This window comes from Streptomyces avidinii (genome assembly GCF_045161815.1).
Lineage (GTDB): Bacteria > Actinomycetota > Actinomycetes > Streptomycetales > Streptomycetaceae > Streptomyces > Streptomyces avidinii.
This window is the reverse complement of the sequence record NZ_CP108863.1, coordinates 5354443-5469785: the sequence shown is the minus strand read 5'-3', so window position 1 is coordinate 5469785 and position 115343 is coordinate 5354443. Positions and strand designations below refer to the sequence as shown.

Annotated in this window: 89 protein-coding genes, 1 tRNA gene, 3 rRNA genes and 1 other RNA gene (2 of these 94 only partly in view); 33 read left to right on the top strand and 61 right to left on the bottom strand. The window is 71.7% G+C overall.

Annotation, left to right across the window (positions count from 1 at the left end):
• Positions 1 to 1003, bottom strand: partial view of an RDD family protein gene (locus tag OG373_RS24480; RefSeq protein WP_405440326.1) — the 5' portion only. It extends 536 nt beyond the left edge of the window; only the first 1003 of its 1539 coding nucleotides appear in the window; it begins with the start codon at positions 1001 to 1003; the stop codon falls past the left edge of the window.
• 257 nt (positions 1004 to 1260) lie between these two features.
• Between OG373_RS24480 and OG373_RS24475 the strand changes: the two genes are divergently transcribed.
• The gene (locus tag OG373_RS24475) at positions 1261 to 1740 is read left to right on the top strand and encodes an SsgA family sporulation/cell division regulator (RefSeq protein WP_405440324.1); all 480 of its coding nucleotides are present in this window, start codon (positions 1261 to 1263) and stop codon (positions 1738 to 1740) included.
• 41 nt (positions 1741 to 1781) lie between these two features.
• Here the strand turns inward: OG373_RS24475 and OG373_RS24470 are convergent, their stop codons facing one another.
• Positions 1782 to 3164 (bottom strand): FAD-binding oxidoreductase, encoded by a 1383-nt coding sequence (locus OG373_RS24470; protein WP_405440322.1) that lies wholly within the window; start codon positions 3162 to 3164, stop codon positions 1782 to 1784.
• Between the two features lie 96 nt (positions 3165 to 3260).
• Here OG373_RS24470 and OG373_RS24465 point away from each other — a divergent pair, with 96 nt between their 5' ends.
• Positions 3261 to 4748, top strand: a complete 1488-nt coding sequence (locus OG373_RS24465) for a tetratricopeptide repeat protein (protein WP_405440320.1) — start codon at positions 3261 to 3263, stop codon at positions 4746 to 4748.
• A 129-nt stretch (positions 4749 to 4877) separates the two neighbouring features.
• Here the strand turns inward: OG373_RS24465 and hppD are convergent, their stop codons facing one another.
• Entirely contained in the window at positions 4878 to 6023 is a 1146-nt protein-coding gene (gene hppD / locus OG373_RS24460) for a 4-hydroxyphenylpyruvate dioxygenase (protein WP_405440319.1), read from the bottom strand.
• Between the two features lie 141 nt (positions 6024 to 6164).
• Here hppD and OG373_RS24455 point away from each other — a divergent pair, with 141 nt between their 5' ends.
• The 3 genes from OG373_RS24455 to OG373_RS24445 all read left to right on the top strand — a co-directional run bounded on the left by OG373_RS24455 (position 6165) and on the right by OG373_RS24445 (position 8731).
• A complete protein-coding gene (locus tag OG373_RS24455) occupies positions 6165 to 6644 on the top strand; it encodes an Lrp/AsnC family transcriptional regulator (protein WP_033226610.1) in 480 nt (159 codons plus the stop codon).
• A 64-nt stretch (positions 6645 to 6708) separates the two neighbouring features.
• Positions 6709 to 7305, top strand: coding sequence for an ArsR/SmtB family transcription factor (locus tag OG373_RS24450; RefSeq protein WP_405440316.1), 597 nt, complete (start codon positions 6709 to 6711; stop codon positions 7303 to 7305).
• 73 nt (positions 7306 to 7378) lie between these two features.
• Positions 7379 to 8731: an MFS transporter gene (locus tag OG373_RS24445; protein ID WP_405440315.1), complete on the top strand. Its 1353-nt coding sequence runs from the start codon at positions 7379 to 7381 to the stop codon at positions 8729 to 8731.
• Here the strand turns inward: OG373_RS24445 and OG373_RS24440 are convergent.
• The 6 genes from OG373_RS24440 to OG373_RS24415 all read right to left on the bottom strand — a co-directional run bounded on the left by OG373_RS24440 (position 8661) and on the right by OG373_RS24415 (position 14881).
• The gene (locus tag OG373_RS24440; protein ID WP_405440313.1) at positions 8661 to 9458 is read right to left on the bottom strand and encodes a PDZ domain-containing protein; all 798 of its coding nucleotides are present in this window, start codon (positions 9456 to 9458) and stop codon (positions 8661 to 8663) included. The two genes, OG373_RS24445 and OG373_RS24440, sit on opposite strands and share 71 nt — an antisense overlap.
• Positions 9459 to 9722: 264 nt before the next feature.
• A complete protein-coding gene (locus OG373_RS24435; RefSeq protein WP_030388679.1) occupies positions 9723 to 10364 on the bottom strand; it encodes an IclR family transcriptional regulator in 642 nt (213 codons plus the stop codon).
• A gap of 418 nt (positions 10365 to 10782) precedes the next feature.
• Positions 10783 to 12567, bottom strand: coding sequence for a DEAD/DEAH box helicase (locus OG373_RS24430; RefSeq protein ID WP_030388678.1), 1785 nt, complete (start codon positions 12565 to 12567; stop codon positions 10783 to 10785).
• A gap of 136 nt (positions 12568 to 12703) precedes the next feature.
• Entirely contained in the window at positions 12704 to 13114 is a 411-nt protein-coding gene (locus OG373_RS24425; RefSeq protein ID WP_405440312.1) for a type II toxin-antitoxin system death-on-curing family toxin, read from the bottom strand.
• On the bottom strand, positions 13111 to 13311 hold the full coding sequence (locus OG373_RS24420; protein ID WP_405440311.1) for a hypothetical protein: 201 nt from the start codon (positions 13309 to 13311) through the stop codon (positions 13111 to 13113). The genes OG373_RS24425 and OG373_RS24420 overlap by 4 nt, the downstream gene beginning before the upstream one ends.
• 118 nt (positions 13312 to 13429) lie before the next feature.
• Complete coding sequence (locus OG373_RS24415) at positions 13430 to 14881, bottom strand: MFS transporter (RefSeq protein ID WP_405440310.1); 1452 nt, start codon at positions 14879 to 14881, stop codon at positions 13430 to 13432.
• A 179-nt stretch (positions 14882 to 15060) separates the two neighbouring features.
• Here OG373_RS24415 and OG373_RS24410 point away from each other — a divergent pair.
• Positions 15061 to 15132: transfer RNA gene (locus OG373_RS24410), tRNA-Cys, on the top strand.
• A gap of 83 nt (positions 15133 to 15215) precedes the next feature.
• Here OG373_RS24410 and mycP read toward each other — a convergent pair.
• From mycP to OG373_RS24365, 9 genes are all read right to left on the bottom strand, one after another.
• Positions 15216 to 16397 carry a type VII secretion-associated serine protease mycosin gene (mycP, locus tag OG373_RS24405; protein WP_405440309.1) on the bottom strand — a complete coding sequence of 394 codons (1182 nt, stop codon included), beginning with the start codon at positions 16395 to 16397 and terminating at the stop codon, positions 15216 to 15218.
• A 21-nt stretch (positions 16398 to 16418) separates the two neighbouring features.
• Positions 16419 to 17879 carry a WXG100 family type VII secretion target gene (locus OG373_RS24400; protein WP_405440308.1) on the bottom strand — a complete coding sequence of 487 codons (1461 nt, stop codon included), beginning with the start codon at positions 17877 to 17879 and terminating at the stop codon, positions 16419 to 16421.
• A complete protein-coding gene (locus OG373_RS24395; protein WP_405440307.1) occupies positions 17876 to 18382 on the bottom strand; it encodes a hypothetical protein in 507 nt (168 codons plus the stop codon). Before OG373_RS24395 ends, OG373_RS24400 begins: the two co-directional genes overlap by 4 nt.
• A 167-nt stretch (positions 18383 to 18549) precedes the next feature.
• A complete protein-coding gene (locus OG373_RS24390) occupies positions 18550 to 20847 on the bottom strand; it encodes a xanthine dehydrogenase family protein molybdopterin-binding subunit (RefSeq protein ID WP_405444186.1) in 2298 nt (765 codons plus the stop codon).
• 44 nt (positions 20848 to 20891) lie between these two features.
• On the bottom strand, positions 20892 to 23081 hold the full coding sequence (locus OG373_RS24385; protein ID WP_405440305.1) for a 2Fe-2S iron-sulfur cluster-binding protein: 2190 nt from the start codon (positions 23079 to 23081) through the stop codon (positions 20892 to 20894).
• Positions 23078 to 23986, bottom strand: a complete 909-nt coding sequence (locus OG373_RS24380) for a xanthine dehydrogenase family protein subunit M (protein ID WP_051779605.1) — start codon at positions 23984 to 23986, stop codon at positions 23078 to 23080. The genes OG373_RS24385 and OG373_RS24380 overlap by 4 nt, the downstream gene beginning before the upstream one ends.
• Positions 23987 to 24280: 294 nt before the next feature.
• Positions 24281 to 25918 carry a beta-N-acetylhexosaminidase gene (locus OG373_RS24375; RefSeq protein ID WP_405440303.1) on the bottom strand — a complete coding sequence of 546 codons (1638 nt, stop codon included), beginning with the start codon at positions 25916 to 25918 and terminating at the stop codon, positions 24281 to 24283.
• A 166-nt stretch (positions 25919 to 26084) separates the two neighbouring features.
• A complete protein-coding gene (locus tag OG373_RS24370) occupies positions 26085 to 26369 on the bottom strand; it encodes a DUF3039 domain-containing protein (protein WP_030010729.1) in 285 nt (94 codons plus the stop codon).
• A gap of 29 nt (positions 26370 to 26398) precedes the next feature.
• Positions 26399 to 26959 carry a YqgE/AlgH family protein gene (locus OG373_RS24365; RefSeq protein WP_402493906.1) on the bottom strand — a complete coding sequence of 187 codons (561 nt, stop codon included), beginning with the start codon at positions 26957 to 26959 and terminating at the stop codon, positions 26399 to 26401.
• A 263-nt stretch (positions 26960 to 27222) separates the two neighbouring features.
• On the opposite strand from OG373_RS24365, the gene murA reads away from it, so the two are divergent.
• Complete coding sequence (gene murA, locus OG373_RS24360) at positions 27223 to 28566, top strand: UDP-N-acetylglucosamine 1-carboxyvinyltransferase (RefSeq protein WP_397730953.1); 1344 nt, start codon at positions 27223 to 27225, stop codon at positions 28564 to 28566.
• A gap of 391 nt (positions 28567 to 28957) precedes the next feature.
• On the opposite strand, the gene OG373_RS24355 is transcribed toward murA, so the two are convergent.
• From OG373_RS24355 to OG373_RS24320, 8 genes are all read right to left on the bottom strand, one after another.
• Positions 28958 to 29239 (bottom strand): HU family DNA-binding protein, encoded by a 282-nt coding sequence (locus OG373_RS24355; RefSeq protein WP_007264399.1) that lies wholly within the window; start codon positions 29237 to 29239, stop codon positions 28958 to 28960.
• Positions 29240 to 29579: 340 nt separating this feature from the next.
• Positions 29580 to 30983, bottom strand: coding sequence for an NAD-dependent malic enzyme (locus OG373_RS24350; protein WP_405440302.1), 1404 nt, complete (start codon positions 30981 to 30983; stop codon positions 29580 to 29582).
• A gap of 444 nt (positions 30984 to 31427) precedes the next feature.
• Positions 31428 to 33734 carry a HelD family protein gene (locus tag OG373_RS24345; RefSeq protein WP_405440300.1) on the bottom strand — a complete coding sequence of 769 codons (2307 nt, stop codon included), beginning with the start codon at positions 33732 to 33734 and terminating at the stop codon, positions 31428 to 31430.
• Between the two features lie 116 nt (positions 33735 to 33850).
• Positions 33851 to 34411: a CGNR zinc finger domain-containing protein gene (locus tag OG373_RS24340; protein ID WP_397730947.1), complete on the bottom strand. Its 561-nt coding sequence runs from the start codon at positions 34409 to 34411 to the stop codon at positions 33851 to 33853.
• A gap of 186 nt (positions 34412 to 34597) precedes the next feature.
• Positions 34598 to 35146, bottom strand: coding sequence for a GNAT family N-acetyltransferase (locus tag OG373_RS24335; RefSeq protein WP_405440298.1), 549 nt, complete (start codon positions 35144 to 35146; stop codon positions 34598 to 34600).
• A gap of 9 nt (positions 35147 to 35155) precedes the next feature.
• On the bottom strand, positions 35156 to 36331 hold the full coding sequence (locus OG373_RS24330) for a uroporphyrinogen-III synthase (protein ID WP_405440296.1): 1176 nt from the start codon (positions 36329 to 36331) through the stop codon (positions 35156 to 35158).
• 113 nt (positions 36332 to 36444) lie between these two features.
• Positions 36445 to 37815, bottom strand: a complete 1371-nt coding sequence (locus OG373_RS24325; RefSeq protein ID WP_397730941.1) for a nitrate/nitrite transporter — start codon at positions 37813 to 37815, stop codon at positions 36445 to 36447.
• Between the two features lie 111 nt (positions 37816 to 37926).
• Positions 37927 to 38892 carry a LysR family transcriptional regulator gene (locus tag OG373_RS24320; protein WP_405440294.1) on the bottom strand — a complete coding sequence of 322 codons (966 nt, stop codon included), beginning with the start codon at positions 38890 to 38892 and terminating at the stop codon, positions 37927 to 37929.
• Positions 38893 to 38986: 94 nt separating this feature from the next.
• On the opposite strand from OG373_RS24320, the gene OG373_RS24315 reads away from it, so the two are divergent.
• From OG373_RS24315 to OG373_RS24305, 3 genes are read left to right on the top strand one after another with little or no spacing between them, the layout of a single operon-like run.
• Positions 38987 to 40231: an MFS transporter gene (locus OG373_RS24315; protein WP_405444184.1), complete on the top strand. Its 1245-nt coding sequence runs from the start codon at positions 38987 to 38989 to the stop codon at positions 40229 to 40231.
• A gap of 30 nt (positions 40232 to 40261) precedes the next feature.
• On the top strand, positions 40262 to 40537 hold the full coding sequence (locus OG373_RS24310; protein WP_189973383.1) for a type II toxin-antitoxin system Phd/YefM family antitoxin: 276 nt from the start codon (positions 40262 to 40264) through the stop codon (positions 40535 to 40537).
• Entirely contained in the window at positions 40534 to 40791 is a 258-nt protein-coding gene (locus tag OG373_RS24305; protein WP_405440293.1) for a Txe/YoeB family addiction module toxin, read from the top strand. The genes OG373_RS24310 and OG373_RS24305 overlap by 4 nt, the downstream gene beginning before the upstream one ends.
• 55 nt (positions 40792 to 40846) lie before the next feature.
• Here OG373_RS24305 and ssrA read toward each other — a convergent pair.
• From ssrA to ftsE, 5 genes are all read right to left on the bottom strand, one after another.
• Positions 40847 to 41235: a transfer-messenger RNA gene (gene ssrA / locus OG373_RS24300) on the bottom strand.
• A gap of 82 nt (positions 41236 to 41317) precedes the next feature.
• Positions 41318 to 41803 (bottom strand): SsrA-binding protein SmpB, encoded by a 486-nt coding sequence (gene smpB, locus OG373_RS24295; RefSeq protein ID WP_189973381.1) that lies wholly within the window; start codon positions 41801 to 41803, stop codon positions 41318 to 41320.
• Between the two features lie 18 nt (positions 41804 to 41821).
• On the bottom strand, positions 41822 to 43012 hold the full coding sequence (locus tag OG373_RS24290) for a S41 family peptidase (RefSeq protein WP_405440292.1): 1191 nt from the start codon (positions 43010 to 43012) through the stop codon (positions 41822 to 41824).
• A 67-nt stretch (positions 43013 to 43079) separates the two neighbouring features.
• Entirely contained in the window at positions 43080 to 44048 is a 969-nt protein-coding gene (ftsX, locus tag OG373_RS24285; RefSeq protein WP_397730934.1) for a permease-like cell division protein FtsX, read from the bottom strand.
• 17 nt (positions 44049 to 44065) lie between these two features.
• Positions 44066 to 44755 carry a cell division ATP-binding protein FtsE gene (gene ftsE, locus OG373_RS24280; protein WP_030771648.1) on the bottom strand — a complete coding sequence of 230 codons (690 nt, stop codon included), beginning with the start codon at positions 44753 to 44755 and terminating at the stop codon, positions 44066 to 44068.
• A 237-nt stretch (positions 44756 to 44992) separates the two neighbouring features.
• On the opposite strand from ftsE, the gene OG373_RS24275 reads away from it, so the two are divergent.
• Positions 44993 to 45187 (top strand): hypothetical protein, encoded by a 195-nt coding sequence (locus OG373_RS24275; RefSeq protein WP_189973378.1) that lies wholly within the window; start codon positions 44993 to 44995, stop codon positions 45185 to 45187.
• Between the two features lie 126 nt (positions 45188 to 45313).
• Here OG373_RS24275 and prfB read toward each other — a convergent pair whose 3' ends face one another.
• The gene (gene prfB, locus OG373_RS24270; RefSeq protein WP_397730931.1) at positions 45314 to 46423 is read right to left on the bottom strand and encodes a peptide chain release factor 2; all 1110 of its coding nucleotides are present in this window, start codon (positions 46421 to 46423) and stop codon (positions 45314 to 45316) included.
• A gap of 319 nt (positions 46424 to 46742) precedes the next feature.
• Between prfB and OG373_RS24265 the strand changes: the two genes are divergently transcribed.
• Positions 46743 to 47744 (top strand): isopenicillin N synthase family dioxygenase, encoded by a 1002-nt coding sequence (locus tag OG373_RS24265; RefSeq protein ID WP_397730929.1) that lies wholly within the window; start codon positions 46743 to 46745, stop codon positions 47742 to 47744.
• Between the two features lie 176 nt (positions 47745 to 47920).
• Here OG373_RS24265 and OG373_RS24260 read toward each other — a convergent pair whose 3' ends face one another.
• Both OG373_RS24260 and OG373_RS24255 read right to left on the bottom strand, forming a co-directional pair.
• Positions 47921 to 49168, bottom strand: a complete 1248-nt coding sequence (locus tag OG373_RS24260) for a serine/threonine-protein kinase (RefSeq protein ID WP_405440288.1) — start codon at positions 49166 to 49168, stop codon at positions 47921 to 47923.
• A 160-nt stretch (positions 49169 to 49328) separates the two neighbouring features.
• Positions 49329 to 51104 carry a protein kinase domain-containing protein gene (locus OG373_RS24255; RefSeq protein ID WP_405440286.1) on the bottom strand — a complete coding sequence of 592 codons (1776 nt, stop codon included), beginning with the start codon at positions 51102 to 51104 and terminating at the stop codon, positions 49329 to 49331.
• 438 nt (positions 51105 to 51542) lie between these two features.
• Between OG373_RS24255 and OG373_RS24250 the strand changes: the two genes are divergently transcribed.
• From OG373_RS24250 to OG373_RS24230, 5 genes are all read left to right on the top strand, one after another.
• The gene (locus tag OG373_RS24250) at positions 51543 to 54434 is read left to right on the top strand and encodes an FHA domain-containing protein (protein ID WP_405440284.1); all 2892 of its coding nucleotides are present in this window, start codon (positions 51543 to 51545) and stop codon (positions 54432 to 54434) included.
• 97 nt (positions 54435 to 54531) lie between these two features.
• On the top strand, positions 54532 to 55893 hold the full coding sequence (locus OG373_RS24245) for an ABC transporter substrate-binding protein (protein ID WP_405440282.1): 1362 nt from the start codon (positions 54532 to 54534) through the stop codon (positions 55891 to 55893).
• A 58-nt stretch (positions 55894 to 55951) separates the two neighbouring features.
• Positions 55952 to 57274 carry a carbohydrate ABC transporter permease gene (locus tag OG373_RS24240; RefSeq protein ID WP_405440280.1) on the top strand — a complete coding sequence of 441 codons (1323 nt, stop codon included), beginning with the start codon at positions 55952 to 55954 and terminating at the stop codon, positions 57272 to 57274.
• Complete coding sequence (locus OG373_RS24235; protein ID WP_405440278.1) at positions 57271 to 58233, top strand: carbohydrate ABC transporter permease; 963 nt, start codon at positions 57271 to 57273, stop codon at positions 58231 to 58233. The genes OG373_RS24240 and OG373_RS24235 overlap by 4 nt, the downstream gene beginning before the upstream one ends.
• A 128-nt stretch (positions 58234 to 58361) precedes the next feature.
• Positions 58362 to 60653, top strand: a complete 2292-nt coding sequence (locus tag OG373_RS24230) for a CDP-glycerol glycerophosphotransferase family protein (RefSeq protein ID WP_405440277.1) — start codon at positions 58362 to 58364, stop codon at positions 60651 to 60653.
• Between the two features lie 20 nt (positions 60654 to 60673).
• On the opposite strand, the gene OG373_RS24225 is transcribed toward OG373_RS24230, so the two are convergent.
• Positions 60674 to 61294: a TetR/AcrR family transcriptional regulator gene (locus tag OG373_RS24225; RefSeq protein WP_405440275.1), complete on the bottom strand. Its 621-nt coding sequence runs from the start codon at positions 61292 to 61294 to the stop codon at positions 60674 to 60676.
• Positions 61295 to 61430: 136 nt separating this feature from the next.
• Between OG373_RS24225 and OG373_RS24220 the strand changes: the two genes are divergently transcribed.
• Together OG373_RS24220 and OG373_RS24215 are read left to right on the top strand one after the other, a co-directional pair.
• Positions 61431 to 62339 (top strand): ABC transporter permease, encoded by a 909-nt coding sequence (locus tag OG373_RS24220; RefSeq protein ID WP_405440273.1) that lies wholly within the window; start codon positions 61431 to 61433, stop codon positions 62337 to 62339.
• A complete protein-coding gene (locus tag OG373_RS24215; protein WP_405440271.1) occupies positions 62332 to 63120 on the top strand; it encodes an ABC transporter ATP-binding protein in 789 nt (262 codons plus the stop codon). The genes OG373_RS24220 and OG373_RS24215 overlap by 8 nt, the downstream gene beginning before the upstream one ends.
• A gap of 260 nt (positions 63121 to 63380) precedes the next feature.
• Here the strand turns inward: OG373_RS24215 and OG373_RS24210 are convergent, their stop codons facing one another.
• The 3 genes from OG373_RS24210 to OG373_RS24200 all read right to left on the bottom strand — a co-directional run bounded on the left by OG373_RS24210 (position 63381) and on the right by OG373_RS24200 (position 69924).
• A complete protein-coding gene (locus OG373_RS24210; protein WP_405440270.1) occupies positions 63381 to 68348 on the bottom strand; it encodes an NAD-glutamate dehydrogenase in 4968 nt (1655 codons plus the stop codon).
• A 389-nt stretch (positions 68349 to 68737) separates the two neighbouring features.
• Positions 68738 to 69409 (bottom strand): HAD family hydrolase, encoded by a 672-nt coding sequence (locus tag OG373_RS24205; RefSeq protein WP_405444182.1) that lies wholly within the window; start codon positions 69407 to 69409, stop codon positions 68738 to 68740.
• A gap of 14 nt (positions 69410 to 69423) precedes the next feature.
• Positions 69424 to 69924, bottom strand: a complete 501-nt coding sequence (locus OG373_RS24200; protein WP_405440267.1) for a DUF6912 family protein — start codon at positions 69922 to 69924, stop codon at positions 69424 to 69426.
• A gap of 326 nt (positions 69925 to 70250) precedes the next feature.
• Here OG373_RS24200 and OG373_RS24195 point away from each other — a divergent pair, with 326 nt between their 5' ends.
• The gene (locus OG373_RS24195) at positions 70251 to 70676 is read left to right on the top strand and encodes an Rv3235 family protein (RefSeq protein WP_405444180.1); all 426 of its coding nucleotides are present in this window, start codon (positions 70251 to 70253) and stop codon (positions 70674 to 70676) included.
• A gap of 221 nt (positions 70677 to 70897) precedes the next feature.
• Here OG373_RS24195 and secA read toward each other — a convergent pair whose 3' ends face one another.
• Positions 70898 to 73696: a preprotein translocase subunit SecA gene (secA, locus tag OG373_RS24190; RefSeq protein WP_405440265.1), complete on the bottom strand. Its 2799-nt coding sequence runs from the start codon at positions 73694 to 73696 to the stop codon at positions 70898 to 70900.
• A 240-nt stretch (positions 73697 to 73936) separates the two neighbouring features.
• On the opposite strand from secA, the gene OG373_RS24185 reads away from it, so the two are divergent.
• On the top strand, positions 73937 to 74527 hold the full coding sequence (locus tag OG373_RS24185; RefSeq protein ID WP_405440263.1) for a GNAT family N-acetyltransferase: 591 nt from the start codon (positions 73937 to 73939) through the stop codon (positions 74525 to 74527).
• A gap of 9 nt (positions 74528 to 74536) precedes the next feature.
• Positions 74537 to 75721, top strand: a complete 1185-nt coding sequence (locus OG373_RS24180) for a winged helix-turn-helix domain-containing protein (RefSeq protein ID WP_405440261.1) — start codon at positions 74537 to 74539, stop codon at positions 75719 to 75721.
• 31 nt (positions 75722 to 75752) lie between these two features.
• Here OG373_RS24180 and OG373_RS24175 read toward each other — a convergent pair whose 3' ends face one another.
• From OG373_RS24175 to mtrA, 6 genes are all read right to left on the bottom strand, one after another.
• The gene (locus OG373_RS24175) at positions 75753 to 76496 is read right to left on the bottom strand and encodes a response regulator (RefSeq protein ID WP_397730902.1); all 744 of its coding nucleotides are present in this window, start codon (positions 76494 to 76496) and stop codon (positions 75753 to 75755) included.
• Between the two features lie 210 nt (positions 76497 to 76706).
• Complete coding sequence (gene hpf, locus OG373_RS24170) at positions 76707 to 77402, bottom strand: ribosome hibernation-promoting factor, HPF/YfiA family (protein WP_229920793.1); 696 nt, start codon at positions 77400 to 77402, stop codon at positions 76707 to 76709.
• A gap of 327 nt (positions 77403 to 77729) precedes the next feature.
• Entirely contained in the window at positions 77730 to 78452 is a 723-nt protein-coding gene (locus tag OG373_RS24165; RefSeq protein ID WP_405440258.1) for a ComF family protein, read from the bottom strand.
• Between the two features lie 152 nt (positions 78453 to 78604).
• Complete coding sequence (locus OG373_RS24160; protein ID WP_405440255.1) at positions 78605 to 80479, bottom strand: LpqB family beta-propeller domain-containing protein; 1875 nt, start codon at positions 80477 to 80479, stop codon at positions 78605 to 78607.
• A complete protein-coding gene (gene mtrB / locus OG373_RS24155; RefSeq protein WP_405440252.1) occupies positions 80469 to 82451 on the bottom strand; it encodes an MtrAB system histidine kinase MtrB in 1983 nt (660 codons plus the stop codon). The genes OG373_RS24160 and mtrB overlap by 11 nt, the downstream gene beginning before the upstream one ends.
• Position 82452: 1 nt before the next feature.
• Positions 82453 to 83142 (bottom strand): two-component system response regulator MtrA, encoded by a 690-nt coding sequence (mtrA, locus tag OG373_RS24150; RefSeq protein WP_189973359.1) that lies wholly within the window; start codon positions 83140 to 83142, stop codon positions 82453 to 82455.
• Positions 83143 to 83446: 304 nt separating this feature from the next.
• On the opposite strand from mtrA, the gene OG373_RS24145 reads away from it, so the two are divergent.
• Genes OG373_RS24145 through OG373_RS24125 form a run of 5 tightly spaced genes read left to right on the top strand, consistent with a single transcriptional unit; the run spans position 83447 to position 88949 of the window.
• A complete protein-coding gene (locus OG373_RS24145) occupies positions 83447 to 84697 on the top strand; it encodes a hypothetical protein (protein ID WP_405440248.1) in 1251 nt (416 codons plus the stop codon).
• 7 nt (positions 84698 to 84704) lie between these two features.
• Complete coding sequence (locus OG373_RS24140; protein WP_405440246.1) at positions 84705 to 85385, top strand: DUF4129 domain-containing protein; 681 nt, start codon at positions 84705 to 84707, stop codon at positions 85383 to 85385.
• Positions 85382 to 86656, top strand: a complete 1275-nt coding sequence (locus OG373_RS24135) for a DUF4350 domain-containing protein (protein ID WP_405440243.1) — start codon at positions 85382 to 85384, stop codon at positions 86654 to 86656. The genes OG373_RS24140 and OG373_RS24135 overlap by 4 nt, the downstream gene beginning before the upstream one ends.
• On the top strand, positions 86653 to 87639 hold the full coding sequence (locus tag OG373_RS24130) for a MoxR family ATPase (RefSeq protein ID WP_189973355.1): 987 nt from the start codon (positions 86653 to 86655) through the stop codon (positions 87637 to 87639). The genes OG373_RS24135 and OG373_RS24130 overlap by 4 nt, the downstream gene beginning before the upstream one ends.
• Positions 87639 to 88949: a DUF58 domain-containing protein gene (locus OG373_RS24125; protein WP_405440240.1), complete on the top strand. Its 1311-nt coding sequence runs from the start codon at positions 87639 to 87641 to the stop codon at positions 88947 to 88949. Before OG373_RS24130 ends, OG373_RS24125 begins: the two co-directional genes overlap by 1 nt.
• A gap of 76 nt (positions 88950 to 89025) precedes the next feature.
• Here the strand turns inward: OG373_RS24125 and OG373_RS24120 are convergent, their stop codons facing one another.
• The 5 genes from OG373_RS24120 to OG373_RS24100 form a co-directional block, all read right to left on the bottom strand.
• A complete protein-coding gene (locus tag OG373_RS24120; protein WP_405440238.1) occupies positions 89026 to 89394 on the bottom strand; it encodes a DUF6247 family protein in 369 nt (122 codons plus the stop codon).
• A 98-nt stretch (positions 89395 to 89492) separates the two neighbouring features.
• Positions 89493 to 89609, bottom strand: a 5S ribosomal RNA gene (gene rrf / locus OG373_RS24115).
• Between the two features lie 76 nt (positions 89610 to 89685).
• Positions 89686 to 92808, bottom strand: a 23S ribosomal RNA gene (locus tag OG373_RS24110).
• Positions 92809 to 93090: 282 nt separating this feature from the next.
• Positions 93091 to 94615 (bottom strand): 16S ribosomal RNA (locus OG373_RS24105).
• The 16S, 23S and 5S rRNA genes sit together here, the layout of an rRNA operon.
• Before the next feature lie 590 nt (positions 94616 to 95205).
• Positions 95206 to 96213 (bottom strand): stage II sporulation protein M, encoded by a 1008-nt coding sequence (locus OG373_RS24100; protein ID WP_405440235.1) that lies wholly within the window; start codon positions 96211 to 96213, stop codon positions 95206 to 95208.
• Positions 96214 to 96329: 116 nt separating this feature from the next.
• Here OG373_RS24100 and OG373_RS24095 point away from each other — a divergent pair, with 116 nt between their 5' ends.
• A complete protein-coding gene (locus OG373_RS24095; RefSeq protein WP_405440233.1) occupies positions 96330 to 97265 on the top strand; it encodes an RDD family protein in 936 nt (311 codons plus the stop codon).
• A gap of 4 nt (positions 97266 to 97269) precedes the next feature.
• Here OG373_RS24095 and OG373_RS24090 read toward each other — a convergent pair whose 3' ends face one another.
• Both OG373_RS24090 and ahcY read right to left on the bottom strand, forming a co-directional pair.
• Positions 97270 to 97890, bottom strand: a complete 621-nt coding sequence (locus tag OG373_RS24090) for a hypothetical protein (RefSeq protein ID WP_189974620.1) — start codon at positions 97888 to 97890, stop codon at positions 97270 to 97272.
• A 149-nt stretch (positions 97891 to 98039) separates the two neighbouring features.
• The gene (gene ahcY, locus OG373_RS24085) at positions 98040 to 99476 is read right to left on the bottom strand and encodes an adenosylhomocysteinase (RefSeq protein WP_405440231.1); all 1437 of its coding nucleotides are present in this window, start codon (positions 99474 to 99476) and stop codon (positions 98040 to 98042) included.
• 458 nt (positions 99477 to 99934) lie between these two features.
• On the opposite strand from ahcY, the gene lepB reads away from it, so the two are divergent.
• A complete protein-coding gene (gene lepB, locus OG373_RS24080) occupies positions 99935 to 100621 on the top strand; it encodes a signal peptidase I (RefSeq protein ID WP_405440229.1) in 687 nt (228 codons plus the stop codon).
• Between the two features lie 69 nt (positions 100622 to 100690).
• Here the strand turns inward: lepB and OG373_RS24075 are convergent, their stop codons facing one another.
• The 6 genes from OG373_RS24075 to OG373_RS24050 form a co-directional block, all read right to left on the bottom strand.
• Positions 100691 to 101614 (bottom strand): cation diffusion facilitator family transporter, encoded by a 924-nt coding sequence (locus OG373_RS24075; RefSeq protein WP_397739822.1) that lies wholly within the window; start codon positions 101612 to 101614, stop codon positions 100691 to 100693.
• A 72-nt stretch (positions 101615 to 101686) separates the two neighbouring features.
• Entirely contained in the window at positions 101687 to 102844 is a 1158-nt protein-coding gene (manA, locus tag OG373_RS24070) for a mannose-6-phosphate isomerase, class I (protein WP_405440227.1), read from the bottom strand.
• 37 nt (positions 102845 to 102881) lie between these two features.
• Complete coding sequence (locus tag OG373_RS24065; protein ID WP_405440225.1) at positions 102882 to 104015, bottom strand: SIS domain-containing protein; 1134 nt, start codon at positions 104013 to 104015, stop codon at positions 102882 to 102884.
• A gap of 110 nt (positions 104016 to 104125) precedes the next feature.
• The gene (locus OG373_RS24060; RefSeq protein WP_030015246.1) at positions 104126 to 104311 is read right to left on the bottom strand and encodes a Trm112 family protein; all 186 of its coding nucleotides are present in this window, start codon (positions 104309 to 104311) and stop codon (positions 104126 to 104128) included.
• 247 nt (positions 104312 to 104558) lie between these two features.
• Positions 104559 to 105929, bottom strand: a complete 1371-nt coding sequence (locus OG373_RS24055; protein WP_405440223.1) for a phosphomannomutase/phosphoglucomutase — start codon at positions 105927 to 105929, stop codon at positions 104559 to 104561.
• 79 nt (positions 105930 to 106008) lie between these two features.
• On the bottom strand, positions 106009 to 106458 hold the full coding sequence (locus tag OG373_RS24050; RefSeq protein ID WP_397730858.1) for a DUF3499 domain-containing protein: 450 nt from the start codon (positions 106456 to 106458) through the stop codon (positions 106009 to 106011).
• A 15-nt stretch (positions 106459 to 106473) separates the two neighbouring features.
• Between OG373_RS24050 and OG373_RS24045 the strand changes: the two genes are divergently transcribed.
• Positions 106474 to 106953: a metallopeptidase family protein gene (locus OG373_RS24045; RefSeq protein WP_405440221.1), complete on the top strand. Its 480-nt coding sequence runs from the start codon at positions 106474 to 106476 to the stop codon at positions 106951 to 106953.
• 193 nt (positions 106954 to 107146) lie between these two features.
• On the opposite strand, the gene OG373_RS24040 is transcribed toward OG373_RS24045, so the two are convergent.
• The 3 genes from OG373_RS24040 to OG373_RS24030 form a co-directional block, all read right to left on the bottom strand.
• On the bottom strand, positions 107147 to 108631 hold the full coding sequence (locus OG373_RS24040; RefSeq protein WP_405440220.1) for a DUF5719 family protein: 1485 nt from the start codon (positions 108629 to 108631) through the stop codon (positions 107147 to 107149).
• The gene (locus tag OG373_RS24035; RefSeq protein ID WP_405440218.1) at positions 108628 to 112272 is read right to left on the bottom strand and encodes a glycosyltransferase family 2 protein; all 3645 of its coding nucleotides are present in this window, start codon (positions 112270 to 112272) and stop codon (positions 108628 to 108630) included. The genes OG373_RS24040 and OG373_RS24035 overlap by 4 nt, the downstream gene beginning before the upstream one ends.
• 229 nt (positions 112273 to 112501) lie before the next feature.
• Complete coding sequence (locus OG373_RS24030; RefSeq protein ID WP_003983763.1) at positions 112502 to 112765, bottom strand: WhiB family transcriptional regulator; 264 nt, start codon at positions 112763 to 112765, stop codon at positions 112502 to 112504.
• 628 nt (positions 112766 to 113393) lie between these two features.
• Between OG373_RS24030 and OG373_RS24025 the strand changes: the two genes are divergently transcribed.
• The 3 genes in view from OG373_RS24025 to OG373_RS24015 are tightly spaced (at most 58 nt apart) and all read left to right on the top strand, a layout consistent with a single transcriptional unit that may run on beyond the window.
• Entirely contained in the window at positions 113394 to 113951 is a 558-nt protein-coding gene (locus OG373_RS24025; protein WP_405440216.1) for a cysteine dioxygenase, read from the top strand.
• A 58-nt stretch (positions 113952 to 114009) separates the two neighbouring features.
• Positions 114010 to 114969: a 2-phospho-L-lactate transferase gene (gene cofD, locus OG373_RS24020; RefSeq protein WP_405440214.1), complete on the top strand. Its 960-nt coding sequence runs from the start codon at positions 114010 to 114012 to the stop codon at positions 114967 to 114969.
• On the top strand, positions 114966 to 115343 hold the beginning of the coding sequence (locus tag OG373_RS24015; protein ID WP_405440213.1) for a coenzyme F420-0:L-glutamate ligase. It continues 921 nt past the right edge of the window; only the first 378 of its 1299 coding nucleotides appear in the window; the start codon lies at positions 114966 to 114968; its stop codon lies beyond the right edge, outside the window. Before cofD ends, OG373_RS24015 begins: the two co-directional genes overlap by 4 nt.

Genomic DNA, 115343 nt, shown 5'->3' with positions numbered 1-115343 from the left:
CCGGGCGGGCCTCCTCGGGCGCGCGCGGCTCGGGCGTCCGCGGGCGGGGCTCGGCGGCGATCCTCGGGCGCACTCCGGCGGGACGCGGGGCCCACACCTCGGGCCGGTCGGCGGCCGGGGCTTCGGGGGCGGGGGCGGACGCGGGGGCGGGCGCTGCCGCGCGGGTCCGGGACGGCGCGGGCGCCGGTGCGGGGGCCGGTGCGGGCGCCGGTGCGGGCGCAGGTGCGGGGGCGGCGGCGACCGCCTCGGGCCACGAGGAGGTGAGCCCGGACCCGCCGGCTCCGGGGGCGTCGGGCCACGCCGGGGCCTGGGCCGGGGCCTGGGCCGGAGCCTGGGCCGGAGCCGGGTTCTGGGCGGCCGGGGAGCGCACGGACAGGATCCCCGCGGAGGCCTGCTCGGGACGTCTCGCAGTGGCCGCGGCGGGGGCGGCCGCGGCGGCCGCCGTACGGGCCAGGGAGATCCCCGCCGACCGCGGAGCGCCTTCCGCAACCGGTTCGGCAGCCGGTTCCGGTTCGGCTTCCGCTTCGGGTTCCGGATCCGGTGTGCTGCCCCACGACACCCGGTGGTCCCGGGGCCCGCCGAAGCCGGCCTGGTGCACGGGGTCGGCCTGCCACACCACGGGCTCTGCGGCCGCCTCGGCAACGGGCGCGGGGGCGGGAGCCGGAGCGGGGGCAGGGACATGGGCGGGTGCAGGTGCAGGTGCAGGTGCAGGTGCCGGTGCAGGCGCGGGCTCCGGGAGCGCCTCGGTCATGGAGGTCTCGTCCAGGAACACCGGCCCGGTCTCGTCCGCGCGCGGCGCGTGCCCCACACGGGCCGCGGGGGCCGCGGGGGCGGCCGGCGTGGCGACGGGAGCGGGCGCGGCGGGTGCCGGTTGCGGGGCAGGGCGGCTCGTACCCGGAACCCAGGCCGCGCCGTTCCAGTAGCGGATGTACCCCGGGATGGACGGATCCGGGTAGTAGCCCTCGCGGGCCGCGTGCTCGCCGTCACCAGGGGAGGCCGTCATGTCCCCAACTCCGATCGTGGCTTGAGGCTTGTGCAAGGGAGGACCATAGCCAAGAACCACCCCCCGGCAGGTCCGGTAACGGGAGAATCCAAGCAAACGAGCGAACGACACCCTGCACGACGGTTTTCGGTCAGCCGAAAGAAATCGGCCAATCTCCGGTTCGCTTCCGGAAGTCGCGTCATACCCCGGCACACCGGTGCTCTCTCCGGGTGTGGGGCGCCGTCCGGCCCCGCACACCGAACCGAAGTGAGGCCGTCATGCACCACCCCGTCATCGAGCGCGAGCTGGAACTGAAGCTGGTCCTGTCCCCCGAGCGCAGCATCCCCGTCCCCGCGCGGCTCCTCTACCTCACGGACGACCCGTACGCCGTGCACATCACCTTCCACACCGGCTCCCACACGCCCGTCAACTGGACCTTCGCCCGCGAACTGCTCGTCGAGGGCGTGTTCCGCCCCTGCGGTCACGGCGACGTCCGGATCTGGCCCACCAAGGTCGACAACAAGGCCGTGCTCTGCATGGCGCTCACCTCCCCCGACGGCGACGCCCTCCTGGAGGCGCCCGCGGCCTCCGTGTCGGCCTGGCTGGAACGCACCCTGCGCGTCGTCCCGCCCGGCACCGAGGCCGAACGGCTCGGCCTGGACGCCGCGCTGGCCGAGCTGCTCACCCCGACCCCGGCCGACGACCTGTGGCTGCGCGGCCCGTGGCCGTCGGACGAATCGGCGGACGGGGAGCTGTGATGCCGGGCGACCGCACGCCCGGCCGCCCCGCGCGGGACGCGTCAGAAGAGCTTGCCCGGGTTGAGCAGCCCCAGGGGGTCGAAGGCCTGCTTGACGGCCCGCTGCATCTCCATGCCCACCGGGCCGAGTTCGCGGGCCAGCCACTCCTTCTTCAGCACGCCGACCCCGTGCTCGCCGGTGATGGTCCCGCCCAGGGAGAGGCCGAGCGCCATGATCTCGCCGAAGGACTCGCGGGCCCGCCGCGTCTCGTCCTCGTCCGCGGGGTCGAAGCAGACGATCGGGTGGGTGTTGCCGTCCCCGGCGTGCGCGCAGACGCCGATGAGCAGGTTCTGGGCGCGGGCGATGGCGGCCGTCCCGTCCAGCATCTCGCCGAGCCGCGAGCGCGGTACGCACACGTCGTCGATCATCGTCGCGGGCCGCAGCGCCTCCAGCGCCGGGAAGGACATCCGCCGCGCCTGCAGCAGCAGTTCGGACTCCGCCTCGTCCTCGGCGGGCACGACGGCGGTGGCCCCGGCGGCCGTGCACAGCTCCCCGACGGCCGCGAGGTCCTCGGGGGCGTGCGGGGTGTCGAAGGCGGCCAGCAGCAGGGCCTCCGTGGACTCCGGGAGCCCCATCTTCCCGAGCCGGTTGACGGCGTGGACGGTCGTACGGTCCATCAGCTCCAGCAGCGAGGGGGTCAGGCCCGCCTCCATGACGGCGCACACGGCCTCGCAGGCGGCCGCGACGGAGGGGAACTCGGCGGCCAGCGCCAGCTGCCGGGGCGGCGCCGGACGCAGGGCGAGGACGGCCTGGACCACGACGCCCAGGCTGCCCTCGGAGCCCACGAACAGCCGGGTGAGGTCGTAGCCGGCCACGCCCTTGGCCGTACGCCGGCCCGTGCGCAGCAGCCGTCCGTCGGCCAGGACCACGTCGAGGCCGAGCACGTACTCGGCGGTGACCCCGTACTTGACGCAGCACAGCCCGCCCGAGGCGGTGCCGATGTTGCCGCCGATGGTGCACTGCTCCCAGCTGGAGGGGTCGGGCGGGTAGTACAGGCCCTGGCGGGCGACCTCGCGCGAGAGCACGGCGTTCACCACGCCCGGCTCGACCACCGCGATCCGGTCGACGGCGCTGATCTCCAGGATCCGGTCCATCTTGACGAGCGAGAGCACGATGCAGCCGTCGGAGGCGTTGGCGCCGCCCGACAGGCCCGTCCGGGCACCCTGCGGGACCACGGGGACCCGTAGGGCGGTGGCGGTGCGCAGGACGTGCTGGACCTGTTCCACGGTCCGGGGCAGGACGACGGCGGCCGGGGTTCCGGCGGCGCAGAAGCTGGCCATGTCGGTGGCGTAGGAGGTGGTCACCTGGGGATCGGTGAGCAGGGCCTCGGCGGGGAGCCCTTCCAGCAGGCCGGCCCGTAGACGTGCGAAGAGATCGTCATCCATGGGACCAGCGTGGCACCCGGGGCCATCGGTGTGAACACGCCCGCGCCCCACTTCGGGCACCTCGGCGAACTCTTCATATTGACGCACAGTGACCCCATGGACCGTATCGACGAGGAATCGCAGACGCCGGCGCCGCCCGTGACCTTCACCGGCCGCAAGACGCTCGTGGCGGCCGCGGTCGCCGTGGTCCTGATCGCCGGGGCCCTGCTGATCCGGCCCGCCAGGACCGATGACGACGCCCGCCCGCCCCGGCCGAGCGAGCGCGCCGCCTCCGCCGTGGGGATGGGCGCACCCGCGGCGGTGGTGGACCTGAAGGCGCTGGTCACGGACCGGGAGAAGTGGCTGGCGGCGCATCCGGACGACGAGGCCTCGTGGGCCGTCCTCGGCTCCGCCTACCTCGAACAGGCGCGGCGCACGGCCGATTCGGGCTGGTTCCCCAGGGCGGAGAAGGCCCTGAAACGGTCGCTGGAGGCACGACCGGCCGAGAAGGGCAACCTCGACGCGATGACGGCCATGGGCGCGCTGGCCAACGCCCGGCGGGACTTCGGTACGGCCCGCAAGTGGGGCGAGCTCGTACGGGCGCAGGCGCCCAAGCGGTGGACGGCGTACCCGGTGCTGGTGGACGCGTACACCGGGCTCGGCGACTACAAGGGCGCGCAGAAGGCGATGGAGCTGCTGATGGAGATGCGGCCGGGCCTGGTCGCGTACGTCAGGGCCTCGCAGGTCTACCGGGACCGCGGTTGGCGCGAGGACGCGGTGATGGCGATGGAGCACGCGGCGGGTGCGGCGAAGGCCCCGGCGGAGAAGGCGTACGCGCTGTTCCGGCTCGGGGAGCTGTCCTGGGAGCGGGGCGACCCGGCGGAGGCCCTGCGGCAGTACGAGGGCGCGCTGCGCACGGATCCGGCGCAGGCGGAGGCCCTCGGCGGGCGGGCCCGCGCGCTGGCGGCGCTGGGGCGCGGCGGTGAGGCGGTACGGGACTACCGGATGGCGCTGGGACGTACCCCGGTGCCGCAGCTGGCGCGGGAGCTGGGCGAACTGCTGGACTCGCTCGGCCGGGGCCAGGAGGCGCGCGCCCAGTACGGGACGCTGGCCATGATGGCGGCCCGGGACGGCCGCAACGGGGTGGACGACGACGTGGTCCTCGGCCTGTACGAGGCGGACCACGGCGATGCGACGGCGGCGGTCCGGCGGCTGTCGCAGGAGTGGTCGCGGCACAAGAGCGTGCAGGTCGCGGACGCGCTGGGGTGGGCGCTGCACCAGGCCGGCGAGGACGAGGCGGCGTTGGAGTACGCGAAGAAGGCCACGGAACCGGGCCTGCGGAGCGCGGAGTTCGCCTTCCACCGGGCGATGATCGAGCGCGGCCTCGGCGACGAGGCGGCGGCCCGCCGCCACCTGGAGGAGGCCATGCGGACGAACCCGTACTTCTCGCCGCTGCGCGGGCCGCTGGCGAAGGAGGCCCTGGCGGCGATCGCCGCGCCGCCGCCGGGGGGCCCGGAGAACATCCGGCCGACGGCCCCGTGGGTGGAACCGGAGCTCCCGAAGGCGGCCAAACCGACGCCCACGCCGAAGCCGTCGGGGCGCTGAATCCCGGCCCCGCCGGCGTGTGGGCGCGGGGGTTCGGGGGTCCGGGGGCGGCGCCCCCGGGAAACACGGCGGCGCCGCACCCGTGGGAACGGGTGCGGCGCCGAGGCCCCCCTCGGGCCGAGCCGGAGGCTAGAGGTTGCCGCGCTTGTCCTGCTCGCGCTCGATCGCCTCGAACAGGGCCTTGAAGTTGCCCTTGCCGAAGCCCATCGAGCCGTGCCGCTCGATGATCTCGAAGAAGACCGTCGGGCGGTCCTGCACCGGCTTGGTGAAGATCTGCAGCAGGTAGCCGTCCTCGTCGCGGTCCGCGAGGATCTTCAGCTGGCGCAGCTCGTCGATCGGCACGCGGGTGTCGCCGACCCACTCGCCGAGGGTGTCGTAGTACGTGTCCGGGACGGACAGGAACTGGACGCCCGCCGCGCGCATCGTGCGGACCGTCGCGACGATGTCGTTCGAGGCCAGCGCGATGTGCTGGACACCGGGGCCGTTGTAGAACTCCAGGTACTCGTCGATCTGCGACTTCTTCTTCGCGATCGCCGGCTCGTTGATCGGGAACTTGACCTTCTTGGTGCCGTCCGCGACCACCTTGGACATCAGCGCCGAGTACTCGGTCGCGATGTCGTCGCCCACGAACTCCTTCATGTTCGTGAAGCCCATGACCTTGTTGTAGAACGCGACCCACTCGTTCATCCGGCCGAGCTCGACGTTGCCGACGCAGTGGTCGATGGCCTGGAAGGTCCGCTTCGCCGGGGGCTCGACGATCGGGTCGGCGGCCACGTAGCCCGGCAGGTACGGGCCGGTGTAGTCGCCGCGCTCGACCAGCGTGTGGCGGGTCTGGCCGTAGGTCGCGATGGCGGCCAGTACGACCGTGCCGTGCTCGTCCTTGACCTCGTACGGCTCGTCCAGACCGCGGGCGCCCTGCTCGACGGCGTACGCGTACGCCGCGCGGACGTCCGGGACCTCGATGGCGAGGTCGATCACGCCGTCGCCGTGCTCGGCCACGTGCTCGTCGAGGAAGCGGCCGTGGTCGGTCGTCGCCTTGATGACCGAGGTCAGCACGAAGCGCGCGGAGCCGTTGGTCAGGACGTAGCTGGCCGTCTCGCGCGAGCCGGTCTCCGGTCCGGAGTAGGCCACGAGCTTCATGCCGAAGGCGGTCGAGTAGTAGTGCGCGGACTGCTTGGCGTTGCCGACGGCGAAGACGACCGCGTCCATGCCCTTCACCGGGAAGGGGTCTGCCTCACGCGCGGTGTGCGGGGTGGTGTCGAGGGTCTCAGTCATGACCGCAGAGTCCCGCCGATCCACAAGCTGCGCAATAGTTTCCTGTTTGGCTGTACAAACTGCCCAGGATGACCGCAGGCTGGTTGAAACATCTGTGCACTATGACCACCAGCGAGCACGCGTGGGCACTCGGAGGCATCCATGGGCATCGACGAACTCGACGGCCGGCTCATCGTCCTGCTCGCCCGCGAGCCGCGGATCGGGGTCCTGGAGGCCTCGCGCAGGCTCGGCGTGGCCCGCGGGACGGTGCAGGCACGTCTGGACCGGCTCCAGTCGAACGGGGTGATCCGCGGGTTCGGCCCGCAGGTCGACCCGACGGCCCTCGGCTATCCGGTGACCGCCTTCGCGACCCTGGAGATCAAGCAGGGGCAGGGTGCGGATGTACGGGCGCACCTGAACGGGGTGCCGGAGGTACTGGAGCTGCACACCACGACCGGGCACGGGGACATGCTGTGCCGGCTGGTGGCCCGGTCCAACGCCGACCTCCAGCGGGTGATCGACCGCGTCGTCGGCTTCGAGGGGATCGTGCGGGCGTCGACGGCGATCGTCATGGAGAACCCGGTACCGCTGCGGATCATCCCGCTGGTGGAGCAGGCGGCGGAGGACGACACCCGGGCCTGACATCCAAAGAAGGCGTTGCAAAGAAACCCTTGCACAGAAGTCTTTGCAACTCTATCGTCGAGCCATGCCCGAGAAGCCCGAGCCCGCAGGGCCCCCAGAGCCCAACGTCCGCACGCTCGACGCCCGTTCACTGCGCGGCCTCGCCCACCCCCTGCGCATCCGGCTGCTGGCCGCCCTGCGCCACGACGGCCCCGCGACCGCCTCCCGACTGGCCGACCGGCTCGGGGAGTCGAGCGGCGCCACCAGCTACCACCTGCGCCAGCTCGCGGCCCACGGGTTCGTCGAGGACGCGCCCGAGCACGGCAAGGGCCGCGAGCGCTGGTGGCGGGCCGTGTACGACGGCACGGCGTTCGACGAGACGCTGACGCTCGACGAGGACCCGGCCGTGCGCGGTGCGGCGGACCTCTTCCTCCACGAGATCGCGACGATCCACACGCAGGAGCTGAGCACCTGGCTCGGCAACGCCCACAGCTGGCCCCGGGAGTGGCGGCGCGGCTCGGACATGAGCGACTTCACCCTGCACCTGACCGCCGGGCAGAGCCTCGAACTGATCCACAGGATGCACGACCTGATCAACAGCTATCGCGACCTGCCGGCCTCGGAGGGCACGAAGGCGGTCCGCCTCCACACGCACGCCTTCCCGCGCGAGTCGGCCGGGTAGCGGCCCCGCCGCACCCGCCTTCCCCTCCCTCCCTCCCTCCCTCCCCCCATCCATCCATCCGAGGAGTCCTGCTGTGCACGCCTTAACACCGGACGGGCCGCCGCGCGCGGAGCGCCGTACGGACAAGCGCCCACTGGTCGGCGTACTGGCCGCCAACACCGTCTCCATAGCCGGGAGTTCACTCACCCTCATCGGCGTCCCGTGGTTCGTGCTGCAGACCACGGGCAGCGCCGGCCGGGCCGGGGTCGTCGCCTTCTGCGCCACCCTGCCGGTCATCGTGGCCGCCCTGGTCGGCGGACCGGTCATCGACCGGATCGGCCGCCGCCGGGTCTCGGTCGCCTCCGACCTGATCAGCGGAGTGTCGGTCGGCGCGATCCCGCTGCTGCACTACGCCGGCGTGCTGGACTTCTGGATGCTGTGCGCGCTGATGGCCGTCGGCGGCCTCGTGCACACCCCGGGCCTGACCGCCCGCGCCGTGCTCCTGCCGAATCTCGCCGAGCACGCCGGCACCACCATCACCCGGGCCGCCGGCCTCTACGACGCGGTCTCGCGCGGCGCCCGGATGACCGGGGCCGCGGTGGCCGGCCTGCTCATCGCCGTGTTCGGCGCCGAGACCGTCCTGCTGCTGGACGCCGCGACCTTCGGGGCGTCGGCGCTGCTGGTCACCGCCTTCCTGCGCGGGGTCCCGGCCGCCGAACCGCAGCGCACCGCCGGGAAGGTGTCCCTCAAGGCGTACCGCGCCGAACTCGCCGAGGGCTGGGCCTTCATGGTCCGCACCCGGCTGCTGCTGGGCGTCACGGTGATGGTGATGATGACCAACGGCCTGGACCAGGGATGGTCCTCGGTCCTGCTGCCGGTGCACGGCCGGGAGTCCCTCGGCGGCGCCACCGCGATCGGCCTGATGATCTCCCTCTTCGGCGGCTTCGCACTGCTCGGCGCCCTGCTCTACGGCATGTGGGGCGAACGCTTCCCGCGCCGGGCGGTCTTCACGGCGGCCTTCCTGCTCTCCGGGGCCACCCGGTACGTGGTGGCCGCCGTCACCGACACGACCCTGCCGCTCGCCGTCACCATGGCGCTGGCCGGCCTGGGCGCGGGCATGCTCAACCCGATCCTGACCACGGTCATGTACGAGCAGGTGCCGGAGGCGCTGCGCAGCCGCGTCTCGGGGGTGGCCACGGCGGGCTGCGAGCTGACCATGCCGCTGGGCGGGCTCGCGGCGGGTCTGCTGGTCGACGGGTTCGGGGTCGCCACGGCGCTGCTGCTGTTCGGCGGCACGTACCTGCTGACGACGCTCTCCCCGATGGTCTTCCCGGCCTGGCGCGGACTGGACGCGGCCCCGGAGCCGGAGCCGGCCGTCAGCAGCTCGGGACGGCCTCTCCCCGGTTCAGTGCGCGAAGGGAGTTCACCGCATCCGTCAGCGAAGTGACGGGGACGAGCCGCAGCCCCTCGGGCAGCTCCGACTGCGCGTCCGCGCACTCGGCCTTCGGTACGAGGAACACGCTCGCCCCGTCGCGCCGCGCGGCCTGGGTCTTCAGGGCCACCCCGCCGACCGCGCCGACCTGGCCGTCGGCGGTGATGGTGCCCGTACCGGCGATGGTGCGACCGCCGGTGAGATCGCCGCCGCTGCCGTCGCCGTCGAGCTTGTCGACGATGCCGAGGGAGAAGAGCAGCCCGGCGCTCGGGCCGCCGACGTCGGCGAGGTTGAGATCGACCTTCACGTCCTTGGGGTCCTTGTGGAGATAGCCGAGGGCCGCGTCGGCGGCGGCCGACTGCGACTTGGCCATTTCCTCCAGGTTGTGCTTCTCGATCTCCTCGTCGCTTCCGCCCGAGGAGTAGACGGCCTCCCTGGGCATGACCGCCTGATCCGTCTTGAACCAGTGCCCGACGAGCTCGTGCAGCTTCATGGACGAGGACGGACCGGTGGCCCGGATGGTGGTCATCCGCAGTTCGCCCTTGGTGTCCCGGACCGGGGCCCCGGTGACACTGATGACCGGCTTGCCCTGGTCCGAGCCCAGAACGTCGGCCGTGAGCCCGGGAATGGCGACCACGAAGGGCAGCGGCGCGAAGGCCGCCGCGACGAACAGCCCGAGCACGGGCACGGCGCAGACGGCCAGGGCGGCGGGACGCGGCAGACGTGTGAGGCGTGAGAGCACCGGCCCAATCTATCCGCCCGCCTCGACCAACCCCGCCGGGCCACCCTCCAGCCCCGCCGGCGTTCGAGGCGCACCCACCCAGCCCCGCCGGCGTTCGAGGCGCTCTCGCAGCCCCGCCGGCGTTCGAGGCGCACCCACCCAGCCTCGCCGGCGTTCGAGGCGCGGGGGTCCGGGGGCAGCGCCCCCGGCAACGGCGCCGCACCCGGCATCGGACCGACCGTCGGGCCCGCGGCTCGGCGCACGGCCCGCGGCTCGGCGCACGGCTCAGCGAAGGGCGTCGGCGACCTCGCGCGCCGCGTCGACCACCCGCGGCCCCACCCGCTCCGGCACCGCATCCGCCAGCATGACGACGCCGACGCTGCCCTCCAGCCCGGTGACGCCCACGAGAGGCGCGGCAGCGCCACTGGCGCCCGCTTCCAGCTCCCCGTGGGTCAGCGTGTACCCCGGCTCGATGAGGGAGCCCTGACGGGCTGCCAGGATGGCCCGCCCGGCGGCCCCGCGGTCCAGCGGGTGACGGAAGCCGGCCCGGTAGGCCACGTGGTAGTCCGTCCAGGTCGGCTCCACGACGGCGACGGCGAGCGCCTCGGTGCCGTCGACGAGGGTCAGGTGCGCGGTGGCACCTATGTCCTCGGCGAGGGACCGCAGCGCGGGCAGGGCGGCCTCGCGTACGAGCGGATGGACCTGTCGGCCCAGCCGCAGCACTCCGAGGCCGACCCGGGCCCGGCCGCCGAGGTCGCGGCGGACCAGGGCGTGCTGTTCGAGGGTCGCGAGGAGCCGGTAGACCACGGTGCGGTTCACACCGAGGCGGTTGGAGAGCTCGGTGACGGTCAGACCGTGGTCGGTGTCGGCGAGCAGTTTGAGGACTCTGAGCCCTCTGTCGAGAGTCTGGGAGGTTTCCGCGGTCACGACGCCTCTCCCTCTTTCGGTGAGCGGCGGTGACTCTCGGGGCGGCACGTCGCCGGTCCCGCGGCGACGCACGGAGAGGCCGCCGGTAGCGGCCATTGCACCGGCTGCGCTCCCGCGGCGGCGCTGCCACGGTGCGTTTGATGCGGGGACAGTAGCGAGCAGGTTCGCTCAGCGGAAGGGCTCGTCCAGAATCCGGGCGCGTGCTACCTGTTTGTGCCGTTTCCTGATCGACCTCGGTGTCGTTTCGTGACCTCGGTTGCCACCCGCCCGACGTCGGCGTCGATGGCGAAACGAACGAGGTCTTCGATCCCGAGCTTCGGATGAAGCTCGGCAAGGACACCGGCAGAGAGGGGACGGGGTACGTGCGGACCTCCGCACGTACCCCGTCCCCTCTTCTCTTCCGTTCCTCCGGATGGACTCACCGCATACGGGTGGCCCACTCCTGCACCTTCTTGATCCGCTCGCGCAGCTGCCCCGCCGTCGCCTCGGCGCTCGGCGGACCGCCGCACACCCGGCGCAGCTCCGTGTGGATCACCCCGTGCGGCTTGCCGCTCTGGTGGACGTACGCGCCCACCATCGTGTTCAGCGACTTCCGCAGTTCCAGCAGCTCCTTGTGCGAGACCACGGGCCGCCGGTCGGCCGGCAGCTCCAGCAGGTCCGCCTCCGCGTCCGGCTTGCGCCTGCTGTGCGCGATCTGGCGCGACTGCCGCTTCTGCAGCAGCATCTGCACCTGGTCCGGCTCCAGCAGCCCGGGGATACCGAGGTAGTCCTGCTCCTCCTCGCTGCCGGGGTGCGCCTGCATGCCGAACTCGGCGCCGTCGTAGAGGACCCGGTCGAAGACCGCGTCGGACTCCAGCGCCTCGAAGGACATCTGCTCGTCCTCGCCGGTGTCCTCGTCCTCCTGCTTGTTCGCCTCGTCCATTTCCTTCTCGGACTCGGCGTACGGATCCTCCTCGCCCTGCTTCTTCGGCTTGTCGAGGACGTGGTCGCGCTCGACCTCCATCTCGTTCGCGAAGCCGAGGAGGTAGGGAATGGTCGGAAGGAACACGGAAGCGGTCTCGCCGCGCCTGCGCGAACGCACGAAACGCCCGACGGCCTGCGCGAAGAACAGGGGCGTCGAGATGGTGGTGGCGTAGACGCCCACCGCGAGGCGCGGTACGTCGACGCCCTCGGACACCATGCGGACCGCGACCATCCAGCGGCTGCCGTCCTCGCTGAACTCGTCGATCCGCTTCGACGCGCCGGTGTCGTCGGACAGCACCACGGTCGCCTTGCTGCCCGTGATCTCCCGGAGCAGCTTGGCGTAGGCGCGCGCCGAGTCCTGGTCGGAGGCGATGACGAGGCCACCGGCGTCCGGAATGCCCTTGCGGACCTCCGTCAGCCGCTGGTCGGCGGCGCGCAGCACGTTCGGCATCCAGTCGCCGCGCGGGTCCAGCGCGGTGCGCCAGGCCTGGGAGATGGCGTCCTTGGTCATCGGCTCGCCGAGCCGGGCGGCGATCTCGTCGCCCGCCTTGGTCCGCCAGCGCATGTTGCCGCTGTAGGAGAGGAAGATGACCGGCCGGACGACGCCGTCGCCGAGCGCGTTCCCGTAGCCGTAGGTGTAGTCGGCGGAAGACCGCCGGATCCCGTCGTTCCCCTCTTCGTAGGTCACGAAGGGAATGGGATTGGTGTCGGACCGGAAGGGCGTACCGGTCAGGGCCAGGCGCCGGGTGGCCGGGTCGAAGGCCTCCAGGCAGGCCTCGCCCCAGGACTTCGAGTCACCGGCGTGGTGGATCTCGTCGAGGATGACGAGGGTCTTGCGCTGCTCGCAGCGGTTGCGGTGCAGCATCGGCCGCACGCCGACACCGGCGTAGGTGACGGCGACCCCGTGGTAGTCCTTGCTGAGCGGTCCGGCGGAGTACTCGGGGTCGAGCCGGATACCTATCCGCGCCGCCGCTTCGGCCCACTGCTTCTTCAGGTGCTCGGTCGGCGCGACGACGGTCACCTGCTGCACGATGTGGTGGTGCAGCAGCCAGGAGGCGAGGGTGAGCGCGAAGGTGGTCTTGCCGGCGCCGGGCGTGGCGACCGCGAGGAAGTCCCGCGGCTGGTTCTGGATGTAGCGGTCGAGCGCCCCCTGCTGCCAGGCACGCAGCTTGTTGGCGGTACCCCAGGGGGCACGGCCGGGGAAGGCGGGTGAGAGATGGTGGGAGGCGGTAGTAGTCACGGTCTCCGGTTCGTGCTCTCGGCGTATCTGGTACGGGTGGCAGGCAGTCGTACGTAGGACAACCGGGCCACCCTACCGGCCCGGGCCCGCCCCTCGCGGAGGGACAGGCCCGTGACCTCGGCGGGTGCGGCGAGCGTCACACCGCTTCGCACAACGCCCGCAGTCGGCGGGCGATCCGCGCGACGTCCGGCTCGTGTCCGGCGGCCACATCGATGACCAGCGCGTACGCGGCCTCCTGGTCCGCGTCGCCCGGGTCGGTCCCGTTCACGGCGAGGAAGGTCGCCGCGGCGAGCCAGGCGGTGCGCTTGTTCCCGTCGACCAGCGGGTGGTTCGTCGCGATGCCGTGCAGCAACGCGGCGGCCTGCTCGTACGGATCCTCGTACGCCGGAGTCCCGAACATGCGCGCGCGGGGCCGGTGCACCGCCGACTCCAGCAGCCCGGGGGCGCGCAGTTCGACGGGCTGGTCCTGGGCCAGGCAGGCGTGCCGGGCCAGGTCGAGGACCTCGGCGAGCGTGAGGTGCCGCACCGGGGCGGCGGCGGCGCTCATTCGCCGAGCCGCTTCAGCAGGGGCGCGTGCCGCAGCGCGAGCCGCAGCGCCTCCGCCCCGACCCGGTCCCGCTCGGCCCGCAGCCGCGCACGTACGGCGTCCAGCGCCAGCTCCTCGGGCGTTCGGCCGGTGGCGTCGGCCAGGTCGGCGCATTCCGTGCGCTCGGCGGCGGACAGCCGGATGATCAGCTCGTTCATGACGGGAACGGTAGCGACGCGGTCGGCGGTGACGCAGCCCTTTTCCCGCGGCACCCGAACGCCCCGGCGCTCAGGCGTCCGCCCCGCCGCTCACGCGCCGGCACTCACGCGTCGGCACTCACGCGTCGGCGGGCTCCAGCCGGGTCGCGGCCCAGGCGCCCACCAGCGCCACGCAGGCCATCGGCAGGAACACCACGGCGAACGCGGCCGGGTGCGAGGCCGACGCCCCGTCCGTCAGGGCGTGGGAGGCACCGACGGCGCCACCGCCCAGCGCGGCGAAGGCGGCGCCACCGCCGGCCAGCAGCACCACGTTCGCCAGCGCGTCGGAGATCTGCAGCGCGGCCGAGTTGGACCCCACCTCATCCGGCGCCGACAGCTGGAGCAGCAGCACGCTCGTGGAGCCGATCACCAGGCCCATGCCCAGGCAGCCCACCGCCCAGGCCAGCGCCAGCGTCCACACCGGCACCGACTCGATCAGCACGGCGGGCGCCGCGGCGATGGCCAGCGCCACCATCACCATCCCGCCCACCATCAGCCGTTCCCGGTACGGCGCCATCCGCCCCTTGGACTGCACCCAGGAGCCGCCCGCCCAGGTGAGCCCGCCCAGCGCGAGCGAGAACCCGGCCAGCGTCGGGCTCAGCCCCCGCTGGGTGACCAGCATCAGCGGTACGAAGCTCTCCGCCGCGATGAACGACCCGGCGGCCACCCCGCGCAGCAGCACCACGGACGGCAGCCCGCGCCGCGCCCGGTAGGTCCCGCGCGGCAGCAGCCCCAGCACGGCGGGCACCAGCAGGGCGGCGCCGGCGATGCCCGGCACGATCGAGAGCCACCGCGGGTCCTGGGCGGCGTACTGGAGCAGCCCGGCCCCCACCGAGATGCCGAGGGCCAGCCGGATCCGCCGCCGGTCGAAGGCCACGGGCGGGGCGTCGGGGTCGACGGGCCCGGACGCGGTCCGCCGTATCGCGGGCAGCGCCACCACGAGCGGGACCACGACCAGCGCCGGTATCCCGAGGAACACCCACCGCCACCCGAGGTGCTCGGTGACCGTCCCGGAAGCCAGCGGCCCGACGATGGAGGGGACCACCCAGCTCGCGGCGAAGGCGGCCATGATCGCGGGCCGCAGCCGCTCCTCGTAGGCCCGGCTGACGACGACGTACAGGGCGACGATGACCAGCCCGCCCCCGAAGCCCTGCACGGCCCGGCCGAGCACGAACACCCACATGACGCCGGCGGTCCCGGAGACCACGAGCCCGGAGGCGAAGGCTGCGATCCCGACGGTCAGGGGCCGCAGCGGCCCCTGCCGGTCGGCCCACTGGCCGGCCAGGACCATGCCGAAGAGGCTGGTGGTGAAGTAGGCGGAGAAGGCGAAGGCGTAGAGCCCGACCCCGTCGAGCTCGCGGGCGGCGACGGGCATGGCCGTACCGACGGCGGTGGCCTCGAAGGCGATGAGGAAGACGACGGAGATGACCCCGATGCTGAGCGTCCGGTAGGCGGGCCCGAGAACCCCGCCCCCGGGCAGGGGCGGGGGCGGTGCGGTTCGCTGGGGCACACGGGGTTCAAGGGCGCTCATCGCCCCAGAGTAAGGTGCGTAGCCCTGGAGTGACCCTGTCAATTCGACGGATCCCGCCCTCGGCCGCGAGACCTAGGTCGTCCGACTGTGAACGCGGCATGGCAGTCGCGTTGCACGGCCCGGCAAAACCTTCCCCGCCCCCACGGGCCCCCGTACGGTCGTGCACATCACCACCACACAGCCGTGTGCCCGAGTGGTTGAGGGACTCGCCTGCAAAGCGAGTTACGCCGGTTCGATTCCGGTCACGGCTTCGCGGCGGGCCGCTCAGGGGCAGGCGCACCCCTGAGCGGCCTTCGCCTTTTCCGGCCCGGCTTCGCCCGAGCGACGTACTTCTTCAGCGATTGCGGCGTACGACGACCACGGTCACGGCCCCACCGATCAGCACGCAGGCCCCGAGCCCGAGCGCGATCCAGGGAAGCGAGCTGCCGCTCTTCTTCTCCTCGGCCCGCGCGGCCGGCTTGGACGCCGCGGAGTCGGGCGCCTTGCCGTCCGGGGAGCCGGAGGGGGCCGTGCCGCCGGCTGCGGCCGCGAGGTCGGGCAGCGGGTAGACATCGGCCGGTCCGGGGTCACCGGGATTCTGCAGCGCGACACGGGGCCGGACAATTCCATGGCCGACGTAGTCGTTGCGCCCGGAGCCGTCGGCGGGCTTGCCGGCGGTGTTCAGGAGGACGCGGAGTACCTGGTTGTTGGTCCAGTCGGGGTGGGCGGACCAGAGGAGAGCGGCGGAGGCGGAGGCGAGTCCGGCGGCGTCACTGGTGCCGTGGGTCTTGCACAGCCCCGACTTGCCCTTGCAGGCCGAAACGATGTCGATGCCCGGTGCTGCCAGATCGATCTGCGGTCCGTGCTGCGACTCCTTGGTCGGCTCCCCGTTGGCGTCGACCGCGCCAACACCCACCACTCCAGGAGTCGCCGCAGGGTAGGCGATGAGATTGGTGGAGTCGCCTGTGTTTCCTGCCGCGGCGAAGATCAGCTTTCCTCTCGAGATCGCATACTTCACAGCGGCAGCCCGATCCTGATCTTCCTCAGGCTTACTTGGAATACCCATCGAAATATTGATCACCTTGGCGTCCGAGTCTGCCGCATATCGGATGCCTTCGACCATCGATGGGGTCGATGCCGACTCCATGGAGTCGGGTACTCGGATCGGCAGGATCTTGACTCCAGGTGCAAGGCCGTATGCCCCATCACCACTGGGGTGCTTTCCGGTAGCGGCGATCATCGCAGCCATGCCAGTGCCGTGACCGAAGTAGTCGTTGTCCCTACCAACCTCTGCGTCGCCAATAGGGAAAGCCTTGCCCGGAAGGACTTGACCCTCCAGCTCCGGGATCTGGTTGACACCTGTATCGATCACCGCAACGGTGATCCCTTTTCCGTTGGTGATCTTCCAAATCTCGTCGGCCTTCATGGCGTCGAGATGCCATTGCTGCGCACGGATGGTCTCCGCGTGGGCCGGGGTCGCGGCGACCCCGGCCAGCAGGAGGCCCACCAGGGCCGAGGTCGCCTTACGCATGCGCATCCCGTGCAATGTCCGTTCTGCTCAGTCGATCACGGGCGGGGCAACGCGACGGTTGCCCTGCCAGGTCTCTTCGTCCTCGGTCAGGTAGTCGGGGCGTTCGCCACCCTGGTCGTTCCGTCGTTTGCCCGGAGCCTGCGCACCTGCGCCGGCGTGGCCCATGGGACCCGCGCCGTTACGCACGAGGCCAGAGCCTCCCTGGGTGAACGGCTGACCGCCGGCAATCGGGCGGCCGACCGCACCGGTCTGACGCCCTCCGAGGACACCACCCGGCTCCGTTGCCAGCCGACGACCAGCCTGGAAGCCTCCCTGGCTGCTGCCGTGGCCGCCTCCGGCACCGTGTCCCATCCCGCCGCCGCCCATGGGACGGCCGGTCTGAGTTCCCTCGCCGATGACCGTGCCGCGCGGGATGCCCGAGCTGGGTCCGGTGGAGGTGACAGGACGACCGCCGGTGATACCGCTGTCACGCGGAAGCAGGCCGGGCGTACCGCCGACCTTGCCACCAGGGGCGCCGGGACCGGTCAGACCCGGGTACGGGCCGATACCGGGACCGGCGGCAATGGGGCCGGGCCCCTTCAATCCGCCGACCGGCGGGAAAGCCACTGGCGGAGCAAGGGGGCCAGGAGTGGGCCCAACGGGACCCGTGGGCGGCTGACCACCAGGCACGGTCGTCACTGGCAGCGCGGTACGGTCTGGAAGGGTCGCGACGCTGTCCAGGTCCACGTTCACCTCGCGGTCCGGGATCACCGGCGGGGGCGTCGACGGAAGCGTGTTGTCCGGCTTCGGCTGATGCCCAGTTACCGAGCCCGAGTCGTTCGACGTCGCACCATTGCCCGAACTCGACGGCGTGTAGGAGGAACTGGACGAACCGTATTCCCCGCCAGACCCCCCTCCCGGCCTCGCCATGTCCTGCCCGTCGAAATAGCCGTCCGGCACAAGCACTGGCGGCGGCAGCGGGAACGTCGGGATCTTTGCCTTGTCCATTTCCGCGGACGACTGCTCGTACGACCCGGACAGCTTGTTCATCGCGTCCACGGCCCGTGCGTGGTCTCCGCTCAGCTTCGACCACGCCTCCTGCCCGAGCTGCACCGCATCCGGGTCGTTGTGGTACTCGCGGGACGTCGCGAGGTTCTCCTTGAGGGTCGCCTCCGCCGACGCGCTGTACTTGGGCATGTCGCCCGTACCGCTCTTCGGCTTGACCTCGCGCATGACCTGGGCCGTCTGCGTCATGTACTTGCCGCCCGCAGCGCTGTACTCGGCCAGGACCAGCGTGGCGCTTCCCGCCTGGTTCACCCAGTTCTGGAAGGCCGTCGCCGCCTCGCCCTCCCAGCCCTTGACCTTGTGGTCCTTGAGGTTGTTGCCGATCTCCTCGATCACCTTGGCGGCGTCGGTGAGCTGCGTTCCCCGAGCGCTGACCACCTCGTCGTCGAGCGCGGCGATCATCGCGTAGAGCTGTGCATGCGTGTAGCTCTCGAAATCGCTCATCCGTAGGAAGCTCCCTTCTTCCCCTGCGGCTCGGCAGCCGCCTTCACCGCGTACGGGTCACGCTTCTCCACGTATTGATCGTGAGCCTGCTTGGCCAGTGCGGCCATGCGGCGCTTCGTCTCCTCGTCCACCCCGCTGTAGCCCTTGCCCGCGGACTGGACGGCAATACCCAGGGCCTCGATCTGCACCGCCAGCCCCTTCGACAGCTTCTGCAGCTCCGAGTGGACGGTGTTGTACGCCTTGTTGAGCTTCTCGGCCGCGGGGAAGCCCGTGCCCAGGGCTCCCGCCGGCATCGTGCCGTCCGCCAGCTTCCCGTGGTGTGCCGGCGACTCCTGAAGCTTCGTCAGGAGGCCGTCCACCAGGTTCTTGTAGTCCTTCAGGTCGTCGTACTGGATCCGCAGCGCCGCCGCCGCGGCCTGCGCGGCCGCCTGCGCGGCGATCCCGGCCGAAACTCCGGCCGCGATGTTGATCCCGAGCAGACCTACCCCGTTGTCCTCTGCCACCTGGGCCTCCCGACTCCCCGTCATCCCCGTGGGCGCAGCGCTCGCGCCGCTCCCCAACCCCGTTCGCACCCGCGTGCACACGTACACGCACACCCGTGCCGATCACTCTAGCGACCGGCACGGACAGCCCCAAGTCCGGGGTTGCACGTGCAATGTGGGTCACACGGTCACGAGTTGGGCGCACCCACCGCGGCGGAGGGCCTGATCGGCAGGCGGTTCACCGGGCGGCCCGTGGCCGCGCGGACCGCGGAGGCCACCGCCGCCGGGGTTGTCACCACGGGAACCGCACTCGCCGCCTTCGCGCCGAAGGGGGCCACCACGTCGCGTTCCTCGACCAGTTTGACGATGCGGACCGTCGGGGCGTCCAGCGCCGTCGGCAGGGCGTAGCCCGTCAGGTCCGGGTGGCGGACCAGGCCGGCGACCGTGCGGAGGTTCTCCGTCAGGGCCGCTCCCACGCCCTGGGTGACGCCCGCCTCGATACGGGCCTCCAGCTGACGGGGGTTCAGGATGCGGCCCACGTCCTGGGCGACGGCGAGTTCCACGACCCGTACCGAGCCCAGCTCGATGTCCACGTCCACCACCGCGCGGATCGCGCAGAAGGCGAGGCCCACGAAGGCGTCGCCCTGGCCGTCGGCGTCCAGGGGTTCCGTCGGGTGGGGGCGGCACTGGGCCGTCGCCCAGAGTTCCTTGCCCGCCATGGCCTCGGCGACCGTGGTCGAGAAGGCTCCGTCGTACGAGGTGATCCGGCCGTCCTGGATCTGCAGGAGCTCCGTGGACATGCCCAGCTTGTGGGCCATCGGCTGGAGGAGTTGGGTGCGGACCATCTTGGCCGCGCGCTCCACCGCGCCCCCGGACACCCACGTGTGGCGGCCGTGCGCCGACGGGCCGGCCGGCGGCTGGTCGGTGTCGACCGGGGCCGTGATGACCTCGTCGACGCCCAGGACCTCCTGGACGATCTGGCGGGCCAGCGTGGCGAAGCCCTGGCCGGTGTCGACGGCCGCGCAGATGACCGTGGCAGCGCCGTTGACCACCTTCACCGTGGCCGTGGAGACCTCGTCCGTGCCCTCCGCGCCGAGCATGTGCACCATGCCGACGCCGTAGCCGACGCCGCGGCGCACCGCGCCCGGCTCGCCCGCGCCCTCCGGGCCGCCCGGCAGCAGCCACTCGTCCTCGGGGGCGTCCTTGGGCAGGGAGGGCAGTTCGAAGTCCCGGACCGCGCGGAGCAGTTCGGCCACCGGCGCCGGGCAGGTCACCGTCTGGCCGGTCGGCAGGAGGTCGCCCGTGGCCAGGACGTTGCGCAGGCGCAGTTCCGCGCCGTCGAGGCCGAGGGCGGCCGCGAGCTTGTCCATCTGGCCCTCGTACGCGGCGCACACCTGCATGGCGCCCTCGCCGCGGACGTGGCCCGACGGCGGGTTGTTGGTGCGGACCGCCCAGCCCTCGACGAAGGCGTGCGGGACGACGTACGGGCCGCAGGCGAAGGCCACCGCCGCGGCCAGGGATTCCGCGGAGGCGTCGGCGTACGCGCCCGCGTCCATCAGGATCTGCGCCTCGACCTTGACCAGCCGGCCCTCCGCGTCCGCGTGGTGGCGGTAGCGCAGCAGGGTCGGGTGCCGGTGGGTGTGGCCGAGGAAGGACTCCTCGCGGGTGGCGGCCAGTTTGACCGGGCAGCCGGTGCGCAGGGCGAGCAGGCCGAGCGGGAGCTGGAAGGCGGCGTCCTCGCGGTCCGCCGTCGCGCCCGGCACGCCGGTGACGACGACGCGCACGCGGTCCGGTTCCAGTCCGAAGCAGGCGGCGGCCAGGTCGCGGTCGCTGTGCGGGTCGGTGGAGGCGGTGTAGAGCTCCACCCCGCCGTCGGGGCGCGGCACGGCCAGTCCGGCCTCGGCGCCGATGGGGGCGGGGTCCTGGCGGCCGATCCGGTACAGGCCCTCGACGACCACCTCGCCGGTGGCCTCCGGGTCGCCGTAGCGGAGCGGGATGTGCCGGATGAGGTTGCCGTCGGGGTGCAGGGCGGGGGCGCCGAAGGACTGCTCGGGGTCGGTGACCGGGTCGAGGAGTTCGTACTCGACGGCGATCGCGGCCGCGGCGAGCCGCGCCGTGTCCGGGTGGTCTGCGGCGACGGCGGCGATGGGCTCGCCGTGGTGGCGTACGACATCGTGCGCGAACACCGGCCGGTCCGCGATGCGGCGGCCGTGCGTGGTGGCGCCGGGCACGTCGGCGTGGGTGACGACGGCGCGGACGCCGGGCATCTCCGAGGCGGCCGTGGTGTCGATGGACAGGATCCGGGCGTGGGCGTGCGGGGAGCGCAGTACGGCGGCCCACAGGAGGCCCTCGGCCCACAGGTCGGCGGCGTAGGGGAAGGTGCCCTCGGTCTTGGCGCGGGTGTCCGCGGCCGGGACGGAGGCGCCGATTCCGCGCGGCTCCTGCTGCTCGGAGGCTTCGGAATCGGTGGCGGCCAGTGCCGTCACCGTCGTGTTCAGCGCCGTCGTCGCGGTCGCCGCGTCCTGACCGCTCACGCCGTGCCTCCGTGGTGGATGCCGCCCTCGCCGGGCGCTGCCTGGTGCGGGATACGCGGCTCCGGTCCACCCGGGCCGACGCCCGGGCCGACGCCCTCGCTCGCGCCCGGGGCCGCGGGCTCCGCGGCCGCCGCCTCGCGCTCGGCCACGACCTCGCGCACGGCGTCGACGACGCCCGAGTAGCCCGAGCAGCGGCAGAGGTTGCCGCAGAGGGCCTGCCGGGTCTCCAGCTCGCTGGGGGCGTGGTTGCCCTCCAGCAGGTCGTGGATCGTCATGGCCATGCCGGGCACGCAGAACCCGCACTGCACCGCGCCCGACCTGCACAACGCCTGCTGGACGTCCGAGAGTTCCCCGTTCGTCGCGAGACCCTCGACGGTACGGACCTCGCTGCCGGCGGCCGTGGCCGCGGGCACCAGGCAGGAGGCGACGAGCCGGCCGTCGACCTGCACGGCGCAGGCGCCGCACTCGCCCTGCGAGCAGCCGTCCTTGGCGCCGGCGAGGCCGAGGCGCTCGCGCAGCACGTACAGGAGGGACTCGCCGATCCAGGCGCCGGTGACGGGCCGGTCGGCGCCGTTGACGCGCAGGACGTAGGAGGCCGACGGGTGCTCGTGCTCGTGTTGGGCGACGGCCCCGGCGGTCGCTTCTTCTTCGTACGTCGCCACCTCGTCCGGGAAACCTGCGGCGGTGCCCTCGTCCCGGAGCGCGTCCCCGCTGTCGGCGGTGTCCGCGGTCGGCATGAGGTCGGCCGGGGGCTCCTGCTCGGCCGGCCCGTCCCCGCTGCCGGGGTCGGACTCCGCGGCGGCGGGCTCCCCCGCGTAGGCGTCCTCGTGCGCGACCCGGTGCGGGTCCTCGTGCGCGACCCGGTGTGCCTCCGTGGGCCCGGGCTCCGGCACGTGGCCGAAGGCGCTGAAGCCGCGCCCGTCGGTGCCGTGGATGCCGTCGGCGCTCTCGGTGCCGTCGGGCTGCGCGGACTCGGCGGCCGGCGCCTGCTCCTGCGCGCGCACTCCGCCGAAGATGTCCAGGCCGCCGGAGGCCACCGACTGCTGCTCGGTGGCGGCGACGGCCGCTACGGCCGCGGCGGCCTGCTCGGCGTAATCGGCCGCCTCCGCGTACCCGGCGTAATCGCCCTGCCCCGTGTGCCCCGCGTGGCCCGCGTGCCCCGTGTGCTCCACGTGCCCGGTGTGACCCGCGTGGTCGGCGGCCCTGGCGCCCTCGGCCGGCTCCGCCGCCGGGCCGTGCGCGGCCTCGATGTCGTGCGGGGCCGGGTGCACCGGCTCGTCCTCGGGCAGCGGGGTGCCCACCCCGGGTCCGCCCAGCACCCGCGGCCCGCGCCCGGCGGCGCCCACCCCGGGCCCGCCGAGCAGCCGCCCGGCGGCGTGCGCGGTCGCGGCTGCGGCGGCCGAAGCGGCGGCGGCCTCGTCCGTGCCGGGCAGCACACCGGCGCCCGCACCGGCCGCCGTACCCGCACCCGCACCGGTGCCCGCGTGCGGGTCCCCGGCGGGCTGCTGCGTCAGGTAGGCCCACGGCGCCGGGGCGCCGCCCGGCAGCGTCGCCGGGGCCTGGCTCCAGTCGGCGTCCAGCGCGCCCGGCCGGAAGTCGTTCTGCGGTTCGGGGTATTCGTTGTACTCGGGCACGGCCCACTGACCGGTCGCCGAAGCGGCCGCCTCGGGGTCGTGCGCCACCTCCGGGAACCGCCACTCGGCCGTCGCACTGGGATCGGACACCGGCTGCTCCGGCTCGGCCTCGGCGAAGGCCGCGGCGACCGACGCCGGGATCGGGACCGACGCCGGGATCGGCCCGCCCACCGACCCGGACCCCGGCCCCTGGCCGTGGCCCGCACCGGAACCGTGGCCCGCACCGGGACCCTGGCCCGCACCGGCCGCGTGCTCCGCATCCGCCTGCCCCGAACCGCCCGCCTCCGACCACTGCACCGGAATCGTCCACGTGCCCGTGGCCGCCGGATCCGTACTGGCCGAGCCGAGCGGCACGATCATCGGCGGCGGCACGTAGCCGTGGCCGGGCGCCGCGAGCGGCTCCCCGGTGCCGAGCGCGTCCAGCATGTCCTGCGGCAGTTTCACGAAGGCCGTGGCGTCCGAGTCGTACTCGCCGCCCTGCGGGACGGGTTCCCAGCCCCAGCCCGCTGTGCCGTTCCCCTGGGTCACGTTCTCGTTCTCGTTCTCGCTCATGAGGTCAGCGCCCTCCCGAGGGCCCTGCGCGCCAGCACGGCCACCGTCCGCCGCAGATGCAGTACTCCGGGAGCCACCGGTTCGCCCTGGTCGGGCACGCAGGCGGCCGCGACGTACTCGCCGAAGGCCTCCAGTGCCTCGGGGGCCAGGCTCCGCCCGCCGTCCCAGTCGATCAGCGAGGCCACCCACTGCTCGGCCTCCAGCGGCCGCAGCGGCATCGGGGCGACCGCGCCGATCGCGCAGCGCACGCCCCTGCGCGCGGGGTCCAGGACGAGCCCCACGGAGGCCACCGCACGCCCCGGCCCGGTACGGCCCGTGGCCTTCAGGAACACCTGTGGCGCGTGCAGCAGCGGCACCCGCACGAAGCCGATCAGCTCCCCGGGCCGCAGCATCTCCCGCCCGGCCAGCAGGTACGACACCGGGATCTCCCGCTGCCCGCCCGGGCCGACGATGACGAGTACGGCCTCCAGCGCGGCCAGCACGGGCAGTGCGTCACCGGTGGGCGCGGCGGTCGCGATGTTGCCGCCGAGGGTGCCGGCGTTGCGGATCTGCGGGGGGCCGGCGGCGCGGGCCGCGGCCGCGAGCGCGGGGATCAGAGCGGCGAAATCCGGCCGCCCCATCCGTGCGTGCGTGAGTCCCGCGCCGAGCAGCGCGTGGCCGTCCTGGTACTGCCAGCCGCGGATCTCGTTGATCCGGCCCAGGCCCACCAGGGCGGCGGGCCGCAGCAGCCCTGCGTTGACGGCGGCCATCAGGTCGGTGCCGCCCGCGACCGGCACGGCGGCGGGCATGGCGGTGAGCGCCGCCACGGCCTCGTCGAGCGAGGCCGGCAGCGTCACGGACTGCGCCGCCTGCGGGCCCTGCGGCCCCTGAGGTGAATCCAGTGCGTGCGGTGCGTGCGTGGTCAACCCAGCTGCCCCTTCCCGATGTCCCGGTCCCGGCGCTCACGCCTGTCCGCCGTACGGTACGTGCTCACCGCCGGGACGTGGCAACTCTGGCACATGTTCCGGGCCGCCCGGCGCGAGGGTCCGCCCACCGCACCCGGCACCGCACACGGTGCCCCGTACGGGCCGTAGGGCCCCGTCGCACGGCCTTCGGCAGCGCTCCTCCCCGATTGCCCGGTTTTCCCCGTATAGCCGGAAATTGAGGCAGAGTTCCGCTCCCGTTCCCTTTCGGTTCCGGTGTGCGCCGTCACCCCTGTGTCACACGTTCGGGGGCGCGCCCTCGATCGGGCGCCCCGACACCCCGGGCCGCCGCTGGCGCGGCAACGGCCCGCCCGGCGGCCGATAATCGACCCCCTGGGCGTCCAACCGCGCGTAGTGCGCGGCCATCCGCCCCTCGAACCCCGCGAAGTCGCGTTCGAGGGGCTCGGGCTGCGCCGACCACACCACTTCCGCGAAGGCCGCCAGCCGCGGGAACACCTGGTAGTCGACCCGGTCCCGGTTCTCCATCACCTCGGTCCAGACGTTGGCCTGCGCGCCCAGCACGTGGGCGGCGGCCTCCGCCGACAGCTTCGGCGGCACCGGCTCGAAGCGGTAGACGTCCTCCAGCGAGCGGACGTACCCGATGGGCATCGGCTCGTCCGGGCCGCCCGCCTGCCGGTGGTCCAGGTACACCTGCTGCTCGGGGCACATGACCACGTCGTGCCCGGCCTCGGCGGCGGCGATCCCGCCCGCGTAGCCGCGCCACGAGGACACCGCGGCGCCGTCCGCGAGCCCGCCCTCCAGGATCTCGTCCCATCCGATCAGCCGCCGCCCGCGTGCGGCGAGCCAGCCGTCGAAGTGCCGGACGAACCAGGCCTGCAGCCCGTCCTCCCCGTCCACGCCCAGCTCGCGGATCCGTTCCTGGGCGACCGCCGAGGCCTTCCACTGCGCTTTGGGGCATTCGTCCCCGCCCACGTGCACGAAGGGCGAGACCTCCACCGGGAACAGCTCCAGCAGCTCCTCGAAGACCCCTTCGTAGAACCGCAGCACGGCCTCGGTCGGCGCGAGCACGTTCTCGGTGATCCCCCAGTCGTCCCACACCCCCAGCGCGGCGGTGTCGACCACGTCGGTGTTCCCCAGCTCCGGGTACGCGGCGATCGCCGCCTGCGAATGCCCCGGTACGTCGATCTCCGGGACCACCCGGACGTGCCGCTCGGCGGCGTACGCGACGATCTCGCGGATGTCGTCCTGGGTGTAGAAGCCGCCGTGCGGGGTCTCGTTCCACAGCGGCGAGGCCCGGTGGCCCCACCGGCTGCGCGCCCGCCATCCGCCGACCTCGGTCAGCCGCGGGTGGCGCTTGATCTCGATCCGCCAGCCCTGGTCGTCGGTCAGGTGCAGGTGCAGCACGTTGAGCTTGTGCGCGGCGAGCAGGTCGATGTAGCGCAGTACGCCGTCCTTGGGCATGAAGTGCCGGGCGACGTCCAGCATCATCCCGCGCCAGCCGAACCGCGGACCGTCCACGACGCAGGCGTACGGCAGGCTCCACGTGCGGCCGGGCAGCGGCGCGCTGCGGTACGCGTCGGGCCCCAGCAGCTGACGCAGCGTCTGGGCGCCCCAGAACAGCCCGGCGGCCGTCGCGCCCGTCAGCTCCGCCCCGTCCGGGCCGATGTCCATGCGGTACGACTCCGGCCCCCGGTCCCCCGCGAGGTCCGGGTCGACGCGCAGCCGCAGCTCCGCGATCACGCCGGCCCCGGCGGCGGGCAGTTCCCAGCCGGTGGCCGCCCCGAGCTCCCGCCGCAGCCAGCGGGCGACCGGGCCGGCGCCCGGCCCGGCGTCGAGGACGGGCTCGGGCCCGAACGCGAAGCGGCGTCCGTCCTCGTCGAGGCGTAGGGCCCGGGGTGCGGGGATCAGATCCATGCGTCAGCCCTTCACGACCACGTGTTGCGTCCTGCGCAACGCTCGTTCCGCAGGGCGCTCGTGGCGCCGACCCTAACGCGCCGTGCGGGCACGGCAAAGACCCCCGGACGCGCTGTGGCGCACCGGGGGTCTCGGTCCTGCGGAAAAGAAGAGGCCGGGGGTCGGACTACTTGTCCTTGCCGCCCTTGTCCTTGTCCCCACCGGGGCCCATGGACTCGTAGATCTCCTTGCACATGGGGCAGACCGGGTACTTCTTGGGGTCCCGGCCCGGCACCCAGACCTTGCCGCAGAGCGCGACGACGGGGGTCCCGTCGAGGGCGCTCGCCATGATCTTGTCCTTCTGGACGTAGTGGGCGAAGCGCTCGTGGTCGCCGTCACCGTGCGACACCTGCGGCGTCGGCTCTACGAGGGTCCCCGTGCCAGTCCCGCGCTCGGGCTCAAGAGTGCTCATGGAACCCAGGGTACTTAACCCCGCGCCCGTCAGTTGAGCGACGGGTCGTCCGGATACGTGGCGACCATCGCGAGGTCACTGCGCTGGCGGCGCAGCACCGCCCGCCAGAGCCGCTCCGGGTCGGGGAAGGACACGTCCCCGGGCTCCGACTCGACCACGTACCAGGCGCCCTCGCCGAGCTCCGCCTCCAGCTGCCCCGGGCCCCAGCCGGAGTAACCCGCGAAGATCCGCAGGCCTCCCAGCGCCGCGGCCAGCAGCTCCGGCGGCGCCTCCAGGTCGACCAGTCCGATCGCCCCGTACACCCGGCGCCAGCCCAGCGGACCCTCCTCGCCCGGGATGACCGCCAGGCCCAGGGCCGAGTCCAGCGCCACGGGCCCGCCCTGGAAGACCACACCGGGGTCGCCCGCCAGGGGCGCCCAGGGCAGCAGGACGTCGCCGACGCCCACGGGCGTCGGCCGGTTGAGGACCACGCCGAGGGAGCCCTGCTCGTCGTGGTCGAGCAGCAGCACCACCGCGCGGTCGAAATTCGGGTCCGCGAGGGCTGGGGTGGCCACGAGCAGCCGCCCTGTGAGGGAGGACACCTCGGTCATGCCGCCATGATCCCGCACATCGGCCGATTACGGGGTGCGGGCGCAGAGATCGGATCGCCCGCAGCTCAGGGCGCACGGCAGCAGCGAGGAGCGCGCGCGGACGGAGTAGGCGGAACGCAACACTCCGCCATGCGGTGGATACGGAGGGTGTTGTACCGAATTCCTTACAGTCCTACGGCCACGTCGGCCTTACGAACAAGGGGGTGGTGACCCTTACCCTTTTCCCTGGCCCCCTGCCCACCCCTCTCCGGAACGCGAGATTCATGACCGGCATCAGTGACGATGTACTGCTTGTCCACGGCGGTACCCCGCTCGAGGGCGAGATCCGTGTCCGTGGTGCGAAGAACCTCGTGCCCAAGGCCATGGTCGCCGCTCTGCTCGGCAGCGGACCCAGCCGGCTGCGCAACGTTCCCGACATCCGTGACGTGCGCGTCGTCCGCGGGCTGCTCCAGCTGCACGGGGTGACGGTCCGTCCCGGCGAGGAGCCGGGCGAGCTCGTCCTCGACCCGACCCACGTCGAGAGCGCGAACGTCGCCGACATCGACGCCCACGCGGGCTCCTCGCGCATCCCGATCCTGTTCTGCGGCCCCCTGCTGCACCGGCTCGGCCACGCCTTCATCCCGGGTCTGGGCGGCTGCGACATCGGCGGCCGGCCGATCGACTTCCACTTCGACGTGCTCCGCCAGTTCGGCGCGACCATCGAGAAGCGCGAGGGCGGCCAGTACCTGGAAGCCCCGCAGCGCCTGCGGGGCTGCAAGATCCGCCTCCCCTACCCGTCGGTCGGCTCGACCGAGCAGGTGCTGCTGACGGCCGTCCTGGCCGAGGGCGTCACCGAGCTCAGCAACGCCGCGGTGGAGCCGGAGATCGAAGACCTCATCTGCGTCCTGCAGAAGATGGGCGCGATCATCTCCGTCGACACCGACCGGACCATCCGGATCACCGGTGTCGACAGCCTCGGCGGTTACAACCACAAGGCCCTCCCGGACCGTCTGGAGGCCGCCTCCTGGGCGTCCGCGGCCCTCGCCACCGGCGGCAACATCTACGTGCGCGGCGCCCAGCAGCGCTCGATGATGACTTTCCTGAACACCTTCCGCCGGGTCGGCGGGGCGTTCGAGATCGACGACGACGGCATCCGCTTCTGGCACCCGGGCGGCCCGCTCAAGGCCATCGCGCTGGAGACGGACGTCCACCCCGGCTTCCAGACCGACTGGCAGCAGCCGCTGGTCGTGGCCCTGACGCAGGCCTCCGGCCTGTCGATCGTCCACGAGACGGTCTACGAGTCCCGGCTCGGCTTCACCTCGGCGCTCAACCAGATGGGTGCTCACATCCAGCTGTACCGCGAGTGCCTGGGCGGCTCGGCCTGCCGCTTCGGCCAGCGCAACTTCCTGCACTCGGCGGTCGTCTCCGGCCCCACCAAGCTGCAGGGCGCCGACCTGGTCATCCCCGACCTGCGCGGCGGGTTCTCGTACCTGATCGCGGCACTGGCCGCCGAGGGCACCTCGCGCGTCCACGGCATCGACCTGATCAACCGCGGCTACGAGAACTTCATGGAGAAGCTCGTGGAACTCGGCGCGAAGGTCGAGCTCCCGGGCGGCGACCTCGTCTAGCCGTACCGGGACGTACGAGCCGCACCGCGCGGGTCGCATACGCAGCAGCCCCCCGGGCCCCGCACAGGGCCCGGGGGGCTTTCTCGTGGCCTCCCGCGGCCGGGTGGGGCATGCCACGGGCATACCGGGGCCCCGCCAAGGGCCCTGACGGGGCCTCACAGGGCCTGCCGGGCGGTCCCGGGCCACCCGGGCCGGACCCCGGCCGGCGCGGCTCCCCCGGCCCGCGTCCCGTCCGCCCGCGTCCGCCCGTCCGATTCCGGCCCCGGCCGGCACCGTCCGGCCCCGGACAGGCCGAAGGGCGGCCACCCCGCCCGGGGGTGACCGCCCATCGTCGTTCTGCGTACTACTGCCGTTCCAAAGGCCTGTGCGGCCCTCGGCGCCGGGGCAGGACTTACTTGCCCTTGGCGGCTTCCTTGAGCTTGGAGCCCGCGGAGACCTTCACGCTGTAGCCGGCCGGGATCTGGATGGGGTCGCCGGTCTGCGGGTTGCGCGCGGTGCGAGCGGCACGGTGGGTGCGCTCGAAGGTCAGGAAGCCGGGGATGGTGACCTTCTCGTCGCCCTTGGCGACAATCTCGCCGACGGTCTCGGCGAGCGCGGCCAGAACGGCGTCGGCGTCCTTGCGGGTCACCTCGGCGCGCTCGGACAGAGCGGCCACCAGCTCACTGCGGTTCATGTTGTACTCCCGTGTTCAACTTGCCTTAGAGGCGTGAGATCGAAGCCGATGCTGCCAGGGCCCTAGGACAGTCCCCGGACCCGGGTCTGAACGTCAGACCCTCTCGCCCGGTTACGCATCCTGCCCCCACCAGCGGCGGGAAAGCCAATCCGGCACCCGTCGGGGTCACACGAAAAGCGCCACAGTCACACCACGGTGACGCTCTGTCCACGCCCTCGCTCACACGCCGCTGCGGACCGCGGACCTCGCGGGCATCCCCGCAACCCTAGAGGCGGCCCGTCGGGCCCGCATCTCGCGACGCGCCGGGATCAGAGCGCCGTGAGGGCCGTCACAGCGGGGCTCACGCCCCCGAGGCGGCCTTGCGGACGGCGCCCGCGACCGCACCGGCGACCTTGTCGTTGAACACCGACGGGATGATGTAGTTCGCGTTCAGCTCGTCCTCGCCGACGACGTCCGCCAGCGCGCTCGCGGCGGCCAGCATCATCTCCGTGTTCACGGTGCGGGACTGAGCGTCCAGCAGACCGCGGAAGACACCCGGGAAGACCAGCACGTTGTTGATCTGGTTCGGGAAGTCGGAGCGGCCGGTGGCGACGACCGCGGCGGTCTGACGGGCGACGGCCGGGTCCACCTCGGGGTCCGGGTTCGCGAGCGCGAACACGATCGCGCCCTCCGCCATCGCGGCGACGTCCTCGCCGGACAGTACGTTCGGGGCCGAGACGCCGATGAACACGTCGGCGCCGACCACGGCCTCCTTCAGGGTGCCCGTGTAGCCCTCGGGGTTGGTGTTGTCGGCGATCCAGCGCAGCGGGGAGTCGGGCGCGGCGTCCACGAGGTCGGGGCGGTCCGCGTGCACGACACCGTGGATGTCGGCGCTCACCGCGTTCTTGACGCCCGCCGCGAGGAGCAGCTTGAGGATGGCGGTACCGGCCGCGCCGGCGCCCGACATGACGACCTTGACGTCGCCAACTGCCTTGCCCACCACGCGCAGTGCGTTGGTGAGGGCGGCGAGCACGACGATCGCGGTGCCGTGCTGGTCGTCGTGGAAGACGGGGATGTCGAGGGCCTCGCGCAGCCGGGCCTCGATCTCGAAGCAGCGCGGCGCGGAGATGTCCTCCAGGTTGATGCCGGCGAAGCCGGGGGCGATGGCCTTGACGATCGCGACGATCTCGTCGGCGTCCTGGGTGTCGAGGCAGATCGGCCAGGCGTCGATGCCGGCGAAGCGCTTGAAGAGGGCCGCCTTGCCCTCCATGACGGGCAGCGCGGCCATCGGGCCGATGTTGCCGAGGCCCAGGACGGCCGAGCCGTCGGTCACGACTGCGACGGAGTTGCGCTTGATGGTGAGGCGGCGCGCGTCCTCGGGGTTCTCGGCGATCGCCATGCACACGCGGGCGACGCCCGGGGTGTAGATCATCGAGAGGTCGTCACGGTTGCGGATGGGGTGCTTGGACGACATCTCGATCTTGCCGCCGAGGTGCATCAGGAAGGTGCGGTCGGAGACCTTGCCGAGGCTGACGCCCTCGATGCCGCGCAGCTTCTCGACGATCTCGTCCGCGTGCGCGGTGGAGGTCGCGGCGATGGTGACGTCGATCCGGAGCTTCTCGTGGCCGGATGCGGTCACGTCGAGGCCGGTGACCGATCCGCCGGAGGACTCCACGGCGGTGGTGAGCTGGGAGACCGCGGTTCCGCTCGCGGGCACTTCCAGACGGACCGTCATCGAATACGAGACGCTGGGCGCCGTTGCCATGGCCGTGTTCCTCTTCTGTCCCTGGTTCGCTGTAACACACAGAGCCCCGCTGCACAGCAGGTGCGGCAGGACCTGTTGTCCGATCGTCCCACCTACCAGCCAGTACAAGGTAACCAGCTACAAAATTCGGAAAGACTCTTCCACCATACGAGATTCCAGGGGGGTTCGGAATGGTGGGGTCATACAAAACAGGTCCGCGCCCCCCACAGGTGGGGGACGCGGACCTGGTGATTCGTACGTCTATGACACCGACCCGCCATGCTCGCCTCGCGGCAAGTGGTCGCTCTGAGCGACGAAGGTTGGGCCCGGGGGCTTGGATCGAGTCGGTGCCGTACCCAGGCTAACAAAGGATCGCCGAAAGTGATCCCCCTGCTCACGCCCGTAATCCGAGCGCCACGCTCCTGGCCGCGGGCCATCCGGCCGTACGGGGCCCCGAGCGACGGCCTACGGCAGCAGCAGCTCCGGCACCCCGTCCGCGCCGGGCTTGTCCCGGTCGGCCGAGACCACCGTCAGCTGCTGCGTCGCGCGCGTCAGCGCCACGTACAGCACCCGCAGGCCCGCCGGGGACTCGTCCGCGATCTCCGCCGGGGAGACGACCACCGTGGCGTCGTACTCCAGGCCCTTGGCCTCCAGGCTGCCCAGCGCCACCGCCCGCTCGCCGAGGTCCGCGAGCCAGCCCGCGGCCTCCGCGCGCCGGTCCATGGCCACGACCACGCCGACCGTGCCGTCCACCTGCTCCAGCAGCCGCCGGGTCTCCTCCCGCACCGCGGTGCCGAGGTCGCCCCGGGCGGCCGTGAAGCGGGGCTCCAGCCCCGTGGAGCGCACCGCGGACGGCGGCTCCATCCCGGGCATCGCCAGCCGCAGCACCCGGGAGGCGACCTCGGCGACCTCGGCCGGGTTGCGGTAGTTCACCGTCAGGGTGAACCGCCGGCGCGGGCGCGACCCGAGGGCCTCGTCGCGGGCCGCGGCGGCCTCCTCCGGGTCCGTCCAGGAGGACTGCGCCGGGTCGCCGACGACCGTCCAGGTGCCGTGCCGGCCCCGGCGGCCCACCATCCGCCACTGCATCGGCGTCAGGTCCTGGGCCTCGTCCACGATGACGTGCGCGTACTCGGTGCGCTCCGCCGCGAGCCGCTCGGCCCGCTCCCACTGGGTCTCCTCGCGGGTCGGCATCAGCTCCTCCAGCCCGCTGAGCTGGTCGAGCGGGTCCATCTCGCGCTTGCGCCTCGGCCGCGCCGGGGCGCCGAGCAGCTGCTGGAGCTCGTCCAGCAGCGCCACGTCGTGCACCGACAGGGGGCCCTTGCCGTCCGGACCCACCCGGCGCAGCGAGCGGGCCAGCTGGCGGGTCTCGCGCGGGTTCAGGTCCCGGCGCGACCAGCGGCCGAGGTGGCGCTCGTCGGCGAGCGCGGCAAGCACCGCGCGCGGTGTCAGCTCGGGCCACCAGGCATTGAGGAAGCCGATGAAGGCGTCCTCGGTGGAGATGTCCTCGTCGAAGGCGGAGCGCAGTTCGGCGGCCAGCTCCGGGTCGCTGTGCCGGCCCGCGCCGCCGGACTTCGCGTAGAGGGCGTCGAGCAGCAGCTTGCGGGCGCGCGGGCGCAGCAGGTTGACCGGGGCGGTGCCACTGAGCACGTTCTGCCGGATCCGGTTCAGCTCGGCCGCCTCCAGCTCGTGGCGGCGGCCGAAGGCCACCACGCGCAGCCGGTCGGGGGCGCCACCGAGCTCCAGTGCGCCGCGTACGGCCTTGCGGAGCACCTTCAGCATCCGCGAGGAGCCCTTGATGCGGGCCACGGCCGGGGAGTCGTAGGTGGTGGCCTCCGCGCCGTCGACGAGCGAGCCGAGGGCCCGGATCGCCACCTGGCCCTCCTCGCCCAGCGAGGGCAGCACGCCCTCGGTGTACGCGACGAGCAGCGGGGTCGGGGAGACGATCAGGATGCCGCCGGAGTAGCGGCGCCGGTCCTGGTAGAGCAGGTAGGCGGCGCGGTGCAGGGCGACGGCGGTCTTGCCGGTGCCGGGGCCGCCGGCGACCTCGGCGACGGAGGCGGCGGGGGCCCGGATGACCAGGTCCTGCTCGGCCTGGATGGAGGAGACGATGTCGCGCATGGAGTGCGTACGGGCCCGCCCGAGGGCGGCCATCAGGGCGCCGTCGCCGATGGCGGGCAGCTCCCGGCCGTCCAGGAACGCGGTGACCTCCGGGCGCATCAGGTCGTCCTCGACCCCCAGCACCTTGCGGCCCTTGGAACGGATGACGCGGCGTCGCACGACCCGGCCCGGGTCCTTGGGCGTGGACCGGTAGAACGGCGCGGCCGCCGGTGCGCGCCAGTCGATGACCAGCGGCGCGTAGTCGGAGTCCAGGACTCCGATGCGGCCGATGTGCAGCGTCTCGGCGACGTCGGCGGTGAGGTCCTCGCGGATCGCGTCGTCGGCGGGGTCGACGGAGGTGTACGCGCCGTCCGCGCCGCGCTCCCCGTCCTTGCCGAGCACCAGGTCGATGCGGCCGAAGAGGAAGTCCTCGAACTCGTTGTTCAGCCGGTTCAGGTGGATGCCCGCCCGGAAGACCTGCGCGTCGCGCTCGGCGAGTGCGCCGGGCGTACCCACCTGGCCGCGCTTGGCGGCGTCGTTCATGAGGAACTCGGCCTCGTGGATCTTCTCCTCAAGGCGTCGGTACACCTGGTCGAGATGCGTCTGCTCGACCGCGATCTCCCGATCGCGGACGGAATCCGCCGTGCTGTCGACAGCGGCATTCTGCGCGGCCACCAAGGCCCCCTTCTGACGTGCATGGGCGACCGTCAACCGTACGCGAATCGGCCCCCTGTCCGCACGCCCGTTCCGGAATGGGTCTCGCAGAGTGGTACGCGGGGTGGTGGGCCCGGCTACCGGGGCCCGGCGGCCAGGGCCCGGCGCCGGTGCCGGGCCACGCGCTCGCGGTTGCCGCAGCGCTCGCTGGAGCACCAGCGGCGCCGGTGCCCGCGGGAGGTGTCCAGGTAGACGCGGGTGCAGCCGTCTCCGTCGCAGGCCCGCAGCAGCGCCAGGTCACCGGGATCGGTCAGCAGCTCGACGGCGTCCCGGGCGACGGCCGCGAGCAGCGCGCCGCACTCCACGCCGCCGCACAACTCCCGTACGAGGTGCCCTTCCTGGTCCCGTACGGCGCACAGGCCAGGGGGTGGTCCGGCGGCCAGTGCGTTGACGCGGGCGAGGGCGTGCTCGTCGGGATCGGTGCCGAGCAGCTCCGCCCGTACGAGGGTTTCCACGTCGGCGCGCAGGGCCCGGAAGGCCGCGGCCCACTCGGGTCCCACCCGGGCGAGCGGCGTCCGGTCGGGTACCAGGCCGGCCCCGGCGAGCCACAGCCGCAGCTCGTCACCGTCCGGGATCGCCTCATGGGGAGTGAAGGTGGCCACCAGGTCCAGGCAGATCCGCCCGGAATCGAACCGCATGCCGTCAGCCTCCCGTCGTGGGGGTGCCGTACCAGATTGCCGCCCGGCGGGTCACAGCGGAAGCCCCCGAACCGGTGGGCTCGTCCTTGCGCTGCGCGCACCCACGGGCTGCTGCCGGCCATCTTCAGCCTCGCCGGCGTTTGAGGTGTGCCGGAGGGGCTGGATCGGCCAGCGGGGCTGGGTCGGCTAGGCCGCCGGAGGGTTGTCGTGGAGGAGGCGTTGGAAGAGGCGGTGGTCGCGCCAGGCACCGTTGATGTGCAGGTAGCGCGGCGCGAGGCCGAACTGCTCGAAGCCCGCCTTCGCCAGCACCCGCTGCGAGGCCAGGTTGTCGACCAGGGTGCCCGCCTCCACGCGGTGCAGGCCCAGCTCGTCGCGGGCGACCCGGCAGACCTCCTCCAGGCCCGCGGTGGCCAGCCCCTTGCCGTGCCAGGCGGGGTCGACCCAGTACCCGACACCGCCGCTGCACAGCGGCCCGTACGCGATCGAGCCGAGGTTGATCGCGCCGACGGGCGCACCGGTGGCCGTCTCGACGAACACGTACGGGACGATCCGCCCCGCGTCCCGTTCCGCGAGCACCCCCTCCAGCCGCTCCCGCTGGCCGGCCTCCGTGTAGTAGGCGTCCTGGCGGACCGGCTCGACGTGTGCCATGAACGCCCGGTTCCGGGCGAACGCCTCGGCCAGCCCGGCGGCGTCGCCGAGCACGACGCCCCTCATCTCAACCCCGTCAATGATCATCCCGGCACGCTAGCCGAGGACCCCCCTGGCCGTCACCGCGTCGGCGGGAAGCTCCCCGTACTTGGCCTCCCCGCCCGCGTCCAGCGAGAGCCGGTATCCCCGCTTGACCACCGTCTGGATCACGTTCGGCGCCCCGAGCGCCACCCGCAGGCGGGCCATCGCCGTCTCCACCGCGTGCTCGTCCCGGCCCGCGCCCGGCAGTGCGCGCAGCAGGTCCGCGCGGGAGACCACCCAGCCCGGGCGCCGGGCCAGCGCCCGCAGCAGGGCCATGCCCGCCGGCGGTACGGGCCTCAGCTGCGTGTCCACCAGGACCGCGTGGCCGCGGATCTCCAGCCGGTGCCCGGCCACCGGCAGCACCCGGGCCCGGCCGGGCAGCTCGCGGCAGAGCAACTGCACGAGCGGGCCCAGCCGGAACCGCTCGGGCTGCACCGTGTCCACCCCGTGCGCCTGGAGCGGCAGCGCGGTCACCGGGCCCACGCACGCGGACAGCAGCCTGCCGCGCAGGGCTTCCAGTACGGCCTCGCGCAGCCCCCGCTCCTCCGCCCGGGACAGCAACGAGGCCGCCGCCGGCGCGGAGGTGAAGCTGACCGCGTCCACCCCGCCGGCGATCACCGCGTCCAGCAGGCGGTCCAGCGGCCCGAGGTCCTCCGGGGCCATCCACCGGTACACCGGGACCACCACCACCTCGCCGCCGCCCTCCCGCAGCGCCTCGACGAAGCCGGGCAGCGGCTCCCCGTGCAGCTGGAGCGCGATTCGCCGGCCGGCCACCCCCGCCGTCAGCAGCCGCTGCAGTACCTCGGCGAGCGATTCGGAGTCCGGGGACCAGGTCTCCACGAGCCCGGCGGCCCGGATCGCACCCTTCACCTTCGGTCCGCGTGCCAGCAGTTCGGTGGCCCGCAGCCGTTCCAGCAGGTCCTCGCCGACACCCCACCCGTCGGCCGCCTCGATCCATCCCCGGAAACCGATCGCGGTGGTGGCCACGACCACGTCGGGTGCGCAGTCGATCAGTTCCTTCGTGGCGGCCAGCAGCTCGCTGTCGTCGGCGAGCGGCACGATCCGCAGTGCCGGCGCGTGCAGTACGGCCGCTCCGCGCCGCCGGAGCAGGGCGATGAGCTCGTCCGCCCGCCGGGCTGCCGTGACCCCGACGGTGAAGCCCGCGAGCGGGCCGTTGTTCGTGTCGTCCATCGTGACCATCGTGACCTGCCTAGTGACGCATGCGGGGCGGTGTGGGGCGGTACGGGCGGACCGAGCCTGCCAACCTGTCGTGTCGGACTCGGTTCACCCGTATTTCGCCCCGGTTACACCGACGTGAGCTGCGGTTTCGTCTCGGCCCCGACCGTGTGGATCACCGGGGCCGCGGGGCGGCGAAGGTATACCGCCCACGTCACCGCGCAGCACAGGGCGTAGAAGCCGAGGAAGGTGACGAAGGCCGCCGTTCCGGAGCCGGAGGTACGGAACGCCTCCCGGAAGACCAGGTTGATGCCCAGTCCGCCGAGCGCGCCGACGGCGCCGATGAGCCCCATGGAGGCGCCGGAGAGCCGCCGCCCGTACGCGGCCGCGCCCTCGCCGGTCATGCCGCGCGCCAGCGCCTTCGCCTGGAAGATGCCCGGGATCATCTTGTACGTCGATCCGTTGCCGAGCCCGCTCAGGACGAACAGCGCCACGAACCCCACGAGGAAGACCGGCAGCGAGGACCGCTGGGAGGCGAACACCACCACTGCGGTGGCCGCCGCCATCGCCACGAACGTGCCCAGGGTGATCCTCGCCCCGCCGAAGCGGTCCGCGAGCGCCCCGCCCACCGGCCTGATCAGCGATCCGAGCAGCGGCCCCATGAAGGTCAGCGAGGCGGCCTGGAGCGGGGTGCGGCCGAACTGGGTCTGCAGCACCAGCCCGAAGGCGAAGCTGTAGCCGATGAAGGACCCGAAGGTCCCGATGTAGAGGAACGCCATGATCCAGGTGTGCGCGTCCTTCAGCGCCTCGCGGACCGCGCCGGTGTCGTTGCGCACGGGCGCCAGGTTGTCCATCCGTACGGCCGCCAGGACGGCCGCGAGCACGATCAGCGGGATGTAGGCGGCCAGCAGGTACCGCGGGTGAGCGGCCCCGGCGGTCGCGATGACCAGCAGCCCGGCGAGCTGCACCACGGGAACGCCGATGTTGCCGCCGCCGGCGTTCAGGCCGAGTGCCCAGCCCTTCTTGCGCAGCGGGAAGAAGGCGTTGATGTTGGTCATGGAGGAGGCGAAGTTGCCGCCGCCGACGCCGGTGAGGGCCGCGACGACCAGGAAGGTCCCGTACGAGGTCCCGGGCTCCATCACCACGAGCGCGGCGACCGTCGGCGCGAGCAGCAGCAGCGCGCTGACGACGGTCCAGTTCCGGCCGCCGAAGCGGGCGACGGCGAAGGTGTACGGGACCCGGACGACCGCGCCCACCAGGGTGGCGGTGGCGATCAGGAAGAACTTCCCGGCCGGGTCGATCCCGTAGGCCGGTCCCATGAAGAGGACCATCACGGACCAGAGCGACCAGATCGAGAAGCCGATGTGCTCGGAGAACACGGAGTAGACCAGGTTGCGGCGGGCGGTCCGCTCCCCCGTCTCCTTCCAGAAGGTCTCGTCCTCGGGGTCCCACCGCTCGATCCAGCGGCCCCCCTTGCGCGGTGCGGTCGTACCGGTCATCACACGCCTCCACAGCTCTCGCGTCCACAGCTCTCGCGTCCGTGGCACGACCGTAGGAACGGCGCGTTTCCGCCCCGGTCCCCGCCGGATGACCGCCGGGAAACCTTGCTCTCACCCGCCGCCAAGGGCGCCTGTGAGCGCGGCCGGGCGCCAGCTCCCCGGGGGCACTTCCAGCCAGCCGTGTTCCGCGGAGAGGGTGGCCGCGGCCCGGTGCAGCGCTTCGAGACCGGGGTGGCCGAAGCCCTTGCGCCACACCATGGACAGCGGGGACAGCGGTACCGGGTCGACCAGCGGCCGCTTCACGGACCCGGGCATGTCGACGAAGTCCACGGTCACCAGTACCGGGTGGCCGGTCTTGGCCATGACCCGGCGGAACTCGTCCTTGCCCATGGCCACCGGCGCGGGCGGCGCCATCAGGATCCCGCGTCCGGCGAACAGCTCGCGCGCCAGCCCCGTCCACTCCGGCGTCCGCGGGTTCCCGGCGCCCGCGTACACGGTCTCCCCGGCCAGCGCGTCGAGCGGTACGGTCGGCCGCCCGGCCAGCGGGTGCGCCTCGGGCAGCAGCACGGCGAGCGGCTCGTACCGCACGGGCCGGTGCGCGATGCGGGAGCGCCACACCGGGTCCAGCCCGGCGGCGTACCCGAAGGAGACGTCGAGGCGCCCGGCGGCGACCTCGGCGGCGGCGTAGGTCAGCCCGCTCTCCCAGCGGGCCATCAGCTCGCAGTCCGGGGCGAGTTCGCGGGCCCGTTCCAGGACGGTGCGCGCGGTGCTCGGCCCGTCGGTGTTCAGGTCGACGAGCAGCGCCCTGGGCGCGGCGAAGGCGGCGGCGACCGCCTCGTGCGCGGCCAGCACCCGCCGGGCGAGCGGCAGCAGCCGCTCCCCGTCGGGGGTCGGCTCGACGGCGCGGGTCGTACGGACGAACAACGTGGTGCCGAGGGCCTCTTCCAGCCGCCGTACGTCGCGGCTCAGCGCCTGCTGGGCGACGTACAGCCGGGCGGCGGCGCGGGTGAAGTGCAGTTCCTCGGCCACGGCGACGAACCCGCGCAGCAGGCGGGGGTCCACGTCACGGGGCATCATCCCCGGAGACTAACAACGGATCGGCGTGAATGGCTGCCGGACAGGTGTTGGACGCCGCGCCCGGTCCCGGCCGAGGGTGGTGGTCATGCCCCTCATGTCCGTCACCGGCAGCACCCTCGTCCTCGCCGCACCGTCCGCCCGGCGCACCCCCCGACGCACTCCCCCGCGCCCGCAGGGCCCCTACCGCCGCCTGTTCGCGCTGCCCGGCACCCGCGGCTTCACCGCCGGGAATCTCCTCGCCCGCCTCCCGATGGGCATGTTCGGGGTCAGCGCGGTCATGATGATCGCCGGCCAGCGCGGCTCGTACGCCCTCGCCGGCGCGGTCACGGCGACCGGCATGGCCGCCACCGCACTGGTCGCGCCCTGGACCGCCCGGCTGGTCGACCGGCACGGCCAGGCCCGGATCGCCGTCCCGGCGACCCTGATCGCGGTCCTCGGTTCGCTGTCCCTGGTCGTGTGCGTCCGCACCGGGGCCCCCGCCTGGACCCTCTTCGCCTCGTACGCCGCGACCGCCACCACCCCGAACATCGGCGGGATGTCCCGCGCCCGCTGGACGCACCTGCTGCGCGACTCCCCGGCCGCGCACCACACCGCGATGTCCTTCGAACAGGCCGCCGACGAGCTCTGCTACATGCTCGGCCCGGTGCTGGCGGCCTTCCTCTGCTCGGTCGTCCTCCCCGAGGCCGGCACCCTCACCGCGGCCGTCCTGCTGCTGACCGGCATGCTGGTGTTCACCTCCTGCCGCGCCACCCAGCCCCCGGTGTCGGCGGGACCGCGCCGCGGCTCACCGCTGCGCGCCCTGGCCCCGCTGCTGCCTCTCTTCCTGGCCACCGGTGTGGTCTTCGGCTCGATGGAGATCGCCTCGATCGCCCACCTCGGCGCCCTGGGGCTGGGCGCCGCCTCCGGCCCGGTGCTGGCCCTCCAGGCGGCGGGCTCCTGCGCGGCCGGGCTGCTCTACGGAACGCTGCGTCCGCTCGGCCTGCGCACCTGCCTGGTCGCCATGGCCGCCGCGATGACCCTGCCGTGGCTCGCGGCGAGCACGGACTCGCTCCTCCCGCTGGCCTGCGCCCTGCTGCTGGCGGGCATGGCCACGGCTCCGACGATGGTGACGGCGATGTCCCGGGTCCACGCCCTGACGCCGGAGGGCCGCCTCAACGAGGGCATGACCCTGGCAGTCACCGCCATCCTCGCGGGCATCGCCCTGGGCGCGGCCACGGCCGGCACCCTGGTCGACCACCTGGGCCCGTCCGCCGCGTACGCCCTCCCGGCCGCGGCGGCCTTCCTCGCGCTCGCCCTCACGAAAGTCGTACCGGTTTCCCGTACCGGACTTGTACCATAGATTGGTACGACTCGACGAGAGGAGCGCACCATGTCCATAAGCGCCAGCGAAGCCAGGGCGACCCTGTTCCCGCTGATCGAGCGCGTCAACACCGACCACGCCCCGGTGCGCATCACCTCGAAGAGCGGTGACGCGGTCCTCATGTCCGCCGACGACTACGACTCCTGGCAGGAGACCGTCTACCTCCTGCGCTCCCCCGCCAACGCCCAGCGGTTGATGGAAGCCGTCGCGCGCGACCGCGAGGGCGCCTCCACGGTCACCAGGACGCTGGACGAGCTGAGGGAGTTGGCCGGGGGCGAGGAGTGAGGAGCGTTCACTTCGACCCCGCCGCCTGGGAGGACTTCCTGTTCTGGCTCTCGTCGGACCGGAAGATGGCCCGCCGGATCACTCGCCTGATCGGCGAGATCCAGCGGGACCCGTTCACCGGCATCGGCAAGCCCGAGCCCCTGAAGGGCGAACTGACGGGCTACTGGTCCCGCCGCATCGACGACGAGCACCGCCTCGTGTACCGGGCCGACGACAAGGAAGTGAAGGTCGTCAAGGCCCGCTACCACTACTGACGCATGACAAAGGCCCCGCAGCCGAGAGGCTGCGGGGCCTTTGCCCACATGGGATGAGTGGAGATGGCGGGAATCGAACCCGCGTCCAACGGTGCAGAAGCAGGGCTTCTCCGAGCGCAGTCCGCTGCGCTTTTCTCAGCCCCGGAGATCACACGGACAAGTCTCCGACGGGCTCAGTCACTGTTTGGTTTCCCTCCAACCCCCGTGACCGGGGCTAGAGGTTTAGATCCCTAATTGACGCCAGGATCCGGACCGGGACCACTTCCGGGCTGACGCTCCTCACAGAGGCTTCAGCTCACTGTTATTAGGCAGCGAGGGTGAAGCGGGAGTTATCGCTCTTGGAGTTGGCGATTATTTTTTGCGACATATGGTTAGCGAGATCATTGCCGCTTCCTCGGCTCGCTTCCCCTGCATCGACATCCGCTGTCGAAACCGATCATCCCCATGTTTTTTTAACAAGCTGCTCCACCCCGGGGGGCGGTGCTGACGCCATGGTACGCGAAGTGGAGCGCCGCGTGCCAGGTGATTAAACCGTGCCGCGCTGCTTGCGCCGGACGGCCGAGATCGCCCGGTTCGTCTCGCGGGTGTCCTGCTTCTCCCGCAGCGTCTGCCGCTTGTCGTACTCCTTCTTGCCCTTGGCCAGCGCGATCTCGACCTTCGCCCGGCCGTCCTTGAAGTACAGCGAGAGGGGCACGATCGTGTGACCCGACTCGTCCGCCTTGCGCTCCAGCTTGTCGATCTCCTCGCGGTGCATGAGGAGCTTGCGCTTGCGCCGGGCGCTGTGGTTGGTCCAGGTGCCCTGGCTGTACTCCGGCACGTGCACGTTGTAGAGCCAGGCCTCCCCGCCCTCCACCGACACGAAGCCGTCCACCAGCGAGGCCCGGCCCTGGCGCATGGACTTGACCTCGGTACCCGTGAGCACGAGACCGCACTCGTAGGTGTCGATGATCGCGTAGTCGTGGCGCGCCTTCTTGTTCTGGGCGATCAGCTTGCGCCCTTTTTCCTTAGCCATAGTGCGGTCATTTTCGCACTACGGACCCACCCCGAGGCCACCCAATACTGTGACCGCCCGCTCCTCGACCGCCTCGCCCGCCGGCACGTCCGGGGTGATGCCCTCGCCGTCCAGGCTCCGGCCCGCCGGTGTGCGGTACGTGCCCACCGTCAGCTCGGCCACCGAGCCGTCAGGCAGCTCGGTCGGCATCTGCACCGAGCCCTTGCCGAAGGTCCGGCTGCCCACCGCCACGGCCCGGCCCCGGTCCTGCAGGGCGCCCGTCACCAGCTCGGCCGCGCTCATCGTGCCGCCGTCGACGAGGGCCACCAGCGGCCGGGTGGTGTCCCCGCCCGGGGCCGCGTACAGGACCCGCTGGTCGCCGCGTACGTCGTACGTGGCCACGAGCCCGCCGTCCAGGAAGGCCGAGGCGGCGGTGACCGCCTCGGCGACCAGGCCGCCCGGGTTGCCGCGCAGGTCGAGCACGACCCCCTCACCGGGCGGGGCCGCGCGCACGGCGGACCTGACGCGCTCGCCGGAACCGCGGGTGAAGGAGACCACCTTGATGACCGTGACCCCGTCCGGGCGCCGGCGTACGGTCACCGGCTCGGTGCGCAGTTGCTCGCGGCGCACCGTCTCGGTGAGGTCCGCGCCGTCCCGGTTCAGGTTCAGCACGACGGGGGTGCCGGCCACACCGCGCAGCAGGGCGACCACGTCGGCGACGGCCAGGCCGGTCACGGTGTGCCCGTCGACGCTCAGCAGCCGGTCCCCGGCGCGCAGTCCCGCCCGGGCGGCGGGGCTGCCCGGCTGGACCTTGTCGACCTTGATCATGCCGTCGTGGGCCCGCTCGGCCCAGACGCCCACGCCGGTCCAGCGGCCGTCGAGGCCCTCGGCGAAGGCGGCGTACTCGCCCTGGTCGTAGACGGTGCCCCAGCGGTCGCCGCTGCGGCTGACCACCTCCTGCGCGGCCTTCTTGCCGGACTTGCCCTCGGCGACGGCCTCCGCGGCGGCCCGGGCGACCGCGTCCCGGTCGGCGGTGCCGGCCTGGCGCGGGGCCTCCGGAGCGGGGGCGCCGGTCAGGGCCGCGGCGGCCACGGCACCCTCTTCGCGGTCCCAGCAGCCGGTGTACGCACCGGCGCCCACGGCGGTGAGGAAGGCCAACGTCAAAACGGCCCCGCGACGCAGGTCGCGGGGCCGGAGACAGAAGGCGGGAATACTCGGCAAGCCCAGCATGGCGCCGAGTCTAGGACAAGCCCCGCGCCGGTACGGGTGGTTGACCGGACCGCTCGCGGGGCGCTTGTCACACCTTCAGGTACTTGCGCAGGGCGACGAAGGCGGCCATGGAGGGCATCAGGAGGCCGATGAAGAGGACGTACGGGAGCTTGGCCAGCACCGATCCCCAGCCCATGAAGTCGATCAGCTGGATCTTGTCCCGCAGTCCGACGCCGTGGTCGATCACGAAGTACTGCCCGGAGACGAGCATGACGCAGGCGAAGAGCGCGCCGATGAGGCCGGCGACGGCCGCCTCCATGATGAAGGGAACCTGGATGTAGAAGCTGGAGGCACCCACCAGCCGCATGATCCCGGTCTCCCGCCTTCGGCTGAACGCCGAGACGCGCACGGTGTTGACGATCAGCAGCAGCGCCACGATCAGCATGATCAACATGATGCCGAGGGCCGCGTAGTTGAGGTAGTTCAGGATCCGGAAGAGGTCGTCGATCTCCTTGCGCTGGTCGTCGACGGTGTGGATGCCGTCGCGGCCGGCGAAGGCGGAGGTGACCACCTTGTACTTCTCCGGGTTCTTGAGCTTGACCCGGAAGGACTCCTGCATCTGGTCGGGCGTGATGGAGGAGGCGAGCGCGGTGTGCCCGTACTGCTCCTGGTAGTGCTTGTACGCCTCGTCCGCCGATTCGTACGCGACGCTCTTGACCAGCGTCATCTGCTTGAGCTCGGAGTCGATCTGCTTCTTCTGCTCATCGGTCACGGCGCCCTTGCGGCAGGTGGCTACGCCTCCGGAGCCGCTCGCCGAACCGTCCGGCTTGGCGGCCGCCTCGCCGGCCTCCTGGGCGTCCTGCTTGTTGCAGAGGTAGATCGAGACGTTGGCCTTGTCGTACCAGAAGCCCTTCATCCGGCTCACCTGCTCGCGCATGAGCAGGGAGCCGCCGAACAGGGCCAGTGAGAGGGCCACGGAGATGATGACCGCGAAGGTCATGGTGAGATTGCGACGGAGACCGACGCCGATCTCCGACATGACGAACTGGGCGCGCATTGCGTCTCAGGGACCTTTCAGTGCTGGTAGCCGTAGACGCCGCGCGACTGGTCGCGCACGAGTCGGCCCTGTTCGAGTTCGATGACGCGCTTGCGCATCTGGTCGACGATCTGCTGGTCGTGTGTGGCCATGATCACCGTGGTGCCGGTCCGGTTGATCCGGTCCAGCAGCTTCATGATCCCGACCGAGGTCTGGGGGTCGAGGTTGCCGGTGGGCTCGTCCGCGATCAGCAGGGCGGGGCGGTTGACGAAGGCGCGGGCGATGGCCACGCGCTGCTGCTCACCGCCGGAGAGCTCGCCGGGCATGCGGTCCTCCTTGCCGCCCAGGCCCACGAGTTCGAGGACCTGCGGGACGGCCTTGCGGATCTCGCCGCGCGGCTTGCCGATGACCTCCTGGGCGAAGGCCACGTTCTCGGCCACCGTCTTGTTGGGCAGCAGGCGGAAGTCCTGGAAGACGGTCCCCAACTGGCGCCGCATCTGCGGAACCTTCCAGTTGGAGAGCTTGGCGAGGTCCTTGCCCAGGACGTGCACCTGGCCGTGGCTCGCCCGTTCCTCGCGCAGGATCAGGCGCAGGAACGTGGACTTGCCGGAGCCGGAGGAGCCGACGAGGAAGACGAACTCGCCCTTCGCAATGTCGAGGGAGACTTCTCTCAGTGCGGGACGGCTCTGCTTCGGGTAGGACTTGGAGACACTGTCGAATCGGATCACGGGTGCACCACGGTCGCCGGGAGTAGGTGTGCGTGACCATACGCGAACGGGCGCGAGGTGTGGACCCGGCCTCCGGACTTGCCCGATTTATCCCGGGGTGCCGGCCCGTCCGGACCGTGATTGCCCGGACGGGCCGCGCCGAATGTCGGCGAAGCTGGCACAGTGGTAGGGGGAACGGTCCGGGTCCCCGCACCGTTGTACGCAACGAGAAGACCGAGGGGACGAGAGGAGGAGCGCATGACATATGACCGGCTCGTGTGCGCGAACTGCGCCGCACCCGTCAGCCAGGGCCGCTGCCCGGTGTGCCGGGCGAACCGGGAGCGCCTCCAGCAGGAGGGCAGCCCCTTCTCCGGCCTGAACCCCATGACCCTTATCGTGCTCATGGTGGTCCTCGTGGCAGCTCTGGCGCTGGTGGCCCAGCACGCCGCCTAGAGCGCTCACACCGCCCCGTCGCGGTGCGCGCGGTATCCGTGCCGCGTACCCGATCACACACGCGAGAAGGGCCCGGACACCTGGTGTCCGGGCCCTTCTCCTCGTGCTGTGTCTCGTGCCGCGCCGTTACGCGGTCTGCTCCTGCTGCTTGCGCCAGCGGATTCCGGCCTCCAGGAAGCCGTCGATCTCGCCGTCGAGCACGGCCTGCGGGTTGCCGACCTCGAACTCCGTCCGCAGGTCCTTGACCATCTGGTACGGGTGCAGGACGTAGGAGCGCATCTGGTTGCCCCAGGAGCTGCCGCCGTCCTTGAGGGCGTCCATCTTGTCCTTCTCCTCCTGGCGGCGCCGCTCGAGCAGCTTGGCCTGGAGGACGTTCATGGCGCTGGCCTTGTTCTGGATCTGCGAGCGCTCGTTCTGGCAGGAGACCACGATTCCGGTCGGCAGGTGCGTGATGCGCACCGCGGAGTCGGTGGTGTTGACGCCCTGGCCGCCGGGGCCGGAGGCGCGGTACACGTCGACGCGCAGCTCGGTCTCGTCGATCTCGACGTGGTCGCTGGTCTCGACGACCGGGAGCACCTCGACGCCCGCGAAGGAGGTCTGGCGGCGGCCCTGGTTGTCGAAGGGCGAGATCCGCACGAGGCGGTGGGTGCCCTGCTCGACCGAGAGCGTTCCGTAGGCGTACGGGGCCTTGACGACGAAGGTGGTCGACTTGATGCCGGCCTCTTCCGCGTACGAGGTCTCGTAGATCTCCGTCGAGTACCCGTGGCGCTCGGCCCAGCGCAGGTACATGCGCTGGAGGCGCTCGGCGAAGTCGGAGGCGTCGACGCCACCGGCCTCGGCACGGATGTTGACCAGGGCCTCGCGCTCGGCGTACTCGCCGGAGAGCAGGGTCCGGACCTCCATCTCGTCCAGCGCCTTGCGGACGGAGACGAGCTCGACCTCGGCCTCGGCCAGGGTGTCCGCGTCGTCCATCTCCTGGGCGAGGTCGAAGAGCACCCCGAGGTCGTCGATGCGCCCCCGCAGCGTTTCGGTCTTACGGACCTCCGCCTGGAGGTGCGAAAGCTTGCTCGTGATCTTCTGAGCCGCCTCCGGGTCGTCCCACAGGGACGGCGCGGCGGCCTGCTCCTCGAGCACGGCGATATCTGCCCTCAGCTTGTCGAGGTCCAGGACGGCCTCGATCGACCCCATGGTCGAGGAGAGGGACTTCAGCTCTTCGGAAACATCGACGACTGCCACGGGTCCAGCGTAGCCGGTCCCCGGACGATGCCGTCCGGGCAGGCCGGATCACCCGTACTGATGAGAGCTCGTACGGGCGTACGCTCACCGTATGACCGTTCTCCTCGTCAAGCGCCGCCATGTGGACCACATGCGTGTCACGACGACGAGCTGTCTGCCGCCGGACCGAACCCAAGCCTGATCCGACCCGATCCGACTTGGTCCTGTACGCGCGGCTCCCGCGGTCCCGGCACCACCCCTGTCGGAGACCCTCCCCCGCCCCGCGGCCCCCGCCACCTCTGGGGAACAGGACCCCGTGACATCCCGAAACGGAGCCGTCATGCCGTCCGCGCACACTCTCCCCGTCCTGGACCTCTCCCAGGCGGACGACCCGGCCCAGCGGGCCGACTTCCTGAAGAAGCTGCACGCAGCCGCCCGGGACTCCGGTTTCCTGCACCTGACCGGGCACGGCGTCACCGCCGCCGAGAGCGCCCGCATCCTCGAACTGACCAGGGCGTTCTTCGCCCTCCCGGAGTCCGAGCGGCTCTCGGTCAGCAATCTGAACTCCCCGCACTTCCGCGGCTACACCCGCATCGGCCACGAGCTGACCGGCGGAGCCTCCGACTGGCGGGACCAGCTGGACGTCGGCGCGGAGCGCCCGGCGCCGGCGGTGGGACCGGACGACCCGGCGTACCTGTGGCTGGAGGGCCCGAACCAGTGGCCCGCCGCCCTCCCGGAACTGCGCACGGTGGTCCTGGACTGGCAGTCCCGGCTCGCGGCGGTGGCCCACCGCCTGCTCCAGGAGCTGCTCGTCGCGATCGGCGCCCCGGCGGACTTCTTCGACGCGGCCTTCGCGGACCGCCCGCACCTGCACACCAAGCTGATTCGCTACCCGGGATCGGCCCCCTCCGGCGCCGACCAGGGCGTGGGCGCACACAAGGACTACGGGTTCCTGACGCTGCTGCTCCAGGACTCGGTGGGCGGCCTCCAGGTGGTCCGGGACGGCGGCTACCTGGACGTGCCGCCGATGCCGGGCGCGTTCGTGGTGAACCTGGGCGAGCTGCTGGAGATCGCGACCGAGGGCTACCTGACGGCGACGGACCATCGGGTGGTCAGCCCGCCGGGGGCGGTGGAGCGGTACTCGGTGCCGTTCTTCTACAACCCGCGGCTGGACGCGGTGATCGAGACCGTTCCGGGCGAGTACCTGCGCTCCGCGCCGGGGGTCGCGCACGACGAGTCGAACCCGCTGCACGCCGAGTACGGCCGCAACGAACTCAAGGGCTGGGTCCGCGCCCACCCGGCCGTGGCGCGGCGCTGGCACCCGGAACTGGCCAACGCGTAGCCGTCCCCGGCCGCGGGTGACCGCTGCGCGGAGCTCTCTCCCCGCCCCGCCCTTTCGCCGTTTCCCGGGCTCTGCCCGGACCCGGTCCTCAAACGCCGGACGGCTCGAAAATCCAGCCGTCCGGCGTTTGTGGCGCGGGGTCCGGGGCGGAGCCCCGGGAGCGGCGCCGCACGGCGTTACGGGACCCGAGGGACCGACTGCTTGCTGTCCTGGGGCGGGGGCTCCTCGCCCCCGGAGACGGCCAGCCACGTGCCCAGGCCGACGGCCGCGGCCAGTGCCAGGGCCGACACCGACAGGACCAGCCGACGCTTGCGCGCGGCCTCCGCGCGGTGGCGGGCGGAGCCCGGCCGGTGGCCGCCGGCCGGGCGCGGCACGCGGGCGGTGCCCAGCGCCCCGCCCGCCAGCTCGTCCGGCCCCGGCACGCGCATCGAGGTGTGGGTGTCCCGGTTGGAGTCCGTCGCCGAGCCCGGCACCAGCGGAACCACGCCACGCCGCCGGACCGGATCCGCCGCCGGTTCCTCCGAGGGCTCGGGGTCCGGTTCCGCGTCGTCCGGCTCGTCCACGTCCAGCGGCGGCATCCCGGCCAGCATCGGGAGCAGGTCCCGCAGCCGGACCGACAGCTCCGAGGCCCGCAGCCGCGAGGCCGGCGCCTTGGCCAGGCACTGCACGATGAGCTGCCACAGCTCGTCGGGGATGCCCGGCAGCGGGACGACCGTCTCGGTCACGTGCCGCCGCAGGACCGCTCCCGGGTGGCCCCCGCCGAAGGGGGTGAACCCGGCCAGCAGCTCGTACAGGACCGTGGCCAGGGCGTATATGTCCACCGCGGCCCGCGGGGGCAGGCCCTCCACGATCTCCGGCGCCAGGTAGTCCGGGGTGCCGATGATCCGGGTCGTCGGCGCCGAGGCCCGGCCCGCCGCGGCCCGCCGCGGGGAGTCGATCAGCTTGGCCACGCCGAAGTCGGTCAGCAGCGCCGGGTGCGAACCGCCCGGGCCGAGCGGGCCCTGCATGTCCAGCAGGACGTTCTCCGGCTTGACGTCCCGGTGGACGACCCCCGCCGCGTGCGCCGCAGCCAGCGCGTCGGCGACGTCCGCGACGATCGCCACGGCCGCCTCGGGGGCGAGCCGCCGCTCGCGGTCGAGGCGCGTGCGCAGGTCCGTACCGCGGACGAGGTCCATGACGAGGGCGAGGTCGTTGCCGTCCACGACGAGGTCGCGGACGGACACGACGTGCGGGTGCTCCAGGCCGAGCAGCGCGCTGCGCTCCTGGACGAACCGTCCGACGAGTTCCTGGTCGGACGCGAGGTCCTCGCGCAGCAGTTTGACGGCGACGGGCCCGTCAGGCCCCTCGCCCAGCCACACCGTGCCCGCGCTGCCGCGCCCCAGGATCTGGTGCGCGGTGTACCGGCTGCCGATCTTCCGTGCCACGACTGCTCCCTCAGCGGCTGGCGTACGCACCAAAGCTACGCGGCCGAGTGGGCGTTGGAGGCCAGCAGGGGGCCGGATTCGTGGCGACCTTCACTTCTGCGGGCGAAATCACGTCCTAGAAGTCGACAAATCTACGAGGTCGGCACTGCCGGAGCTCCCGTCAGGGGTTCGTCGAGCCCGAGGAGCCCGCGGAATCCCCGATCGTGCTGACCCAGTCGACCACGCCGGAACCCCAGGTCCACACCTGGTCCCACCAACCCCGGCCGGTGCCGACCCACTCCTGGAGCGGGGTCAGCTCCCAGACCAGCCAGCCCGCGACGAAGAACACCAGGATCAGCACCAGACAGCCCTTGAGGCAGCCGAGGCCGGGGATCCGCACCGGGTTGGCGCTGCGGCGGCGCGGCTCGCGCGGCTCCCGGGGGGCCGGCCGCTGCGGCGGCGGAGCCTGCGGGGGCTGCTGCTGCGGCTGGGGCTGGCGGTACTGGGGCTGCTGCGGCTGAGGCTGCTGCTGGTACGGCTGGGGCTGGTGCTGCTGCGGCTGGTAGTGCTGCGGCGGCGGAGGCGCGTACTGCTGCTGGGGCCGCTGCTGCGGCTGGCGGTACTGCTGCGGCGGCGGCGGCTGCTGCTGGTACTGCTGCTGCTGGGGCGGCGGGCCCTGCCGGTACGGCTGCTGCTGGGGCCGGTGCTGCGGCGGCGGAGGCGCCTGTCGCTGCGGGCGGCGGCGCAGCGGGTCCTCGTTCGGGTCGAGGTACTGGATCTGCGTCTGCTCGTTGCGATCACGGGCGGCCTGCATCTGCGACTGCCACGGATGCGGCTGGTCGGGCCGCTGCACCGGGGGCATCACCGAGGTCGGGTCGGCGCCGGGGCCGCCTGTGCTCGGCAGCACCGAGGTGGCGTCGGCCGCACCGACCGGCGGCATGACGCTGGTCATCGCGTTCGGGTCGTACGCGCCGGCCTGCGCGCCCGTCCCGGGAAGCATCTGGGTGGGGTCGGCGGCGCCGGGGGTCTCGGGGACCGGGGCCGGCGAGGGGTCGGGCGCGAGCAGCGCGCCCACGCCGAGCGCGGCCTCCACCTCGGCGGCCGAGGAGTGCACGCCGATGCCGGCGGCCACCACGCGCAGTGCGCGGGCCAGGCTCTGGGCGCTGGGGCGCTCGTTCGGCTCCTTGCGCAGGCAGCGCTCGATGACCGTCCACAGCGGCTCCGGCACGATCGAGGGCCGCTGCGGGTCCTCGCTGAGGTGGCGGTGGAGCACTTCGAGCGCGGTGCCGCCGGCGAACGGCGGGCGTCCGGTGAGCAGCTCGTAGAGGAGGATGCCGGCGCCGTAGATGTCGACGGCGGAGGTCTGCGGACGACCCTCCGCGGACTCGGGGGCGACGTAGGCGGGGGTACCGACGAACTCGTGGGTGCGGGTCAGGCCCGGGGAGTCCGCGAGGCGGGCGATGCCGAAGTCGGTGAGCATCGGCTTCATCTGCCCGCCGCGCTCGTCGAGCAGCACGTTGGCCGGCTTCAGGTCGCGGTGGACCACTCCGTCGGCGTGGCTGGCGGCGAGGGCGTCCGCGATCTGGGCGGTCAGCAGGCTCGCGGCGACGGGCGTGAAGGGGCCGTTCTCGCGGAGGTAGCGGTGCAGGTCCGGGCCGTCGATCAGGTCCATGACCAGGGCCAGCAGATCACCCTCGACGACGAGGTCGCGGGTGCGCACGATGTTGGGGTGGGTCAGGCGCAGCAGGACCGAGCGCTCCCGCAGGAAGCGCATGACGATGTCGGGATCCTGGGCCAGCTCCTCCTTGAGGACCTTGATGGCCACGGTCTCGCCGGGCTGGCCCGCCACGGCCGCCTCCGCGCCGGCGGCCTCCCTCTGGCGGGCACGCCAGACAGTGCCCGTGGCGCCGCGCCCGAGCGGCTCCTCGAGCAGGTATTTGCTGCCGACTGGCCGCACGTCTCGCGCTCCCCTGCTGTCGTCCTGCTGTGGTCGATCTGCTGATTGGTTTTCCGGCCCACTCTAGGGGGTGTCCCCCGGGAAGACGCCGGTCCGCAGAGGTTGGTTGCCGCACATATGTACGGAGGGTGATGTTTGCGGGGTATGCCGGAGGCGTTTTTCCCCGTCTTTCGCCACCTCGCCGTCCGGATCCGGCCGGGGTCCGCCCCGGGTCGGATCACATCAAGATCATTTGTTGCCGGGTGCCGGGCGTGTTGTCCGTGACAGGTGCGAGGATGCACCCGTACGGAACGGCACGGGACGGGAGCCCCGCCTTCCGGGCAGACCTGACCGGACGACGCGTCCGTGCCGGGTGGGGGTCGACCGGACGGTCGTGTCACGGGATTCCCCTGCCGGGCGCACACACCGCGCACCGCGCAGAAGGGACCGCTGACGGCGATGCAGATCCGGCTGACCGTCCTTGGGTCGCGCAGCGGCCACCAGACCGCGACCGCCCCCGCGAGCTGTGACGTGCTCGTCACCGCGCCTGTCGGCACCGCGCTGGCCGCGGTCGCCTCCGGGCTCGCGGCGACCGTCGGCGGACCCGATACCGGGGGCACGGTCGTGCTGTACGCCGGTTCCGAGCGCCTCGACCTCCAGCGGCGGGTGCTCGGCGAGCCGCCGCTCGTGGACGGTGCGGTCGTGGCCCTGCACGGACCGGTGCCGGACGTCCTGCCCGAGGACGGCCTCGGCACTCCCCAGCTGCACGTGGTCGCCGGACCCGACGCGGGCGGAGTCCACCTCCTGCACAGCGGGCAGATCCGGGTGGGCCGCTCCGCCGACGCCGACGTCCCGCTGGACGACCCCGACGTCTCCCGGCTGCACTGCGCGGTGACCGTGATCCGCGACGGGCGCGTCGTGGTCGCCGACCTGGACTCGACGAACGGCACCACCCTGGACTGCGCCCCGGTGGGACCGCAGCCCGTCGCCCTGCCCCCGGGTGCGCTGCTGCGGGTCGGCGAGTCCACCCTGCGGCTGGCACCCTCGGGCGCACCCGCGCTGCCGGTGACCCCGGACCTCCAGGGCCACCTCTCGGTCTCCGCCCCGCCGCCCGCCGTCCCGGGCCCGTCGGTCGGCCCGTCGGCCGGCCCGCTCCCCGGGGCCGACCCCGCCGCCCCCGTGCCGGCGCCCGACGCCTCCGGACCCGCCGGGGCCCCCGAGGCCCCCGACACCTCCGCCCCTGCCGCCGGGGCCGGGCGGCGCAAGGGCATCGGGGCCTGGGCCCGCAAGTGGGTGCGGGGCGAGGAGCCCGCAGGGGCCCCGCAGGAACCGCCGGCCGCCGCTCCCGACCCCGACGACCCCGCCGCGCTGCTGCTGGCCGCGATGGGCCCCACCGAGCGCCTGTGGTCCCGTACCACCGGGCAGCTCGCCGTGCTGGACGTGGGGCTCGGCGCCGGGAGCCGGGTGTCCCTGCCCGCCGTCGGCGCCCTCGGGCTCGCCGGGCCGCGGGCCCGGCTGGCCGGGGTCGCCCGCTGGGTGGTCGCGCAGATGGCGGGGCTGCACGCCCCGGGGCAGCTGGAGATCGTGCTCGTCTCCACCGACCGGGCGCGCGGCCTCGCCGACCGGCGGCGCGACTGGGGCTGGCTCGGCTGGCTGCCCCACGTACGGCCCGCGCACGGCCAGGACTGCCGGCTCCTCCTCGCGTACGACCGCGACCAGGCCGTCGCCCGTACGGGTGAGCTGACCCGGCGCCTCGACGAAGGTCCGCTCGGCGTGCACTGGGCCGCCGCCGACGCCGGGCAGGTCCGGCGGGCCGCCGCCGTTTACGACGGCCCGTACACGCTCGTCGTGATCGACGGCGATCCCGGGGCGGGCCCGCTGCGCGACATCACCGGGCGCCTCGCCTCGCACGGCCCGGCCGCCGGGATCCACGTGCTCGTCCTCGCCGAGGCCCCGCCCGCCACCCCCGCCTCCCCGGTCACCGAGACGTACGAGGCCGCCTGCGCGGGCGCCCCCGCCTTCCGGCACTGCGGCGCGGTCGCGCTGCTCAGCGGCGATGTGGCCACGGCCGTACGGACCTTCGAGATCAGCGGCGGCCGGCCGGTCCCCGCCGGGGGCACCGCCACCGCCGACGCCGTCTCCGCCGCCTGGGCCGAGCGCTTCGCCCGCGCCCTGGCCCCGTTGCGCACCGCCGAGGTCGGCTCCGTCGCGGCGTACCGGCCGGCCGCCGCCACGCTGCCCGCCACCGCACGGCTGCTGGACGAGCTGGGGCTGGCCCGGGCCACCCCCGCCTCCCTGATGGCCCGCTGGGCCGCCGCCACCGACCAGGGGCAGGGCGTGGGCGGCCTCGCCGAGATCGTGCTGGGCAGCGGACGGCGCGGGCCCGTCGGCACCGAGCTCGTCCACGACGGCCCGCACCTGCTCATCGAGGGGCCCGCCGGGAGCGGGCGGACCGAGCTGCTGCGGTCGGTGGCCGCCTCGCTGTCCGCGGCCGCCCGGCCCGACCGGCTCGGGCTGCTGCTCCTCGACGGGGCCGGCGGGGAGCGCGGCGACGGGCTGCTGCCCTGCACCGAACTGCCGCACGTCTCCGCCCACCTGGTCGCCTCCGATCCGCTGCGCATGCGGGAGTTCGCGCAGGCACTGGGCGCGGAGCTCAAGCGCCGCTCCGAGCTGCTGGCGGAGCTGTCCTTCGCCGAGTGGCACGCGCAGCGCGAGGTGGCCGACCGGATGGTCTCGCCCCGCCGCCCCGCCCCGGGCGAGCAGCGCGGCGACCTCGACCCCCAGCGCACCGGCACGCTCCGGCTGCGCGCCGCTGCGCCCCGTACCGAACCGGCCGGGCCGGGCCCGCTGCCCCGCCTGGTGGTGCTCGTGGACGACCTCGACGCGCTGGTCGCGCCGGGGCTGGGCAGTACGGGCCGCCCCGCCGCCGGCTCGGTGGTCCGGGCGCTGGAGGCGGTGGCCCGCGAGGGCGCCCGGCTCGGCGTGCACCTGGTGGCCACCAGCGCCCACCCGGACCGGACGGCGGACACCGGGCTGGCCCGGCTGACGACCCTGCGCGTGGAGCTCGACGCACCCGACCAGCCGGGCCCGGGCCGCGGCCTGCTCCGGTTCGGGGACGGCCGGACGGTCCCGTTCCAGGCGGGCCGGGTCACCGGCCGGATCCCTCGGACGGCGACCCTGAGGCCGACTGTGGTCACGGTGGAGTGGGAGCGGATGGGCGATCCACCGGCCCGCCGCCCGGTACGTGAGCTGGGCAACGGGCCGACCGACCTGGCACTGCTGGCCAGCGCCCTGGACCGGGCCGCGCACCTGGTCTCGGCGATACCCGTGCAGTTCCCTCCCGCGCCCTGACGCCCGCGCGCCCGCCCGCGACGCGGTATTGCGGGGTCGCACGGCTCGGCGTAGACCTTGTGGTCCGGGACACACCACGGGCATCGGGGGCAGAGCCATGCGCAGGCAGGGAACGAGCCGTACGACACTCACCTGGACGGCGCTCGCGGCGGCGGGCGCGCTCGCGCTCACCGCGTGCGGGGACGGCGGGAAGAAGGAACCGCAGGGGCCCGAGGGCAGCTCGGCCGCCGCGCCCCGGGTGGAATTACCGAAACTGCCCGGCGAGAAGCTGGAGGTCGCCGCGGTCTGGACGGGCCCGGAGCAGGAGAACTTCACCAAGGTCCTGAAGGAGTTCGAGAAGCGGACGGGAGCCTCCGTCACCTTCGTGCCGGCCCAGGACCCGATCGTCACCTTCCTCGGTACGAAGATCGCGGGCGGGGCGCCGCCGGACGTGGCACTGCTCCCGCAGGTCGGTGCGCTGGTCTCGGCGGTGCAGAACAAGTGGGCGCAGCCGGTGGGCCCGGAGGCCGCCGCGCAGCTCGACGCGAACTACTCGGCGGGCTGGAAGAAGCTCGGCGCGGTCGAGGGCACCCAGTACGGCGTCTACTACAAGGCCGCCAACAAGTCGCTGATCTGGTACAACGCGAAGGCCTTCGAGGCGGCGGGCGTCAAGCCGCCCAAGACCTGGAAGGAACTGATCACCGCGGCCGACACGCTGTCCGCCTCCGGTACTCCGCCCGTCTCGGTGGCGGGTGCGGACGGCTGGACCCTCACCGACTGGTTCGAGAACATCTACCTCTCCCAGGCGGGCCCGGAGAAGTACGACCAGCTGGCCAAGCATCAGATCAAGTGGACGGACGACAGTGTCAAGCAGGCGTTGACCACGCTCGGCGAGCTGTTCGGCCGCAAGGACTTCCTGGCGGGCGGGCCGAGCGGGGCGCTGTCCACCGAGTTCCCGAAGTCGGTGACGCAGACCTTCACCGGCGGCGACCGGCCCGCGGCGGCGATGGTCTTCGAGGGCGACTTCGTGGCGGTGAACATCGCGCAGACCGAGGCGAAGGTGGGAGAGGACGCCCTCGTGTTCCCCTTCCCGGCGGTCGGCGGGAAGGCGCCGGTGGTCTCGGGCGGCGACGTGGCGGTCGCGCTGAAGCCGTCGAAGGGGGCGCAGGCCCTGCTCACCTTCCTGGCCTCGGCGGACGCGGCGGAGATCCAGGCGCGGGAGGGCGGTTTCGTCTCCCCGAACAAGGCGGTGGACCTGAAGGCCTATCCGAACACCATCCAGCGGGACATCGCCAAGGCGCTGATCGCCGCGGGCGACGACTTCCGCTTCGACATGTCGGACCAGGCCCCGGCGGCCTTCGGCGGGACCCCGGGCGCGGGTGAGTGGAAGGCGCTCCAGGACTTCCTGGCGAACCCGTCGGACGTGGCGGGCACCCAGGCGAAACTGGAGGCGGACGCGGCCAAGGCCTACGGGAACTGACCCCGTGTCGGCCCCTGCCGCAAAGGGCGCCTCGGGGACGGGTGTCCCCGAGAGGCGCGTGCCCGCCGAGCGCGTCCCCGCGAGCGGCGTCACGGCCGAGGCGCGCCGCCGCCGACTGATCGCGGCCGCCTTCCTCCTCCCGGCCCTCGTGCTGCTCGGCGCGCTCGTCGTGCACCCGATCGGCTACTCCCTCTACCGCAGCTTTTTCGACCGCTCCGGCGCCACCTTCGTCGGCGGCGACAACTACCGGGAGATCCTGAGCGACGACACGATCCGCACCGCCCTGAAGAACACGGCGCTCTGGGTGGTGCTCGCCCCGGCCACGGCCACCGCCCTCGGCCTGATCTTCGCGGTGCTCACCGAACGGGTGCGCTGGGGGACGGCGTTCAAGCTGCTGGTGTTCATGCCGATGGCGATCTCGATGCTGGCCGCGGGCATCATCTTCCGGCTCGTCTACGACCACGATCCCGACCGCGGGGTCGCGAACGCGGTCTGGGTCGGGGTCCACGACACCTTCGCGGAGTCCTCGGCCTTCCCCAAGGCCCGCCCGGGCCGGGACTCGCCGCTCACGGACGCCGGCGGCGGCGCCTTCACCACCCGCGACCCGGTCCGCGCGGGCACCCCGGTGCTGCTCCCGCTGGTCGGCGTGGCCCCGGAGGCCCTGCCGGACGGGACCCGTACCGCGGGCACCGCCGGGGCCGAGCCGGGGAAGGTCACCGGCACCGTCTGGCAGGACTTCACCCGGGGCGGGGGCGGGTCGGCCAACGTGGTCGACCCGACCGAGCAGGGCTTCGCCGGGATGCGGATCGAGGCGGTCGAGGACGGCAGGGTGGTCGATACGACGACCGCGCGCTCCGACGGCACCTTCACCCTGTCCGGGAAGGCCGACGGGGCCCTGCTGCGGCTGCCCGCGGCCAACTTCCGGGAGGCGTACTCCGGGGTGGAGTGGCTGGGCCCGTCGCTCGTCACCCCGGCGGTCATCGGGGCGTACGTATGGATGTGGGCCGGTTTCTCGATGGTGCTGATCGGGGCCGGGCTGGCCGCCGTACCGCGTGAACTGCTGGAGGCCGCGCGCGTGGACGGGGCGAACGAGTGGCAGGTGTTCCGCCGGATCACCGTCCCGCTGCTGGCGCCCGTCCTGGCGGTCGTGCTCGTCACCCTCGTCATCAACGTCATGAAGATCTTCGACCTGGTCTTCGTGATCGCACCGGGCGCCGTCCAGGACGACGCGAACGTGCTGGCGCTCCAGCTGTACCGGACCTCCTTCGGCACGGACGCCGATCCGGGGCTGGGCAGCGCGATCGCGGTACTGCTGCTGGTGCTGGTGATCCCGGTGATGCTCGTGAATATCCGCCGGCTGCGCAAGGAGGGGTCCCGATGAGCCGTTCCGACGTGACGCCGGACCCGGTGGCGGACGGCCCGGCGGCGGGCCCGCAGGTGGCTAAGCCCTCGACTCCGGAGCCCGCGACCGCGAAGCCCCCGCACGCCACGTCCTCGTACGCCACCCTCCTCTCCGGCAAACTCGCCGCAGGCGCCCTGCGCGTCTTCCTGGTCGTCGCGGCACTGTTCTGGCTGCTGCCCACGCTCGGGCTGCTGCTCTCCTCCTTCCTGTCCCCCACCGATCTCAACAACGGCGGCTGGTGGCAGGTGCTGACCGCGCCCGCGCGGCTGACGTCCGACAACTACGAGCGGCTGCTGGCCAATGACACGATCACCGGCTCCCTCCTGAACACGTTCGCGATCGCCGTACCGGCCACCCTGCTGGTCCTGACCCTCGGCGCGTTCGCCGGATACGCCTTCGCCTGGCTGGAGTTCCCCGGCCGGGACTGGCTCTTCCTCGTCGTCGTCGGGCTGCTCGTGGTCCCCGTTCAGGTGGCCCTGATCCCGGTGTCCGAACTCTTCGGCTCCATCGGGCTGTTCGAGACCACGGCGGGCGTGGTCCTCTTCCACACCGCCTTCGGACTGCCCTTCGCCGTGTTCCTGCTGCGCAACTTCTTCGCGGAGATCCCGCGCGAGCTGCTGGAGGCCGCCCGCCTCGACGGGGCGGGTGAACTGCGCCTGTTCGCAACGGTGGTGCTGCCGCTCGGCGGCCCGGCGATCGCCTCGCTCGGCATCTTCCAGTTCCTGTGGGTGTGGAACGACATGCTGGTGGCCCTGGTCTTCGCGGACTCCGCCAGCCCGCCCGTCACGGTCGCCCTCCAGCAGCAGGTACGGCAGTTCGGGAACAACATCGACGTGCTCGCGCCCGGCGCGTTCCTGTCGATGGTGATCCCGCTCGTCGTCTTCTTCGCCTTCCAGCGGCATTTCGTCTCGGGGGTGATGGCCGGGGCGATCAAGTAGCCGGCTCTCCGCACCGCCGGTGACGTGCCCCCTTGACGCTGCGTAATCCGAATGCCGCACGCTGCGTAACCCGATCGCCACACCGGGGGTTCCTGGGCCATATGCCCGTGCCGACCCCTGGATGTGCCGTGCCCCGGTTCAGCGTCATCGTGCCCGCGTACAAGGTCCAGGCCTACCTCCAGGAGAGTCTGGACTCGGTCCTGACGCAGTCGTACCCGGATCTGGAGCTGATCGCGGTCGACGACGCCTCTCCGGACGCCTGCGGCTCGATCATCGACGAGTACGCGTCCCGGGACCCCCGGGTGACGGCGGTGCACCTGGCGCACAACCTGGGGCTGGGACCGGCCCGCAACGCGGGCCTGGCCCGGGCGACCGGCGACTACCTGGTCTTCCTCGACGGTGACGACACCCTCGCTCCGGGCGCCCTGCAGGCCATCACCGACCGGCTGAAGGCCACCGGCTCCCCCGACGTCCTGATCCACGACTACGCGCGCACCTTCTGGTCGGGCGAACTGGTGCGCAACCGCCTCTCGCACCGGCTGTCCGAGGAGGGCCCGGCCAGCTTCCGCCTCGCCGACCGCCCGGCCCTCCTCGGCATGCTGATGGTGGTGTGGAACAAGACGTACCGCCGCGAGTTCGTCGAGCGCGAGGGCCTGTCCTTCCCGCCCGGCTTCTACGAGGACACCCCCTGGACCTACCCGGCACTGCTGGCCGCGGAGTCCATTGCCGTCCTGGACCGGATCTGCGTCCATTACCGGCAGCGGCGCACCGGCTCGATCCTGACCACCACCAGCCGCCGCCACCTCGACATCTTCGACCAGTACGACCGCGTCTTCGGACACCTCGCCGGCCGCCCCGAGCTGGAGCGCTGGCGCCCCGCCCTGCACCGCCGGATGGCCGAGCACTTCTGCGCCCTGTACGCCGACCCGCGCCGCCTCCCGCGCGCCGCCCGGGCCGAGTTCTTCGGCCGGGCCTGCGCCCTGCTGCGCCGCTACCACCCCCAGGGCGGCAGCGGCAGCGGCGCGCTGCCGCCGGCCCTGTCGCGGACCGACCGGGTCCGGCACACCCTGATGCGGCTGGGCACCCGGCGCACGTACCGGCTGCTGTCGGCGCTGCGCTCGGCGGCACTGGCGCTGGGCCGCGCGGCCTCGGCGCTCGGGCGGGGTCTGCGGGAGTCCTCGCTGCGGCTGCACTACCGGATCCAGCGGCTGCTGCCGCTGCGCCCGGAGCTCGCGGTCTTCTCCGCGTACTGGCACGGCGGCTACGCCTGCAACCCGGCGGCGATCGAGGCCAAGCTGCGGGAGCTGGCGCCGCGGATGCGCACGGCGTGGATCTGCGACCCGGCGCACGCCTCGACCCTGCCCCGCGAGACGGTGGCACTGCGCCCGGGCTCGGCGGCGTACTGGACCGCCCTGGCCCGGGCCGGCCACCTGATCACGAACGTCAACTTCGACCGCGCCCTGGTCAAGCGGCCGGGCCAGATCCTCGTCCAGACCCAGCACGGGACCCCGCTCAAGCGCGTGGGCCTCGACCTCCTGGACCGCCCGGCGGCCACCCCGACCCCGGACTTCGCGGGCCTGCTGCGCGGCGCCGACCAGTGGGACTACCTGCTCTCCTCGAACCGGCACTCCACCCTGGTCTGGGAGAAGGCCGTCCCGTCCTCCTACACGACGCTGGAGTACGGCTATCCGCGCAACGACATCTTCCACCGGGCGGGCCCGGCCGAGGTGCTGGAGCTGCGCGAACGCCTGGGCATCCCGGCGGGCTCCACGGCCGTGCTGTACGCGCCCACGCACCGCGACTACCGGCGCAGCCGGCCGGACCACCTGGACTTCGAGCGGGTCCTGCGGGACCTGGGCCCGCGCTTCACGATCCTCGCCCGCACCCACCTCACGTACGCGGACCTCCCGCCGTCACCGGACACCCACCCGCGCCTGATCGACGTCTCCTCCCACCCCTCGGTGGAGGAGCTCGCGCTGGCCTCGGACGCGCTGGTGACGGACTACTCGTCCCTGATGTTCGACTACGCGGCGCTGGACCGGCCGATCGTGATCCACGCGGACGACTGGGAGGCGTACGAGGCGGCCCGGGGCACGTACTTCGACCTGCGGTCCTGCCCGCCGGGGGCGATCGCCCGGACCCAGGACGAGCTGGTGGACATCTTCACCACCGGTCACTGGCAGGGCTCGCGCTCCGCGCAGCTGCGGGCGGCCTTCCGTGCGCGCTTCTGCCAGTTCGACGACGGCCACGCGGCGGAGCGGGTCGTGCGCCGGATCTTCCTGGGGCAGACGGCCCCGATCCCGGCGGTCATGCCCCTGGAGGACCGCCGCCCGACGCCCGCGGCCCCCGCGGCCTCGACCTCGACCCCGGCCTCGGCCTCGGCTGCACCGGCACCGGCGCTGGCCCCCGTCTGGCCGTAGCGGCCGGCCGGCGGCGGGGCTCAGACGGCGCGCAGCCCCGCCACGACCGACCGGGCCAGTTCGTCGAGGTACCCGGCGGTGACCTCGTCCCGGACGACCACCTGCCGCCAGTAGAGCGGCCCGATCGCCAGGTCGAGCGCCCGCCCCGGGTCGGTGCCCTCCGCCAGCTCGCCGCGCGTGACGGCTCCGGAGACGATCCCCTCCGCCATGCGGCGCTGTCCGTCGAGCAGTGCGCCGCGCACCGCTTCGGCGATCTCCGGGTTCCGCGCCGCCTCCACCAGCAGGTCGGGGATGACCGCGGACGCCACCGGGTGACGCAGTACGTGTGACATGACCTCCAGCAGGGCGCGTACGTCCCCGTACAGCGAGCCCGTCGCGGGCACCGGCAGGCCGTCCACGGCGAAGGCCCCCACCAGGTCCAGCACCAGGTGCAGCTTCGACTTCCACCGCCGGTAGACCGCGGTCTTGCCGACCCCCGCCCGCCGGGCGATGCCCTCGATGGACATCCGCGCGAAGCCGACCGCGGCCAGTTCCTCCACCACCGCGTCGCGGATCGCCTCCGTCACGTCCGCGCGCAGGACGGCGGCCCCGGCGGGGGCTCTACGGGCGGGGGCGGGGGCGGCGGCGGGGTCCGTGGTCATGCACAGAGCATAGCCGCGCCCCGTCACGACGATACGGTTGCGTTCCGACGCGCCACGGCTTAACCTCGCCGTAGCGACGATACGGACCCGTCCCGACCTCGGCAGCGACGTACTGACCCCCGTCGAAAGCGAACCTGTGACCACCGCGACCGCACCCAAGACCGCGCCCGCGCCCTCCGCGGAACTCGCGCAACTCGCCGCCGCCCACGGCCTCACCCTCAGCGGCGCCCGCCCCACGCTCCCCCGCTACATCGCGGAGCTCTGGGACCGCCGTCACTTCGTGACCGCGTACGCGACCGCCCGTATGCAGGCCACGTACAGCTCGGCCAAGCTCGGCCAGCTCTGGCACCTGGTGACCCCGCTGCTGAACGCGGCGGTCTACTACTTCATCTTCGGCATCGTGATGAAGGCCAGCAACGGCGTGCCGGACTACGTCCCCTTCCTGATCACCGGCATCTTCGTCTGGGACTTCATCGGCAGCTCCATCAACGCCGGCACCCGCGCCGTCCACAGCAACCGCGGCCTGGTCCGCGCCCTGCACTTCCCCCGCGCGAGCCTGCCCATCTCCACAGTCGTCCAGCTCTTCCAGCAGCTGCTCGTCACCATGGGCGCGCTGGTCATCCTACTGCTGGCCTTCGGCCAGCGGCCCGCCTGGTCCTGGTTCCTGGCCCTGCCGGCGCTGCTGCTGATGGCCGTCTTCGCCACCGGCTGCGCGATGGTCATGGCCCGTATCGGCAGCAAGAGCCCGGACGTCAGCCAGCTGATGCCCTTCGTGCTGCGCACCTGGATGTACTCCTCGGGCGTCATGTGGTCCATCGACCAGATGCTCAAGACGGACCACCTGCCGCACTGGGTGCTCATGGCGCTCAAGTTCAACCCCGCGGCCGTCTACATCGACCTGATGCGCTTCTCGCTGATCGACAGCTTCGGAGCGCACTCGCTCCCGCCGCACGCGTGGCTCGTCGCCCTCGGCTGGGCCCTGCTCGCCGGCGTCGGCGGCTTCATCTGGTTCTGGAAGGCAGAAGAGGAGTACGGCCGTGGCTGACACCGCGACGAAGACCGACACCCGGGTGCCCACCGTCATCGCCGACGGGGTCCACGTCATCTACAAGGTCCACGGCGCCGGCGCCCGCAAGGGCGGCGCCACCGCGGCGCTCAGCCGGGTCTTCTCCCGCCGCCCCTCCCCCGGCATGAAGGAGGTGCACGCCGTCAAGGGCGTCACCTTCACCGCCCACAAGGGCGAGGCCATCGGGCTCATCGGCTCCAACGGCTCGGGCAAGTCCACCCTGCTGGCCGCCATCGCCGGCCTCCAGCCGGTGGCCCACGGCCGGATCTACTCGCACGGCCAGCCGTCCCTGCTGGGCGTGAACGCCGCCCTGATGAACGACCTGACGGGCGAGCGCAACGTCGTCCTCGGCGGCCTCGCGATGGGCATGTCCAAGCAGCAGATCCGCGAGCGCTACCAGGGCATCGTCGACTTCTCCGGCATCAACGAGAAGGGCGACTTCATCTCCCTGCCCATGCGGACGTACTCCTCCGGGATGGGCGCCCGGCTGCGGTTCTCCATCGCCGCCGCCAAGGACCACGACGTCCTGATGATCGACGAGGCCCTGGCCACGGGCGACGCCGCGTTCCAGCGCCGCAGCCAGGCCCGCATCGAGGAACTCCGCGAGCACGCGGGCACCGTCTTCCTCGTCAGCCACAGCATCAACACGGTCCGCGAGACCTGCGACCGCGCGATCTGGCTGGAGTCGGGCGTCCTCCGCATGGACGGCCCCTCGGCGGAGGTCTGCGACGCCTACGAGGCCTTCACGGCGGGCCGCTGACCAGCCCCGCCCGGACCCGCGCCTCAAATGCCGGCGGGGCTGGAAAATCCAGCCCCGCCGGCATTTGAGGCGCTCTTTTCAGCCCCGCCGGCGTTTGAGGCGCTCTTTTCAGCCCCGCCGGCGTTTGAGGCGCGGGGGCCCGGGGGCAGCGCCCCCGCAACGGCGCCGCACCCGCGGACACACCGGAACCGGGAACGGGCCGGGCCCGGGACCACAAGGTCCCGGGCCCGGCCCGTTCCGTTCCGTTCCGTACGACCCGATCAGCTGTGCACGCGCAACAGCGACCGCATCGTCCGCATCGCCACCGACAGATTCGCCAGGTCGAAGTCGTCCGACCCCTGGATCTCGTCCAGAGTCGTCCGCGCCCGCCCGATGATCGCCGCGTTCTTCTCCTCCCACGCCTTGAAGCGCTCCTCGGGAGTCGACGACCCGTTGCCCACCGACAGCACATCGGCGGTCAGGGCCGCGTGCGCCGCGAACAGGTCCTCGCGGATGGACGCGCGGGCCATCGACTGCCAGCGGTCGGACCGCGGCAGCTCGATGATCCGGTCCATCAGCTGGGTGATCTTCAGGCGGTCGGCGAGGTCGTAGTACACCTCGGCGACCTCCAGCGGGTCCACACCCGTACGGTCCGCGATCGCCACGATGTCGAGCGCCGGGAAGGCGGACGAGAAGCCGGCCACCTTGGCGGCCAGTTCCTCCGGAACGCCCTCGCCCGTCAGCTCGTCCATGATCGACTGGTACCAGTCCAGGTCGGCACCGCGCACCAGCTTCGGCAGCTCGGCCCAGACCTGGACCACGCGCTCGGCGAAGAGGGCGATGGTCTCGGTGATCTGGAGCGGCTGCGGCCGGTTGTTCAGCAGCCAGCGGGTACCGCGCTCGACCAGGCGCCGCGAGTGCAGCCGCACCCGGGTCTGGACATCGGCGGCGACCTTGTTGTCGAGCGCCTCCACCGCGTCCCACACGTCGGCCAGGCCGAAGATCTCGCGGGCCGCGAGCTGCGCCCGGACGATCTCCTCCGTGGAGGCCCCGCTCTCCTCGCGCAGACGGTGCAGGAAGGTCGATCCACCGGTGTTGACGGTGTCGTTGACCAGGATGGTGGTGATGATCTCCCGGCGCAGCGCGTGCACGTCGATCTGCTCGGTGAGCCTCTCGGCCAGCGCGGCCGGGAAGTACGCGAAGAGCAGGCGGCGCAGGTACGGGTCGTCCGGCAGCTCGGTGGCGATCAGCTCGTCCGCCACCGTGATCTTGGTGTAGGCGAACAGCACGGCCAGCTCCGGCTGGGTCAGGCCCTTGCCGCTGCTGAGCAGCTCGCGGATCTGCCGGTCGGTGGGCAGGAACTCCAGCGCCCGGTCCAGCCGTCCGTCGTTCTCCAGCCGGCGCATGTAGCGCTGCTGGGCGTGGAGCAGGCTCGGGGCCTGCGCCGCGCCGTTGGCGAGCGCGACGTTCTGCGCGTAGTTGTTGCGCAGCACCAGGTGGCCGACCTCGTCGGTCATCTGAGCGAGCAGCTTGTTGCGCTGCTTGACGGTCATGTCGCCGTCCGTGACGACCGCGTTGAGCAGGATCTTGATGTTCACCTCGTGGTCGGAGGTGTCCACGCCCGCGCTGTTGTCGATGGCGTCGGTGTTGACCTTGCCGCCCTCGCCGCCGGCGCCGCTGCGGGCGAACTCGATCCGGCCGAGCTGGGTCAGACCCAGGTTGCCGCCCTCGCCGATGACCTTGGCCCGCACATCGGAGCCGTTGACGCGGATCGCGTCGTTGGCCTTGTCGCCGACGTCCGCGTGCGTCTCGGCGGTGGCCTTGACGTACGTACCGATGCCGCCGTTCCACAGCAGGTCCACGGGGGACTGCAGGATCGCCTTCATCAGGTCGGCCGGGGTCATCTTGGTGACGCCGGCCTCGATGCCGAGGGCCTCACGGATCTGCGCGGTGATCGGGACGGCCTTCGCCGAACGCGGGTGGATGCCACCGCCCGCCGAGATCAGCGAGGTGTCGTAGTCGGCCCACGAGGAGCGCGGCAGCTCGAACAGGCGCCGGCGCTCGGCGTACGAGGTGGCCGCGTCCGGGTTCGGGTCGATGAAGATGTGCCGGTGGTCGAAGGCGGCGACCAGGCGGATGTGCTCGGAGAGCAGCATGCCGTTGCCGAACACGTCACCGGACATGTCACCGACGCCGACGACGGTGAAGTCCTCGGTCTGGGTGTCGTGGCCGAGCTCGCGGAAGTGCCGCTTGACGGACTCCCACGCGCCGCGGGCGGTGATGCCCATGCCCTTGTGGTCGTAGCCGGCGGAGCCGCCCGACGCGAAGGCGTCGCCGAGCCAGAATCCGTAGGACTCGGCCACTCCGTTGGCGATGTCGGAGAAGGTCGCGGTGCCCTTGTCGGCGGCGACGACGAGGTAGGTGTCGTCCTCGTCGTGGCGGACCACGCCCTTGGGGGGCAGGACCTCGCCGGCGACCATGTTGTCGGTGATGTCGAGCAGCGCCGAGATGAAGATCTTGTACGAGGCGATGCCCTCGGCGAGCCAGGCGTCGCGGTCCACCGACGGGTCGGGGAGGTTCTTCGCGACGAAGCCGCCCTTGGCGCCGACCGGCACGATCACGGTGTTCTTGACCATCTGCGCCTTGACCAGGCCGAGGATCTCCGTACGGAAGTCCTCGCGGCGGTCGGACCAGCGCAGGCCGCCTCGGGCGACCTTGCCGAAGCGCAGGTGGACGCCCTCGACGCGCGGGGAGTACACCCAGATCTCGAAGGCCGGACGCGGGGCCGGCAGGTCCGGGATGGCCTGCGGGTCGAACTTCATCGACACGTACGCGTGCTGCTCGCCCACACCGTTGAGCTGGAAGAAGTTCGTGCGCAGCGTGGCCTTGATGAGGGTGAGGAAGGCCCGCAGGATGCGGTCCTCGTCGAGCGAGGCGACCTGGTCCAGGGCTCCGTCGAGCTCCTCCAGCATGGCGTCCACGAGCTCGCTGCCGGCGGTCTGGCGCACGGGCGCCATCCGGGCCTCGAAGAGCGAGACCAGCAGGCGGGTGGTGTGGACGTTGTTGCGGAGGGTGTCCTCCATGTAGTCCTGGCTGAAGGTGGAGCCGGCCTGGCGCAGGTACTTGGCGTACGCGCGCAGGACGACGGCCTGCCGCCAGGTGAGCCCGGCGCTCAGCACCAGGGCGTTGAAGTTGTCGTTCTCGGCGTCGCCCTGCCAGACCGCGGCGAAGGCGTCCTGGAAGCGCTCGCGGGCGTCGTCGCCGAGGTAGTTGCTGTCCCCGCTGCCGGCGACGGGCATCCGCAGACCGAAGTCGTAGATCCACGCGCTGACCCGGTCGGAGCGGCGCAGCTCGTAGGGGCGCTCGTCGGTGACCTCGACGCCCAGGCGCTGCAGCACCGGCAGGACCGCGGAGAGCGAGACCTGGTCGCCGGTGCGGAAGATCTTGAACCGGCGCTCGCCGGGGCCCGCGCCCACGGGCTCGTAGAGCGAGAGCGCGAACTTGCGGTCGCTGGCGGCGAGCCGCTCCAGGTGGACCAGGTCGGCGACGGCGGCGCGCGGCGAGTGGTCGGCCTTGTAGCCCTCGGTGAAGGAGGTGCCGTAGCGGCGCAGCAGCTCCGCGGCGCGCTCCTCGCCGCACTCGGCGATCAGCGCTTCCTGGAAGCCGTCGGACCAGGAACGGGCGGCCTCGACGAGACGGCCCTCGATGCGCTCGACGTCGGAGTCGGTCAGGGCGGGCAGCTCGGTGCCCTGCGGGACGCGGACGACGAAGTGGATGCGGGACAGGATCGACTCGGTGTTCCACGCGGTGAAGTCGACGCTGATGCCGCCGAGTTCCTCCCGGAGGATGTCCATCAGGCGCAGCCGGACACCGGTGGTGAATCGGTCGCGGGGCAGGTAGACCAGCGCCGAGTAGTAGCGGCCGTACTCGTCCTGGCGCAGGTAGAGCCGCAGCCGGCGGCGTTCCTGGAGGTACAGGACGGAGGTGACGATGGCCTGGAGCTGGTCGACCGGGGTCTGGAACAGCTCGTCGCGCGGGTAGGTCTCCAGGATCTGCAGCAGGTCGCGGCCGTCGTGGCTGCTCGGCGCGAAGCCGGCGCCGTCGAGGACCTCGACGACCTTGCGGCGGATGACCGGGACGCGGCGCACGGACTCGGTGTACGCGGCGGAGGAGAACAGGCCGAGGAAGCGGCGCTCGCCGACGACGTTGCCCTCGGCGTCGAACTTCTTGACGCCCACGTAGTCGAGGTACGAGGGGCGGTGCACGGTGGAGCGGCTGTTGGCCTTGGTCAGCACCAGCAGGCGGTGCTCGCGGGCCTTGGCGCGGGCGTCGGCCGGCAGCCGGTTGAAGGACGGCGAGACCGGGTGGCCGTCGTCCTTGCCGCTGTGGTGCGGGTCGGAGCGCAGGATGCCGAGGCCGGTGCCGGGCACGGCGGACAGGGCGTCGCCGTCGACGAGGTTGTACTCGCGGTAGCCGAGGAAGGTGAAGTGGTCGTCGGCGAGCCAGCGCAGCAGCTCACGGGCCTCTTCGAGCTCGTACTCGCGCAGGTCGGGGGCGGTCGGCTCCTCGGGCAGGCCCTCGGCGATGCGCAGCGCGGCGTCGCGCATCTTCTCCCAGTCCTCGACGGACTCCCGGACGTCGGACAGGACGCGCTGCAGATCGGCGGTGATCTGCTTGAGATCGGCCCTGTCGGTCTCGCGGTCGATCTCGACGTGGATCCAGGACTCGACGAGGGAGTCGTGGGGACGCGCGGTGGCGGGGCCGTGGGCGTCGCAGTCGGGGCCGAGGATCTCGATCAGCTTGCCGGTGATGTCACGGCGGACGACGACCTGCGGGTGGATCACGACGTGGATGCCGCGGCCCTGGCGGGACAACTCGTTCGTCACGGAGTCCACGAGGAAGGGCATGTCGTCGGTGACGACCTCGACGACGGAGTGGCTGGAGGTCCAGCCGTTCTCCTCCACCGTGGGGGTGTGCACGCGCACGTTCGCGGTGCCCTGCGGCCGGTTCTCGGCGAGCCGGTAGTGCGAGAGCGCGGCTCCGAACACGTCGACCGGGTCCCGGTCCGCGAGGTCCTCGGGCGCCGTGTGCAGGTAGTAGCGCTGGAGGTAGGAGATCACCGCGTCCTGATCTGGACGCTCTCCCCGCTCGGACCCAGTCGGAAGTAGCCCCCCGGCCGGGCTGTGCTCAGCTACCCGGGCCGCCCGTGCGAGCAGCTCGGCCTTTGCTTCGTCCAGCTTGGTCTGCATGTCCTCTGGCTCCTGTCGCGCGCCATTGCGTGACGTAGGTGAAGGAAGGAATGACATAGCACCGCGAGGCGGGGTGTCCGTTCGGGATCGACGCTATGTCGTCGAGAGAGCCGCCCGGGAGGGAATGAGCCATGATCGGCCGGATGTCCCGGGGGCGGGGATCAGCGAAGGCCCGGGCACGGTCGTGCGCCGGGCGCAGGCCGGAGGCTCCAGTGCCCCCGATGACTATCGCGCTGATCACGGGTACAAGGCTATCCCGACCTACCCCCAGGACGTCATTCGCTGCTTCTGTACAAATCTTGGGGTGGAACTTTGACACTCTGGCCAGCGACGTGACCGGCCGTCCGTGCAGCGGCCCGTCCAGTCGCTGTCCAGTCACTGTCCAGTCGCTATCCGGCCAGCTCGCGAGCTGTGAGTACGGCCTCTGCCAGGCTGTCGACGACCGGCACCCCGGCTGATTCCAGACTGCTGCGGCTGTGCGAACCGCCCGTGTAGAGAACGGCCCGGGCACCGACGTGGGCAGCGGCGAGCGCGTCGTCCACGGCGTCTCCGATGAGGACCGTACGATCCGCCGTCACACCCGTCCCGTCGAGGGCGGCCAGGTGGCGTACGAGGTGTCCCGCCTTGGAGGTGTGGGAGGGTCCGGTCCGCCCGTCGACGCGCAGGAAGTGCTGGTCGATGCCGTGGGACCGGACCAGGGGCACGAGCTTGTCGTGGGGCGCGAGGGACAGCAGGGACTGGGTCAGCCCGCCCAGCTGCCAGTCCCGGAGCAGCTCACGGGCACCCTCGGCCAGCCCGGCGCCCTCGGCGGCGGCCCAGTAGTGGCGGTGGAAGGTGTCGTCCATGACGAGCCACTCCTCCTCGGTGGGCAGCCGTCCCATGAGGCGCTCGTAGAACTTGGGCACCGGTACGACGTACAGGTCGCGGTAGGTCTCCAGGGTGATCGGCGCGAAGCCGAGCTCGGCGAAGGAGGCGTTGGTCGCGGCTATGACGGCGTCGATGTCGTGGAGGAGCGTGCCGTTCCAGTCCCAGACGATGTGGTTCGGGTGCGGGTTCGGGATCGGGATCACCGGCATCACTTCAGCAGCCCCGGGATCTCCTGGACGCCGAACCACAGCAGCTCGTGGTCCTCGGCACCGTCGACGGTGAACCGGGCGTCCGCGTCACCGCCGTCGGCGGCGGGCAGGGCCGCCGCGGCGGCGGCGACGTCCGCCTCGGCGTCGTCGGCGTCCACGTGCACGGCGGCGGCCACGTCGAGCCGTACGGCGGCGGCGAGGGTCACCTGGCCGAGCGTGGCCTCGTCGAGCTCGGGAGCGGCCGTGGCGGCCTTGTCGTCGACGTCGAGGGCGACCACGACGCGTCGGCGCGGGGCGCCCGCGTCCGCGGCGACCAGCCGCAGGGAGGCGAGCGCGGCCCGGTTCAGGGCCGCGTACTCCAGCTCCTCGATGTCGTCCGACACGTACCACTCGCGGAGCCCGGGGGTGACGGCGTACGCCCGCAGCGGGGCGGGGCCCAGCTCACCCGCCTGGTGCACCTCGGCGAGCCCGGGGAGGGTCAGGGGGACGTACACGCGCATGGCCGGCTGCTTTCGGTAGTCGGAAACGCCCCCAGGATACGACTCGGACGGAGCCGGCCGGGTGATGGACGCCGTCCCCCTTCGGGGCGCCGGAGCGGGAGCCGCCCCCGTCCACACGGGTCCTCGTACGGGCGCCGGCCGGGGCCCGTGACCGGGAGCCGCCCACCCTGATAGGGGAACCGGGCGGATGGCCCGCGGCGCCGCGGGTGCGGTTGCGGAGCGTGTTCGGCGGCCGTAGAAGATCCCCATCAAGTTACCGCCCGGTATGGCTCCGGGCCCGGCCTGTTCGGGGGCAGATCGCGATGGACACCACGATGCGCGGCACGATGACCGGCAACGACGGCAGCCGCCGGCGGCCCGGGGGCCGCGCCCGGACCCGGCCGGCCGGCCGCCGCGACCCGCGGCGCCCCGCCGGCCCCCCGCGCACCCTGCGGCCGGGCCCGCACCACTGGTTCGCCGAACACCTCCTCGCGGTGGTCAGCGGCCTGCGCCCGGTCCACTCGCTGCTCGGCCACACCGTCGGCCCCGCCTACCAGCAGCTGATCACCCTGGCCCCCACGGAGCCCCTCCGCGACCGCCTGCGCCCGGTCATCCGCCAGTGCGGCCGCTTCACCCCCGGCCCGGGAGTCATCGAGGCCTTCGCCCGCATCGCCACGGGCGACCGCCTCTCGGCCATGGCCTTCCGCCTCGAACAGGGCCCGGACCTCCGCTGGCGCTGCGCAGCAGTAGAAATCCAGGGCCGCCGCCCGTGACGCCGCAACCCGCCCGCACCACCCCGGCCCCGCCGCACCACTCCACCCCCGCCGCACCACTCCAGCCCCGCCGGCGTTTGAGGCGCGGGGTCCGGGGCGGAGCCCCGGCAACGGCGCCGCACACGGCACCGCACGGCGCCGCACAACGCGGCCGGGGCCGGACACCCCACGGTGTCCGGCCCCGGCCGACAGCTCGCCCTCAGCCCAGCGGCAACGCCGGGTTACTTCTTCCGACGACGCCCACCGGCAGCCTTCTGCGCCTTGCGCCGCTCCGCCCGCGTCATCCCGTCACCCTCGCCACCGACGGCGTCACTGTCGAAGTCGCCCTCGATGACACCGCCCTCCCCGTCCACCGTCGGCGCCGAGAAGTGCAGCCGGTCCGGCCGCTGCGGAGCGTCCAGCCCCTTCGCCCGGATCTCCGGACGCGCACCCGCCGGCTCCTTCGTCAGCGAAGGCGCCACGTCCTGCACCGGAAGCTCCTCGACCTGCTGCTCGACCTGGACCTCCAGGTTGAACAGGTAGCCGACGGACTCCTCCTTGATGCCCTCCTGCATGGCGTTGAACATGTCGAAGCCCTCGCGCTGGTACTCGACCAGCGGGTCCTTCTGGGCCATGGCCCGCAGGCCGATGCCCTCCTGCAGGTAGTCCATCTCGTACAGGTGCTCTCGCCACTTGCGGTCGAGCACCGACAGGACCACGCGCCGCTCCAGTTCACGCATGATCTCGGAGCCGAGCGTCTTCTCGCGGGTCTCGTACTGCTCGTGGATGTCGTCCTTGACGGACTCCGCGATGAACTCGGCGGTGATGCCCGCTCGGTCGCCCGCGGCCTCCTCCAGCTCCTCGATGGTGACCTTCACCGGGTAGAGCTGCCGGAAGGCGCTCCACAGCCGCTCCAGGTCCCACTCCTCGGCGAAGCCCTCGACCGTCTCGGCCGCGATGTACGCGTCGATGGTGTCGTCCATCATGAAGCGGACCTGCTCCTGGAGGTCCTCGCCCTCCAGGACGCGGCGGCGCTCGCCGTAGATGACCTCGCGCTGGCTGTTGAGGACCTCGTCGTACTTCAGGACGTTCTTGCGCGTCTCGAAGTTCTGGGTCTCGACCTGCGACTGGGCCGACGCGATCGCGCGCGTCACCATCTTGTTCTCGATCGGCACGTCGTCCGGGACGTTCGCCATCGCCATGACGCGCTCGACCATCTGCGCCTTGAACAGGCGCATCAGGTCGTCGCCCAGCGACAGGTAGAAGCGGGACTCGCCCGGGTCGCCCTGTCGGCCGGAGCGGCCGCGCAGCTGGTTGTCGATACGGCGCGACTCGTGGCGCTCGGTGCCCAGCACGTACAGCCCGCCGAGGTCCTTGACCTCCTCGAACTCCGCCTTCACCGCGGCCTCGGCGCGGGTGAGCGCCGAGGGAAGGGCGTGCGCCCACTCCTCGATGTGCTCCTCCGGGTCCAGGCCCTGCTGGCGCAGCTCGGCCTCGGCGAGGTCGTCCGGGTTGCCGCCGAGCTTGATGTCGGTACCACGGCCGGCCATGTTCGTGGCGACGGTGACCGCGCCCCGGCGGCCGGCCTGGGCGACGATCGTCGCCTCACGGTCGTGCTGCTTGGCGTTGAGCACCTCGTGCGGGATGCCGCGCTTGGAGAGCTGCTGGGAGAGGTACTCGGACTTCTCGACCGACGTCGTACCGACGAGGATCGGCTGGCCCTTCTCGTGCTTCTCCGCGATGTCGTCGACGACGGCGGCGAACTTCGCGACCTCGGTCCGGTAGATCAGGTCCGGCTGGTCCTTGCGGACCATGTCGCGGTTGGTCGGGATCGGGACGACGCCGAGCTTGTAGATCTGGTGGAACTCGGCGGCCTCGGTCATGGCCGTACCGGTCATGCCCGACAGCTTGGAGTAGAGGCGGAAGAAGTTCTGCAGGGTGATCGTGGCGAGGGTCTGGTTCTCGTCCTTGATGTCCACCCCTTCCTTCGCCTCGATCGCCTGGTGCATGCCCTCGTTGTAGCGGCGGCCGGCGAGGATACGGCCGGTGTGCTCGTCGACGATCATGACTTCGCCGTCGATGACGACGTAGTCCTTGTCGTTCTTGAAGAGCTCCTTGGCCTTGATCGCGTTGTTGAGGTAACCGACGAGCGGGGTGTTCACCGACTCGTAGAGGTTCTCGATGCCGAGCCAGTCCTCGACCTTGGCGACGCCGGACTCGTGGATGGCGACGGTGCGCTTCTTCTCGTCGACCTCGTAGTCGCCGGTCTCCTCGATGCCCTTCAGCGGCTGGCCGGCCTCGCCCCTGGTCAGGCGGGTCACCAGCTTCGCGAAGTCGCCGTACCACTTCGTGGCCTGGTCGGCCGGGCCGGAGATGATCAGCGGGGTACGGGCCTCGTCGACCAGGATCGAGTCGACCTCGTCGACCACGGCGAAGTTGTGGCCGCGCTGGACGAGCTCGTCCTGGGACCACGCCATGTTGTCGCGCAGGTAGTCGAAGCCGAACTCGTTGTTCGTGCCGTAGGTGATGTCGCAGTTGTACTGCTCGCGGCGCTGGGCCGGCGACATGTTCGCCAGGATGCAGCCGACCTCCAGGCCGAGGAACTTGTGCACCCGGCCCATCAGCTCGGAGTCGCGCTCGGCGAGGTAGTCGTTCACCGTGATCAGGTGGACGCCCTTGCCGGACAGCGCGTTCAGGTACGCGGGGAGCGTGCCGACGAGGGTCTTGCCCTCACCGGTCTTCATCTCGGCCACGTGGCCGAGGTGCAGCGCCGCGCCACCCATGATCTGGACGTCGTAGTGCCGCTGACCGAGGACGCGCTTCGCCGCCTCGCGTACGGTCGCGAAGGCCTCGGGCAGCAGGTCGTCCAGGCTCTCGCCGTCCTGGAAACGCTGCTTGTACTCGTCCGTGAGCGCTCGCAACTCGGCGTCGGAGAGGTTGATGAAGTCCTCTTCGATGGAGTTGACCTGGTCCGCGATGCGGTGCAGTTTGCGCAGGATCTTGCCTTCGCCTGCACGCATGAGCTTGTTGAAGACGGACACCGAGGTTTGTCTCCTTGCCGGTCGGGCCTGGGCACTGTACGTACACGGGCACGGCAGGTGGGCCCCACCGCAACGGCCATCGTAAGCGAGGACGTGGCCGCGTCGGGAGGTCCGCCGTTCCCGTGAGGGCACGGGTGCCCGGATTGAGAACGTACGGGGGACACCGAAGGTGCCGCATCGCCCGGAGGGATTACCGAAAATTGTTCGCCCCGGGCATCCGGGCGGCAGCAGAATTCGTTCATGGAGCCCACCACACTCAGCACGGACCGGTTGGTATTGCGGCCTTTCGTCCCGTCCGACGAGGACGAGGTGTACGCCGCCGCGCAGGACCCCGAAATCCAGCGCTGGACGCTGGTCCCCTCCCCTTACAGGCGGGAGGACGCGCACGCCTTCGTGAACGAGATCGGCCCGACCGGCTGGCGCGAGGGCACGGCCTTCCCCTTCGCCGTACGCCTCGGGGCCGAGGGCCCCCTGGTCGCGTCCGTCGGCATGCACGTCCAGGGCCGCAACAGCTACGCGAGCCACGAGGTCGGGTACTGGGCGGCCAAGGAACACCGCGGCCGGGGCTACGTCACCGAGGCGGTCCTGGCCGTCGCCCGCTGGGCCTTCACCGAGCGGGGCGTCGTACGGCTGGAATGGCGTGGCGAGGTGGGCAACGCGGGCTCCCGCGCCGTCGCCGAGAAGGCCGGCTTCCGGATCGAGGGCCTCCTGCGGGCCGGCATCGAGCAGCGCGGCACCTCCCGCGACTGCTGGGTCGGCTCCCTGCTCCCCTCCGACCTGGGCCTGCCCTCGCGACTGCCGTACCTGCCCGCTGTCAGTGGCACGTCCTAGTCTTCGAGGATGACTACGGGCATGACCACGGGCACCACCTCTCTCTCGCTGTCCGCCGACGAGGCCCGCCGCATCGCCCTGCGCGCACAGGGCTTCCTCGGCGCGCCCGACCGCCGCGGCGGGGTCCGCGGGGTCCTGCGCCACCTGGGCGCCGTGCAGCTGGACACGATCTCGGTCCTGGCCCGCTCGCACGAGCTGATCCCGTACGCGCGCCTGGGCGCGGTCGGCCGGGACACCGTGGAGAAGGCGTACTGGTCGGACCGGCACGCCTTCGAGTACTGGTCGCACGCGGCCTGCATCCTGCCCATCGAGGAATGGCCGCATTTCGCCTTCCGCCGCCGGGCCAACCGGGTGCGCGGCCACCGCTGGCACGTCCTCCAGGACAAGGAGCGCTCGACGCGGTCGGTGCTGGACCGGCTGCGGTCCGACGGCCCGCTCACCTCCACCGAGCTGGGCGGCGCCAAGAACGGCGGCGAGTGGTTCGAGTGGTCCGAGACCAAGATCGCGGTCGAGTGGCTCCTCGACACCGGCGAGGTGGTGTGCAGCGAGCGCCGCGGCTGGAAGCGGGTCTACGACCTGCCCGAGCGCGCCGTCCCCGACGCGCTGCTCCATGACGACCTGGACGACCGCGAGTGCGTACGGCGCCTGGTCGCCCTGGCCGGCCGTTCCCTGGGGGTCGGCACCCGCGCCGACATCGCGGACTACCACCGCCTCAAGGGCGAGCAGTTCGACGCGGTGGTCGCGGACTCCGGGCTGGTCCCGGTCGAGGTGGAGGGCTGGTCGAAGCCGGCGTGGGCGGACCCGGCGGCTCTCGCGGAGGCTCCCAGGGGCCGCCACCGCACGACGCTGCTCTCGCCCTTCGACTCCCTGGTCTGGGACCGTCCCCGGACGGAGCGGATCTTCGGTTTCACGCACCGCCTGGAGGCGTACGTCCCCAAGCCGAAGCGGATACACGGGTACTTCGCGATGCCGCTCCTGGCGGGCGGCCTGCTCCAGGGCCGCGTCGACCCGGCGCGCGAGGGCCGCACGCTGGTGGCCCGGCAGCTCTCCCTGACCTCGCCGAAGGCCGCGGGCCCGATGGCGCGGGCCCTGCGGGAGGCGGCGGAATGGGTGGGCTGCGAGGACGTACGCGTCGAGCGGGCGAGCTCGCCCGCGGAGGCGGCCGCCGTCACCGCGGAACTGGCCGCGCTCTAGCGCGCGTTCCCGCGCATGTTCGGCCCGCGACCTAGCGGATTTCGAGGATCTTTTCCCGCATCGCGTAGACCACGGCCTCCATCCTGGAGTGCAGCTGGAGCTTCTCCAGGATGTTGCGGACGTGGTTCTTCACGGTGTTCTCGGAAATGAACAACTCCTTCGCGATATCGCGGTTGTTCATACCGGTGGCCACCAGTTTCAGGACCTCCAGTTCGCGGTCCGTGAGTCTCGGCGCGGGCACCAGCCGCCGCTCGTCGGTCCGCTGGATCATCGATTTGAACTCGGTGAGGAGTTTCGACGCCATCGACGGACTGATCTGGGACTGTCCGTCCGCCACCGCCCGGATCGCCGTGGCCACCTCGTCCGTCGAGATCTCCTTCAGGAGATACCCCGTCGCACCCGCCTTGATCGCGTCGTAGAGGTCCGCCTCCTCGTCGCTGATCGTCAGCATGATGATCTTCGCGGAGGGGGCCACCTCCTTGATCGAGGTGCACGCCTCGATCCCGCCGCGCCGGGGCATCCGCACGTCCATCAGCACGATGTCCGGAAGCAGATCGGCCGCCTTGTCCACGGCCTCCGCCCCGTCCCCCGCCTCGCCGACGACCTGGATGTCCTCCTCCTGGGCGAGGACGATCTCCAGTCCCCGCCGGAAGAGCGCGTGGTCGTCCACCACGAGCACCCTGATGGGTTCCCCGGCGGGCTCCGCCGACGGGTCCGTCCCGCGGCAGCCCGCGACGCCGTCGTCCCCGCGCACCGGCCCGAAGCTGTCCGCCATCGTTCCTCCCCCTGCATGTGCTCAGCTGCTGGGCCAACCGGACACACACCGCAGCCGGTTGACTGCACGCCATGATTCCATGCCCGCACCACGGCGCGGGGGCCATAAGTGAGCCACCTGGCGCATACCCGTCGCATACGCGTCATGCAGGTGCCCCCGCGCGGGCGCCTGAGCGCCTGCGCGGGGGCACCGAACGGATGGTGCTCGGCCTCAGCCGCCGAGCGCGCCACCGGCGCCGCCCCGCGGCTCCTCCGAGCTGGAGGCCCCGTCGGGGTTCACGTGGATGACGCCGTAGTCATAGGCATGACGGCGGTAGACAACACTGGGCAGCTTCGTCTCGGAGTCGACGAACAGATAGAAGTCGTGGCCGACCAGTTCCATCTCGTACAGAGCCTGGTCGAGCGACATGGGGGCGGCCGAGTGGGTCTTCTCGCGGACGATGAGCGGGCCTTCGCCCTGCACCTCGATGGATCCGATCCGGGTGATCGGTACCCCGTCCGTCTTCTCCTCCGACACCGGCTGGCCGCTGCCGTTCAGCGAGGCCACGCCCGGCACCACGTCGGCGACCTCTGCCGCCGGGATCCGGCCGCTGCCGCGGCGGGTGTAGCGCTTGTCGTGCTGCTTGCGCAGCCGGGCCTCCAGCTTGTCCTGAGCCAGGTCGAGCGCCGCATACGCGTCGGCGGCGGCGGCCTCGGCACGGATCACCGGGCCCCGCGAATGCAGGGTGATCTCCACGCGGTCGGAACGGTCGGCCTGGCGCGGGTTGTGCTCCTTGGACACCTCGACGTCCAAGCTGATCACCTTGGCGTCGAGCTTCTGGATCCGCTCCGGATTCAGCTTCTCGGCCACGTGCTTGCGGAACCGCTCGGGCACCTCGGTCTTGCGGCCCTTGACGACGATGTCCACGCAGAACTCCGTTCCCGGATAGCTCCGCCCGATGGGGCGAAGCGTCTCCCTTTCGCACCAGACTCCGGTGAAGGCCGGAGCCTCGGACTTGGCGACTTTCACCTCCTCCTCCCCCATCGGCAAGATCAACACCCCACCGACTTCGGAGTCGAGAGACAGCCTCCTGAGTTCCTTACAACCGAACATATCCCTCTATGGCGGTTGTCGGCACCCGCTACCGGGATGTACTTCCGGCGAAGTGGCTGTTCCCTCGTACTACCTGCAACGATGGGCCTTCCCCGCCAGTTCCAAATCTATTCACACGGATTTTTCTTCTGTGCGAGTTGCTCAATCGCGTGGCACCCGTCCGATCCGTCTGAAGGAGTCCGCCGGCGCGGCCACCACCGCTGCCCGCAGCACCGCCCCCGCGCCCGCGGCGTGCACCGCGCGGGCCGCCTCCGCCAGCGTCGCCCCGGTGGTGATCAGGTCGTCCACCAGCACGATCCGGGCCCCGTCGGTGAGCCGCCGCCCGCCGCGGCGCACCGCCAGCGCCCCCGTGAGGTTCTCCCGGCGCTGCCGGGCACCCAGGCCCGCCTGGTCCGCCACCGCCCGCCGCAGCCCCAGTACGGGAGCCACGCGCGCGGGAACACCGGCCCGCCGCAGCCGCCCCGCGGCCGCCAGGGCGATCCTGCGCGCCGGATCGTGCCCGCGCGCCCGTACCTGCCGCCGGGCCGACGGGACGGGCACCAGGGCCACCTCGCCCGCCTCGCCGGGGCCACCCGTCCCGCCCGCCAGGACGGCCGCCGCCAGGGCAGCGCCGAGCACCCCCGCCAGCGGCAGCGCCCCGCGCTCCTTGTGCGCCAGCAGGAGGCTCCGTACGCCCCCGTCGTAGACGGCGGCGGCCCACACCGCGGGCAGGCCCACAGGCCGCGGAGACGGCCGCACCGGACCCGCCGCGGCCCCGCCCAGCGCCTCCCGGCACCCGGCGCACACCAGCACCCGCACCGCTCCGCAGCCGGCGCAGTCGACCGGCAGGACCAGCCCGGCGAGTTCCTGCCACCACCCCCGCATGGCTCCACACTGGCGGGCCGGACCGCGGCCCGCCACCCCTGTGGACAGCCGCGCGAACGGCCGGTGACCGCCTCGACGACCGGCCGACCCAACGACGGGCCGACCCGGCCGCCCCGGCCACCGGCCGGCCCACCGTTCCGCGCGGCCGCAGGTCAGCCCGGGTACACCGGAGCCCGGCCGTCCGCCGCCACCGTGCGCCACTGGGCACCCGGCGGCAGCCACACGATGCCGTCCTCCGAGTACGCGACCACCGGCTTCGGCTTCGCCTCGTCCTCCGTGGCCGCCACCGCGACCTCGGACAGCCCGGTGGCCCCGGGCAGGCTCGCCGCGACCATCGAGCCGTCGGCCAGCATGTAGCGGGCCTGCTGGACACCGCCGTTCTCCCGGCCCACGACGAGCAGCCGCCCGCGCGGCGCCCAGCTCATCGTCGTCACGTCCACCATCTGCGGAGCCGCCTCGCGCAGCTCGCGCACCGACACCGCCGAGGAGTCGCTCTTGCCGTCGGGCCGTTCGATCCGCCCGACGTACAGCTTCTTGTGGCCGTCCCGCTCCACGAGCAGTGCGATCCGCACCCCGTCGGGGGACGCCTTCAGCGAGGTGATCTTCCCGTCGCCGAGCCCGGCCACCTGCACCTTCTCGGGAGTCCCGGCCCCACCCGGGACCCGCCACAGCGCGACGTTCTGCGGATCGCGGTCCGCGACCCACAGGTCGCCCGCCGCGTCCCAGCTGGGCGCGGTCAGCGTCGCCGCCTTGCCGCCCCTGCCGATCGGCATCGGCTGCGGCATGGGACCGCCGCCGACCAGCGGGACGACGGTCAGCCCGTGCCCGTCCTCGGACACCACGGCCGCGCGCCGCTCGTCGTAGGTCACGGCCGCCGAGCTGACCTTGAAGGCGGGGGGCGTGGTCAGCGGCCCCGGCACCGGCTCGGGCTTGGCCTGCTGGTCCTCGCTGTGCGTGTCCAGCTTCATCCGGACCAGCCGCTTCTCGCCGTCGACGAAGTACTGGTACTCGGGGATCGCGGGCCGACCCGCGATGGCGGCCGCGCTCACCTCGGTCACCGAGCACAGCGAGGACGACTTGTCGTCGGCGCGCAGCAGTTCGACCTGGTCGAGCCGAGAGCCCGTCAGCTCCTTCACCGTGTACAGGAGTTGGGCGGCCATCTTCTTGCACTGCGGCTGCGCGACATTGTCCGCCTTGTCGTTGAGCGGCACGCGCAGCGTGTTCTGGCCGTCGTACGAAAGGGACTTGGTGCCCGGACGCAGTTCGGTGCCCGTGGGGAAACTCGACTCGACGACGGGGCCGAGCCAACGGGACGGCCCCGCGAGCAGCGACTGCACGGTCTGCGTGGTCGGGTCCATCCGCGAGTCCGGGTCGGTGCGCTGGCGCACGTAGACGGGGTCGGCGACGAGCGTGCCGGCCGCGAAGTAGTACTTGTTGACCGGCATGTAGATGCGCTGGAAGTCCGACTCGCTGAGCACGAGGCCGCTGGGCGGCTTCGAGATCCGCCACTGCTTCTCGTCGTCCTGGACGAGCTGGAGGAACTCCTCGTACTGCACGTCGCCGGTCTCCGGCTGGTACGCGCTGCGCTCGTCCACGGTCGCCAGCTTCTTGCCGGTCACCTTCCAGCTGGGCCCCTCGGGATCCTTCTCGCCCCGCGTCGGAACCCGGTTCAGTCCGGAGGAGAGCACGGTGACGGCGGAGCCGGGCCGCCAGCTCTTCGCGGCCTCCTCGGTGAGGTACTTGCGGGCGGTCTCCAGCTGCGGGTCGTCGCTGGTCATCGCCTCCAGGAAGCCGTCGACGATCTCCGCCGGGGTGGCCTTGTCGGCCGGCGGCACACCGAACACCCGCACCTGCGAGTCGACGCCCTGCGAGGCCTCCACCGGGCGGATCTCCCCGTGGTCGGGCATCGACGCGCAGCCGGCCAGCAGCAGCCCGGCCGTGCCGAAGGCGTACGCCCGTACGATGCGCAGCCGCCGGCGCCGCACCCGCGCACGCCCGGCCCACGCGTCCAAGGGCTCAGCGTCCATCGGCTCGGTCCTCCTGTTGTGCCTGGTCGGCCGGGCGGGCCACGACCCGGGCCCCGTTCCCCGGCAGGGCCGTCGGGTCGGCGGGTACCGGCATCGCTCCGGCGACGGCCGAGCGCGGCGGTATCGGCGAGCGGTCGCCGCCGTCGGAGGGCGTACGGCCCGAGGCGCTGCCCGCGGCCTGCGCCTCGGCGACGGCCCTGGCCCGGTTGGCCCGGGAGTCCTCGGGCTCCAGCGGGATCGGCGAGCCCCGCAGCGGCTCGTCGGCCGTGCGCGGCAGCGTCAGCCGGAACTGCGAGCCGCCGCCCGGCTCGCCCCAGGCCTGCAGCCAGCCCCCGTGCAGCCGGGCGTCCTCGACGGCGATGGACAGGCCGAGGCCGGTCCCGCCGGTCGTGCGCGCCCGCGCCGGGTCGGCCCGCCAGAAGCGGTTGAACACGCGGGTGGCCTCGCCGGGCTTCAGCCCGACCCCGTAGTCCCGTACGGCGACGGCGACGGCCCCGCCCGCGGACGCCAGCCGGACCACCACGTCCCGCCCCTCGCCGTGCTCCACGGCGTTGACGACGAGATTGCGCAGCACCCGCTCCACCCGGCGCGCGTCGGCCTCGGCGATGACGGGCTGGGTGTCGCCCAGGACCCGGATCCGGGTGCCCTTGTGCTCGGCGAGCGGCTCGGCGCCGTCGATGACCCGGCGCACGACGTCGCGCAGGTCGATGGGCTCGGCCTCCAGGGCCGCCGCACCGGCGTCGAAGCGGCTGATCTCCAGCAGGTCGGCCAGGAGCGACTCGAACCGGTCGAGCTGACCGGCGAGCAGCTCGGCGGAGCGCGCGGTGATCGGGTCGAAGTCGACCCGCGCGTCGTGGATGACGTCGGCGGCCATCCGTACGGTCGTCAGCGGGGTGCGCAGCTCGTGCGAGACGTCCGAGACGAACCGGCGCTGCATCCGGGACAGCTCCTCCAGCTGCTGGATCTTGTTCTGGAGGTTCTGCGCCATCTTGTTGAAGGCCTCGCCCAGCCGCGCGATGTCGTCCTCGCCGGTGACCTTCATCCGCTCCTGGAGCCGCCCGGCCGAGAGCCGCTCGGCGATCCCGGCGGCCATCCGGACCGGGGTCACCACCTGGCGCACGACGAGCCAGGCGATGCCGCAGAGCAGGACGACGACGAACATGCCCGCGGTCACGATGGTGACCTTGATCAGGTTGAGGGACTCCTCCTCCTGCGTGAGCGGGAAGAGGTAGTACAGGTCGTACGGGTCACCATTGATGTCCGAGAGCCGCTTGCCGATGACGAGCGCCGGCTCGGGTTCCTTCTTCCCGTCCCCGCTCGTGTAGCGGATCTCGGAGAAGGTCTTGAAGGCGCCGGTGGCGTGGTTGACGGCCCGGCGCAGCCCCGGCGGGACGCTGGCGGTCGGGTCCACGTTGCCGGAGGCCCGGGCGCCCTTGACGCCCTGCACACTGGGCAGCGTCTGCTCGCCGGTGCCCGCGCCGAGCGCGACGACCTCGAAGGCCGTCTGGCCACCACTGGCCAACTGCTTGACCAGGGAGTTCATCCAGGTACTGGCGTCCCGGCCGACCTTGTTGTCGGTGGCGTCGGGCCCGTCGACCGTGGCCGGAGCATTGGCCTTCTCCTGCGCCACCGCGAACCCGCCCGCGGCCTGGCTCTGCGCCGCCTCCTCCTTGGCGTCGAGGAGACCCTTGCTGACCTGGGCGATGACGACGAAACCGAGGGCGAGGACCACGGCGAGCGAGATCAGCAGGGTGGCGGCGACCACCCGCAGCTGGATGTTGCGCCGCCACAGACGGACAGCCGGAAGCAGCGGCCGGCGCGCCAGCCGTACGAAGAGCCGCAGGACGCGGTTGCCGGGCGGTCCGCCGCGGAACAGCCGGCCGAAGCGCAGCCGCCACGGGCGGGCACCGCCGGGCCGGCCGGACGCGCCCGGCGCGCCGGACGTGCCGGACGTGGACGTGCCCGACTGCACGTCAGCTGGGTCCGGCCTTGTAGCCGACACCACGCACCGTCACGACGATCTCGGGGCGCTCCGGGTCCTTCTCGACCTTGGAGCGCAGACGCTGCACATGCACGTTGACCAGGCGGGTGTCCGCCGCGTGCCGGTAGCCCCAGACCTGCTCCAGCAGCACCTCACGGGTGAACACCTGCCAGGGCTTGCGCGCGAGGGCGACCAGCAGGTCGAACTCCAGCGGGGTCAGGGCGATGGAAGCACCGTCCCGCTTGACCGAGTGCCCGGCCACGTCGATGACCAGGTCACCGATGGCCAGCTGCTCGGGCGCGGGCTCCTCCGAGCGGCGCAGGCGGGCCCGGATACGGGCCACCAGCTCCTTCGGCTTGAACGGCTTGACGATGTAGTCGTCGGCCCCGGACTCCAGGCCCACGACGACGTCCACCGTGTCGCTCTTGGCGGTGAGCATGACGATCGGTACGCCGGACTCGGCCCGGATGAGCCTGCACACCTCTATGCCGTCCCTTCCGGGCAGCATGAGGTCCAGCAGCACCAGGTCGGGCTTCGCCTCCCGGAAGGCAGCCAGCGCCTTGTCACCGTCCGCTACGAACGACGGCTCAAAACCTTCTCCACGCAGCACAATGCCGAGCATCTCGGCCAGCGCGGTGTCGTCGTCGACGACAAGGACTCGTCCCTTCATGCTTGACATCATCCCATTAGCTAATCGTTACCCGGCGGTGAGCTGTCCCACAGCCAAAAAGGCTGGAAATCGACCCTCGGACCTGCGTGGAGATCCTCTCCACCAGTCTGCCCCTGATCGGGTCGACAATTGAAGGTACGGGCTGTCGGAGACCCCGGGTACCGCCCGGACCCCTCCGACCGGTCACGATCGGCCCCGGATCGCCCGCGACAGCGCCCGATCCGCCGCCCACCCCCTACTCCGTTCGGGCCCCCCACGTGGCACGATGGCAGCGACCAGCGCCCCCGCCGCAGCAGGCGCACGTGAAGGAGCGACGATGAACGACTCTCCGGGCTGGGCTACGCCCGGATCCTCTCCGTCCGACGGCGAGCGGCCGGGTACCGACGGCGGCGCGCAGCAGCCCACCGCACCGCCCGCGCAGCCTGCCGGGGACCCGAAGTGGTCCGCCGAGCAGCCCCCGCCCGGTCAGTGGTCGAGCCCGGGCCAGTCGCCCGAGGCCCCGCAGGCACAGCCGCAGCCCCAGCCCGCCGCGGGCTGGGGACAGCAGCCCACAGGCCCCTACGCGGGCCAGAACGGGCCCCAGTACGGCTACCCGGGCGGCCCCGGCCAGTGGGGCCAGCCCCCCGCCGCCAAGCCCGGTGTGATCCCGCTGCGACCCCTGGGCCTCGGCGAGATCCTCGACGGCGCGGTCGCCACCATGCGCACCCACTGGCGCTCCGTACTGCCGATCACCCTGGTCGTGGCCACGCTCGTCCAGGTGATCAGCGTGATCCTGCAGAAGTTCATGCTGGACGACCTCGTCGTCGCCACCTCCGAGGACGTCAGCGCCGAGGAAATGATCGACACCCTGGGCAGCACCTTCGCCGCGTCGGCGGTGGTCCAGTTCATCCAGGTCCTCGGGACGATCGTGGTCACCGCCATGCTCACCATGGTCTTCAGCCGTGCCGTACTGGGCCAGAACTCCTCGGTCTCCGACGCCTGGCACGACGCCCGCCCCCAGCTGCTGCGCCTGATTGGGCTCACCCTGCTGCTGGCCGTCGGCGCGATCCTGCTCGGCGCCGTACTGATCCTGCCCGGCGTCCTCGCCGGCAGCATCGGCCTCGGCATCGTCGGCGGCCTCGTCTGGCTGCCGCTGCTGGTCTGGCTGGGCATCAAGTTCAGCCTGGCGTCGCCCTCCCTGATGCTGGAGAAGAGCACCGTCCTCAAGGCCTTCGCGCGCTCCTCGAAGCTCGTCAAGGACACCTGGTGGCGCATCTTCGGCATCACGCTGCTCACCAGCGTGCTCGCCTTCTTCATCTCGATGATGATCGTCGCGCCGTTCCAGTTCTTCGGCATCTTCGCCTTCGGCGGCGGCCTCGAAGCGATGGAAGCCGGCAGCGACATGGGCAACTGGGGCATGCTCATCCTCCCCGCGATCGGCCTGATCATCGCCCAGACCATCGTCATGCCGTTCCAGTCCGGCGTCACCGTCCTCCTCTACGTCGACCAGCGCATCCGCCGCGAGGGACTCGACCTGGAGCTCGCCCGGGCCGCCGGCCTCGAGAACTACGGCACGACCGGAGGCTGACACACCGATGATGAGTACGGGGGGCCTCATCACCCGCGCCGCGGCGCTCCTGCCGAGCGCCGAGACACCACCGGTGACGACACCGCGCGAACCCGCCCGGGAGGCGGCCGAACGCGAACTGTCCAAGCCGATGTACCACGAGAACGACCCGAGCCTGATGGACCGCGCCCTGCGCAGGTTCTTCGACTGGCTCGACGACATGCTCGACGCCGCCTCCGGGGCGACCCCCGGAGGCGGCATCGGCCTCCTCGTGATCCTGCTCCTCGTACTCCTGGCCGGCGGCGCCCTGTGGTGGCGCCTCGGCACCCCCGGCCGCGTCGCCACCGGCGCCGGCGTCCTCTTCCACGACGGCGTCCGCAGCGCCGCCGACCACCGCACGGCCGCCGAGGCCCACGCCACCGCCGGCCGCTGGACCGAAGCCGTCCAGGAACGCATGCGCGCCGTCGTCCGCTCCCTGGAGGAGCGCACCCTGCTCGACCCGCGCCCCGGCCGCACCGCCGACGAGGCCGCCGCCGAAGCGGCACGCTCCCTCCCCGGCCACGCCGCGGACCTCCGCGCCGCCGCCCGTACCTTCGACGACGTCACCTACGGCGGCCGCACCGCCGACGCCGACACGTACGCCCGCCTGCGCACCCTCGACCTCGCCCTGGACCGCGCAAAGCCGCTGCTGACGGGACCCACCGCATGACCGGCCCGACCAACCCGGCCCCGCCGGCGGCGATTTCGGCCCCGCCGGCGCTCGACGCCCGGGAGTCCGCGGACAACGCCCCCGCCAACACCCCCGGCACCGACAGCGGCTCACGCACCCGCCGCCTGCGCCGGATCCGCCGCGCCCTCGCCATCACGGCCGTCCTCGCCGTCGGCGTCATCGCCACGGCCGTGCTCAGCTCCGGCACCCGCCACGGCTATCTCGACCCCCGCTCCGCCGACCCCGCCGGCAGCCGCGCCGTCGCCGAGCTCCTCAAGGAACGCGGTGTCACCACCCGCGTCGTCACCACGGCCCGCGAGGCCGCCGACGCCGCCGGCCCCCGCACCACCCTCCTGGTCACCGACCCCGACCGGCTCGGACCCACCCAGCGCGACGTCATCCGCTCGGCCATCGACCTCTCCGGCGGCCGCACCGTCCTGCTCGCCCCCAGCAGCCACAGCCTTCCCGACCTGTCCCCCGGCGTGCACACCGAGGGCGACGCCGACACCGACCGCCCCGACCCCGGCTGCACCCTGCCCGCCGCCACCTCGGCAGGCCGCGCGGACACCGGCGGCGGCCACCGCTACACCACCGCCCTCCCCGGGGCCGTCCGCTGCTACCCCAGCGGCGGCCACCCCACCCTCCTCGTCCTGCCCACCGGCCCCGCCGGCGGCGACACCGTCCTCCTCGGCTCCGAGACGATCCTCCTCAACAAGAACCTCGCCGACGAGGGCAACGCCTCCCTCGCCCTCCAACTCCTCGGCTCCCGCCCGGACCTCGTCTGGTACCTGCCGTCCCTCGCGGACTCCGACCCCGCCGCCACGGACTCCGGCGAGGACAAGGGCCTCCTCGAACTCGTCCCGGCCGGCTGGTCCTGGGCCCTGCTCCAGCTCTTCGTCGCCGCCGTCCTCGCCGCCCTCTGGCGCGCCCGGCGCCTGGGCCCCCTCGTCACCGAGAAGCTCCCCGTCGCCATCCGCGCCTCCGAAGCCACCGAGGGCCGCGCCCGCCTCTACCGCAAGGCCGACGCCCGCGACCGCGCCGCCACCGTGCTGCGCGCCGCCACCCGCGAACGCCTGGCCGCACTGGTCGGCGTACCGCACACCCGGGCCCACGACCCCGTGGCACTGGTCCCGGCCGTCTCCGCCCGCCTCCAGGGCGAGCCCCGGGACGTGACCGCCCTCCTCTTCGGCCCCATCCCCTCCGACGACGCGGCACTCGTCGCGCTCGCCGACCACCTCGACGTCCTCGAAAGAGAGGTCCGTACGTCATGACGTACCCGGCCACCGAGTCCACGGCTGTGACCGCGGACAGCGCCCGCGCTTCCCTCGAAGCGCTCCGCACCGAGATCGGCAAGGCCGTGGTCGGCCAGGACTCCGCGGTCACCGGCCTCGTCGTCGCGCTCCTGTGCCGCGGCCACGTGCTCCTCGAAGGCGTCCCCGGCGTCGCCAAGACCCTCCTCGTACGGGCTCTGGCCGCATCCCTGGAACTCGACACCAAGCGCGTCCAGTTCACCCCCGACCTGATGCCGAGCGACGTCACCGGCTCGCTCGTCTACGACGCCCGCACCGCCGAGTTCTCCTTCCAGGACGGCCCGGTCTTCACCAACCTCCTCCTCGCGGACGAGATCAACCGGACCCCGCCCAAGACCCAGTCCTCGCTCCTCGAGGCCATGGAGGAGCGCCAGGTCACCGTCGACGGCACCCCGCGGGCGCTTCCCGACCCCTTCCTCGTCGCCGCCACCATGAACCCGGTCGAGTACGAGGGCACGTACCCCCTCCCGGAAGCCCAGCTGGACCGCTTCCTCCTCAAGCTCACCGTCCCCCTCCCCTCCCGCGAGGACGAGATCGGGGTCCTGACCCGCCACGCCGCCGGCTTCAACCCCCGCGACCTGCACGCCGCCGGGATCCGCCCGGTCGCCGGCCCGGCCCAGCTCGAAGCCGCCCGCCGGGCCGTCGCGAAGGTCTCCGTCTCCCCCGAGATCGCCGGCTACGTCGTCGACATCTGCCGGGCCACCCGCGAATCGCCGTCCCTCACCCTCGGCGTCTCGCCCCGCGGCGCGACCGCCCTGCTGGCCACCGCCCGCGCCTGGGCCTGGCTCACCGGCCGCGACTACGTCACCCCCGACGACGTCAAGGCCCTCTCCCTGCCGACCCTGCGCCACCGCGTCCAGCTGCGCCCGGAAGCGGAGATGGAGGGAGTCACCGCCGACGCCGTCATCACGGCGATCCTCTCCCACGTCCCCGTCCCGCGCTGATGGCCCTCACCGGACGCGCCGCCCTGCTGGCGGCCCTCGGCAGCATCCCGGTCGGCCTCCTCGAACCGAGCTGGACCGGGATGCTCGCGGTCAACGGCTCGATCGCACTGGCCTGCGCGGTCGACTGCGCCCTGGCGGCGCCCGTACGCGGCCTCCTGCTGGCCCGCTCCGGCGACACCTCGGTCCGCCTCGGCGAACCGGCCGACGTCCACCTCACGGTCACCAACCCCGGCAACCGCAAGCTCCGGGCCCGCGTCCGCGACGCCTGGCCCCCGAGCAGCTGGGTGCCGGGCACGGAGGCCGCGGCATCCCGCCACGAGGTGGTCGTCCCCGCGGGCGAACGCCGCCGCCTGACCACCCGGCTGCTGCCCACCCGCCGCGGCGACCGCCGGGCCGACCGCGTCACGATCCGCTCCTACGGGCCCCTGGGCCTGTGGGCCCGCCAGGGCTCCCAGGTGTCCCCCTGGACCGTGCGCGTCCTGCCGCCCTTCACCAGCCGCAAGCACCTGCCGTCCCGGCTGGCCCGCCTGCGCGAACTGGACGGCCGTACCAGCGTCCTGACCCGCGGCGAGGGAACCGAGTTCGACAGCCTCCGCGACTACGTCCCCGGCGACGACACCCGCTCCATCGACTGGCGCGCCACGGCCCGCCAGAACAAGGTGGCCGTCCGCACCTGGCGCCCCGAGCGCGACCGGCACATCCTCATCTGCCTCGACACCGGCCGCACCTCGGCGGGCCGCGTCGGCGACGCCCCCCGCCTGGACTCCGCGATGGACGCGGCCCTGCTCCTCGCCGCCCTGGCCACCCGCGCCGGCGACCGCGTGGACCTCCTGGCCCACGACCGCCGCCCCCGCGCCCAGGTCCAGGGCCGCTCGGCGGCCGACACCCTTCCGTCGTTCGTCAACGCGATGGCCCCGCTGGAGCCGGAACTGGTCGAGACGGACGCCAGGACCCTGGTCTCCACCATCCTCCGCAGCGCCCCGCGCCGGTCCCTGGTGGTCCTTCTGACGAGCCTGGACGCGGCCCCGATCGAAGAGGGCCTGCTCCCGCTGCTCCCCCGCCTCACACAGCGGCACACGGTCCTGCTCGCTTCGGTCGCCGACCCCCATGTCGCGACCATGACAAGCGCGCGCGGCACGGTGGAGGCGGTCTACGAGGCCGCGGCCGGCACCCAGACCCAGTCCCAGCGCCGCCGCACCTCCGACCAGCTCACCCGCCACGGCGTCCACGTGGTCGACGCCACCCCGGACACCCTGGCCCCGGCTCTCGCGGACGCCTACCTCGCCCTGAAGGCCGCCGGCCGCCTCTGACCAAGGACCCACGCGCGGCTCGGATCGCACTCCCACGCCCAGCCTTGCTCGTTCTCGACGGCCTCCCCGCGGTCGGTCACAGACCGATCTCCCGCTGAGCCTCCGCCAGAATACGACTGCTGGTCTCCATGGATGTCCGGAAGGCCTCCTCGCCCACCGTCGGGTCGCCCGCGACCCGCTCCGCTTCGGCCAAGGCCGCGGACCTCATCGGCCACCTGTGGATGGCCACGTGAGTGGCCCACTTGATCAGAAAGAACCGGAGCGGGTTGATGGCCCCTGTCTCGGCTGCCTGGTCGAACGCCTCGTGACACTCCTTGTCGAAGGCCGCGAGGCTCGGCATGTCCAGGCGCCTCACGCCGTCGCGAAGCGCCTCACGAGTCATGGCCGGCTGAGCAATGAGCGGGCCATCGCCTTCTGCGTGCTGTGCTGTCATCGTGTCCTCCACGGAGAGCCCTAGGATACCCAGCTCCGCTTGGGTCGTGAACGCAGAAAAGCCCCGCACCGAACCCGTAAGGGCTGGTGCGGGGCTTTCCCACAATGATTGTTCGGCGGCGTCCTACTCTCCCACAGGGTCCCCCCTGCAGTACCATCGGCGCTGAAAGGCTTAGCTTCCGGGTTCGGAATGTAACCGGGCGTTTCCCTAACGCTATGACCACCGAAACACTATGAAATTTGAACGCTGGCATGGACACAGCTGTTCGTTATTTCAGAACTAACACAGTGGACGCGAGCAACTGAGGACAAGCCCTCGGCCTATTAGTACCAGTCAGCTTCACCCGTTACCGGGCTTCCACATCTGGCCTATCAACCCAGTCGTCTACTGGGAGCCTTACCCTCTCAAGGAGGTGGGAATACTCATCTTGAAGCAGGCTTCCCGCTTAGATGCTTTCAGCGGTTATCCCTCCCGAACGTAGCCAACCAGCCATGCCCTTGGCAGGACAACTGGCACACCAGAGGTTCGTCCGTCCCGGTCCTCTCGTACTAGGGACAGCCCTTCTCAATATTCCTACGCGCACAGCGGATAGGGACCGAACTGTCTCACGACGTTCTAAACCCAGCTCGCGTACCGCTTTAATGGGCGAACAGCCCAACCCTTGGGACCGACTCCAGCCCCAGGATGCGACGAGCCGACATCGAGGTGCCAAACCATCCCGTCGATATGGACTCTTGGGGAAGATCAGCCTGTTATCCCCGGGGTACCTTTTATCCGTTGAGCGACGGCGCTTCCACAAGCCACCGCCGGATCACTAGTCCCGACTTTCGTCCCTGCTCGACCCGTCGGTCTCACAGTCAAGCTCCCTTGTGCACTTACACTCAACACCTGATTGCCAACCAGGCTGAGGGAACCTTTGGGCGCCTCCGTTACCCTTTGGGAGGCAACCGCCCCAGTTAAACTACCCATCAGACACTGTCCCTGATCCGGATCACGGACCGAGGTTAGACATCCAGCACGACCAGAGTGGTATTTCAACGGCGACTCCACAACCACTGGCGTGGCTGCTTCAAAGTCTCCCACCTATCCTACACAAGCCGAACCGAACACCAATATCAAACTATAGTAAAGGTCCCGGGGTCTTTCCGTCCTGCTGCGCGAAACGAGCATCTTTACTCGTAGTGCAATTTCACCGGGCCTATGGTTGAGACAGTCGAGAAGTCGTTACGCCATTCGTGCAGGTCGGAACTTACCCGACAAGGAATTTCGCTACCTTAGGATGGTTATAGTTACCACCGCCGTTTACTGGCGCTTAAGTTCTCAGCTTCGCAACCCCGAAAGGTCACTAACCGGTCCCCTTAACGTTCCAGCACCGGGCAGGCGTCAGTCCGTATACATCGCCTTACGGCTTCGCACGGACCTGTGTTTTTAGTAAACAGTCGCTTCTCGCTGGTCTCTGCGGCCACCCCCAGCTCAAGCAGCAAGTGCTATCACCAGTGATGGCCCCCCTTCTCCCGAAGTTACGGGGGCATTTTGCCGAGTTCCTTAACCATAGTTCACCCGAACGCCTCGGTATTCTCTACCTGACCACCTGAGTCGGTTTAGGGTACGGGCCGCCATGAAACTCGCTAGAGGCTTTTCTCGACAGCATAGGATCATCCACTTCACCACAATCGGCTCGGCATCAGGTCTCAGCCTTAATGAGGGACGGATTTGCCTACCCCTCGGCCTACACCCTTACCCCGGGACTACCACCGCCCGGGCTGGACTACCTTCCTGCGTCACCCCATCGCTTACCTACTACAAGTCTGGTTCGTCGGCTCCACCACTTTCCTTTCCCCGAAGGGTCCGGAACGGCTTCACGGACTTAGCATCGCCTGATTCGATATTGGGCGTTTCAAAGCGGGTACCGGAATATCAACCGGTTGTCCATCGACTACGCCTGTCGGCCTCGCCTTAGGTCCCGACTTACCCTGGGCAGATCAGCTTGACCCAGGAACCCTTAGTCAATCGGCGCACACGTTTCTCACGTGTGTATCGCTACTCATGCCTGCATTCTCACTCGTGAACCGTCCACAACTAGCTTCCGCTGCTGCTTCACCCGGCACACGACGCTCCCCTACCCATCACAGCGGGCGTTGGCCCTATTGCTGCAATGACACGACTTCGGCGGTACGCTTGAGCCCCGCTACATTGTCGGCGCGGAATCACTTGACCAGTGAGCTATTACGCACTCTTTCAAGGGTGGCTGCTTCTAAGCCAACCTCCTGGTTGTCTCTGCGACTCCACATCCTTTCCCACTTAGCGTACGCTTAGGGGCCTTAGTCGATGCTCTGGGCTGTTTCCCTCTCGACCATGGAGCTTATCCCCCACAGTCTCACTGCCGTGCTCTCACTTACCGGCATTCGGAGTTTGGCTAAGGTCAGTAACCCGGTAGGGCCCATCGCCTATCCAGTGCTCTACCTCCGGCAAGAAACACACGACGCTGCACCTAAATGCATTTCGGGGAGAACCAGCTATCACGGAGTTTGATTGGCCTTTCACCCCTAACCACAGGTCATCCCCCAGGTTTTCAACCCTGGTGGGTTCGGTCCTCCACGAAGTCTTACCTCCGCTTCAACCTGCCCATGGCTAGATCACTCCGCTTCGGGTCTAGAGCGTGCAACTCAATCGCCCTATTCGGACTCGCTTTCGCTACGGCTTCCCCACACGGGTTAACCTCGCTACACACCGCTAACTCGCAGGCTCATTCTTCAAAAGGCACGCAGTCACGACCGTTGTTCCGAAGAACAACGGCGACGCTCCCACGGCTTGTAGGCACACGGTTTCAGGTACTATTTCACTCCGCTCCCGCGGTACTTTTCACCATTCCCTCACGGTACTATCCGCTATCGGTCACCAGGGAATATTTAGGCTTAGCGGGTGGTCCCGCCAGATTCACACGGGATTTCTCGGGCCCCGTGCTACTTGGGAGATTCTTAAGCAAGCCGCTGATGTTTCGTCTACGGGGGTCTTACCCTCTACGCCGGACCTTTCGCATGTCCTTCGACTACATCAACGGTTTCTGACTCGCCGACCGGCCGGCAGACCGATCAAAAGAATTCCCACAACCCCGCATGCGCAACCCCTGCCGGGTATCACACGCATACGGTTTGGCCTCATCCGGTTTCGCTCGCCACTACTCCCGGAATCACGGTTGTTTTCTCTTCCTGAGGGTACTGAGATGTTTCACTTCCCCTCGTTCCCTCCACACTGCCTATGTGTTCAGCAGTGGGTGACAGCCCATGACGACTGCCGGGTTTCCCCATTCGGACACCCCCGGATCAAAGCTCAGTTGGCAGCTCCCCGGGGCCTATCGCGGCCTCTCACGTCCTTCATCGGTTCCTGGTGCCAAGGCATCCACCGTGCGCCCTTAAAAACTTGGCCACAGATGCTCGCGTCCACTGTGTAGTTCTCAAACAACGACCAGCCACCCATCACCCTGACCCATACGGATCAAGTTCACTGGGGCCGGCACTGAAGACATGACCTTACGGCCGTACCTTCAGGACCCAACAACGTGCCAAGCACGATCCCTCATCAGTGAGTCACTTTCCACGCCGAAGCAGTACTTGTGATCCATCAGAAGAACCGTGCCAACTAATCAACGTTCCACCCATGAGCTGACCGTGCAGAACATTTGTCTGCAATCGGTACTGTGCTCCTTAGAAAGGAGGTGATCCAGCCGCACCTTCCGGTACGGCTACCTTGTTACGACTTCGTCCCAATCGCCAGTCCCACCTTCGACAGCTCCCTCCCTTACGGGTTGGGCCACCGGCTTCGGGTGTTACCGACTTTCGTGACGTGACGGGCGGTGTGTACAAGGCCCGGGAACGTATTCACCGCAGCAATGCTGATCTGCGATTACTAGCAACTCCGACTTCATGGGGTCGAGTTGCAGACCCCAATCCGAACTGAGACCGGCTTTTTGAGATTCGCTCCACCTTGCGGTATCGCAGCTCATTGTACCGGCCATTGTAGCACGTGTGCAGCCCAAGACATAAGGGGCATGATGACTTGACGTCGTCCCCACCTTCCTCCGAGTTGACCCCGGCGGTCTCCTGTGAGTCCCCATCACCCCGAAGGGCATGCTGGCAACACAGGACAAGGGTTGCGCTCGTTGCGGGACTTAACCCAACATCTCACGACACGAGCTGACGACAGCCATGCACCACCTGTATACCGACCACAAGGGGGGCACTATCTCTAATGCTTTCCGGTATATGTCAAGCCTTGGTAAGGTTCTTCGCGTTGCGTCGAATTAAGCCACATGCTCCGCTGCTTGTGCGGGCCCCCGTCAATTCCTTTGAGTTTTAGCCTTGCGGCCGTACTCCCCAGGCGGGGAACTTAATGCGTTAGCTGCGGCACCGACGACGTGGAATGTCGCCAACACCTAGTTCCCAACGTTTACGGCGTGGACTACCAGGGTATCTAATCCTGTTCGCTCCCCACGCTTTCGCTCCTCAGCGTCAGTAATGGCCCAGAGATCCGCCTTCGCCACCGGTGTTCCTCCTGATATCTGCGCATTTCACCGCTACACCAGGAATTCCGATCTCCCCTACCACACTCTAGCTAGCCCGTATCGAATGCAGACCCGAGGTTAAGCCTCGGGCTTTCACATCCGACGTGACAAGCCGCCTACGAGCTCTTTACGCCCAATAATTCCGGACAACGCTTGCGCCCTACGTATTACCGCGGCTGCTGGCACGTAGTTAGCCGGCGCTTCTTCTGCAGGTACCGTCACTTTCGCTTCTTCCCTGCTGAAAGAGGTTTACAACCCGAAGGCCGTCATCCCTCACGCGGCGTCGCTGCATCAGGCTTTCGCCCATTGTGCAATATTCCCCACTGCTGCCTCCCGTAGGAGTCTGGGCCGTGTCTCAGTCCCAGTGTGGCCGGTCGCCCTCTCAGGCCGGCTACCCGTCGTCGCCTTGGTGGGCCATTACCCCACCAACAAGCTGATAGGCCGCGGGCTCATCCTTCACCGCCGGAGCTTTCAACCCCCGCCCATGCAGGCAGGAGTGGTATCCGGTATTAGACCCCGTTTCCAGGGCTTGTCCCAGAGTGAAGGGCAGATTGCCCACGTGTTACTCACCCGTTCGCCACTAATCCACCCCGAAGGGCTTCATCGTTCGACTTGCATGTGTTAAGCACGCCGCCAGCGTTCGTCCTGAGCCAGGATCAAACTCTCCATGAATGTTTACCCGTAATCGGGTGCACACATCACTTAGAGCGGGCACGTCATGTCGGAATAAGACCGACGCGCCACAACGTCCTCGCTGTGTTTGTTGCCTGCCAGTGCCCGAAGGCCCGACAGGTCTTTTTCAAAGGAACCTCATCCACCGAAGTGGACGGGGTATCAACTTCTGGCGTTGATTTTTGGCACGCTGTTGAGTTCTCAAGGAACGGACGCTTCCTTTGTACTCACCCTCTCGGGCTTTCCTCCGGGCTTTCGTTCTGTTCTTGCGTTTCCGACTCTATCAGACTCTTTCGTGTCCGACTTCCTCGGCGCTTTCCAGGTTTTCGCTTTCGCGTTTCCCTTTCCGGCGGTTCCGACTCTATCAGAAGTTCTCCACCGGATTTCCCGGCTTCGGATTCCTGAATGAGGAGTCGGTCGTACCCCACTGGAATTCAATTCCGTATCGGGGGCGAGAGAGAGTTTAAACCATCGCTGCCGAACTTGTCCAGTTCGAGGCAACCGTTCGAATCTACCTCCCCGCGCGCTCCGTGTCAACAGTCTTCGCGGGACGACGAGGAGACTAGCAGCTCAACGGGCTGGTACGCACATCAGGCCGCGGTCGGGAGCGTCGCCGTCCGGTCGGCCGCCTCCACGTCGCCCACCTCGCCGGCGCGTGCGGCCCTGCCGCCCAGGATGAAGACGTAGAGGAGGAAGGCCACCTCGGCTGCGACGCCGATCGTGATGCGGGCCCAGGTCGGGAGGCCGGACGGGGTCACGAAGCCCTCGATCAGGCCCGAGATGAAGAGCACCACCGCCAGGCCGATGGCCATGCCGAGGGCGGTGCGGCCCTGCTCCGCGAGGGCCGTGCGGCGGGTGCGGGGGCCCGGGTCGATGACCGTCCAGCCCAGGCGCAGGCCCATGCCCGCGGCGACGAAGACCGCCGTCAGTTCGAGCAGGCCGTGCGGGAGGATCAGGCCGAGGAAGACGTCGAGGCGGCCGGCGGAGGCCATGAGGCCCAGGCCGACGCCGAGGTTGGCCATGTTCAGGAAGAGGATCCAGAGCACCGGTATCCCCAGGAAGGCGCCCAGGACCAGGCAGATCGCAGCCGCCTGCGCGTTGTTCGTCCAGACCTGGGCGGCGAAGGAGCCCGCCGGGTGGCTGGAGTAGTAGGTCTCGTACTCGCCGCCCGGCTCCGTGAGCGCCTTCAGGTGTTCGGGGGCCGCGATGGCGCTCTGGACCTCCGGGTGCGTGGCTATCCACCAGCCGATGAGCACGCCGAGCGCCGTGGAGAGCAGGGCGGTCGGTATCCACCAGCGACGGCTGCGGTAGACCGCGGCCGGGAAGCCCACGGTGAAGAAGAGGGCCGCGTCGCGCCAGCCGGCCCGGCGGGTGCCCGTCACAGTGGCGCGGGCGCGGGCGACCAGCTGGGTCAGCCGCCCGGTGAGCAGGGGGTCCGGGGCGCTGGACTGGATCTGGGAGAGGTGGGTGGAAGTGCGCTGGTAGAGCGCGACGAGTTCGTCGGCCTCCTCGCCGGTGAGTTTGCGGCCGCGGCCCAGGAGCTGGTCGAGGCGGTCCCACTCCGCACGGTGTGCGGTCACGAAGACGTCGAGATCCATCCGGTTGCCGCTCCCCTGTCCCAGGTCCCCTGGCCACTGCCTATTCCTAGTGTGGTCAGCTTGGCAGACTGGATGCCGTAAGGGCGGGGCGGGCGGGTCACATGAGAGGTGCTGCGGTGAGCGATCTGGTGACGGGGGACGCGGTCGTCCTGGGGCTCAGGCCCGCGCGGCTGCCGAGCCGCGGGCTGGCGATCCTCCTGGACCTTGCCCTGTACGTCACCGGGTACGTACTCATCTCCGTCGGGCTGACCATGGCGACCGCTTCGCTGGACGAGGCGGCCCGGGCGGCCGTGGGGGTGGCGAGTTTCCTGCTGCTCGTCGTGGGTGTGCCGATCGCGGTGGAGACGCTGTCCCACGGGCGGTCGCTCGGCAAGCTCGCCTGCGGGCTGCGGGTCGTACGGGACGACGGCGGGCCCATCCGGTTCCGTCACGCGATGGTCCGCGGGGCGATGGGGATCGTCGAGCTGATCCTGACTTTCGGGTCGATCGCGTGCATCGCCTCGCTGGTGTCGGCGCGGGGGCGCCGTCTCGGGGACGTGTTCGCGGGGACGCTCGTGGTCCGGGAGCGGGTGCCGGGGGCGCGGGTGATGCCGGTGCCCCCGCCGCCGCCGTGGCTGGCCGGGCGGTTCACCGGGCTGGATCTGTCCGCGGTGCCGGACGGGCTGTGGCTGGCGATTCGCCAGTACCTGACACGGATGAACCAGCTGGATCCGCAGGTGGGTGCCGCGATGGCGGTACGGCTCGCGGACGACTTGGTGGCGCGTACGGGTGCCCCGCCGCCGGCCGGGGTGCCCGCTGCCGCGTTCCTGATGGCCGTGGTGCACGAGCGGCAGTCGCGGGACGCCGCGCGGGCGTTCCGGCCGTCCGCCGTTGCCGGCCCGGGAGCCGGCCCCGGGGCCGGGTTCGCGCCCCATCCCTCTCCGATGCCGATGCCGACGCCGATGCCCGTGGCGGCGCCGGTCGCCTACGTGGCTCCTGCGCCCGCGACACCCGCGGCTCCCGTGGCGCCTGCGGAGGCTCCGCGCGCCGGCGGGTTCGCGCCGCCCGCCTGAGGGGTCACTGCTCCTCGAAGGCCGAGGGTGGTGTCTCCAGGTGTTCGAGTTCGATGCCGGGGGCCGAGAGGACCACGTCCCCGGCGATGTGGATCGTGTGGACCTCGCCCGTGTCCAGTGCGCTGACCCGGTACTCGTCCACCAGGAGCGGGCCGCTGTCCGTGGGGTGTTCCTCGCGGGCCAGCAGGGCCCAGGCCTGGTCGACCGTACGGGGTGCCAGGACCGGGTCGGTGAGAGCCAGGAGCCTGACGCGGGTGGCGGGGGCGCCGGGGGTCAGGCGCAGCAGGCGGGACGTGGCGATGAGGAAGGCCGGGGAGGTGCCGGTGAAGCCGGGGGCCGCGATGTTGCCCTCGGTGGCCTCGGTGCCGGTGGGGTCGGTACGGACCCAGGTGACGCCGTCGATGGCGGCGCCGCGCACCTGCCAGCTCGCGGCGTTGACCTCCATGCGGATGGGGCGGCCCAGCTCGTCGATCGCCAGGTCGACGGAACCGCGGTGGTCCCCGTCCGGGCCGGTGAGCTGAGAGACGTAGCGCCAGCCGGAGGGGCCGGGGGCGCAGTGGAAGTGCTCCTCGCCGAGGGGGGTGTGGTCGTGCGGGTCGTGGAGCGAGTAGCGGCCGCGGGGCATGGTGCGCGCTCTTCCTGAGCTGGGGGCGAGGGGCGAGGGGCGAGGGGCAAGAGGCTAGGGGACGAGAGATACGGGGCAGGCCCCCGGCACGCTGCCGGGGGCCTGCTTCACGTTCTGCTGCCGCTGATCAGAGGCTGATCAGGGGTTGATCAGTAGCGGTAGTGGTCCGGCTTGTACGGGCCCTCGACCTTGACGCCGATGTAGGCGGCCTGCTCCGGGCGGAGCGTGGTCAGGCGGACGCCGAGGGCGTCGAGGTGGAGACGGGCGACCTTCTCGTCGAGGTGCTTGGGCAGCACGTAGACCTCGGTCGGGTACTCCTGCGGCTTGGTGAACAGCTCGATCTGGGCCAGCGTCTGGTCCGCGAAGGAGTTCGACATCACGAAGGACGGGTGACCGGTGGCGTTGCCCAGGTTCAGCAGACGGCCCTCGGAGAGCACGATCAGGACCTTGCCGTCGGGGAACTTCCACGTGTGGACCTGCGGCTTGACCTCGTCCTTGACGATGCCCTCGATCTTCGCGAGACCGGCCATGTCGATCTCGTTGTCGAAGTGACCGATGTTCCCGACGATCGCCTGGTGCTTCATCCTGGCCATGTCCGAGGCCATGATGATGTCCTTGTTGCCGGTCGTGGTGATGAAGATGTCGGCCGTCTCCACCACGTCGTCGAGGGTGGCGACCTGGTAGCCGTCCATCGCCGCCTGCAGCGCGCAGATCGGGTCGATCTCGGTGACGATCACCCGCGCGCCCTGGCCGCGCAGCGACTCCGCACAGCCCTTGCCGACGTCGCCGTAACCGAAGACGACCGCGACCTTGCCGCCGATCAGGACATCGGTGGCACGGTTGATGCCGTCGATCAGCGAGTGACGGCAGCCGTACTTGTTGTCGAACTTCGACTTCGTCACGGCGTCGTTCACGTTGATCGCCGGGAACAGCAGGCTGCCCTCGGACATCATCTCGTACAGACGGTGGACACCGGTCGTGGTCTCCTCCGTCACACCGCGGATCTCGGACGCGAGCTGGGTCCACTTCTGGGGGGACTCGCCGAGGGTGCGGTTGAGCAGGGTGAGGATGTGGGCGTACTCCTCCGAGTCCGCCGTCGACGGGTCCGGGGCCGAGCCGGCCTTCTCGAACTCGACGCCCTTGTGGACGAGGAGGGTGGCGTCACCACCGTCGTCGAGGATCATGTTCGGGCCACCGGTGGGGGTGTTCGGCCAGGTCAGCGCCTGCTCCGTGCACCACCAGTACTCCTCCAGCGTCTCGCCCTTCCAGGCGAAGACCGGGATGCCCTGCGGGTTCTCCGGGGTGCCGTTCGGGCCCACCGCGATGGCGGCGGCCGCGTGGTCCTGGGTGGAGAAGATGTTGCAGGAGGCCCAGCGGACGTCGGCGCCGAGGGCGACGAGGGTCTCGATGAGCACGGCCGTCTGCACGGTCATGTGCAGCGAGCCGGTGATACGGGCGCCGGCCAGCGGCTGCGCCTCCGCGTACTCCGCGCGGATCGACATCAGGCCCGGCATCTCGTGCTCGGCCAGGGTGATCTCCTTGCGGCCGAAGGCGGCAAGGGAGAGGTCTGCGACCTTGAAGTCCATGGGTGCTGCTCCTCATGGTTCGAGAGGGTGGGTACGGCTGAGCCGTGCGCCGTCCTGGGGACGGGACACCGAGCACAGTCCGTCGGGGGTCCTCTCTCCCCTCGGCCGGTCGCAAGGACCGCCCGACCCGCCATCAGCAGCGACGCCTGACACTGAGCACGAATCTACACCGATCGGCCGAGCGAGCCCCAGTCGGACGAGGAAGTAGGTGTGTGGTGACGTCGGGCCCTCCGGCTGGGATCTTCCGGGCCTTTCGGACTTTTGATCCACCGTTTGCGTCCGAGGGATGCCGACGGACCGGGACTGCGAGCGCGATCCCGCCGGACCCGGGCGAGATATCGGCCCTGGAAGGGCCGAGAGAGATCCGGTAACCGCTCCCCGGCCGCCCGAGCGAGGTGCGAATTCAGCCAGAACATATTCTTCCAGCCAGTCATACCGCTGGAAGGGATGGGGAGTTCATGGCACGCAGGCCTGGTCGCACACGGGGGATCTGGGCGATCGCCCTGCTCGTGCTCGGCGTCGCGCTGATCGCCGGACCGATGGTGTTCATGGTGAGCCGGTTCGCGCCGACAAAGGTGGGCAGCGACAACATGCTGCCCACGCTGGGCCACGCGGACCTCCTCGTCATGGAGAAGGAGCCGTCGGAGGTCCGGCGCGGTGACGTGGTGACCTACGACCCGGCCGAGTGGGGACTGACGGGCCCTTTCATCGGACGTGTGGTGGCGGTGGGCGGCGATCACATCGCCTACGCGGAGGGCGACCCGACGCTCACCCTCAACGGGCAGCCGCTCAACGAGTCGTACGTGCAGGACGGCGCCCCCGGGGCGGGTGGGGTCAGTTTCGCCGTATCGGTGCCGCACGGCCGCGTGTTCATCATGGGTGACAACCGCGGCAACTCCGCGGACTCCCGTTTCCACCCGCAGCCGCACGAGGGGACACTCCCGGTGTCCGCCGTGACCGGCGTCGACAGCGGGATCGACGAGAACGATCCGCTGGTCGGCGTCCTCGGCCTGAGCATGACCGGCGGCGCGGTCCTCCTGCCCGTCGGCATCGGCCTGGGGATCGCCGCGCTGGTGGTGCGCCGCAGGAGGCCGGTGGCGCAGGCGGGACCCGTCTGGGGCGCCGTGCGCGTCGACGAGCCGTAGGCCGGACGGCTGCGGCAACCCGAAGGCCCCCGCGGGCAGCTGCTCGCGGGGGCCTTCGGTCCTTCCTTGCTACTGGGCCGCTTCGGGGCGGTAGATGTCCGGCTCCAGGTAGATCACGCGGGCGATCGGGACGGCCTCGCGGATGCGGGCCTCGGCGGCGTTGATCGCGTTCGCCACCTCGGTCGCGGTGTCGTGGCCCTCGACGGCGATCTTGGCGGCGACCAGCAGCTCCTCCGGGCCGAGGTGCAGGGTCCGCATGTGGATGACGCGGGTGACGACGTCACCGTCGACGAGCGCGGTCTTGATCTTCTCGATCTCTTCGATGCCGGCGGCCTCGCCGAGCAGCAGGGACTTGGTCTCCGCGGCCAGGACGATCGCGATCACGATCAGCAGGACGCCGATGCACAGGGTGCCGATGCCGTCCCAGACGCCGTTTCCGGTCAGCAGGGCGAGGCCGACGCCGCCGAGGGCCAGGACCAGGCCGACGAGCGCGCCGAGGTCCTCCAGGAGGACGACGGGCAGCTCGGGGGCCTTGGCCCGCCGGACGAACTGGGTCCAGGTCTGCTTGCCGCGGATCTCGTTCGACTCCTTGATCGCGGTGCGGAAGGAGAAGGACTCGGCGATGATCGCGAAGACGAGCACGCCGACCGGCCAGTACCAGGCCTCGATCGGGTGCGGGTGGTTGATCTTCTCGATTCCCTCGTAGATGGCGAACATGCCACCGACGGTGAAGAGCACGATGGAGACGAGGAAGGCGTAGATGTAGCGCTCGCGCCCGTACCCGAAGGGGTGTTGCGGCGTCGCCTCGCGCTTGGCCTTCTTCCCGCCGAGGAGCAGCAGCCCCTGGTTCCCGGAGTCGGCCAGCGAGTGGACGCTTTCCGCGAGCATCGACGAGGAGCCGCTGAAGAGGAATGCCACGAATTTGGCTACAGCGATGGCGAGGTTGGCGGCGAGTGCCGCCACGATCGCCCTGGTACCGCCCGACGCGCTCATGGGTGCAGGATGTCCTTCCTAGCCACTGACTACCGGCCGCACATTGTTGCAGCCGGTGGGACGGACGCTGCGTCAGACCACCACGGTGGCACGGAAGACCGTTCCGTTTCCGGACAGTTCGACCTTTTCGCCCGCCGGTACGAAGACCGACTCGCCAGGGGTCAGGGCCAGTTCGCCGACCTGCGGGGAGCCGGCCGTGCAGAGCAGGATCTGCGGGGTCTCGTGCGGGAGCAGCCGGGAGGCGCCACCGGGCGCGAGCAGGAAGCGGGAGAGCCGGAACTCGTCGATGGGGGTCGCGTAGACCTCCTCGGCGTCGCCCTCGGGACGCAGCAGGTTCGGGTCGCCCGGCTCGAACTTCGCGACCTTGAGCAGCTCTGGCACGTCCACGTGTTTGGGGGTGAGTCCGGCGCGCAGCACGTTGTCCGAGTTGGCCAGCAGCTCGACGCCGAGGCCGTCGATGTAGGCGTGCGGGACGCCGGCGCCGAGGAACATCGCCTCGCCGGGCTGGAGTCGGACGTGGTTGAGCAGCATGGCCGCGATGACTCCCGGGTCGCCCGGGAAGTGGTGGACCAGAGTGGCGTACGGGGCGTACGGGCCATCGAGGCGCGTGACGGCCGCGGCGACCTCGTGCACGGTGTGGGCCATCTCGGCGCGGTCCGCGGTCAGTACGGCCGTCAGCATCTCGCGCAGGGCCGCCTCTTCGGGGTGGGCCCGCAGCAGGTCGACGTACGGCTTGAGGCTGTCCACGTCCAGGCCGGCGAGGAGCTCCGCGGCCTCCAGCGGCGGGCGGAAGCCGCACAGCCCGTCGAACGCGGTGAGCGCGCAGATCATTTCGGGCTTGTGGTTGGGGTCCTTGTAATTGCGGTGGTCCGCGTCGATCGGGACCCCGCGGCGCTCCTCGTCCTCGAAGCCGGCCCGGGCCTGGTCCAGGTCGGGGTGGACCTGGAGGGAGAGCGGGGCGCCGGCGGCGAGGATCTTGAACAGGAAGGGCAGCCGGGGACCGAACCTGGCGACGGTGGCGGCGCCCAGCTCGCGCTCGGGGTCGGCGGCGATGACGTCCGAGAGCGCCTGCTCGCCCGCGCCGCGGTCGAGGCGGGAGGGGGCGCCCGGGTGGGCTCCCATCCACATCTCGGCCTGGGGCTCACCGGTCGGTTCGACGCCGAGGAGCGCGGGGATGGCCGTGGTGGATCCCCAGGCGTAGGGGCGGATCGTGTTCGTCAGGCGGTCCATCGTCGTCTTCCTGGATAGAGCTGGGGACTTGTGTGCCTCAGCTGTGTCCCCCGGAAGCCAACGCCAGGTAGGCGGTGGCGAAATCCGTGACGGCGAGGAGTTCGGCGAGCTGCTCCAGCTCGACGCCCTCCTCCGGCTCGAGTTCGCTGACGGCCGTGTCGTGGCTGTGGGCGAGCTCGCGTGCGGCGGGAGCGGCGGTGAGCCCACCGGCCGGCCGGTCACGCAGCAGGACGATGCGGGCACGAAGGGCCTGGGGCTCATCGACCCGGTCCCGGAAGAAGTCGTCGGGGTCGGCGCCGGCGGCGAAGGCCCCGGCGAGCAGGACGCCGTGGGCGGGCAGCGCCTCGGGAAGCACCGCGGACAAGGCGGGGCGGCCGGCGAGCTCGGCGAGCGTGGCGGCGAACCGGCGGCCCGCGGGGGCGGCGCCGGTGCCCTCGCTCCAGATGAGCGGGAGGGAGTCGGCCAGCTCGGCGGCGAGGGTCTTGGCCGGGTTGGAGTAGGTGGCGATGGCGGGCCCGCAGCGCTCGGCCGTCCGGTCGAGCCGGTCGGCGACGAGCTGCAGGGTGTCCGGGGCGGCCGTGATCAGGCCGACCTTGTCGAGGAGCAGCAGCAGGGGCGTCAGCAGGGCCCACAGGGCGCCGGGTCCGGCCGCGGCCGACTCGTCGTACTCCTGGTACGGGGCCTTGGCCATCGGTACGAGGAGCCCGTGCGCGCCCTCCACCGCCTCGCTCAGCGGTGAGCGTTCGGGGGCGACGGCGACGACGGTGCAGCCGCGCCGGTAGGCCTGCTCGGCGAGGACGCCGAGCCCGGGCTCCGTGCCGTCGGTGGTGGCGAGGAGCAGCATGTCGACGGGGCCGGCCCAGCCGGGCAGCACCCAGCGCAGCGCGCCCGCCGCGTGGGCGACGCCGGTGGGGTCCAGCCGGATGACGGGCGCGGAGGCTCCGGCGAGGGCGCCGAGCAGGTCGGCGACGCCGGTGGCCGCGGTACCGGGGCCGGCGATCAGGACGGAGCGCGGGCGGCCTTCGGGGCGCAGCTCGGCGAGGCCGGCCTCGTTCGCGTGCCGGGCGGCGGTACGGACTCTGGCTCCCGCCTCGGCCGCACCGCGGAGCAGGCCCCGGCGGTCGACGCGGGCGAGATCGTCCGGTGCGTCGAGGAGCGACTCGTCGAGCATGGCGGCCTCCGGCGGTGTTGACGGATCCAGGGTGGCGGAATCGGTCTCAGCGTCTGCGTGCGTCTGCGCGTGTGTGCGTGTGTGCGTGTGCCTACGCGGCGCGGCAGGGGTCAGGCGGGGCGGCGGGCCTCGTCGACGAGGAGCACCGGGATGCCGTCACGGACCGGGTACGCGAGGCCGCAGTCCTGGCCGGTGCAGATCAGCTCGGGAGCCGTCTCGTCGGCCGACTTGTCCTCGAGGGGCGAGTGGCAGGCGGGGCAGGCGAGGATCTGCAGGAGGCCGGCTTCGAGCGGCATGGGGAGGTTCCCTTCGGGCATGTGGGTGGGGCGAGGTCAGCGTACCGCCGAGTCCGCGGCGGTGCGGTGTCGTGGGGCGGGTCGGGCCGGGCCCCGGGGCCTGCGCCCCGGGGGAACCCGGCTCCGCCGGGCACCGGACTCCGCCCGGACCAGCGCCTCGAACGCCGGCGAGGCTCGATTCGGCGGAGCCGGCCCCCGGGACACCGCACCGGCCCGCGACCGAAACGGCCGCGGGGCTCGATTCGGGTCAGGCGCGGATGAGGGCCAGGGCCTCGTCGCGGACCCTGGCCAGCGTGGCCCCGTCACGCGCCTCCACATTCAGACGCAGGAGCGGCTCGGTGTTGGACGCACGCACGTTGAACCACCAGTCCCCCGCCGTCACCGTCAGACCGTCCAGCTCGTCCAGCGTCACACCCTCGGCGCTGCCGTAGGCGGCCTTCACCGCCGCCAGACGCGCCGCCTGATCGGCGACCGTCGAGTTGATCTCACCCGAACCCGCATAACGGTCGTACGAGGCCACCAGCGCCGACAACGGACCGCCCTGACCACCCAGGGCCGCCAGCACATGCAACGCCGCCAGCATGCCCGTGTCCGCGTTCCAGAAATCCTTGAAGTAGTAGTGCGCCGAGTGCTCACCACCGAAAATCGCACCCGTCCTCGCCATCTCCTCCTTGATGAAGGAATGACCCACCCGCGTCCGGACCGGCGTGCCACCGTTCTCACGCACCACCTCCGGCACCGACCAGGACGTGATCAGGTTGTGGATCACCGTGCCCGAACCACCGTTACGGGCCAGCTCACGCGCCGCGACCAACGCCGTGATCGCCGACGGCGACACACCGATACCACGCTCGTCCACGATGAAACAACGGTCCGCATCACCGTCGAAGGCGATCCCGAGGTCGGCACCCTCCGCCAGCACCCGCGCCTGAAGATCCACAATGTTCTTCGGGTCCAGCGGATTCGCCTCGTGGTTCGGGAACGTCCCGTCCAACTCGAAGTACATCGGCACCACATCCAGCGGCAGACCCTCGAACACCGTCGGAACGGTGTGACCACCCATGCCGTTCCCCGCATCCACCACCACCCTCAAGGGGCGGATCGACGACAGGTCCACCAGACCCTTCAGATGCGCCGCATACCCGGGGAGGCTGTCCAGCTCCGTGACCGTCCCCGCCACCGTGCCCTCCGCAACGGCCGGGGCACCCGCCTCCGACCACTTCTCCACCAGCCCACGGATCTGCGACAGACCCGTGTCCTGACCCACCGGAGCCGCACCCGCACGGCACATCTTGATCCCGTTGTACCGCGCCGGATTGTGCGACGCCGTGAACATCGCACCCGGCAGCCCCAACGAACCCGACGCGTAATACAGCTGATCCGTCGAACACAGACCGATCAACGTCACATCCACACCACGCACCGCCGCACCCCGCGCAAAAGCCGCCGACAGACCCGGCGACGAAGGCCGCATGTCATGCCCGACCACAATCGCCTCAGCACCCGCGACCTCGACGAACGCCGCACCGAACAGCTCCGCCAACGACTCGTCCCACTCGTCCGGCACGACGCCACGCACGTCATACGCCTTGACGATGTTCGAAAGATCTGCGGCCACTGCCAGCCCTCCTGAGGATCCTGATCGGTTCAGCAAAACCTACCCTGAACCGGGAGCTGCTCTTCAGGCCGCAGGAGCGTCAGGAATCGGGCGATCTCAGAACGCGCAGGTGTCCACGACGGGTCTCGCCGGTGGACTGGCCGCGCTGGCCGGGGCCCCCGGCCTCGGCCGCGCGCCCCGGCGGGCGGGCGGCTTCGCGTACGGCGTTGGCCAGGGCTTCGAGGTCGTCGCCGCTGGGGCGCGAGGGCCCGGAGCCGTCGGACAGGCGCACGACGTCCCAGCCCCGCGGGGCGGTCAGGCGCTCGGAGTGCTCGGCGCACAGGTCGTAGCAGTGGGGTTCCGCGTAGGTGGCGAGCGGGCCGAGAACTGCGGTCGAATCGGCGTAGACGTACGTCAGTGTCGCGACGGCAGGGCGGCCGCACGCAGTGCGCGAACAGCGACGTACAAGGCTCACGACGTTGGACGGTACCGCACTCTTGACCGGGCCGCGACGACTCCACCGCCGCTCACTCCCCCGTGTCGTGCTCAGGGCTACCCTGCGGGGGTGACGGACACCCCTCTTCCCCCCTGCCCCGCCGAGCCCCCCGCGGGGGCCGCAGCCGAGCCGCGCGTCCGTCGGCGGGACCGGCACGGGCGCGGGATGCGCGGTCCGGTGGCGCCTCCGCAGGTGCCGCTGTCGGCGAGCCGGTCGGAGCTGTTCGGGGACCTCGTACGGGACTCCGTGGAGCGGCTGGAGCGGCGCTGGCCGCAGCTGGCCGACGTGGAGTTCCTGATCGGTGACGTTCCCGGCCCGCCGGGCGGTGCGGACGGCGGCTGGAACGACGAGGCGGTGCCGCTGGGTGCGGCGTCGGAGTCCCGCGAGGGGCGGCCCGCCCGGATCGTGGTGTTCCGGCGGCCGGTGGAGATCCGTACCAAGACGCGGGACGAGAAGGCGATGCTGGTCCACGAGATCGTGGTGGAGCAGGTCGCGGACCTGCTGGGGCTCTCGCCGGAGACGGTGGACCCCCGGTACGGCCAGGACTAGGTCGTCTCTTTCGGATCTTGTCGGTCAGGTCCGCGTCGTCCGGTGCCGTGCCTCGGCGTGCTGCCGGGGCTGCCGTGTACTGGACGTACTCGGTTGCCCCGGCAGTGCGGCGAGGTGCGGTGCCGGGCGTCGCGGGCCCGGCAAGATCCGGAAGAGACGGCCCAGGCCGTACCGGGGGCGTTCCGCCAGCGGGTCAGCGGGTCAGGACCGAGAGGTCCTGGGCCGCCTTGGGGACCGACACCGTGGAGTGGTCGTCCGAGAACCCCTGGACGGTGAACATCGCGATGCCCTCGTGCGGCAGCGACAGGGTGCGGGCCGCGTGGACCGGACCGCCCGAGAGGGTCTCGACGGTGAGGGCGTAGGCGCCCTTGCCGCCCGCCGGGGCCAGGGTCAGCGTCTGCGTGGTGCCCGCCTTGACGGTGACCTCCTGGGAGGCCGGCTCGCCGCCGCCGGTGCCCGGCGAGGCCGTCACCTTGACCTTCGCGTCGGCGCCCGGTGCCGTGAGGGACAGCAGCGTCGTGTTCTCCTCGGGCCGGTTGTCGGCCACGGTGGCCCGGGTGCCGACGGGTCCGGTGGCGGGGATGAAGCCGATCTCCTGCTTGGCCCCGCTGCCGCGGACCACCCGGAGCGCCGCGACGACCGGGGCGGACTTCTTGGGGTCGGCCGGGGTCAGCAGCAGTGAGCCGGGCTCGCCCCGGGTCAGGTCCTTGAGGTCAGCGGCCGCCGTCATCCCGGCCTTGACGTGCACCTGCTCGTTGCCTGCCGGGCTGATCGCGCCGCCGGGTCCGGCCAGGCGCAGCTTCAGGTCCGCGTCCTCCTCGCCCGGTGCGAAGACGACCAGCCGTACGGAGGCGGCGTCCGCCGGGATGCCGGGCAGGACGATCGAGCCGGCCGGGTCGGCGGAGGCCGCCAGCCAGTCGGCGCCCACCTGCTCCTCGCCGACCTGCACGGACGCGCCCACGCGGCCCGCGCGGGTGGTCACGTGGGCGGTGGCGTCCACGAGCTGGGCGCCCGGGACGAGGGACGAGAGCAGGACGGTCTTGGAGGACTTGGGGTCGACCCGGATGCTCTCGCTGGCGCCGGCCTCGGGCTTGGCCGGTCCGTCGGGGCCGAAGAGCTTGATGTCGACGATGGCCGCGGCGTCGTCGGGGTTGGTGAGGTGGACGTAGTCCTCGCGCCCCTTGGCCGTGCTCACCGCGGGGAACCAGAAGTCGGTGCCGGGTGCGGTGCAGCCGGCACCGAGGACGCCGCGGGTCCGGCCGACCGAAACCTTGGTGGTCAGCTGGGCGGTCCAGCCGGGGGCGAGGACGCCGTCCGCGCTGCCGGTGAGGGCCGGTGCGTCGGCGCCGCTGGCGGTGGCCCCGACGGGCTTGCCCGGCTCCTTGGGTTCCAGCACCGGTTTGGCGTCCTTGGTCGCGCCGAGCAGCCGGGCCGAGCCCTTGCCCTCGCCGGCGGGGGCGCCGGGGGTGAAGGACGTGTACGTGGTCTCGGCGATGTCCGAGGAGCTGGGCCCCGGGCACACCAGCAGGGACCGCTCCACGGGCATCCGGGCCGCGGCAGCGGCCTTGCCGTCGGCCGCCTTGCCGTCGGCCGCGGGCGCGGTGAGGGCGGCGACGCCGGTGAGGGCGGCCAGGGCCGCGGTCACCGCCGCCAGCGTCAGGGGTGCGCGCTGCTTCACTGCTGGGGGCTCCCGTCCGGACGCGGGTCGTGCGGTGCGTGGGGGTGGTGGGGGTCGTACGGCTGGTAGGGCTCGTACGGGTAGGTGTACTGCTGCTGGTCCGGGTCCTGGACCGGCTGGTGCGGCGGCTGCTGCGGGTACGAGACCTCGTAGACCGGCTGGCTCTGCTGGCCCTGCTGGTCGTACTGCGGGTACTGGTCGTACGGGGCCTGCTGCTGCGCCTCGTACGCGTAGCCGCCCTGGTCGCCATACACCTGGTACGCGTACGCGTCCTCGCCGTACACCGGCTGCGCGGGGATCTGGGCGTACGGGTCGGCGTCCGCCGCGGTCTCCACCGGTGCGGGGGCCGCTTCGGCCTCGGCACGCAGCCGGCGGGCGCGGCGGCCCTCGCCGGCCTCGCCCGGGCCGGGCTGGGCCGGGATCGCGGCCTCCTCCTCCGGCAGGTCGTCGTCGAGCTGCGCGCGGCGGCCGGGCAGGGCCATCACCAGCAGGACCAGGGCGAGCAGGCCCTGGGCCCAGTACCAGGCGGTCCGCAGCAGGGAGTCCTCGTGGACGAGGTCGAGGCGGCCGCCGTCGGCGGGCAGTTCGAAGCCCTGTGCCCAGCCGTCGAGGCTCTTGGGCTTGAGGGGCTTGCCGTCGAGGGTGGCCTGCCAGCCCTCGTCGGCCCGGTCGGCGATGCGCAGGACGCGGCCCGCCTCCCCGGCGGGGATCTTGCTGTGGGCCTCGACGGGTCCGGCGGCGACCGGGATCGGTGCCTCGCCCTGCTTGCCGGAGACGATCACCGCGCGGGGCAGCCAGGGCTCGACGCCCCACAGGGCGGTGCCGTCCTGCTGGTGGCGGCGGCTGAGGCCCGGGGTGGCGTCGAGGACGCGGCGGATCTCCTCGGGGCCGCCGGGGCGGAACATCACGAAGCGGATCGCGAAGGCGCTGAGCTGGCTGGACTGGTCGGCGCCGGAGCCGGCCACGAGGTTGGAGACGACCTTGTCGAGGCGGGCGTCGGCGCCGGTGCGGGCGGTGACCTCCGCGTCGCCGATACGGCCGCCGGAGCCGCGGACGAGGCTGTAGGAGACGGTGGCGGGCGGGTCCAGGTCGAGGATCAGGGTGCGGGTCTGGTTGTCGTCGCCGCCCGCGTCCGCGACGAAGGCCGGGACCTGTACGGGGTCGCGGCGCTGCAGCGGGCCGTCGGCGCCGGCGAGCATCCAGGTGGCGGCGGCCACCAGCGGGCCCACGGCGGCGGCCAGCGCGATCAGGGCGGCCAGCGGCTGGCGCCAGCCGAAGCTGCGCGCGGCGACGCGTTCGCGGGCCCCGTCGGCGCCGAGGGCGGCGGCCGCGAGCAGCGCGAGTCCGTAGACGAGGGTGGCGGGGCCGGCCCAGGCGCTGCGGTTGACGAGGACGGCCAGGAGCAGCGCGGCCAGGGCGACGGCCCAGGCGGTGCGGACGGCGAAGGCGCGGTCGCTGCGCAGCAGGGCGGCCAGGGCGGCCAGGACGATGCCGAGGAGCAGCAGTGCGGCGCCGGTGCCGGGGCCGCCGGGGCTGATGGTGAGGAGGCCGAGGGCGTCGGCGGAGCCGGCTCCGAAGGGCAGTCCGGCCTCCTGCAGGAGGCGGCCGGGGTGCGTGAGCAGCCCCAGTGACCAGGGGGCGAGCACGACGAGCGGGACGGCGAGAGTGGCGAGCAGCCGCAGGCCGTACGCCTTCCAGTGCGCGCGGCGCAGGACCAGCGCGGCGGCCCCGAGGACGGCGGCGAGCGGCCACACGACGGGGGTGAAGGCGGTGGTGAGGGTGAGCAGGAGCGTGTACGTCCACACCGCGCGCCGGCCGCCGCGCCGGTCGGTGGCCTGCGCGCCGTCGGCGAGGTCGAAGGCGGCGACGGCGGAGCGGGCGAGGAGGGGGAGCACGACGGCGAGGACGGCGGTGCCGAGGCGGCCGCCGGCGAGAGCTCCGGTCACGGCGGGGAGGAAGGCGTAGGCGATGGCCGCCCAGGCGCGCAGCAGCCGGGATTCGACGAGCGGCCGGGAGGCGAAATAGGCGGTGAGGCCGGCGAGCGGGACGGATCCGACGAGCAGCAGGGTCAGGGCGGCCTGGGTGGACCCGAACAGCAGGATGGCGAGGGTGCCGAGGACGGCCAGGTAGGGCGGGGCGGAGGCGGTGGAGCCGGTGCCGACGGCGTGCCAGCCGCCGGTGTAGGCGCTCCAGAGCTCGGAGCCGCTGTCGGGGGCGGGCAGCAGGGCGCCGCCCATCAGGGAGCCGCCGCCGATCAGGGCGCGGCAGGCGGCGAGGGAGACGACCAGGAGGAGGCCGAAGAGGAGGGGCGCCGGGTTGCGGGCGAGCCGCTTGAGGCGGGCGAAGCGCTCGACTTCGGGGAGGTAGTCGCCGTCCTCGCCGGGGGCGTTGAGGATGCTTCCGCCGCCGTGCCGGCCGGCGGGGGCGGCATCGTTGTCGCGGTCGCCGCCGAAGTAGCCGGCGAGCTGTTCGGCGTTGGCCCGCAGGGAGGCTCCCGGCGGGGGGAAGAGCGGGCGCAGTTCGGCGGCGGGGACGGCGGGCCGGCGGCGGGCCTTGCGGGCGGCGAGGACGCGGCCGGGCCGGAGCAGGGTGGCGAGCAGGCCGGTGAACTCGTCGACGGCCTGGCCGGGGGCCTTGCCGATGAGGTAGGCGAGGGTGCGCAGCACGGTGCCGAACAGGACGCGCAGCAGGACGTAGGGCAGGGCGCGGCCGGAGCTGTTGGCGAGCATCGTGTAGACGGCGCCGGCCTTGTCGACGCGGTGCGGGCCGGCCGTGGTGCGTCCGGCGCAGTCGACGGTGCGGCGTTCGCGGGCGGCTGCCTCGGCGTGCCGCAGGACGGCGTCGGGGGCGACCAGGACGGTGTGGCCGGCGCTCTGGGCGCGCCAGCACAGGTCGACGTCGTCGCGCATCAGGGGCAGGCGCCGGTCGAAGCCGCCGAGGGCGTCGTAGACGTCGCGGCGGACCAGCATGCCCGCGGTGGAGACGGACAGGACGGGGCGGACCTGGTCGTGCTGGCCCTGGTCCTGTTCGCGGCGGTCGAGGCCGGTCCAGCGGCGGCCGCTGCGGGCGATGGTGACGCCGGCTTCGAGGAGCTGCTTCTTGTCGTACCAGCCGCGCAGTTTGGGGCCGATGACGGCGGCGTCGGGGTTGTCCTCGGCGACGCGGAGCAGTTCGGTGAGGGCGTCGGGTTCGGGGGCGCTGTCGTCGTGCAGGAGCCACAGCCACTGAACGGGTTCGCCGTGGGGGAGGTCGGGCAGGTCGTACGCGTCGTCGCGCCAGGTGCGGCTGACGGGGTCCCAGCCGCTGGGGCGCTTGAGGTACGGGAGGTCCTCGGGGGTCAGGGTGCCCGCGGAGCGGGCGGCTTCGTCGACCGCGGTGCCGAATCCGGTGCGGCGGGCGAGGTGCAGGACGCGGTCGTCGCCGAGGGCTTCGGTGAGCAGGCGCGCGGATTCGTCGGCGCTGCCGGTGTCGGCGGCCATGTGGTTCTGCGCGGGGCGTTCCTGGCCGAGGAGGCCGGCGAGCGTCCGGGGCAGCCAGCGGGCGCCGTCGTGGGCGACGAGGACCGCGGTGACGACGTGCCGGGGGAACTCGGGTGTGGCTGGGGCCTGGTAGGAGGCCGTCGACTGGCTGTGCAGGGACATCGCGGTACGGGCCCTCCGGCCGGGGGTCCGGGGGTGGTGTGCCCTCGGAGGCTGCTGGACAGCGCCCCACCCTAACGGCTGCCACGACAGCGGTCCGCCTCCTGCGGGGAAGGTGCAGGAGGCGGACCGTTTGCCGTGCCGTGTGCGATGCCGTGTGTCGTGCCGTGTCGTGCTTTCGATATGTCGTGCGATGTGCGGTAGGTACCTGACCGGTGGTGCGTCGGCCGTTTCAGACCGCGGCCTTTTTCAGGCGGCGGCGTTCCCGCTCGGACAGACCGCCCCAGATGCCGAATCGCTCGTCGTTGGCGAGGGCGTACTCAAGGCATTCGGAGCGGACTTCGCAGGCGAGGCAGACCTTCTTGGCCTCGCGGGTGGAGCCGCCCTTCTCGGGAAAGAAGGACTCGGGGTCGGTCTGGGCGCAGAGAGCGCGCTCCTGCCATCCGAGCTCTTCGTCCGCCTCCTCGACCAGCAGTTCCTGAAACAGCTCGGTCATGTGCGCCCCTCGCTCTGTCTGTGCGTCCCCGTGACGATGCCGTCACTGATTGCTACGTAACGACACGAGTGAAATTACAAGTGCGTGGCTCCGGGGCAGTCAAGCCGAGATCTGCTATTGGGCCCCTTATTCACTCTGCGGAACCAAGCCTATGCAGAAAGTGTTCATATCGCCAAAAATCGTGACACATGCCACCGGCGCCACGGGATGCCGTCTTTACCCGTATTCCACGCGCCGCCTCCGAACGGGGTTGCGAACGCACCGGAGAAGCGGCGCAGATCACATTCAGGTCACGGATGCGAGGTTCAGGTTTGAGCCTCGACACAGCGCCAATCCCCTGCTCCACCCTGCACAAACCTTTCTCCGCGCACGGTAACCGGATGAGGTGAAACTTTTGCACCAAACCGGACATTGGGTTGACAGTCAGGCCCCCCAACCGTTCTCCTAGTTCGCATGTCAGCGCCCGCAGCCGCCACCCGGACCCCCATTCGTGGGTTCCTGTGCGCTGCCCAGGTTCGCTGTTGCTGTTGCAGCTGTTGATGCCCGCGGAGCCCCGGCTCCCGAGAGCTCCGGCCCGCCCCCGCAGCAACCGCCAGCACGACTGACATCCGTCGAGGTACCCCCCACGATGAACAGCACGTACAGCGCCACCCCCGCCGCTCCTGCCGCACCCGCCGCGCCTGCCGCGCCCGCCGCCGTCGAGAGCGACCTCCAGATCGCCGGCGACATCCTCGCCGTCCAGCACCTGCTCCAGCCCGCCCGGGAGCACCCGGCCACCGTCGCCGAGTTCGTCGGGCTCGCCCGTTCCGTCGCCGAGGACCGCGCCTCCTGGGAGCACCTCGTCCGCTACGACGCCACCACCCGCTGGTACCACCGGCTGCGCACCGGCCCCGGCTACGAGGTCTGGCTGCTCAGCTGGGTCCCCGGCCAGGGCAGCGGCCCGCACGACCACGGCGCCTCCTCCGGCGTCATGACCGTCCTGGAGGGCGAGCTCACCGAGCACACCGCCCGCGGCCGGCTCACCCACCGCCCCGGCACCCAGCGCGTCCTCGCCCCCGGCCGCGCCCACGAGGTCGTCAACGACACCCTCGACGGCGCGGTCAGCCTGCACGTCTACTTCCCCGGCCTGACCGAGATGCCGATGCACAGCTGCTCCCCGGCCGAACCGGCGTCCGTACCCGCCTGACCCCGAACGGCCCGACCACCGCCCCTCGACGACAGCCTCCGGCTGACAGACTGTCCGCATGCGCATCGTTGTTCTGGCCGGCGGTATAGGCGGCGCCCGGTTCCTTCGCGGTCTCAAGTCGGCAGTGCCCGACGCGGACATCACGGTCATCGGCAACACCGGTGACGACATTCACCTCTTCGGGCTCAAGGTCTGCCCCGACCTGGACACGGTGATGTACACCCTCGGCGGTGGCATCAACGAGGACCAGGGCTGGGGGCGCACCGACGAGTCCTTCACCGTCAAGGAGGAACTTGCGGCGTACGGGGTCGGACCCACCTGGTTCGGCCTCGGCGACCGCGATTTCGCCACCCACATCGTGCGTACGCAGATGCTGGGCGCGGGCTACCCGCTGAGCGCCGTCACCGAGGCGCTCTGCGACCGCTGGCAGCCCGGCGTACGGCTGCTGCCCATGTCCGACGACCGGGTCGAGACCCACGTCGCGATCACCGAGGCGGGCACCGGGGAGCGCCGCGTCATCCACTTCCAGGAGTACTGGGTCCGGCTGCGCGCCTCGGTGGACGCGGAGGCCGTCGTACCCGTGGGCGCCGAGCAGGCCAAGCCCGCCCCGGGCGTGCTGGAGGCCATCGCCGCCGCCGACGTCATCATCTTCCCGCCGTCGAACCCCGTGGTCTCGGTCGGCACGATCCTCGCCGTCCCCGGCATCCGGGACGCCGTGGCCTCCGCCGCGGCGCCCGTCGTCGGCCTCTCCCCCATCGTCGGGGGCGCGCCCGTGCGCGGGATGGCCGACAAGGTGCTCGCCGCGGTGGGCGTCGAGTCCACCGCCGCCGCGGTCGCCCTGCACTACGGGACCGGGCTGCTCGACGGCTGGCTCGTGGACACCGCGGACGCCGGCGCCGTCGCGGAGGTGGAGGCCGCCGGCATCACCTGCCGCGCGGTGCCGCTGATGATGACCGACCTGGAGGCCACCACGGAGATGGCCCGCGCCGCGCTGGAGCTGGCGGAGGCCTCCCGGTGACGCAGGTGCCCTCGTACGAGGTGCGGGCCGTCGACGGGATACCGGAGGTCAGGCCGGGCGACGACCTCGCGAAGCTGATCACGACGGCCGCCCCCGACCTGCGCGACGGGGACATCCTGCTGGTCACCTCGAAGATCGTCTCCAAGGCGGAGGGCCGGATCATGGAGGCGGACTCGCGCGAGGCCGCGATCGACGCCGAGACCGTACGGGTGATCGCGCGCCGGGGTCCGCTGCGGATCGTCGAGAACCGGCAGGGCCTGGTGATGGCCGCGGCCGGCGTGGACGCCTCCAACACCGCTCCGGGCACGGTGCTGCTGCTGCCCGAGGATCCGGACGGCTCGGCCGCCGCGATCCGCGCCGGTGTGCGCGACACC

Coding starts and splice junctions, on each gene's coding strand:
- OG373_RS24475 (WP_405440324.1), top strand. CDS start 1,261: ATGCACCACCCCGTCATCGAGCGCGAGCTGGAACTGAAGCTGGTCCTG.
- OG373_RS24470 (WP_405440322.1), bottom strand. CDS start 3,164: ATGGATGACGATCTCTTCGCACGTCTACGGGCCGGCCTGCTGGAAGGG.
- OG373_RS24465 (WP_405440320.1), top strand. CDS start 3,261: ATGGACCGTATCGACGAGGAATCGCAGACGCCGGCGCCGCCCGTGACC.
- hppD (WP_405440319.1), bottom strand. CDS start 6,023: ATGACTGAGACCCTCGACACCACCCCGCACACCGCGCGTGAGGCAGAC.
- OG373_RS24455 (WP_033226610.1), top strand. CDS start 6,165: ATGGGCATCGACGAACTCGACGGCCGGCTCATCGTCCTGCTCGCCCGC.
- OG373_RS24450 (WP_405440316.1), top strand. CDS start 6,709: ATGCCCGAGAAGCCCGAGCCCGCAGGGCCCCCAGAGCCCAACGTCCGC.
- OG373_RS24425 (WP_405440312.1), bottom strand. CDS start 13,114: ATGAGCGCCGCCGCCGCCCCGGTGCGGCACCTCACGCTCGCCGAGGTC.
- OG373_RS24420 (WP_405440311.1), bottom strand. CDS start 13,311: ATGAACGAGCTGATCATCCGGCTGTCCGCCGCCGAGCGCACGGAATGC.
- OG373_RS24415 (WP_405440310.1), bottom strand. CDS start 14,881: ATGAGCGCCCTTGAACCCCGTGTGCCCCAGCGAACCGCACCGCCCCCG.
- mycP (WP_405440309.1), bottom strand. CDS start 16,397: ATGCGCATGCGTAAGGCGACCTCGGCCCTGGTGGGCCTCCTGCTGGCC.
- OG373_RS24400 (WP_405440308.1), bottom strand. CDS start 17,879: ATGAGCGATTTCGAGAGCTACACGCATGCACAGCTCTACGCGATGATC.
- OG373_RS24385 (WP_405440305.1), bottom strand. CDS start 23,081: ATGAGCGAGAACGAGAACGAGAACGTGACCCAGGGGAACGGCACAGCG.
- OG373_RS24375 (WP_405440303.1), bottom strand. CDS start 25,918: ATGGATCTGATCCCCGCACCCCGGGCCCTACGCCTCGACGAGGACGGA.
- OG373_RS24370 (WP_030010729.1), bottom strand. CDS start 26,369: ATGAGCACTCTTGAGCCCGAGCGCGGGACTGGCACGGGGACCCTCGTA.
- OG373_RS24365 (WP_402493906.1), bottom strand. CDS start 26,959: ATGACCGAGGTGTCCTCCCTCACAGGGCGGCTGCTCGTGGCCACCCCA.
- murA (WP_397730953.1), top strand. CDS start 27,223: ATGACCGGCATCAGTGACGATGTACTGCTTGTCCACGGCGGTACCCCG.
- OG373_RS24355 (WP_007264399.1), bottom strand. CDS start 29,239: ATGAACCGCAGTGAGCTGGTGGCCGCTCTGTCCGAGCGCGCCGAGGTG.
- OG373_RS24350 (WP_405440302.1), bottom strand. CDS start 30,983: ATGGCAACGGCGCCCAGCGTCTCGTATTCGATGACGGTCCGTCTGGAA.
- OG373_RS24340 (WP_397730947.1), bottom strand. CDS start 34,411: ATGCGGTTCGATTCCGGGCGGATCTGCCTGGACCTGGTGGCCACCTTC.
- OG373_RS24335 (WP_405440298.1), bottom strand. CDS start 35,146: ATGATCATTGACGGGGTTGAGATGAGGGGCGTCGTGCTCGGCGACGCC.
- OG373_RS24330 (WP_405440296.1), bottom strand. CDS start 36,331: ATGGACGACACGAACAACGGCCCGCTCGCGGGCTTCACCGTCGGGGTC.
- OG373_RS24325 (WP_397730941.1), bottom strand. CDS start 37,815: ATGACCGGTACGACCGCACCGCGCAAGGGGGGCCGCTGGATCGAGCGG.
- OG373_RS24320 (WP_405440294.1), bottom strand. CDS start 38,892: ATGATGCCCCGTGACGTGGACCCCCGCCTGCTGCGCGGGTTCGTCGCC.
- OG373_RS24315 (WP_405444184.1), top strand. CDS start 38,987: ATGTCCGTCACCGGCAGCACCCTCGTCCTCGCCGCACCGTCCGCCCGG.
- OG373_RS24310 (WP_189973383.1), top strand. CDS start 40,262: ATGTCCATAAGCGCCAGCGAAGCCAGGGCGACCCTGTTCCCGCTGATC.
- smpB (WP_189973381.1), bottom strand. CDS start 41,803: ATGGCTAAGGAAAAAGGGCGCAAGCTGATCGCCCAGAACAAGAAGGCG.
- OG373_RS24290 (WP_405440292.1), bottom strand. CDS start 43,012: ATGCTGGGCTTGCCGAGTATTCCCGCCTTCTGTCTCCGGCCCCGCGAC.
- ftsX (WP_397730934.1), bottom strand. CDS start 44,048: ATGCGCGCCCAGTTCGTCATGTCGGAGATCGGCGTCGGTCTCCGTCGC.
- OG373_RS24275 (WP_189973378.1), top strand. CDS start 44,993: ATGACATATGACCGGCTCGTGTGCGCGAACTGCGCCGCACCCGTCAGC.
- OG373_RS24265 (WP_397730929.1), top strand. CDS start 46,743: ATGCCGTCCGCGCACACTCTCCCCGTCCTGGACCTCTCCCAGGCGGAC.
- OG373_RS24250 (WP_405440284.1), top strand. CDS start 51,543: ATGCAGATCCGGCTGACCGTCCTTGGGTCGCGCAGCGGCCACCAGACC.
- OG373_RS24245 (WP_405440282.1), top strand. CDS start 54,532: ATGCGCAGGCAGGGAACGAGCCGTACGACACTCACCTGGACGGCGCTC.
- OG373_RS24235 (WP_405440278.1), top strand. CDS start 57,271: ATGAGCCGTTCCGACGTGACGCCGGACCCGGTGGCGGACGGCCCGGCG.
- OG373_RS24225 (WP_405440275.1), bottom strand. CDS start 61,294: ATGACCACGGACCCCGCCGCCGCCCCCGCCCCCGCCCGTAGAGCCCCC.
- OG373_RS24210 (WP_405440270.1), bottom strand. CDS start 68,348: ATGCAGACCAAGCTGGACGAAGCAAAGGCCGAGCTGCTCGCACGGGCG.
- OG373_RS24200 (WP_405440267.1), bottom strand. CDS start 69,924: ATGCGCGTGTACGTCCCCCTGACCCTCCCCGGGCTCGCCGAGGTGCAC.
- OG373_RS24195 (WP_405444180.1), top strand. CDS start 70,251: ATGACCGGCAACGACGGCAGCCGCCGGCGGCCCGGGGGCCGCGCCCGG.
- OG373_RS24185 (WP_405440263.1), top strand. CDS start 73,937: ATGGAGCCCACCACACTCAGCACGGACCGGTTGGTATTGCGGCCTTTC.
- OG373_RS24180 (WP_405440261.1), top strand. CDS start 74,537: ATGACTACGGGCATGACCACGGGCACCACCTCTCTCTCGCTGTCCGCC.
- OG373_RS24175 (WP_397730902.1), bottom strand. CDS start 76,496: ATGGCGGACAGCTTCGGGCCGGTGCGCGGGGACGACGGCGTCGCGGGC.
- OG373_RS24165 (WP_405440258.1), bottom strand. CDS start 78,452: ATGCGGGGGTGGTGGCAGGAACTCGCCGGGCTGGTCCTGCCGGTCGAC.
- OG373_RS24160 (WP_405440255.1), bottom strand. CDS start 80,479: ATGGACGCTGAGCCCTTGGACGCGTGGGCCGGGCGTGCGCGGGTGCGG.
- mtrA (WP_189973359.1), bottom strand. CDS start 83,142: ATGATGTCAAGCATGAAGGGACGAGTCCTTGTCGTCGACGACGACACC.
- OG373_RS24145 (WP_405440248.1), top strand. CDS start 83,447: ATGAACGACTCTCCGGGCTGGGCTACGCCCGGATCCTCTCCGTCCGAC.
- OG373_RS24140 (WP_405440246.1), top strand. CDS start 84,705: ATGATGAGTACGGGGGGCCTCATCACCCGCGCCGCGGCGCTCCTGCCG.
- OG373_RS24135 (WP_405440243.1), top strand. CDS start 85,382: ATGACCGGCCCGACCAACCCGGCCCCGCCGGCGGCGATTTCGGCCCCG.
- OG373_RS24130 (WP_189973355.1), top strand. CDS start 86,653: ATGACGTACCCGGCCACCGAGTCCACGGCTGTGACCGCGGACAGCGCC.
- OG373_RS24125 (WP_405440240.1), top strand. CDS start 87,639: ATGGCCCTCACCGGACGCGCCGCCCTGCTGGCGGCCCTCGGCAGCATC.
- OG373_RS24100 (WP_405440235.1), bottom strand. CDS start 96,213: ATGGATCTCGACGTCTTCGTGACCGCACACCGTGCGGAGTGGGACCGC.
- OG373_RS24090 (WP_189974620.1), bottom strand. CDS start 97,890: ATGCCCCGCGGCCGCTACTCGCTCCACGACCCGCACGACCACACCCCC.
- ahcY (WP_405440231.1), bottom strand. CDS start 99,476: ATGGACTTCAAGGTCGCAGACCTCTCCCTTGCCGCCTTCGGCCGCAAG.
- lepB (WP_405440229.1), top strand. CDS start 99,935: ATGGCACGCAGGCCTGGTCGCACACGGGGGATCTGGGCGATCGCCCTG.
- OG373_RS24075 (WP_397739822.1), bottom strand. CDS start 101,614: ATGAGCGCGTCGGGCGGTACCAGGGCGATCGTGGCGGCACTCGCCGCC.
- manA (WP_405440227.1), bottom strand. CDS start 102,844: ATGGACCGCCTGACGAACACGATCCGCCCCTACGCCTGGGGATCCACC.
- OG373_RS24065 (WP_405440225.1), bottom strand. CDS start 104,015: ATGCTCGACGAGTCGCTCCTCGACGCACCGGACGATCTCGCCCGCGTC.
- OG373_RS24060 (WP_030015246.1), bottom strand. CDS start 104,311: ATGCCGCTCGAAGCCGGCCTCCTGCAGATCCTCGCCTGCCCCGCCTGC.
- OG373_RS24035 (WP_405440218.1), bottom strand. CDS start 112,272: ATGTCCCTGCACAGCCAGTCGACGGCCTCCTACCAGGCCCCAGCCACA.
- OG373_RS24030 (WP_003983763.1), bottom strand. CDS start 112,765: ATGACCGAGCTGTTTCAGGAACTGCTGGTCGAGGAGGCGGACGAAGAG.
- OG373_RS24025 (WP_405440216.1), top strand. CDS start 113,394: ATGAACAGCACGTACAGCGCCACCCCCGCCGCTCCTGCCGCACCCGCC.
- cofD (WP_405440214.1), top strand. CDS start 114,010: ATGCGCATCGTTGTTCTGGCCGGCGGTATAGGCGGCGCCCGGTTCCTT.